General features: G+C 59.6%; 98 protein-coding genes and 3 tRNA genes (1 of these 101 running past the window's edge). 54 read left to right on the top strand and 47 right to left on the bottom strand.

Going from position 1 to position 107210, the window contains the following annotated elements:
* Window positions 1-99 precede the first annotated feature (99 nt).
* Window positions 100-172 (bottom strand) — tRNA-Arg (locus tag Q7L55_13265).
* A gap of 104 nt (window positions 173-276) precedes the next feature.
* Window positions 277-370 (bottom strand) — tRNA-Ser (locus Q7L55_13260).
* Between the two features lie 44 nt (window positions 371-414).
* Here Q7L55_13260 and Q7L55_13255 point away from each other — a divergent pair.
* From Q7L55_13255 to Q7L55_13245, 3 genes are all read left to right on the top strand, one after another.
* Window positions 415-1167, top strand: coding sequence for an ROK family protein (locus tag Q7L55_13255; protein MDO8733518.1), 753 nt, complete (start codon window positions 415-417; stop codon window positions 1165-1167).
* 58 nt (window positions 1168-1225) lie between these two features.
* Window positions 1226-1990, top strand: a complete 765-nt coding sequence (locus Q7L55_13250; protein ID MDO8733517.1) for an SDR family oxidoreductase — start codon at window positions 1226-1228, stop codon at window positions 1988-1990.
* A gap of 81 nt (window positions 1991-2071) precedes the next feature.
* A complete protein-coding gene (locus tag Q7L55_13245; protein ID MDO8733516.1) occupies window positions 2072-3121 on the top strand; it encodes an NAD(P)-dependent alcohol dehydrogenase in 1050 nt (349 codons plus the stop codon).
* Between the two features lies 1 nt (window position 3122).
* On the opposite strand, the gene Q7L55_13240 is transcribed toward Q7L55_13245, so the two are convergent.
* The 3 genes from Q7L55_13240 to Q7L55_13230 all read right to left on the bottom strand — a co-directional run bounded on the left by Q7L55_13240 (window position 3123) and on the right by Q7L55_13230 (window position 4805).
* Window positions 3123-3584: a hypothetical protein gene (locus Q7L55_13240; GenBank protein MDO8733515.1), complete on the bottom strand. Its 462-nt coding sequence runs from the start codon at window positions 3582-3584 to the stop codon at window positions 3123-3125.
* A gap of 17 nt (window positions 3585-3601) precedes the next feature.
* Window positions 3602-3686 (bottom strand) — tRNA-Ser (locus Q7L55_13235).
* A gap of 57 nt (window positions 3687-3743) precedes the next feature.
* Window positions 3744-4805, bottom strand: coding sequence for a hypothetical protein (locus tag Q7L55_13230; GenBank protein MDO8733514.1), 1062 nt, complete (start codon window positions 4803-4805; stop codon window positions 3744-3746).
* A 76-nt stretch (window positions 4806-4881) separates the two neighbouring features.
* Here Q7L55_13230 and Q7L55_13225 point away from each other — a divergent pair, with 76 nt between their 5' ends.
* The gene (locus Q7L55_13225) at window positions 4882-5454 is read left to right on the top strand and encodes a nucleosidase (protein MDO8733513.1); all 573 of its coding nucleotides are present in this window, start codon (window positions 4882-4884) and stop codon (window positions 5452-5454) included.
* On the opposite strand, the gene Q7L55_13220 is transcribed toward Q7L55_13225, so the two are convergent.
* The gene (locus tag Q7L55_13220) at window positions 5455-6687 is read right to left on the bottom strand and encodes a hypothetical protein (protein MDO8733512.1); all 1233 of its coding nucleotides are present in this window, start codon (window positions 6685-6687) and stop codon (window positions 5455-5457) included.
* A 342-nt stretch (window positions 6688-7029) separates the two neighbouring features.
* Between Q7L55_13220 and Q7L55_13215 the strand changes: the two genes are divergently transcribed.
* A complete protein-coding gene (locus Q7L55_13215) occupies window positions 7030-7641 on the top strand; it encodes an NlpC/P60 family protein (GenBank protein ID MDO8733511.1) in 612 nt (203 codons plus the stop codon).
* A 108-nt stretch (window positions 7642-7749) separates the two neighbouring features.
* On the top strand, window positions 7750-8622 hold the full coding sequence (locus tag Q7L55_13210; GenBank protein MDO8733510.1) for a glucosyl-3-phosphoglycerate synthase: 873 nt from the start codon (window positions 7750-7752) through the stop codon (window positions 8620-8622).
* On the opposite strand, the gene lhgO is transcribed toward Q7L55_13210, so the two are convergent.
* From lhgO to Q7L55_13195, 3 genes are read right to left on the bottom strand one after another with little or no spacing between them, the layout of a single operon-like run.
* On the bottom strand, window positions 8595-9791 hold the full coding sequence (lhgO, locus tag Q7L55_13205) for an L-2-hydroxyglutarate oxidase (GenBank protein ID MDO8733509.1): 1197 nt from the start codon (window positions 9789-9791) through the stop codon (window positions 8595-8597). The two genes, Q7L55_13210 and lhgO, sit on opposite strands and share 28 nt — an antisense overlap.
* 9 nt (window positions 9792-9800) lie before the next feature.
* Window positions 9801-11153, bottom strand: coding sequence for an ATP-binding protein (locus Q7L55_13200; protein ID MDO8733508.1), 1353 nt, complete (start codon window positions 11151-11153; stop codon window positions 9801-9803).
* The gene (locus Q7L55_13195) at window positions 11150-11812 is read right to left on the bottom strand and encodes a response regulator transcription factor (GenBank protein MDO8733507.1); all 663 of its coding nucleotides are present in this window, start codon (window positions 11810-11812) and stop codon (window positions 11150-11152) included. The genes Q7L55_13200 and Q7L55_13195 overlap by 4 nt, the downstream gene beginning before the upstream one ends.
* Window positions 11813-11955: 143 nt before the next feature.
* Between Q7L55_13195 and Q7L55_13190 the strand changes: the two genes are divergently transcribed.
* Both Q7L55_13190 and Q7L55_13185 read left to right on the top strand, forming a co-directional pair.
* Window positions 11956-12336, top strand: coding sequence for a hypothetical protein (locus Q7L55_13190; protein MDO8733506.1), 381 nt, complete (start codon window positions 11956-11958; stop codon window positions 12334-12336).
* A 39-nt stretch (window positions 12337-12375) separates the two neighbouring features.
* Entirely contained in the window at window positions 12376-13581 is a 1206-nt protein-coding gene (locus Q7L55_13185) for a molybdopterin-binding protein (protein ID MDO8733505.1), read from the top strand.
* Here the strand turns inward: Q7L55_13185 and Q7L55_13180 are convergent.
* From Q7L55_13180 to Q7L55_13160, 5 genes are all read right to left on the bottom strand, one after another.
* Window positions 13578-14153 (bottom strand): ferric reductase-like transmembrane domain-containing protein, encoded by a 576-nt coding sequence (locus Q7L55_13180; GenBank protein ID MDO8733504.1) that lies wholly within the window; start codon window positions 14151-14153, stop codon window positions 13578-13580. The two genes, Q7L55_13185 and Q7L55_13180, sit on opposite strands and share 4 nt — an antisense overlap.
* Window positions 14146-15093 (bottom strand): FAD:protein FMN transferase, encoded by a 948-nt coding sequence (locus Q7L55_13175; protein MDO8733503.1) that lies wholly within the window; start codon window positions 15091-15093, stop codon window positions 14146-14148. Before Q7L55_13175 ends, Q7L55_13180 begins: the two co-directional genes overlap by 8 nt.
* Window positions 15090-15611, bottom strand: coding sequence for a hypothetical protein (locus tag Q7L55_13170; GenBank protein ID MDO8733502.1), 522 nt, complete (start codon window positions 15609-15611; stop codon window positions 15090-15092). Before Q7L55_13170 ends, Q7L55_13175 begins: the two co-directional genes overlap by 4 nt.
* A 91-nt stretch (window positions 15612-15702) precedes the next feature.
* Window positions 15703-15927, bottom strand: coding sequence for a ferredoxin (locus Q7L55_13165; GenBank protein MDO8733501.1), 225 nt, complete (start codon window positions 15925-15927; stop codon window positions 15703-15705).
* A complete protein-coding gene (locus Q7L55_13160; GenBank protein MDO8733500.1) occupies window positions 15924-17255 on the bottom strand; it encodes an NADH-ubiquinone oxidoreductase-F iron-sulfur binding region domain-containing protein in 1332 nt (443 codons plus the stop codon). Before Q7L55_13160 ends, Q7L55_13165 begins: the two co-directional genes overlap by 4 nt.
* A 107-nt stretch (window positions 17256-17362) precedes the next feature.
* On the opposite strand from Q7L55_13160, the gene Q7L55_13155 reads away from it, so the two are divergent.
* From Q7L55_13155 to Q7L55_13130, 6 genes are read left to right on the top strand one after another with little or no spacing between them, the layout of a single operon-like run.
* Complete coding sequence (locus Q7L55_13155) at window positions 17363-18286, top strand: sulfite exporter TauE/SafE family protein (protein MDO8733499.1); 924 nt, start codon at window positions 17363-17365, stop codon at window positions 18284-18286.
* Between the two features lie 7 nt (window positions 18287-18293).
* Window positions 18294-19286: an NAD(P)H-quinone oxidoreductase gene (locus tag Q7L55_13150; protein ID MDO8733498.1), complete on the top strand. Its 993-nt coding sequence runs from the start codon at window positions 18294-18296 to the stop codon at window positions 19284-19286.
* A complete protein-coding gene (locus tag Q7L55_13145) occupies window positions 19283-20668 on the top strand; it encodes a hypothetical protein (protein MDO8733497.1) in 1386 nt (461 codons plus the stop codon). The genes Q7L55_13150 and Q7L55_13145 overlap by 4 nt, the downstream gene beginning before the upstream one ends.
* Before the next feature lie 50 nt (window positions 20669-20718).
* Complete coding sequence (locus Q7L55_13140) at window positions 20719-21249, top strand: bacterial proteasome activator family protein (protein ID MDO8733496.1); 531 nt, start codon at window positions 20719-20721, stop codon at window positions 21247-21249.
* A gap of 27 nt (window positions 21250-21276) precedes the next feature.
* The gene (gene serS / locus Q7L55_13135) at window positions 21277-22593 is read left to right on the top strand and encodes a serine--tRNA ligase (GenBank protein MDO8733495.1); all 1317 of its coding nucleotides are present in this window, start codon (window positions 21277-21279) and stop codon (window positions 22591-22593) included.
* A gap of 12 nt (window positions 22594-22605) precedes the next feature.
* Entirely contained in the window at window positions 22606-23445 is an 840-nt protein-coding gene (locus tag Q7L55_13130; protein ID MDO8733494.1) for an HAD family hydrolase, read from the top strand.
* Here Q7L55_13130 and rfbD read toward each other — a convergent pair.
* From rfbD to Q7L55_13110, 4 genes are read right to left on the bottom strand one after another with little or no spacing between them, the layout of a single operon-like run.
* Complete coding sequence (gene rfbD / locus Q7L55_13125) at window positions 23435-24328, bottom strand: dTDP-4-dehydrorhamnose reductase (protein ID MDO8733493.1); 894 nt, start codon at window positions 24326-24328, stop codon at window positions 23435-23437. The two genes, Q7L55_13130 and rfbD, sit on opposite strands and share 11 nt — an antisense overlap.
* A complete protein-coding gene (rfbB, locus tag Q7L55_13120) occupies window positions 24292-25272 on the bottom strand; it encodes a dTDP-glucose 4,6-dehydratase (protein ID MDO8733492.1) in 981 nt (326 codons plus the stop codon). The genes rfbD and rfbB overlap by 37 nt, the downstream gene beginning before the upstream one ends.
* 1 nt (window position 25273) lies before the next feature.
* Entirely contained in the window at window positions 25274-26197 is a 924-nt protein-coding gene (gene pheA / locus Q7L55_13115; GenBank protein ID MDO8733491.1) for a prephenate dehydratase, read from the bottom strand.
* Entirely contained in the window at window positions 26194-26685 is a 492-nt protein-coding gene (locus tag Q7L55_13110; GenBank protein ID MDO8733490.1) for a DUF4446 family protein, read from the bottom strand. The genes pheA and Q7L55_13110 overlap by 4 nt, the downstream gene beginning before the upstream one ends.
* A 72-nt stretch (window positions 26686-26757) precedes the next feature.
* Between Q7L55_13110 and Q7L55_13105 the strand changes: the two genes are divergently transcribed.
* Window positions 26758-28059 carry a hypothetical protein gene (locus Q7L55_13105; GenBank protein MDO8733489.1) on the top strand — a complete coding sequence of 434 codons (1302 nt, stop codon included), beginning with the start codon at window positions 26758-26760 and terminating at the stop codon, window positions 28057-28059.
* Here Q7L55_13105 and Q7L55_13100 read toward each other — a convergent pair whose 3' ends face one another.
* From Q7L55_13100 to Q7L55_13090, 3 genes are read right to left on the bottom strand one after another with little or no spacing between them, the layout of a single operon-like run.
* Window positions 28060-29004 (bottom strand): DUF5926 family protein, encoded by a 945-nt coding sequence (locus tag Q7L55_13100; GenBank protein MDO8733488.1) that lies wholly within the window; start codon window positions 29002-29004, stop codon window positions 28060-28062.
* Window positions 29005-29013: 9 nt separating this feature from the next.
* Entirely contained in the window at window positions 29014-29820 is an 807-nt protein-coding gene (locus Q7L55_13095) for a glycerophosphodiester phosphodiesterase family protein (protein MDO8733487.1), read from the bottom strand.
* Between the two features lie 12 nt (window positions 29821-29832).
* Window positions 29833-31218 carry an FAD-binding oxidoreductase gene (locus tag Q7L55_13090; protein ID MDO8733486.1) on the bottom strand — a complete coding sequence of 462 codons (1386 nt, stop codon included), beginning with the start codon at window positions 31216-31218 and terminating at the stop codon, window positions 29833-29835.
* An 18-nt stretch (window positions 31219-31236) separates the two neighbouring features.
* Between Q7L55_13090 and Q7L55_13085 the strand changes: the two genes are divergently transcribed.
* Genes Q7L55_13085 through Q7L55_13075 form a run of 3 tightly spaced genes read left to right on the top strand, consistent with a single transcriptional unit; the run spans window position 31237 to window position 35320 of the window.
* On the top strand, window positions 31237-31836 hold the full coding sequence (locus tag Q7L55_13085; protein MDO8733485.1) for a hypothetical protein: 600 nt from the start codon (window positions 31237-31239) through the stop codon (window positions 31834-31836).
* A 17-nt stretch (window positions 31837-31853) separates the two neighbouring features.
* On the top strand, window positions 31854-33545 hold the full coding sequence (locus tag Q7L55_13080; GenBank protein ID MDO8733484.1) for a hypothetical protein: 1692 nt from the start codon (window positions 31854-31856) through the stop codon (window positions 33543-33545).
* Complete coding sequence (locus Q7L55_13075; protein ID MDO8733483.1) at window positions 33542-35320, top strand: hypothetical protein; 1779 nt, start codon at window positions 33542-33544, stop codon at window positions 35318-35320. Before Q7L55_13080 ends, Q7L55_13075 begins: the two co-directional genes overlap by 4 nt.
* On the opposite strand, the gene Q7L55_13070 is transcribed toward Q7L55_13075, so the two are convergent.
* Window positions 35313-36545 (bottom strand): glycosyltransferase, encoded by a 1233-nt coding sequence (locus tag Q7L55_13070; GenBank protein MDO8733482.1) that lies wholly within the window; start codon window positions 36543-36545, stop codon window positions 35313-35315. The two genes, Q7L55_13075 and Q7L55_13070, sit on opposite strands and share 8 nt — an antisense overlap.
* Window positions 36542-37981: a hypothetical protein gene (locus Q7L55_13065; protein ID MDO8733481.1), complete on the bottom strand. Its 1440-nt coding sequence runs from the start codon at window positions 37979-37981 to the stop codon at window positions 36542-36544. The genes Q7L55_13070 and Q7L55_13065 overlap by 4 nt, the downstream gene beginning before the upstream one ends.
* A gap of 19 nt (window positions 37982-38000) precedes the next feature.
* Between Q7L55_13065 and Q7L55_13060 the strand changes: the two genes are divergently transcribed.
* From Q7L55_13060 to Q7L55_13045, 4 genes are all read left to right on the top strand, one after another.
* Window positions 38001-38843 (top strand): glycosyltransferase, encoded by an 843-nt coding sequence (locus Q7L55_13060; protein ID MDO8733480.1) that lies wholly within the window; start codon window positions 38001-38003, stop codon window positions 38841-38843.
* A 49-nt stretch (window positions 38844-38892) separates the two neighbouring features.
* On the top strand, window positions 38893-39915 hold the full coding sequence (locus tag Q7L55_13055; GenBank protein MDO8733479.1) for a glycosyltransferase: 1023 nt from the start codon (window positions 38893-38895) through the stop codon (window positions 39913-39915).
* Complete coding sequence (locus Q7L55_13050) at window positions 39912-40829, top strand: NAD-dependent epimerase/dehydratase family protein (GenBank protein MDO8733478.1); 918 nt, start codon at window positions 39912-39914, stop codon at window positions 40827-40829. Before Q7L55_13055 ends, Q7L55_13050 begins: the two co-directional genes overlap by 4 nt.
* A gap of 172 nt (window positions 40830-41001) precedes the next feature.
* The gene (locus Q7L55_13045; GenBank protein ID MDO8733477.1) at window positions 41002-42885 is read left to right on the top strand and encodes a hypothetical protein; all 1884 of its coding nucleotides are present in this window, start codon (window positions 41002-41004) and stop codon (window positions 42883-42885) included.
* A gap of 33 nt (window positions 42886-42918) precedes the next feature.
* Here Q7L55_13045 and Q7L55_13040 read toward each other — a convergent pair whose 3' ends face one another.
* Window positions 42919-44922 (bottom strand): hypothetical protein, encoded by a 2004-nt coding sequence (locus Q7L55_13040; protein MDO8733476.1) that lies wholly within the window; start codon window positions 44920-44922, stop codon window positions 42919-42921.
* Between Q7L55_13040 and Q7L55_13035 the strand changes: the two genes are divergently transcribed.
* Window positions 44916-46151, top strand: a complete 1236-nt coding sequence (locus Q7L55_13035; GenBank protein ID MDO8733475.1) for a glycosyltransferase — start codon at window positions 44916-44918, stop codon at window positions 46149-46151. The two genes, Q7L55_13040 and Q7L55_13035, sit on opposite strands and share 7 nt — an antisense overlap.
* A 56-nt stretch (window positions 46152-46207) precedes the next feature.
* Here Q7L55_13035 and Q7L55_13030 read toward each other — a convergent pair whose 3' ends face one another.
* Window positions 46208-47302, bottom strand: coding sequence for a glycosyltransferase family 4 protein (locus tag Q7L55_13030; GenBank protein MDO8733474.1), 1095 nt, complete (start codon window positions 47300-47302; stop codon window positions 46208-46210).
* Window positions 47303-47409: 107 nt separating this feature from the next.
* On the opposite strand from Q7L55_13030, the gene Q7L55_13025 reads away from it, so the two are divergent.
* The 9 genes from Q7L55_13025 to Q7L55_12985 all read left to right on the top strand — a co-directional run bounded on the left by Q7L55_13025 (window position 47410) and on the right by Q7L55_12985 (window position 56039).
* Window positions 47410-48540: an aminotransferase class I/II-fold pyridoxal phosphate-dependent enzyme gene (locus tag Q7L55_13025; GenBank protein ID MDO8733473.1), complete on the top strand. Its 1131-nt coding sequence runs from the start codon at window positions 47410-47412 to the stop codon at window positions 48538-48540.
* Window positions 48537-49157, top strand: coding sequence for a sugar transferase (locus tag Q7L55_13020; protein ID MDO8733472.1), 621 nt, complete (start codon window positions 48537-48539; stop codon window positions 49155-49157). The genes Q7L55_13025 and Q7L55_13020 overlap by 4 nt, the downstream gene beginning before the upstream one ends.
* 27 nt (window positions 49158-49184) lie before the next feature.
* Window positions 49185-49805, top strand: a complete 621-nt coding sequence (locus tag Q7L55_13015) for a hypothetical protein (protein MDO8733471.1) — start codon at window positions 49185-49187, stop codon at window positions 49803-49805.
* Window positions 49806-49839: 34 nt separating this feature from the next.
* On the top strand, window positions 49840-50493 hold the full coding sequence (locus Q7L55_13010; GenBank protein MDO8733470.1) for a transferase: 654 nt from the start codon (window positions 49840-49842) through the stop codon (window positions 50491-50493).
* A 44-nt stretch (window positions 50494-50537) separates the two neighbouring features.
* Window positions 50538-52319, top strand: coding sequence for a nucleoside-diphosphate sugar epimerase/dehydratase (locus tag Q7L55_13005; GenBank protein ID MDO8733469.1), 1782 nt, complete (start codon window positions 50538-50540; stop codon window positions 52317-52319).
* Window positions 52319-53122: a hypothetical protein gene (locus Q7L55_13000; GenBank protein ID MDO8733468.1), complete on the top strand. Its 804-nt coding sequence runs from the start codon at window positions 52319-52321 to the stop codon at window positions 53120-53122. The genes Q7L55_13005 and Q7L55_13000 overlap by 1 nt, the downstream gene beginning before the upstream one ends.
* Entirely contained in the window at window positions 53106-54020 is a 915-nt protein-coding gene (locus tag Q7L55_12995) for an alpha-1,2-fucosyltransferase (GenBank protein ID MDO8733467.1), read from the top strand. Before Q7L55_13000 ends, Q7L55_12995 begins: the two co-directional genes overlap by 17 nt.
* A 79-nt stretch (window positions 54021-54099) precedes the next feature.
* Complete coding sequence (gene rffA / locus Q7L55_12990; protein MDO8733466.1) at window positions 54100-55227, top strand: dTDP-4-amino-4,6-dideoxygalactose transaminase; 1128 nt, start codon at window positions 54100-54102, stop codon at window positions 55225-55227.
* Window positions 55224-56039 carry a glycosyltransferase gene (locus Q7L55_12985; GenBank protein MDO8733465.1) on the top strand — a complete coding sequence of 272 codons (816 nt, stop codon included), beginning with the start codon at window positions 55224-55226 and terminating at the stop codon, window positions 56037-56039. The genes rffA and Q7L55_12985 overlap by 4 nt, the downstream gene beginning before the upstream one ends.
* Window positions 56040-56049: 10 nt before the next feature.
* Here Q7L55_12985 and Q7L55_12980 read toward each other — a convergent pair whose 3' ends face one another.
* The 3 genes from Q7L55_12980 to Q7L55_12970 are packed head-to-tail and all read right to left on the bottom strand — an operon-like array spanning window position 56050 to window position 59791.
* Window positions 56050-56937: a glycosyltransferase family A protein gene (locus Q7L55_12980; GenBank protein ID MDO8733464.1), complete on the bottom strand. Its 888-nt coding sequence runs from the start codon at window positions 56935-56937 to the stop codon at window positions 56050-56052.
* Between the two features lie 25 nt (window positions 56938-56962).
* A complete protein-coding gene (locus Q7L55_12975) occupies window positions 56963-58822 on the bottom strand; it encodes an ABC transporter ATP-binding protein (GenBank protein MDO8733463.1) in 1860 nt (619 codons plus the stop codon).
* 39 nt (window positions 58823-58861) lie between these two features.
* Window positions 58862-59791 (bottom strand): glycosyltransferase, encoded by a 930-nt coding sequence (locus tag Q7L55_12970; protein MDO8733462.1) that lies wholly within the window; start codon window positions 59789-59791, stop codon window positions 58862-58864.
* Between the two features lie 119 nt (window positions 59792-59910).
* Between Q7L55_12970 and Q7L55_12965 the strand changes: the two genes are divergently transcribed.
* From Q7L55_12965 to Q7L55_12945, 5 genes are read left to right on the top strand one after another with little or no spacing between them, the layout of a single operon-like run.
* A complete protein-coding gene (locus Q7L55_12965) occupies window positions 59911-61833 on the top strand; it encodes a hypothetical protein (GenBank protein MDO8733461.1) in 1923 nt (640 codons plus the stop codon).
* Complete coding sequence (locus Q7L55_12960) at window positions 61826-62728, top strand: methyltransferase domain-containing protein (protein ID MDO8733460.1); 903 nt, start codon at window positions 61826-61828, stop codon at window positions 62726-62728. The genes Q7L55_12965 and Q7L55_12960 overlap by 8 nt, the downstream gene beginning before the upstream one ends.
* Window positions 62729-63706 (top strand): glycosyltransferase family 2 protein, encoded by a 978-nt coding sequence (locus Q7L55_12955; GenBank protein ID MDO8733459.1) that lies wholly within the window; start codon window positions 62729-62731, stop codon window positions 63704-63706. It abuts the gene before it with no gap.
* Entirely contained in the window at window positions 63703-64890 is a 1188-nt protein-coding gene (locus Q7L55_12950; protein MDO8733458.1) for an ATP-grasp domain-containing protein, read from the top strand. Before Q7L55_12955 ends, Q7L55_12950 begins: the two co-directional genes overlap by 4 nt.
* Window positions 64887-65687 (top strand): hypothetical protein, encoded by an 801-nt coding sequence (locus Q7L55_12945; GenBank protein ID MDO8733457.1) that lies wholly within the window; start codon window positions 64887-64889, stop codon window positions 65685-65687. The genes Q7L55_12950 and Q7L55_12945 overlap by 4 nt, the downstream gene beginning before the upstream one ends.
* A gap of 1 nt (window position 65688) precedes the next feature.
* Here Q7L55_12945 and Q7L55_12940 read toward each other — a convergent pair whose 3' ends face one another.
* Window positions 65689-66762, bottom strand: a complete 1074-nt coding sequence (locus tag Q7L55_12940; GenBank protein ID MDO8733456.1) for a 4-hydroxy-2-oxovalerate aldolase — start codon at window positions 66760-66762, stop codon at window positions 65689-65691.
* A gap of 217 nt (window positions 66763-66979) precedes the next feature.
* Here Q7L55_12940 and Q7L55_12935 point away from each other — a divergent pair, with 217 nt between their 5' ends.
* Together Q7L55_12935 and Q7L55_12930 are read left to right on the top strand one after the other, a co-directional pair.
* Window positions 66980-68398 carry a glycosyltransferase gene (locus Q7L55_12935; protein ID MDO8733455.1) on the top strand — a complete coding sequence of 473 codons (1419 nt, stop codon included), beginning with the start codon at window positions 66980-66982 and terminating at the stop codon, window positions 68396-68398.
* 9 nt (window positions 68399-68407) lie between these two features.
* The gene (locus Q7L55_12930; GenBank protein ID MDO8733454.1) at window positions 68408-69169 is read left to right on the top strand and encodes a class I SAM-dependent methyltransferase; all 762 of its coding nucleotides are present in this window, start codon (window positions 68408-68410) and stop codon (window positions 69167-69169) included.
* Between the two features lie 7 nt (window positions 69170-69176).
* On the opposite strand, the gene Q7L55_12925 is transcribed toward Q7L55_12930, so the two are convergent.
* Together Q7L55_12925 and Q7L55_12920 are read right to left on the bottom strand one after the other, a co-directional pair.
* A complete protein-coding gene (locus Q7L55_12925) occupies window positions 69177-71162 on the bottom strand; it encodes a hypothetical protein (GenBank protein MDO8733453.1) in 1986 nt (661 codons plus the stop codon).
* The gene (locus Q7L55_12920) at window positions 71081-72655 is read right to left on the bottom strand and encodes a hypothetical protein (protein ID MDO8733452.1); all 1575 of its coding nucleotides are present in this window, start codon (window positions 72653-72655) and stop codon (window positions 71081-71083) included. Before Q7L55_12920 ends, Q7L55_12925 begins: the two co-directional genes overlap by 82 nt.
* A 165-nt stretch (window positions 72656-72820) precedes the next feature.
* Between Q7L55_12920 and Q7L55_12915 the strand changes: the two genes are divergently transcribed.
* Genes Q7L55_12915 through Q7L55_12905 form a run of 3 tightly spaced genes read left to right on the top strand, consistent with a single transcriptional unit; the run spans window position 72821 to window position 75909 of the window.
* Window positions 72821-73651, top strand: a complete 831-nt coding sequence (locus Q7L55_12915; GenBank protein MDO8733451.1) for a methyltransferase domain-containing protein — start codon at window positions 72821-72823, stop codon at window positions 73649-73651.
* 22 nt (window positions 73652-73673) lie between these two features.
* On the top strand, window positions 73674-74660 hold the full coding sequence (gene pseB / locus Q7L55_12910) for a UDP-N-acetylglucosamine 4,6-dehydratase (inverting) (protein MDO8733450.1): 987 nt from the start codon (window positions 73674-73676) through the stop codon (window positions 74658-74660).
* A gap of 22 nt (window positions 74661-74682) precedes the next feature.
* Window positions 74683-75909, top strand: a complete 1227-nt coding sequence (locus tag Q7L55_12905; protein ID MDO8733449.1) for an O-antigen ligase family protein — start codon at window positions 74683-74685, stop codon at window positions 75907-75909.
* On the opposite strand, the gene Q7L55_12900 is transcribed toward Q7L55_12905, so the two are convergent.
* Genes Q7L55_12900 through Q7L55_12890 form a run of 3 tightly spaced genes read right to left on the bottom strand, consistent with a single transcriptional unit; the run spans window position 75893 to window position 78825 of the window.
* Window positions 75893-77191 carry an aminotransferase class III-fold pyridoxal phosphate-dependent enzyme gene (locus Q7L55_12900; GenBank protein MDO8733448.1) on the bottom strand — a complete coding sequence of 433 codons (1299 nt, stop codon included), beginning with the start codon at window positions 77189-77191 and terminating at the stop codon, window positions 75893-75895. The two genes, Q7L55_12905 and Q7L55_12900, sit on opposite strands and share 17 nt — an antisense overlap.
* Complete coding sequence (locus tag Q7L55_12895) at window positions 77184-77942, bottom strand: glycosyltransferase family protein (protein MDO8733447.1); 759 nt, start codon at window positions 77940-77942, stop codon at window positions 77184-77186. Before Q7L55_12895 ends, Q7L55_12900 begins: the two co-directional genes overlap by 8 nt.
* 19 nt (window positions 77943-77961) lie before the next feature.
* Window positions 77962-78825 carry an aldo/keto reductase gene (locus Q7L55_12890; protein ID MDO8733446.1) on the bottom strand — a complete coding sequence of 288 codons (864 nt, stop codon included), beginning with the start codon at window positions 78823-78825 and terminating at the stop codon, window positions 77962-77964.
* Between the two features lie 65 nt (window positions 78826-78890).
* Between Q7L55_12890 and Q7L55_12885 the strand changes: the two genes are divergently transcribed.
* Window positions 78891-79796: an SDR family oxidoreductase gene (locus tag Q7L55_12885; protein ID MDO8733445.1), complete on the top strand. Its 906-nt coding sequence runs from the start codon at window positions 78891-78893 to the stop codon at window positions 79794-79796.
* A 19-nt stretch (window positions 79797-79815) separates the two neighbouring features.
* Here the strand turns inward: Q7L55_12885 and Q7L55_12880 are convergent, their stop codons facing one another.
* Window positions 79816-80670: a glycosyltransferase family 2 protein gene (locus Q7L55_12880; protein MDO8733444.1), complete on the bottom strand. Its 855-nt coding sequence runs from the start codon at window positions 80668-80670 to the stop codon at window positions 79816-79818.
* Between the two features lie 3 nt (window positions 80671-80673).
* Complete coding sequence (locus Q7L55_12875) at window positions 80674-82602, bottom strand: ABC transporter ATP-binding protein (GenBank protein ID MDO8733443.1); 1929 nt, start codon at window positions 82600-82602, stop codon at window positions 80674-80676.
* A gap of 50 nt (window positions 82603-82652) precedes the next feature.
* Between Q7L55_12875 and Q7L55_12870 the strand changes: the two genes are divergently transcribed.
* From Q7L55_12870 to Q7L55_12855, 4 genes are read left to right on the top strand one after another with little or no spacing between them, the layout of a single operon-like run.
* Complete coding sequence (locus Q7L55_12870; protein ID MDO8733442.1) at window positions 82653-83534, top strand: hypothetical protein; 882 nt, start codon at window positions 82653-82655, stop codon at window positions 83532-83534.
* Between the two features lie 7 nt (window positions 83535-83541).
* Entirely contained in the window at window positions 83542-84312 is a 771-nt protein-coding gene (locus Q7L55_12865; GenBank protein ID MDO8733441.1) for a TylF/MycF/NovP-related O-methyltransferase, read from the top strand.
* Between the two features lie 4 nt (window positions 84313-84316).
* Window positions 84317-85102, top strand: coding sequence for a glycosyltransferase (locus tag Q7L55_12860; GenBank protein MDO8733440.1), 786 nt, complete (start codon window positions 84317-84319; stop codon window positions 85100-85102).
* Window positions 85092-87242: a hypothetical protein gene (locus Q7L55_12855; protein MDO8733439.1), complete on the top strand. Its 2151-nt coding sequence runs from the start codon at window positions 85092-85094 to the stop codon at window positions 87240-87242. Before Q7L55_12860 ends, Q7L55_12855 begins: the two co-directional genes overlap by 11 nt.
* On the opposite strand, the gene Q7L55_12850 is transcribed toward Q7L55_12855, so the two are convergent.
* Window positions 87231-88013 (bottom strand): hypothetical protein, encoded by a 783-nt coding sequence (locus Q7L55_12850; protein MDO8733438.1) that lies wholly within the window; start codon window positions 88011-88013, stop codon window positions 87231-87233. The genes Q7L55_12855 and Q7L55_12850 overlap by 12 nt on opposite strands.
* A gap of 46 nt (window positions 88014-88059) precedes the next feature.
* Between Q7L55_12850 and Q7L55_12845 the strand changes: the two genes are divergently transcribed.
* The 4 genes from Q7L55_12845 to Q7L55_12830 are packed head-to-tail and all read left to right on the top strand — an operon-like array spanning window position 88060 to window position 92242.
* Window positions 88060-89379 (top strand): DUF4910 domain-containing protein, encoded by a 1320-nt coding sequence (locus Q7L55_12845; GenBank protein ID MDO8733437.1) that lies wholly within the window; start codon window positions 88060-88062, stop codon window positions 89377-89379.
* Entirely contained in the window at window positions 89379-90260 is an 882-nt protein-coding gene (locus tag Q7L55_12840) for a class I SAM-dependent methyltransferase (protein ID MDO8733436.1), read from the top strand. The genes Q7L55_12845 and Q7L55_12840 overlap by 1 nt, the downstream gene beginning before the upstream one ends.
* Window positions 90260-91192 (top strand): DUF6492 family protein, encoded by a 933-nt coding sequence (locus Q7L55_12835; GenBank protein MDO8733435.1) that lies wholly within the window; start codon window positions 90260-90262, stop codon window positions 91190-91192. The genes Q7L55_12840 and Q7L55_12835 overlap by 1 nt, the downstream gene beginning before the upstream one ends.
* Window positions 91193-91201: 9 nt before the next feature.
* On the top strand, window positions 91202-92242 hold the full coding sequence (locus tag Q7L55_12830; GenBank protein ID MDO8733434.1) for a phytanoyl-CoA dioxygenase family protein: 1041 nt from the start codon (window positions 91202-91204) through the stop codon (window positions 92240-92242).
* 13 nt (window positions 92243-92255) lie between these two features.
* Here the strand turns inward: Q7L55_12830 and Q7L55_12825 are convergent, their stop codons facing one another.
* Both Q7L55_12825 and Q7L55_12820 read right to left on the bottom strand, forming a co-directional pair.
* A complete protein-coding gene (locus Q7L55_12825; GenBank protein ID MDO8733433.1) occupies window positions 92256-93779 on the bottom strand; it encodes a hypothetical protein in 1524 nt (507 codons plus the stop codon).
* 7 nt (window positions 93780-93786) lie between these two features.
* Window positions 93787-94884: a glycosyltransferase family 1 protein gene (locus Q7L55_12820; protein ID MDO8733432.1), complete on the bottom strand. Its 1098-nt coding sequence runs from the start codon at window positions 94882-94884 to the stop codon at window positions 93787-93789.
* 76 nt (window positions 94885-94960) lie between these two features.
* Here Q7L55_12820 and Q7L55_12815 point away from each other — a divergent pair, with 76 nt between their 5' ends.
* The gene (locus Q7L55_12815) at window positions 94961-95914 is read left to right on the top strand and encodes a hypothetical protein (protein ID MDO8733431.1); all 954 of its coding nucleotides are present in this window, start codon (window positions 94961-94963) and stop codon (window positions 95912-95914) included.
* Between the two features lie 17 nt (window positions 95915-95931).
* Here Q7L55_12815 and Q7L55_12810 read toward each other — a convergent pair whose 3' ends face one another.
* From Q7L55_12810 to Q7L55_12785, 6 genes are all read right to left on the bottom strand, one after another.
* Entirely contained in the window at window positions 95932-97695 is a 1764-nt protein-coding gene (locus Q7L55_12810) for a hypothetical protein (protein ID MDO8733430.1), read from the bottom strand.
* Window positions 97696-97711: 16 nt separating this feature from the next.
* Window positions 97712-98659, bottom strand: coding sequence for an SDR family oxidoreductase (locus tag Q7L55_12805; GenBank protein MDO8733429.1), 948 nt, complete (start codon window positions 98657-98659; stop codon window positions 97712-97714).
* Window positions 98656-99579, bottom strand: coding sequence for a hypothetical protein (locus Q7L55_12800; protein MDO8733428.1), 924 nt, complete (start codon window positions 99577-99579; stop codon window positions 98656-98658). Before Q7L55_12800 ends, Q7L55_12805 begins: the two co-directional genes overlap by 4 nt.
* Window positions 99569-99922, bottom strand: coding sequence for a DUF2304 domain-containing protein (locus Q7L55_12795; GenBank protein MDO8733427.1), 354 nt, complete (start codon window positions 99920-99922; stop codon window positions 99569-99571). The genes Q7L55_12800 and Q7L55_12795 overlap by 11 nt, the downstream gene beginning before the upstream one ends.
* Window positions 99919-100644: a glycosyltransferase family 2 protein gene (locus tag Q7L55_12790; GenBank protein MDO8733426.1), complete on the bottom strand. Its 726-nt coding sequence runs from the start codon at window positions 100642-100644 to the stop codon at window positions 99919-99921. The genes Q7L55_12795 and Q7L55_12790 overlap by 4 nt, the downstream gene beginning before the upstream one ends.
* Before the next feature lie 65 nt (window positions 100645-100709).
* Window positions 100710-102227: a DUF2142 domain-containing protein gene (locus Q7L55_12785; protein MDO8733425.1), complete on the bottom strand. Its 1518-nt coding sequence runs from the start codon at window positions 102225-102227 to the stop codon at window positions 100710-100712.
* A gap of 101 nt (window positions 102228-102328) precedes the next feature.
* Between Q7L55_12785 and Q7L55_12780 the strand changes: the two genes are divergently transcribed.
* Both Q7L55_12780 and Q7L55_12775 read left to right on the top strand, forming a co-directional pair.
* Window positions 102329-103399, top strand: a complete 1071-nt coding sequence (locus Q7L55_12780; GenBank protein MDO8733424.1) for an N-acetylneuraminate synthase family protein — start codon at window positions 102329-102331, stop codon at window positions 103397-103399.
* Between the two features lie 13 nt (window positions 103400-103412).
* Complete coding sequence (locus Q7L55_12775; protein ID MDO8733423.1) at window positions 103413-104405, top strand: glycosyltransferase; 993 nt, start codon at window positions 103413-103415, stop codon at window positions 104403-104405.
* Here the strand turns inward: Q7L55_12775 and Q7L55_12770 are convergent.
* Together Q7L55_12770 and Q7L55_12765 are read right to left on the bottom strand one after the other, a co-directional pair.
* On the bottom strand, window positions 104402-105565 hold the full coding sequence (locus tag Q7L55_12770) for a glycosyltransferase (protein ID MDO8733422.1): 1164 nt from the start codon (window positions 105563-105565) through the stop codon (window positions 104402-104404). The two genes, Q7L55_12775 and Q7L55_12770, sit on opposite strands and share 4 nt — an antisense overlap.
* Window positions 105562-107210 carry the end of an FkbM family methyltransferase gene (locus tag Q7L55_12765; GenBank protein MDO8733421.1) on the bottom strand. It continues 1945 nt past the right edge of the window, so 1649 of the gene's 3594 nt are visible here — the last part of the coding sequence; its start codon lies off the right edge, out of view; the stop codon is at window positions 105562-105564. The genes Q7L55_12770 and Q7L55_12765 overlap by 4 nt, the downstream gene beginning before the upstream one ends.

Here is a 107210-nt window from a genome sequence, read left to right as displayed (position 1 = left end):
CAAAGGCAGTCCCCAACGCGGCGGACGAAGAAAGAAACAACCCCCGAAATAAACGAAGTCCCGGGACAGGGGTTAACGATGTCCCGGGACTTCACAAAGTGCGCCCGAAGGGATTCGAACCCCTAACCTTCTGATCCGTAGTCAGATGCTCTATCCGTTGAGCTACGGGCGCGATCGAAGAACAGCGGCGAAGTCTAGCCTGCTTTCCCCTCCTGCCCACACTGGGTAATAACTCCAGAAATAGCAATCGACCCCAACCTAAGTCGGGGCCGATTGTGGCGGAGGCGGGGGGATTTGAACCCCCGATGGGCGTTAAAACCCAAACCGCATTAGCAGTGCGGCGCCATAGACCGGACTAGGCGACGCCTCCATGCCTGGTAAGCCGGGAAATCGTATCGGGCAGACTTCGGCCTTGTGACCACCACATTGGCAATCGACTGCGGGGGCGGTGGATTCAAGGCCTGCGTCCTTGACGATGCCGGCACCATGCGCGCTCAGCCCGTGCGGGTCGCCACTCCATATCCCTTGAGCACGGCGCTGTTCGTGGACACCTTGACTCTGTTGGCCCGTGGGCTGCCAGCTGCTGACCGCGCGACTGTTGGTCTGCCGGGGATGATCCGCCACGGAGTAGTGATCACCACTCCCCACTACGTAACGAAGTCTGGGCCTCGAAGCCGAGTGTTGCCGGAACTGGTCAAGCAATGGACGGGCTTCGACGCGCGAGCTTCATTGGCCTTGGCCCTTGGCGTACCGGTCAAGGTGCTCAATGACGCCGAAGTGCATGCGGCTGGAGTCGTCACTGGCCAGGGGCTTGAAGTGGTGCTGACTCTTGGCACCGGTCTGGGTTGCGCGGTGTTCGACGGAGGGCGTTTGGCCCCGCACATGGAGCTCTCGCAGATGCCGGTGAAGACCGAGGTCGTGTACGACAACTACATCGGCGAACCAGAGCGACGCCGCTTGGGCGATGCACTGTGGTCGCGGCGAGTGGTGCGAATGGTTGAGGGTTTTCGGCCCGTCTTTCGATGGGATCGCCTCTATATAGGTGGGGGAAATTCGAGGCACCTCACACCGGTATCTGCCAAGCGGCTCGGCGAAGACTGTGTGATCGTGCCAAATGACGCAGCGCTGATCGGTGGATCCCGGATCTGGCAGCTTGAATCCCGCTAGCCTCGCTGAACGAGCGCCCCGGAGTCTTCGTTGGGCGGCAACCGAAAAGAGGCTGCGCATGAGTACAACAAGGCTGGATGGTCGTCGGATCATCATCACTGGTGGAGCCAGCGGCATGGGCGAGGGTCTCGTGCGGGCTTTTCCAGCACTCGGCGCCGGTGTTGTTGCCATGGATCTGAATCCGGACAAGGGCCAGGCCATCGCCGAAGAGTCGGGCGCTCAGTTCATGAGCGTGGATGTCTCAAACAAGGAGTCTGTCGACACCAGTTTTGCTTCGGCGGTTGACCTCTTGGGCGGCCTTGACGTGCTCATTCACGCCGCGGGAATTGCTCCGTCCTCCGCGGCCGAGAACAACACTGTCGAACTGTGGAATCAGGTGCTCAGCGTCAACGCGCTCGGCACCATGCTGACCAATCAAGCAGCCTTCACGCACATGTCAGCCGGCGGCGGTCAGATCCTGAACTTTGGCTCGGCCGCAGGCATCATCGGCCAGCCCAATAAGTCGGTGTACTCGGCGAGCAAGGGCGCCGTCACAGCCTGGAGTCGCACGGCGGCCAAGGAATGGGCTCGCTACAACATCACGGTCAATGTGATCGCTCCAGCCATCTGGACCCCGATGTATGACAAGACCCGTTCAGAGATGACTTCGGAACAACTTGCAGCGCACGACGTCATGATGAGCAGTGCCGTGCCGATCGGTGGAAAGCTCGGCGACATTGAGCGAGATTTCGTGCCGGTGATGGCCTTCTACGCATCGCCTGGCGCCAGCTTCATGACAGGTCAGGTCATCTCAATTGACGGCGGAACGCTGATGGTGCGCTGACCCCTTTCGCTGTGAGCGCACCCCGTAAGTAGGCACTGCAAACATTGGCTAAGGTTTGTGCACCCCACAAGCAAAGGATCGATCATGGACGTCCGCGCCTACGCCTCACCCGCCGCGAATGCACCGCTCGCCCCTTTCACCATCACTCGGCGCGAACTCGGTCCTGATGACATCACCATCGACATCAAATTCGCCGGCATCTGTCACTCGGACATCCACCAGGGTCGCGAAGAGTGGGGCCAGGGCATCTTCCCGATGGTCCCAGGCCATGAGATTGCCGGCGTTGTCTCAGCCGTCGGTTCAAACGTCACCAAGTTCAAGCTTGGCGATCACGCGGGCGTCGGCTGTTTCGTTGACTCCTGCCGCGAATGCGCGAATTGCAAGTCGGGCAATGACCACTACTGCTTGGGTCACAGCACCGCGACCTACAACGGCATGGAAAAGGATCTCGTCACACCTACATATGGCGGCTACTCCACGCACATCGTCATCGACGAGAACTACGCGCTGCACATTCCCGAGAACTTGAACCTGGCCGAGGCCGCACCGCTGCTGTGTGCGGGCATTACTACTTACTCACCGTTGAACCGCTGGAAAGTCGGACCCGGTACTCGCGTTGGCGTTGTTGGCCTTGGCGGTCTTGGGCACATGGGAGTCAAGCTGGCTCACGCCATGGGTGCAGAAGTCACGCTCATCAGTCACTCGCCGACCAAGGAAGAAGATGCACTGCGCCTTGGCGCCGATCACTTCCTTCTGTCCACAGACAGGGAAGCGTGGAAGAACTCGACCTACTCGCTGGACTTCCTGCTCAACACTGTTTCGGTCAATCTCAATGTCGATCGCTACCTTGGTTTGCTGGGTCTCTACGGAACCATGTGCATGGTTGGCGTTCCCACCGACCCGTTGAGTATTCAGTCCGCTTCATTGCTCAGCAGCCAGAAGAGCCTCGCCGGCTCAGGCATCGGCAGCATCCGTGAAACTCAAGAGATGCTTGATTTCTGTGGCGAGCACAAACTCGGTTCAGACGTTGAAGTCATTGCCGTGCAGCAGGTCAACGAGGCGTGGGATCGCGTTGTAGCAAGTGATGTGCGCTACCGCTTCGTCATCGATATTGAGTCGCTGAACTCCTAATTCACGCGTTGAAGGCTGCCTGCAGGTTCAGCAGGCGAATACGGTTGTAGCGGAGAATGATGATGAATCCTGAGTTGACGAGCACTGTCGCAAGCAAGAACACCAACGCTTGCCACAAGGGGTTGAAGAAGAACAGCGGGATCGCCGCCAAGCACGAGATCTGATGGACCCATTCCGCGCGGCGTACTTCCATGAGGTAGCGATTCAGATTCGTGAGGTCTGAGCCGAAGAGCTTCTTCTTCGAATGCCCACCGAAGGTGTTACCCGCTTCTGGTAATTGGCGAGCCAAGGTTGCCACCCACCAACGTCGATACAAATCAACGCTTTCCCAGCGGTTCAGCCTCAAGGGAAATGGGTCGCTCTTCAACCAAGAGTCCGGCCAGAACGTTGCCCAGAATCCGGCGGTTACCGACACAAGAACCAGAAACCAAACATCGATGGCGATGAGCACCAATTCACTCATCGCCATCTCCCTCTCTGCGGCGAGGGAGGGATTTGAACCCCCGGTGAGTTTCCCCACGGGCGCTTTCAAGGCGCCTGCAATCGGCCGCTCTGCCACCTCGCCATGCATCCGAAGCGAATGCGAAGATGAAGGCTACATCGGCTTATGGCACGGCGCTTCTCAAGGCACTGCGATTGCCGGGTTCGGCGCATCAGCGGCCGGAACCATGTCACGCACATCGATGAAGGCATTGGTCACAGCGAGCAAGCTCCACTTGCGATCATCGTTCGTAGTGATCACATACGACGGCAGGATCAAGAGGCCGCCATCGGGTTGCCAGAACTGGGCGAGGCTGAGTTCAGCACGATCCGCTGTCAGCACTTGCACTCCGGCCACAAGCACAGGCTTGCCCTTCGCTGTCGGCACTGGTCCTGGGACCGCCATAGCGGGCGACGAGCCCGCGCCGGTCCACGGAGTCGGCCCCGCGAATTGCCAACCCGGCTTGAGTGACCGATTGAGCGAGTCCGTTGCACCGAGCACTGGGTAGCCCGGCACGGGAACCAGGGTCGCGGCGAATCCATCGGCCCACACCACTTCCCCATCCGGGGCTACAACGACAGTCCATCCCAGTTCGGTCCGCAAGCCCTTGAGTACCAGCCAGGCATGCACGACCACTCGGTTCTGGTCGCGAAGGATCTCCCATTCCACATCATCTGTTGGCACGCCAAGTGGAGAGAGCAAGGTGGTGGCGATCTGCTTTGCGCGATCCTGATCAATAGCCGCACCTGCAGTCAGTTGCTCGTCAGCGAAGACCCATCGAACGAGCGGATCGTTGTAGACATTGACGATAGGAGCAGTGTCGGTGGCGCCACCGACCTGCCAACCACCATCATCTGTGCTCGCTGCGCTGCCGAGAACACCGAACTGTTGAGCGATGACGGTGGCTAATTGCCGAGGCTTGAGCTGGCCGGTGGCCACTCGATATCCCATGGCTACAGAAGGCGTATTGGGTAGGTCAGCCCCAGCCTCAAAAGTCGTCGAACTCACTTGGCCCTGATGAATAGCTGAAACGTCAGGGGACAGAGCCGTCGGCGCCACGGCAGTTGCGTTGGGAGCGGGCGAGGGGTTCACCACCCCGCCTACTGGGATTGCTTCAGGCGTTGTGGCACTCGTCGCGCGAGCCAGCAGAAATCCCGCGGCGCCGACAGCGAGCACGAGCACAACGATCAAAGCTTTTCGCACTGCAGAGGTCATCCTCAGAGCGGGCCTGCGCATCGACTGCCTCCAGATGTTGAACCCTCACGTTAGCGTGACGCCCATGCGACTGCATCGGACGATTTCAAGTGACCGCCCATTGCTCGTTGTGGCGCTCGAAGAGGAGGCGATTCACCTCCATCTGACCGAACTGCCGGTGCTCGTGACCGGCATCGGCAAGGTCAATGCAGCGATTGCTGTAGCGACCATTCTTGGTGAGAGTTCCCCCAGTGAGGTCGTGAATCTCGGCACAGCCGGCGCCCTACGGCCCGATCTCATCGGGACGCACGTCATCAGCCGGGTGAGCCAGCATGATCTCGATGACGAAGCCCTCTTCGATCTCGTCGGTATGCACTTCGGCGAGCCAGTCGATCTTGGTGGCGCCGGTCTGACCTTGACCACAGGTGACGCCTTTGTCGCGGATCCAAGAGCAAGGGCGCTCCTTGCTGAGCATGCCGATCTGGTCGACATGGAGGGCTATGCCGTTGCGAGGGCGGCAATCACGGCCGGTGTGCCGGTCCGCATTGTCAAGCGAGTCAGCGATGACGCCGATACAGGCGCAGCACAATCATGGAAAGAATCAGTGGACGAGTGCGCAGAGCATTTGGGCGCTTGGGCCAGGCAATTCCTGCTCTGACTATTCGGCGGCTTGGATTGGGACGAAGGTCGTGCCTTTTGGCGAGGACCGTCTATCGATCAGCAGACCCACCGCAGTCAGAATGAGCGACACCACAACCACGGTCGACACGATCTGTTCGACAGAGTTGTGGAACCACAGCGAAACGCTGAGCACGAGCACAACCAAGGCTGCCCAGACCAGCAGAACTGCCCGTCGATCCTGAGCCGCGAGTCGCGCGTACAGCAGCACCTGAACCAGCGCGAAAGCTGAACCTTCAAGGGCGAACCGCCAGGCGTTTTCACCAAGCCCCAGATCGATGTACTGCGCCCCGCCGAGAAAGCGAACGACAAGAGAGCCAAAGAGCAGGCTGAACAGTGTGATGGAAGCGCCAAGCATTGCCGTCAGGCCAGTCGCAATGAACACAGCTCGCCGGTTGTCGCCGGAGGTCATCTTCGGGAAGAGCACGATGATGATTGCGTTTGGCAGGAAGAAGGCGATCTTTGCCAACAGCACACCGACCGAATATTCGCCCGACTCCGCCTCGGTCAGGAACACGCGGGCGAGCAGGACATCCATGTTTGTCAGAGTGAACAGCACGACAAGTGCGTGAGCCACATGGCCGAACTCAGGCAGCGAGCCTGTTGAGATTGACCCGCCCCACGTGCCCGGGCAAATGATGCGGTAGCTGATGAGCGCGCCAAGAGCGCAGCCGATCAGGATGCCTACCGCAGCAGCCTCAATGCTGCCGAAGATGAGCAGAAAGACAACGCCGAACAGCGCTCGTCCAACACCGTTGGCGATGAAGCCGGCACTGAATCGAAGGTGCTCTTCGCGTCCTTGTGCGATGCCCAGGGAAACCGTGCCGAGCACGACGAAGGCCAGCGAGGCCAGACCAATGAACATGGCCGCATAGGGAATGGCCAGCAGTTCACCGGCTGGCCACGCGGCCAAGACTCCGATAACGAGGATCGCCATGGCGATAAAGACAGCCAAGCGAACGGACTGGCCCTCGACTTTTGCCCGATCGGTGGTGGCCACGGCAACGCGTCGAGCCGTGACGGTCTGCAAGGCGATGGACAAAGTGGAGACGATGATCAGCACGCCCATAAGTGCGCCGAAAGCACCGAACTGGGAAGGCTCCAGCACGCGAGCGGCGACCATCGACAGGCCGTATGCGGCGCCATTTCCGACAAGAGTTGCAATCCCTACAAAGATCAAGCCCTTGGCGAGCGCTGAGCGCGGCTGATCCACTGGGCAAGAGTAAGGGGCAATCCGCGTTCTTTGACGAGCCTCGACCGCAGTTGAAAGACCGAATTGTCCGCTAATTGGGGCCAACGGGTGGTGTCCGAATTGCGCATGTGACTGATGGGACTCACGGGGCGATTGAGGCTACGAATCCTGTGATCCATCCCACAAGCCTCCAAGGGATCGTCCGAAATACGGGCTGGGGGGCTGCACATTGCTCGGTTCTACACCTAGCGTCAACGCCTCGTGGAACGGTCAAGGCCGCCAAGAACTGGCGCCCTAGGGCAGTTTCGACCGCACGACCGAGGGAACCCGGCCTCCCGCCGCCAGACCAAAGGGGTACGACACGTGCGCGTCCGATCAACACGACCGACCCGAGTCATGACAGGCGCCGTCACCGGCGCCTTGCTTATGGCCACGATGGGTTTCGGCAACAGCGCTGTCTCGGCAGCAAGCGCAGAACTGTCTCCGATCACCGGAGCAGGCGCCGCAACCACGGGTGTCGGTGCTCTCATGCTGAGCATCCGCTCCGGCACTCTCGCTGCCAAGACCTCGCCCACCCTCTTGGCGCGAGCTCGGCAGATGCTGGTGCGCAATCGGATCGTGAAGATTGCCCGGGCTCAGATCGGCGACAAGTATGTCGCTGGCCGTTCTGGCCCAAGTTCTTTTGACTGCTCAGGACTGACCAGTTACGTCTACCGGATGGCCACCGGCAAGACCATCGCGCGGACCTCCTGGACTCAGTACCGCGGCGCAACCAAGATCACCCGCAAGAACCTGATGCCCGGGGATCTGGTCTTCTTCTTCAAGCGTGGAGTTCACCACGTTGGCGTCTACATCGGCGCCGGCAAGATGGTCCATGCGCCTCGTCCCGGCGACAAGGTCGAAGTCGCAGGCATCTACGGCGATTGGTTTGCCACCCATCTTTCTGGATTTGGTCGAGTACTGCCTGCCGTCTAGTTGGCCGTTCGCATAAGAAGTCTGCAAGCGAGCGCCTGATTCGTGGCATATGAGACGCTTGTTTACTCAGCACGTTCACGCGATACCTGAACCTCGGAGGGGGCGAATATGGCACCTGTACGCCAACTTCGTTTGACTTCTGACCTCGCTGTTGCCGAACTCATGGCTCACAAGGGTGATCGCCGCGTCAGCGTCTGCATCCCGGCCCGCAATGAAGCCGCGACGATCGCACCGATTCTGTTGCGCATCAAGCGGGAGTTGATGGACGCACACGCGCTCGTGGATGAACTGATCGTGCTGGATCACGACTCCACCGATCAGACAGCCGAGGTCGCCAACGAGTGCGGTGCGACGGTCATCGACGCCAGTTCGGTCATGCCTGAATTTGGTCCTGCGCTGGGCAAAGGTGACGTGCTGTGGCGTTCAGTCGAAGCCTCATCTGGTGACTTCATCGTGTGGCTCGACGCGGATCTTGGTTCATTCACTCCGGAGTACGTCACCGGATTGCTTGAGCCGCTGCTGCTCGACGACGAACTCGCCCTCGTTCGATCCACTTATCGGCGCACCTTTCATGGCGAAGGTGATGAAGGCGGACGAGTAACTGAGTTGACTGCGCGCCCAGTACTCCAACTGCTCTATCCAGAACTCGCACACATCCGGCAACCACTCAGCGGCGAGTATGCAATTCGCCGCGAGGTCGCGCTCGCGACGCAGTTCGAAATTGACTACGGAGTCGAGATTGGCCTACTGATCGACATCTCCCGCGCATACGGTGTTGACAGCATTGCTCAGGTTGACCTCGGCACACGCACGCATCGCAATCGCCCGCTGTCAGAATTGCATGAGCAGGCGATCCAGGTCCTGCGAGCAGCACTGTCACGCACACCCGCGTTGGAGATTGCTGACGGCGCCTACACACGCCCGGCATTGAACGATGTCGCTGGGGGTCTGGCTCAGACCATCACTGCGTCGATGACGTAACTGGCAAACGACAACGAGCTTGTCCAAGCCGGTGAAACCGCGTTCAAGATGTGCGTAGATCTCTCACCTTGCTCAACGACGAAATCCATCTCGAGCTTCTTGCTCGGCAGATGAAAGAGTTGTGCACGCACGCCGACTCGACCCTTCTCGGTGAAATCCTCGACACGCGCAGCCGGAACGAGCGCGGCCGCCTGACGCACAAGATGCTTGCGCGAGTACTTCGGAAGTTCTGAACGCATCAGACCAGGAACATCGTGATCTTTGCTCGTGAGGAATCGTGGGTAGGTCCGGGCAATCTCCATACTTTCGGAAGCTTTGAGACCGTGTACGCCGCCGTAGTCCTCGCGCCACAGCGCCGGGATTGCCGTCGGCCCGATCTTGGCGCGTCCATCGACAGTCACCGTGAGATGTACGCCCAAGAACGGATTGCGTGCATCAGGAACTGGGTACACATGGCGCTGCAAACGACCGGGCTCCCATGATCCGTACCAGTACAAACCCTTGAACGGCAGCATTCGATATTCATTGCCGACGCCGAACCAGCGCGCAACAACATCAGCATACAGTCCAGCAGCATTGACAATGTGCCCAGCACTGATCTCGCCATGACTCGCTGTGCGCACCCACCCAGGCCCCGCGCCCAGCACGGCTGAACCCATCAGCAGTTGTCCGCCCCGAGACGCCACGCGCGCTGCAAGTGCCTCAACGACCGCAATGGGATTGGCCACTGCGGTAGTGGGTGACCACAAGGCGCTTGTGTGCGTCCGAGCAAGCGGTTCGAGCTCGAGCAATTGCTGTTCATCGACGAGTTCCACTTCGACGCCATTGGCGACGGCGCGCTTGTGCAACTCCTGTAGGGCTGGCAACTCACTCTCGGTACGCGTGACAACCACCTTGCCGGTCTCGCGAATAGGAACACCTGCTTCGATGCAGAACTCGCGCAACTGGGCATTGCCCTGACGGGTCAGGCGAGCCTTGAGGGAATCTGGTGCGTAGTAGAACCCTGCGTGCAGCACTCCACTGTTTCGACCCGAGGCATGTGCAGCCAGCGTGGACTCTTTCTCGAGCACGATGACCGAGCTCTTGGGGTTGCGAAGGAGCCAGGCATCAGCCATCGCAAGGCCGACAATGCCACCGCCAATGACGACGAGATCGGCGCTCATTGGCATGAGTGGAGCCTATTTGGCGAGCGCGAGCGGCCAGCTCACGCGAATTTCAAGACCGCCCAGCACTGAGGCGAGCGCAACCGCATTGCCGCCGCTTGCGCGCGCGGTTTCGCGGACCAAAGCCAAACCCAGCCCACTTCCACCAGAATTGGCACCTTTCCCTCGCATAAATCGTTGAAAGATCAATTCAGCTTCCTGAACCGAGATGCCTGGCCCGTCATCTTCAACGGTGAGAACCGCCTGCCGGCTCACCTCCGCGAGTGAGACTCGTACTTGTGACTGCGCATAGTCGAATGCATTGCCGAGCAACTCATCCACGATGCGCGCAAGGATTGGCGAGCTCACTCCAACTGACACGTGCGGAGCCAAGGCGACTCGCAGCTCAAGATTGCGCTCTTCGGCTATGACTGCAGCCGCCACGGTTCGATCGGCAATGACGGCTGATGCGTCGGACACTGTCGTATGCAGCACGCCGGCATCATTGCGAGCAAGTTCAAGAACCTGATCAATCCGATGTGTAAGACGATCAACCTCTGAGGTGGCTCGCTCTGCTTCGACTCGGACCTGCTCCTGTTCGCTCAAATCTTCAATTGCCTCCAGCCGTAATCGAATACTGGTCAGTGGCGTCTTCAGGTGATGAGAGGCCTCCGCGGCGACCGCTTGAGTGTGCTCCAGAATTCCGGAGAGTCGATCAGCCGTTTGATTGAGGGCGCCCGCCACCGCCTGGACCTCTGCAGGCCCATCCCCATCTTGAGCACGCAGATTCAGATTGTCCGGAAGGCCTCGTGCTACGGCCGCCAAGCGCGACAACGGCGCGGTGATGGAGCGAGAGAGCAACAACGCCACCATGGCCGCGAGGAACATAACCGCGAGCACAAAGACAACAAGGAACAGTTGCGATCGATGGACAACAGCAATTACGTCGTCCTCAGGCAGCGACAGGCGCACTGCAGCGCTCACCTGTTCCTGTTTCACGATCGGCGCTGCCACGTAACGCAAATCGCTTCCTAAGGTCGCCGAAGGTCTGACGCTTGAGGTCAGTGTTCCGTGAAGAGCCTGCACGATTTCAGGCCGGTCGAAGGATCGATCCGTGGTTGAGTTGGCGCTGTCGGCAATCAGCGAGCGATCCTCGTCAACGATGACCACACGAGCGCCTGTTCGCTGGGCCACCTTCGCAATAGTCGTGGGCCACTCAGCACTCGACTGGCTGGCCAAGGTCACAGCGGTCGCCAAGGTGTCCACTTCTAGTTGAGAGACGAAGGACGAACGAAGATCCGTAGAGATAACAATCGCCATCGGAATCGCGAGGGCTATCGCTACTCCGGCGGCAATCGCAGTCATGACCAGGACGAGGCGCAGTCTCATGCTGATCGATCGGCAAGCCGGTAGCCCACCCCGCGAACTGTCTCGACAAGTTCTGGGTCGCCCAACTTCTTGCGCAACGAGGCGATGTGCACATCCAAGGTCTTTCCGGTGCCTACCCACACGGGATCCCACACACGCGAAAACAACTCCTGCCTTGGCACCACGCGACCGGGCTCCTCTGCAAGTACAGCCAGCAAGTCGAATTCCTTTGCCGTCAAGTCGATTTCAGCGCCATCGACGGATACGGACCGTCTCGCGCGGTTGACGACGATGCGCGTGCCTTCAGACGTTGGCTCTATGCGGCGGCGCCGGGCAACAGCGCGTATGCGCGCAGCGAGTTCGCGAACGCTGAAGGGTTTGACCACGTAGTCGTCTGCCCCAAGTTCAAGACCAACGATGCGATCGGTCTCGTCGCCACGGGCAGTCGCGATGATGACCGGCACATCACTGACACGACGCAGTTCACGGAGCACATCGAGGCCATCGCCATCTGGAAGTCCGAGATCCAGCAATACGACGTCGATTCCGGATCCCGAAATGACTGCCGGGACAACATTCATTGCGTAGCCAACGTGCTCAACTTCGAAGCCATTGCGCTGTAGGCCTTGAATCAAGGGCTCTGAAACAGCTGGGTCGTCTTCAACGACGAGAATACGCACACGGCAATGGTGACAGTTCCCTGCGCGCATTGCCCAACCACAAGCCGCAAAGCCAAGATCCTTACCGAGGCTTAACCTCCGCTTCGGGTAGCGCTGGCCCGCCACGACATACCGTGGGCTCATCACGAAAAGAGGAGTGGGCAATGACTCGTGGAGCCATGATGATGATTTCGGCGGCAACAGCAGGCATTCTGATGGCCGGCACGGCGGCAGCCATATCGGTAGTGAATGCGACTGAGACAGCGCCGACTTCCACCACAATCGATCTCATCGCAGAGCAAGTCACGATTCCGGTGCCAACGCCGACGCCGACAGCACCAGCAACAGCGGGAAGCAGTGACAGGTACGTGGCCCCGGCAGCCGAACCGGCAGCGAAGAGCAGCAGCCAGTCTGTGGCGCGCGTGCCATCCCCTGCGCGTCACTCGAACGTATCGAGTTCGCCCTCACAGCTCCCGACATTGCAGCCGACTTCGGGAGAGCATGAGGTCGAACATTCGGATGATCGGGATGGCGACGACGACTAGCAGCAGTTTGAACTGAGCTGCCCGTACTGTTCCTCACATATGAGCACCTACGGACTTGACGGCGTGCTGGCCTGGACTCAGGCCGTGCACGTAGCCGTGACGGCCGGCCGGCCGCTGCCCGTTGTAGCGGCACGTCTGGATGAAGCCGGCGGCAATATCTTGGGTCGCGATCTGACACTCCTCTTTGATGATCCACCAGCCGACTCCGCTGAATTCGATGGTTACGCGATCTGTGGTGAAGGACCATGGCTTGCGGTGAATGAGGGTCAACTTCGATCAGGCGAATGCCAGCTTGTGACGACCGGATCGCCCATCGCACTTCACACCGACGCCGTGCTGCGCCCACATCGCGCTGACATCCGTCTTGCTGCCGATGGAACGGTCGTCGTGATTGCGCTGGATGAGCTCACTGGTGTGATCGATGAGGCGGCGCGCCCCGCCCTCGGCGCCGGCATCGTGCGCCAAGGCGCACGCATGAGACTGGGCGGAAGCTTGGTGCCGGCAGGGAGGCTGGCGAACGCATCAGTGCTGGCCTTGGCCGCTGCTGCCGGGCACGACAGCCTCGACATCATCCGCCCTCCCGTGGTGGGGACCCTGGTGCTCGGGCGCAGTTTGCTGTCACAAGGACTGCCTCGCGATGGGCGCGTGCGTGATGCGCTCGGCGAGGCCGTTGCGGACTTCGCAGGCAGGCAGGGAGCGCGTTCGCATCCACCTATGCGCGCACCCGACACCGAATACCTGCTGCGAGAGCACATCGCTGACGCCAACGTGGATGTGCTCATCACGACCGGTTCAACTGCTCCCGCTCCCGACAACTACGTGCGCCAAGTCCTGCGAGATCTCGGCGCGCGTTGGCTCATTGACGGAGTGGCGACCTCACCCGGAGCACAGATGCTGCTCGCTCGGCTGCCTGACGACCGATTCGTGGTCGGACTTCCTGGGGATCCAGCCGCAGCGCTCGCTGGTCTGGTCACCATTGTCAGACCACTAGTAATGGCCCTGCGCGGTGCAGAACAAGAACGCCCCACGCAAGCCGTGCTGGTCGATGACATTGATGAAGGCGATTACGCGGATGACACTCGCCTCATTCCGGTGCAGCTCGATACATCCGGCGCGCACGTCATCGCCAGGACCCTGCCAACAGGTTTTGCGCATCTGGCGCATTGGGCCAATGCCGATGGAGTGGCAGTTGTCGCGCCAAACAGCGGTGCTCGCGGCCAATCAGTGCCGGTACTTGCGCTCTAGCGAACGACGACGGAGCCCGCCGCGCGCGTTGGTCCAGGCGCTGGAACGAATCCGCGGGCAAGCAATCCGGCCACGAGCAGGGCAGTCCCGGCAATGAGAATCCCAATGGACCAATCCGCCAAGGCATCGGTTCCGGCCAGGACATAGTGCGCCGTTGCCACCGGCCAAGCCGCATACGCGAGCCAATGGCTTCGCTGGAAGAGCTTTGCTCCCGAGTTCGCCATGCGCGGGCGCAGCCGGCCGATGATTGAGACGGGGATGATCAGCCAGAAGGCGACTATGCCGAAGGCCACTGCAAGCGGCTCCCACGACGCCAATCCAGGAACAAGGATCTGTGCAATGGAAAAGGGCAGAAAGGGATCGACGAGCAACAGCAGCATGTGCAATGCCAAGAAACCGAGTGCGGAGATGCCAAGCCAGCGGTGCAGATCCAGCAGGCGCGTTGGTGATGCTGCTCGTCCGAGAATGCGGGTACGCAACAAGATGCCCCACAGCACCACTGCCGTGAGCAGACCCCACGCTGTAACGCCGCTGGCTCGGATGCCTATCCACGTCCAGGAGACGCTACCCATGAAGAGCGCTGACAAGAGAACTGAAAGCCTGGCTTGCGGTCATGATCGCAAACCCCCGCTGATGCTCCTGCAGCCACGCAAGCGCTTGATCCTTGGTCATGAGCAACGCTGCCGTCGCACTGACTTCGGCAAGCCAGCCGGCTCCGCACCACACGGTTGCTTGCACGAGCTCGGGATTGGCAACCAGGCCGGTGCGTGGATCCATCACATGATGACGGGTGCCCCCAGCCCAACGCCGATACAAGGTTGATGAAGTCGCAATCGCATGCGATCCATCGACAGGATCGAAACGCACGATGAGTGGCTCCCGAGATTCGTCATTGGGCGACCTCTCATCCTCAACAGCGATGGCCCAGAAATCTTCGCCCCCTGGCGTGCCTGCCATGACGATGTCGCCACCAAGGTCAACGAGCACGCCGGTAGCACCCGCCCTCATCAATTCCGCAGCAATGATGTCGCCAGCAAGCCCTTTGCCTATGGCTCCAGGATCAAGCCCGATGTCGCCAGGAAGAAGAACGGTGCTCGCTTGAAGATCGATCTTGACGTCCGCCATAGCCGATGAGCGATGCGGAACTGCCCAAGTTCGCGCGGACGCCAGCGCATCGCGTGCAATGACTGTGGCGAAATCTGCGTCATAGCCCGCCGCCTTGATTTGCGCCAACATCGTCGGATCAAAGAGTCCATCGGTCAATTCCCAGGCCCGCTTCATATGCCACACCAGCGACAGTAGGTCGCCGCTCACAACAAAAGGTCCCGTGCCAGCGCTCGCGTTCAGTTGGTTCAGCTCACTGGATTCGCGAAAGCGCGACCATGATTGTTCAAGCAGCGCAACGCGCGACACCGCCACTTGGCAGAGCCGTTCAGCTGCCCTTGGCGCGTAGACCAGCACGCTGCATGCTGCGCCCATCGCACGGAAACTGAGTTGCGCCTGATCGGTCATCGACTCGCCCTGGTGCGGCCTTGGGTTGCCTGTTGCTGCAACTGTTGCTGCAGTTGTTGTTGCTGCATCTGCTGGAGCTGTTGCTGTTGTTGCTGCTGCTGCTGCAGTAGTCGCTGTTGCTCGGCCCTAGCTGCCCTTGCTGCCGCACGAGCCTTCTTTGCAGCAGCTTTCTGCCCCGCCGCCTTCTTGCTGGCCTTGAGTGCATTCGACGAACTCGTGGTCGATGGAGCTCTCCTCGCGGCAGTGGGCGGTGGAGTGGCTGTCGCCTTCGCTGCATCTGCAAGTTGCTGCCGATAGGCGTCAAGTCGCTGCTGTGCAGCGAGCAGTTGTGCGGCATTGGCATCGAGTTGCGCCTGAGTGAGCGTCGTGGATGGCTCAATCGCGCTTGTCGCGACGGCATCAGCGCCTTGCGCGTTTCGCACCGCAACGACGCCAACCAGCCCCACGCAAGTAGCAGATGCGATTCCGAGCGCTGTGAGTTTCTGCGCAGCCGAAGTGGGCCGGTCTTTCACGCTCACCTGCATCTCCTTTGGTCGAGTACATCACGGTAGGCAGCGAACCGACAGGGAACAATTTGGTGAAGGTAAACGGAAGTTAAAGATGCGAAGGTCACTGCTGATGCTTGGATAGCCGCAAAGCGGACACCGGGCAGGCGCCAACAGCCTTGCGGGCAGCCGAAATCAGATCTCTTGGAACCGCCACAGTCAGCGTCCCGGTCGCCAGCAAGGGATAGCCCCACTCGTCAAGAGTGACGAGTTCGGGCAGCAATTCAACGCAGAAGCCATGAGCGTCGCACGTCGTAGGATTCAAATTCAGTTGCGCGTAATCGCTCATTTGAAGCCCTTCCCGGGAAACGGCACTGGCGTGCTGCGACCCGCGGGAATCGGAAGCGAAGTTGCAACCGAGGTAGCGCTGCAACGCCCGCGCAGGTGATGCGCCACTTCTTCTTGAAAGACATGCAAGCCCGTTGACACAAAGCGCGCTACGCCGTCGGGATGCTTGCATCCACCGCGCTGTGTCACCAGCGGCAAGCGGCAGTTGACACGATTGAGATCGTCGATCTGTGCCGACTGCCTGCCGAGTGCATCGAGGTCGCCCGCAATCGCTGGCAGGCCGAACCGGCATGGCCCGCACTGACCCGCGCTCTCACCCGCCATCCACGACGTGACGCGCTCGAGTTCGCGGATCGGACAGTTGCGGGCATCCAGCGCCCACAAGATGCCGGCACCAATCACGCCACCTGCTTCGGTGATCGACTCTGGAGACCAAGCGGCAGATTCGAGAGCCTGGGTCGCAACCCACGACCCTCCGTATCCGCCTGTCAGGAAACCCGAGACTTCGCTTGAAAAGCCGTTGCAGCGCTTGATGATTTCGGCAACTGGCAATCCAGTTGCCACCTCGATGACTCCAGGAGTCATCACTGCACCTCCGACACTCACAAGGCAAGTGCCGGGTGCCGAAGATGAACCAATCTCGGCGAACCATTCACCACCGAATCGGGCGATGAGCCCAATGTGGGCGAGAGTTTCAACATTGTGCACCGCTGTTGGCCGGCCACTGACCCCGCGCATGAATGGTCGATCTCCCGACACAGGCGTTGCGATGCCATCGCCAGCCCAGTGCGCCAAGGCGCTTTCCTCACTGGCGACATAGCGAGATGGCGGCTGAATCAGCTCGATTGCGATGTGATCGTCTCGTTCAGCCAGCGCTCGCTCGACAAGCCATACAAAGGGAGAGTTCCGGTGAAGAGCGATATAGGCCCTATCTGCGCCAATCGTCAGCGCTAGCGCCTGAATCCCATCAAGAACAAGATGGGGGGAGGTCTGCAGGAGTACGGCGTCCTTGTGACTGGCGGGCTCACCCTCCATCGCATTGGCCACAACCACTGGACGGCGGCCGTTTGACCACGCACGACGAGCTGCGGCGCTCTCGACCACCGCATGCACCTTGCGCGCCGTCGGAAACCATCCACCACCTCGGCCACGAAGCCCCGATTTCTCCAACTCATGGATCAACTGACCGGGGTGACCACTCTTCGGTGGTGCGATCTGCGGCAGTGGGCCAAAGTGCTGGACGAATGCCGAATGAGAGCGCAAGTCCAAGAGTGCCCCCGATTGACCAACGGGCAGGAGTCGGGCGGATCCTTCTGGGGCCTTGGGCACATGAGAATCCTGCCTCGTCAATGTGCGATGAGCATCCGACCAATCCCAAGTTGAGGTAAAGCCCCATCGAACATTCCCTATCCCGCTACTAGGGATATGCTTCCGCGGTGACGTTTGCCGACATCGATTTTGCGCTCTCCTTTGGGGGCTTGATCGCGGGAATCATCGTAGGACTCACGGGCATGGGCGGCGCGGCTCTGGTGACACCGATGCTCGTGCTCATCTTCGGCATCAACCCCGCAACCGCCGTTTCCAGCGATGTGGTCGCCGCCGCCATCATGAAGCCAGTTGGCTCGTGGGTGCACATCCGCAATAAGACCGTGCACTGGGGATTGGTCAGCTGGCTCTCAGCGGGATCAATTCCCGGCGTGCTTATCGGCAGTTTCATCTTCAACGCGGTTCTGCAGACCTCGGATGCCAGCGACACCATCAAGACCTGGTTGGGCGCGGTTCTCTTGGTCGCTGTGGCCGCGATGGTCGCCAAGACCTTCCTGGCTGCCCGCGCCTTCCGCAAGTACGGGGCTCAAGAACAACTCGGCACAAAGATGCCGGTCAAGCCGATTCCAACCCTGATTCTCGGTGCCTCCGTCGGCTTGATTGTTGGCATGACCAGCGTTGGTTCGGGCTCGCTGGTCGTCACTGTCTTGCTCCTGCTGTACCCCTTGCTCCGTCCGAGCGTTCTCGTTGGCACTGACCTGACTCAGGCCGTGCCGATGTTGATTGCCGGCGCGATTGCGCATGCTGGCTTGGGCGAAATCGATATCGCCGTGGTGGTTTCCCTGCTCATCGGACAGATCCCGGGCGTACTCGTCGGCTCGCGGCTGTCAACTCGCTACGACGGTCATCTCCTGCGCTACCTGCTGATGGTGGTCCTGGCGGTCACAGCTTTGAAACTGCTCGGTGTTGTCAGCAGTCTGTTCGCTGGAGTCGTGGCCATCACGGCCACCGCAGTCATCGGAGGCTTCATGATTCGCGAACTTGCCCAGAAGCGCGCGGTGCAGAAGATGGAACAGCCAACCGAAGTGAGATAGTCAAGTCATGCTCGCGATTACTCAACCGAGTGGTCCGGGTGGACCTGAGAGTCTTGTGTGGGCGGAAGTCCCCAATCTTGAGCTTGGCCCTGGCGAGGTGTCAATCGCAGTGGCAGCGGCAGGAGTGAACCGCGCAGATCTGCTGCAACGCCAAGGAATGTACGACCCGCCACCGGGCACGAGCACGATCATCGGTCTGGAGTGCTCAGGAGTGATCACCGCCTTGGGCAAGGGAGTCACCAGCTTCTCGGTTGGCCAGGAGGTGGTCGCTCTCCTCGCGGGCGGCGGCTACGCCGAGCAGGTCAACGTCCCTGTCGGTCAAGTATTGGCCTTGCCACCGGGCATCTCGCTCATCGAAGGCGCTGGTCTTCCTGAGGTCGCTTGCACGGTCTGGAGCAATGTCTTCATGACAGCCAAGCTCCAACAAGGCGAATGGCTGCTGATTCACGGTGGTGGTTCTGGCATCGGCACCATGGCAATTCAGCTCGCCAAAGCCATGGGCGCACGCATCGCAGTGACGGCAGGAAGTGCGGAGAAACTCGATGCCTGCGCCCAACTCGGCGCAGACATCTTGATCAACTACAAGGAGCACGATTTTCTTGAGGTCCTGCAAGTCGAGATCGGTGGAGTCGACGTCATCCTTGACGTTATCGGCGCGAAATACCTCGCTTCAAATATCAAGGCGCTCAATCGCAACGGCCGCCTGGCAATTATTGGCTTGCAAGGTGGGATCAAGGCCGAGATCAACCTCAACGAACTACTGCGAAAGAACGCGACAGTTCACGCAGCGAGTCTGCGTGGGCGCCCTCTCAATGAGAAGGCCTTGATCTGCGAGCAGCTTGGCGCAGTCGTATGGCCGTGGATCCACGCCGGCTTGGTTGCGCCTGTCATCGGCGCGCAATTGCCAATCTCACAGGCTGCGCAGGCCCATCGCATGCTCGAGGCCGGCGAGGTCACCGGCAAGATCCTGCTTACGATTGACGTTTCCGCTTCAGCATGAGACGCACACAAGTTTCGACTCTTCTTCTGGCTGCCCTGCTGCCCCTCACCGTTGCTTCGGCGACTTGGGCTGAGACGGCCGAACCTTCGGCTTCCGCAAGTGCGAGCTCAACTCCAAGCCCTTCCGCGAGTTCTTCGGCTACTTCCGGCCCTAGCAAGGGCACCAGCGTGGCTTGTCCTGTCATTTCGACCGAACTCTCGCCATCACAAGCCGAAGTCGCGTTCGGGCTGGCTGGACGGAAATTGGCTGCGGCAGCCAAGGGCTCCAGTCGCTACCCCTTTGGCGCTCTGACTGATCAGACTCGCTACGTCCGAACTGGCCCAACCGCATGGACCAGCGGCTTCTTCCCGGGCGAACTCTGGTCGATGTACCAATGGACGGGCGATGCGAAGTGGCTACGTCAAGCACGAAAGTTCACAGCCCCACTGATTCGGGTCGCCAACGATCGAGGCACGCATGATCTTGGCTTCATGATCGGCGTGCCAATGCCTTTGGCAATGGATCTAGATCCCAGTGCTGCGCGCCAACGGGCATATCTCAACGCCGAGATCACCGCGGCGAAGTCACTAGCTCGTCGATGGAATTCGCGCGTGATGGCAATCAAGTCTGCTGACTACAACGGCAAATGGGGCGTGATCATCGACTCCGCAATGAATGCGCCACTGATGATCAAGGTCGGACAGTTGCTCGGGCCAGAAGGGGATGCGCTCGTCTACTTCGGCGAACAGCACATGCTCACACTTGCCAAGCAATTCATCCGAGACGACGGTTCGACCTTCCACCGGATGGCCTTCAACCCCACCACTGGCGCTTTGATCGGACCGATCGCAGGTCAAGGCCTGACGAGCACTTCGAGTACCTGGTCACGCGGACAGGCCTGGGCGATCAACGGATTCGCGCGCTCATACGAACTGACGGGCAATCCTGAGTTTCTCAAAGCAGCAGAGGCCACCGCGAACTACTGGATGAGTCGAGTGCCACCGGGTTGTGTACCTGCGTGGGATCTCGATGTCAGTGGCGATCGAGCGCCACGCGATTCATCCGCGGCCGCCATCGCCGCCAGCGGAATGCTCACTCTCGCAGCTCACGAGCCGAACACCGTGAGTGCCCGCACCTACACCAACTACGCCAAGCTCACGGTCGGCACCTTGGCAAGCCCAGGATGGCTCAATACCAATACGCGCAATCCGGGAATTCTTCTGCAGCAGAGCCTCAACGTACCGGCAGATCCGCGTACCGGAAGCTACGTCTGGGGCGATTTCTACCTGCTTTCCTCCATCGATCAGTTAGTCGGGTCGCATGGACCTGCGGATCCATCCAGCGAGCCAACATCGACGAGTACAAGTCCTACCGCTTCACCTTCATCAACTGCCAGCAATTGATCATCCGTACTCCTGCTGCGCGCCTCGATACGAAATGGGAGAATTTCCAAATGACCATCTCCGCTGACCACTCCGAGAGCTCTGAGACTCCCCTACGCCAGGTGACCCTGGTTGGTCCCGATGGCGAGCCGATCAGTTCCGTAGACGCCGATCAGGACACCGAGATCGAGTCACTCGTGCAATCTCCTGCAAAGGTCATGCGCATCGGTTCGATGATCAAGCAGTTGCTCGACGAGGTGAAGAGCGCGCCTTTGGATGAATCAGCTCGGGTTCGCCTACGCGAGATTCACCTGCAGTCAATCAAAGAACTTGAAGATGCTCTCGCCCCTGAGTTGGTCGAGGAACTTGAACGTCTGAGTCAGCCATTTGACGACCCGACGCCCAGCGAATCCGAACTCCGCATCGCCCAAGCACAACTGGTCGGTTGGCTCGAGGGGCTGTTCCACGGAATTCAGGCTGCTCTGTATGCCCAGCAGATGACAGCCAAGGCTCAGTTCGAGGAGATGCGGCGCCAAGCCATGTCACAGGGCCAATTGCCTCCGGGGCAAAGTGGTGGTCCCAGCTCAGGTCAATATCTGTAACAGCCCTGCTCCGACTAGGGTCTTGCCGTGATTGATCCGACCATCCTGCGCACTGATCCTGATCGCATTCGCGAGTCACAGCGGCGCCGTGGTGAGGATGTCGAAATCGTTGATCGCCTCCTTGCCGCTGATGGGGCCAAGCGCACCGCGCAGCAGCGCTTCGATGAGTTGCGCAATCAGCAGAAGATCCTGGGCAAGCAAATGGGCCCGCTTCAAGGTGCGTTGAAGAAGGCTGCGGAGTCTGATCGCCCACAACTGCAGACTGAGGTTGATCAACTCATGGTGCAGGCATCTGCGTTGGCAGAAGAAGTCAGGGCTGCCGATCTAGCAGCCGATGCCGCAACGATCGAGGCGGATGCACTGTGGTTGCAAATCAGCAATCTGGTCCATCCGGATTCGCCCGTGGGTGGCGAGGCCGACTTCAAGGTGCTTGAACTCGTCGGCCAGCCAAGAGATTTCGCCAGTGAGGGATTCGAACCCAAGGACCATCTCGACCTCGGCGAAAGCCTTGGTGCCATCGACACTGTGCGCGGAGCCAAGGTTGCCGGCTCTCGCTTCTTCTACCTCAAGGGGCAAGGAGCCTTGCTTGAATTCGCCTTGCTGAACCTTGCAATGCAGCAGGCAGTCAGTTACGGATTCATCCCGATGATCACTCCTGCCATCGTGCTGCCCGAGGCGATGGAGGGCACCGGATTCCTTGGTCAGGCAGCCGAGAACGTCTATCGACTGGAGCAGGACAATCTGTATTTGGTCGGCACCAGCGAAGTTCCACTCGCGGCATATCACTCTGATGAAATCTTCGATCAGGCGCAATTGCCTCTGCGCTACGCCGGCTGGAGCAGTTGCTTTCGGCGTGAGGCGGGCTCATATGGCAAGGACACTCGCGGCATCATCCGTGTGCATCAGTTCGACAAGGTCGAGATGTTCGTTTTCACCAGGCCCGAGGACGCGGAGGCTGAGCACGCCCGGCTGTTGGCGTGGGAGCGCGAGTTCATCGATGCTTTGGAGATTCCGTATCGCGTGATCGATGTGGCGACTGGCGACCTTGGTTCGAGCGCAACGCGCAAGTTCGACATCGAAGCTTGGATTCCCACGCAGGGTACGTATCGCGAAGTCACCAGCACGTCGAACACGACTGAATTTCAGGCACGCCGTCTGAAGATTCGGATGCGTGACGGCAAGAACCAGCGCCCGGTCGCAACTCTCAACGGAACATTGTGCGCGATGCCGCGCATCATCGTTGCGTTGCTCGAAAATCACCAGCAAGCCGATGGAACAGTCCGGATTCCCAAGGCCTTGCAAGCATTTCTCGGTGGTAAGACTTCGTTCACCCCACCCGCGTAATATCGCTGGACCATGACGCTCACGACACCCGAACAGCACTTCGATCCAGCAGTTCTCGGCACTATTGAATTTCCGCAACTCATTGGGATCGATGTCGACGGCACCCTCGTGCCGGGCGATGGAGTCGTGCGCCATCGCGTGATCCAAGCCATCGCCGACTGCGAGGCAGCAGGTGTGCGGGTGGTGCTGGCAACAGGACGATCCCTTTCAACCACCACTCCGATAGCCCGCGCTGCGCGCATCGATGGCTGGATGGTCTGCTCGAACGGATCGATTCTGGCCACATCAACACCAGAGACCATTGTCGAGGCGCTCACCTTTGATCCCGCCCCATTCTTGGATCGGATGATTCCGCTGCTGCCTGGGGCGATCTTCACCGTCGAAGACGCGTGGGGAGTGATGAACACCAATGTCGCATTCCGCGGTGGCGCCCTGGGCATGGCCGTTCGAGAGATGCCGTTGGAACAGATCCGGGAAATTGAAGCAGTGCGGCTGGTGATCCGCAGTGAAGAGCACATGGAGCAGGGCCTGGGACACCTCGTCGAAGAACTCGATCTCCATGAGGTGCAGTTCGGCATCGCGAAAGTGGCCTGGCTCGATATCGGCCCCAAGGAGGTCAACAAGGCCTCCATGCTGGAGTCCCTTTGTCATCGACTTGGCCTGGATCCGGCCCGCACGATCACCATCGGCGATGGCTCAAATGACACTCGAATGCTCGAATGGGCCGGCCTTGGAGTGGCAATGGGATCGGCCAGTGACGAGGTTCGCGGCTATGCGAATGCCATCACTTCAGAGGAAGCCGGTGACGGAGTCGCCGAAGTGCTCGAAGCGGTCGTGGCAGCTAGGCGCTGAGTCCATCAGCGAAAGCAGCATCCAGCGCCTCTCGCCAATCGCGCATCGGCTCCAGCCCCGCGTTAGCCCACGCATCATGACCCAGCACTGAATAGGCCGGGCGCGGCGCAGGACGCACAAATGCCGCAGAATCAGTGGGCAGCACGCGCTTCGGATCAGCACCGGCACCTTCGAATACCGCTTGCGCAAATTCATACCAACTCACGGCCCCGGCGTTAGTGCCATGGAAGGTTCCGGCCGCCGGATGCGCATCCATCAGCGCAATCAATTGATGCGCCAAATCGCGCGCATATGTGGGTTGCCCAATTTGGTCGGTGACGACCGAGACGGTGTCGCGCTCCTTTTCGAGCTTGAGCATTGTCCGCGCGAAGTTATTGCCATTGAGTCCGTAGAGCCAGGCAGTGCGCACGATCCAGTGCGAATCCGGAAGCAACTCCTTCACCGCATGCTCGCCGGCAAGTTTAGTTCGGCCATAAGCCGTCAGCGGGTATGTCTGTGACCACTCTGCATATGGCGACGATGCATCACCTGCAAATACATAGTCAGTGGACACCTGCAGCATCCAGGCACCTGACTCAACACATGCCTGTGCCAGCAGTTCAGCGCCAACACCGTTGGCCTGCAAAGCCGCTTCTTCATTCGACTCAGCGTCATCAACTGCAGTCCATGCCGCGCAATTGATCACTACGGTCGGCTCGAAGAGGCCAAATGCTGTAGCGATAGAGCCGGCCTGAGTGATGTCAATGCCCGGGCGATCAACTCCCATGACGATCGTGCCGCGCTCGCCCAAGATTGAGACGAGCTCGGAACCCAACTGGCCATGTGAGCCAGTGACCAGCACCCGCATTACTTGATCGCTGCCTTCGACTTCAGCGGTCGCCACCAAGCCTCGTTCGCGCGATACCAAGCAACCGTCTCGGCTAGCCCATCTGCGAACTTGTGCTCGGGTTGATACCCGAGGGCGCGAATGCGCGAATCATCAACGGAGTAGCGGCGGTCATGGCCTTTACGATCTTCAACTGGCTGAACACTGGACCAATCGGCACCGAGGGCTGCCAAGACCTGTTCGGTCAACTCGCGATTCGTCAGTTCGAGTCCGCCACCGATGTTGTAGCTCTGCCCAGGCTGGCCCTTGGCGACGACAATCGCAATGCCGCGGCAGTGATCATCAACGTGCAGCCAATCACGCACATTGAGACCATCGCCATACAGCGGCACCTTGCCTCCGTCGATCAAATTGGTGACGAACAACGGGATCACCTTTTCAGGAAATTGGAAAGGGCCGTAATTATTCGAGCAACGAGTTGAAGAGATATTCAGGCCGTAGGTGACGTGATAGGCGCGCACCAGCATCTCGGCCGCAGCCTTCGCAGCCGAGTAAGGCGAATTCGGCATCAGCGGCTCTGCCTCAGTCCAAGAGCCGGTGTCGATAGAGCCGTAGACCTCGTCAGTGCCGATGTGCACCGTTCGCGCAATCTCATGTCGCAAGCAGGCATCAAAGAGAGTTTGTGCGCCAACAACATTGGTGACCAGAAATGCCTGCGGACCGTGAATTGAACGATCAACGTGCGTTTCGGCGGCAAAGTTCACAACAATGTCGTGGCCGGGAAGTACCGAATCCAGCAACTCCCCATCGCAGATATCACCTTGAATAAATGAGTAGCGCGGATCGTCTGCGACCGAAGCAAGGTTCTCCAGATTGCCGGCGTACGTGAGCTTGTCAAAGACTGTGACTCCGGTGACATCCGTGCCATAGCTGCCATTGAGAAGTTCTCGAACAAAGTGAGAGCCGATGAATCCGGCAGCACCTGTGACGAAATAGCGCACGTCAGTTCCCCTTCAACTTTCGCAGCCAGTCCTGCGCTTCGGCAAAATCTGCATCGGTCACACCCGGTCGCAAAACCGGCTCACGACCGTCATGACGAGGGTACGAACCGAGGTAGCGGACATCTAGGCAGACGCGATGCAGGCCCATAAGAGCCTCAGCAACGCGCGCGTCGGAGACGTGTCCTTCGATATCAACGCTGAAGTAGTAATCGCCCAGCACCTTGCGGGTTGGTCGCGACTCAATGCGCGTCATGTTCACTCCGCGGACGGCGAACTCAGTGAGGATCGCAAGCAGCGCACCTGGCTGATCTTGATGGATGTACAGCGCAAGAGTGGTCTTGTCCGCGCCAGTTGGCTCAGGCACGAATCCTGGAGCTTGGACTAGCACAAAGCGAGTGTGCGCATCTTCGGTGTCACCAATGTTGGTGGCAAGGACGTCGAGCTTGTAGATCTCTGCCGTGATTGCAGGCGCGATCGCTGCGTCATACATCCGCGGAAGATCGTTCAGTCCCGCTGCGGCACCAGCCGTGGAAAGTGCCGGCAGCACAACGACTCCTGGCAGATTGGCATCAAGCCAGCCACGAACCTGAGCGTGTGCGTGCGGGTGTGTTGCGATTCTGGAAATGTCTGCCAGCCCGACACCTGCCGGCGCAACCAGAGTCATCGTCACAGGCAAGACAACTTCGTCAATGATGACCAGACCCGTGCCTGAGGAAGACAGTTCGTCCAGGGTCAATGGAACCGAACCTTCAACAGAGTTCTCCATCGGCACAAGTGCCATGTCGACCTCGCCAGAGCGTGCCAGATCCAAGGCGGCATGCACAGAGACCGCGGGCACCAACTCCGCGTCAACGGCGGCATCAAGCAAGCGAAGTGCGGCTTCAGCGAAAGTTCCGCGTGGCCCCAAGAAAGCAATACGCGTCACGAGCCATTCCTCCTTGCCAACTTCAGGGCTTCATTCTCTTCTGGCGAGAGCTCAATATCAGCGATGCCTCCGCTCAAGCCCTTCAAGTACGTGCGAGTTTCGGAGCGACCGTGAATCGAGGTCAGCACCAGGCCATCGCCTGAATCGTCAAGCATTGCCGCGGAGAACGAGAATCGCCCTCCAAGGTCTCCGAAGGCGTCATAGCGCACAACAGAGACATGACGAAGAGCCTGAGCCAACTCGCGGCGGGTCTGCGCCAAACTCAGATCGAGATCGCCGACCTCATCGCGAAGTGCGTGGAATTCCTCAATCGTGCGCGCCACCACATCAACGAAATTCTCCCGGCCCTCAGCTGCTTCAAGGAGCGCGTATGACCGGTGAAGATGAGAAAGTCGCACGAGTGCGAAGCCGCCGATGGCCACCCCGCCAAGTCCAAACACGAGAGACACAATCACAAGAACGCTGAGCGCACTCGTGTCGATGATCACCGCAAGAGCCTACGGCCTGAGCGGGGCTCGCAGTCCGGCAGCACCAGGCTCCTTCGGCCTAGACTCGCATTCGTGCTCACCGTCCTGGCCGCCGAGCCGCTGGCAGTCTCAGACATCCTTTCGCGCACCGGAATCTTCTTCATCGGACTGTTCATTGTGATCATCACAATGGTCAGCCTGCTGCGCACAGTCATCGTTCCGCGTCCCCTGCAGTCCTCTCTCAGTGGATTCGTCATGTGGGTCGTGTGGTGGACGACTCGAGGGATCTCGGCCCTGCGGCGGACCTACAAGGGTCGCGATCAGGTGCTGGCCTGGACAGGGCCGGTCATGATCCTGATGATGCTGCTCGCTTGGCTCATCGGCTTTCTCATCGGTTACGCGATGCTCATCTACGGGATCAGCGGGATGGAATTCGGGCAGGCCATGCGGCAGTCCGGCTCAAGCCTGCTGACCCTCGGCTTTGCCGGCGGCACCACTGAAGACCAGACGATCATCGATTTCGTTGCCGCCACGACCGGTCCGGTCATCATTGCGATGCTCATCGGCTATCTGCCAACAATTTTCCAGACCTATCTCGAGCGCGAGGTGCTCGTAACGACCATCAGCACCATCGGCGGCGAACCAACTTGGGGTCCCGAATACCTTGCGCGCATTTCGCTTGCTGGGGCAGCGGATGAAACACCACGACATTTCTCGGAGTGGGCCGAGTGGTCTGCGCGATTGAGACTGACCCACATGACCTACCCCACGCTGATGTACGTGCGTGGCTCCCGCGCAAATCGCCATTACGTCGTTGCCCTACTCGCCATGCTCGACGCTGCGGCGTTGAGGATCTCGCTTACGAAGTCTGAAGAGAGGCACGACGCGTACCGCCTGTTGCTGCAAGGCTCTCAAGCCTTCGAGACCCTCTACCTGGTGCTCGGCGCCCCGAAGAAGGGTCGGCATCGCATCCCGATTGTCGGCAATTACCTTCCGCCCAAGAGCGGCTCGCCACGAGTCAACACGCATCTGCCAGCGTGGAATGACGACCTTCGCGCCGTGCATGCAGCTTCAGCGGCGGACAGCAGCTTCTCGATGACGCGCATGCATGAACTGCAACTCGGACTTGATCGTGAACGCAATTCGACTTTGACTCGGGATCAATTCGATCGAGCGGTTGCAATGATCCGCGAGTCAGGGATGCAGATCGACCGTGATCTCGACGAGGCCTGGGCCATGTTCCGCAATATTCGCAAGGAATACGAGTTCCCGGCCTATGGCATGGCACTCAAACTCGATGTTGCGCCCGCTCCCTGGAGTGGTCCGCGCTTCCGCCGAACTGAGGTCATTCATCCGGCCTCAGCCGTGGAGCTACGCAAACACATCTCCGAGTGACTACTCGCGAAGCGTGACCTGCTTGGTGATCAGCAGCGCCCGAGCACGCCGCTCAGCATCAGTCAGGGGAGCTGTCAGTTCAAGCGCGCTCGTCAGCCTTCCCAAGAATGCAAGCGCTGGTGCCTCTGTCGCGGCGGCACCGAATCCCAGCGGAAGATCCCAGACCGGGACGATGATCCCTTGAGCGCGGAACATGCCCACCAGTTTGGTTCCATCACCGAGAGAACTCTCGCCGGAAACTTCAAGACGCGCCAGGGCATTGAGCAAAGCCCCTTCAGCGATCGGCATACCCCAACGCAGATGCTCTTTGTCCCCCATCTGCGTCCAGTAGGCGGCGCCAACCGAGGTGAGTCGCTCAGTTGGGTTCGCGTGGGCACTTGCTGTTTCGAGTGAGGCCTTTATCTCGTCGGTCATTTTTTCGGCATCGACCCAGTAGTCGAAGTCCGAATGCACCTTGATGTCCAGCGCCTTGTCAGTCTCTACGAGATCCTGCAAGCGAAGGCTGCTGCTCGTATCGCGGGACGGTGGCACCGTGGTTCCTGGATCTGTATCCAGCGCCAATTGCAGAGCAAGAGCGAGATCTCTGCTGGCATTGCCAGTGCTCGTATTGACCTGAAGCCCCAGCAGGATCTCACCGTCGGACCGCACCAGGCCCGGATGCGCCATCGGCAGCACGGTTGCCAGTGTGACCTTTCGGGGAGAATCCCGCAGAGTCAATGCGACGGTGGCCGATGGCACCAATTCACGCAGCACCACGATGTCGCACTCAGAGAGGAATCCTTCGAAAGGTCGGGCTGAATCCACCGACTCCACTGCTCGCCCGTGACAGGCCTTGTAGCGCTTGCCGGATCCACATGGACAGGGTTCACGCATTCCAACGACAGGGGTGGCTCCATCTTCACCAATGGTCGCGGCCGTACGGACAGGAGCCTTCTTCTTTGCCATGCCCGAACCTTAGGGATGCACAAGCATCTGGGCGCGCACCATCCCAGGCCGATCGGTGATGATCGCATCGACACCAAGGCTCAAGCACGCGGTGACCTGCTCAGCATCATTCACCGTCCAGACATGCACCTGACCGTGCAGACCCTGAACAGCGGAGACGAACTGCGGCCGTTTCAACAAGGCTTCGATCGAGATGCCAGCAATATGGGCGGAGCCCGGAAGGGCGCCGGTCTGGCGCCAAGGCGGGATTCTCCTCATGAGATACACCGTGGGGACGCCAGGCTCATGGGCTGCCACGCGTTTGATTGCAGAAGAGCTGAAGGACATCACGCGAACCCGGGCATCTCGGGGCGACGAACGCACCAGACCGAAATAGCGCAGCTCCTCGAGCAGTTCGAGTTCGACATATCTGCCAAAGCGGTTGGGATGCTTGGTCTCAATCGAGAAGCTCATCGTCGACGAGGAATCGAGCATTGCGGCGAGCAGCACTCGAAGGGTCAACACTGTTCTGCGCTCATCCAGCGCAGGGGTGACAGACGCAAGATCTTCTTCCGGCTCACTGAAGTCGTATTTCAACAAATCATGCAAGCGCATAGCCGATACCGTGCCGTCGCCATTGCTCGTGCGATCGATGCGACGGTCGTGCATGCACACGAGAGTGCCATCAGTGGTCAGTCGCACATCACATTCAATGCCATCAGCACCTTCGTCCACGGCACGCAAGTACGCAGCAAGACTGTGCTCGGGTTCGAATTCATGCGAGCCACGATGAGCGATGACAAGCGGCTGCGTCCGCGATTGCGAATCCGAGCCCACTGGCTCAGCCTTTCACGAGTCAGTGAGCTTGCTAAACAGGACACCGGGGTTGAGTAGCCCCTTGGGATCCCACGCTGATTTGATGGCACGCATTGCGCGGATCTCCTGCTCCGAGCGTGAAAGATGCAGGTATTCGACCTTCAATCTGCCAATTCCATGCTCAGCAGAGATCGAACCGCCACTGAGCGCCACTCGCTCGAGGATCGACCTTGAAAGAGATGACTCGGCGGCATCGGGGCCAATGAATTCGACATGAACATTGCCATCGGCCAGATGGCCAAAGAATCCGAAGCACGAGACCTGTGCATCAGCGCTCATCAATGCGGTGAGATCTGCGAGCACTGTCTGCATCTGTTCAAGCGGAACAGAGACATCAAGCTTGTGTACCAGCCCTTGAGTTGCGTAGGCCTCCGCCTGCCGTTCGCGATATGACCACAAGCGCTCTTGATCCGTGTGGTCAAGGGCCAAGGCCGCGTCGTGCTGATCAGTGAGCGGCAGGCCAGAGGCGTCACCCCCATCGGCAACTTCAATCAACACAACGACTGGCCACTGCTCTCGAAGAGGTGGAGCCAGGCCCAATGCCGTTGCCGCCAGCTCCATTCCCATTGCATCGATCGACTCGGCCGCGATCAGTTGGCTCGACGCCCGAGCACTTGTCATCAGCATCAAGGCTTCGTCATAGGAACTGCAACCGACCATTGCCAGCGATGTGGGGCCGTGCGGCCAATGCAGTTGCAGACGAACTGCCGTAATGACTCCCAGGGTCCCTTCGGAGCCACAGAGCAAAGCAGCGAGATCGAAACCTGTGTTGTCCTTCAACAATCCACTCAGATGGGAGATAAGCGTGCCATCGCTCAGCACTGCTTCTATTCCGACCAATTGCGCTCTGGTCATGCCATAGGCGACGACCTGAGTTCCGCCTGCATTGGTGGCAACGGTGCCACCAATGGTTGCTGAGTCCCTGGCCGCGAGATCGACCCCATATTCCCAACCGGAAAGTCGAGCCGCCTCTTGGACGGCGGCCAGAGTGGCTCCGGCCTGCACGGTGAGCTGACCAGTGAGTGGGTCTACTGGGTCGATCCAGACAAGCCTTGTGGTGGACAGAATGATCGGTGGCGGACTGTCATCACGCGGCGGGACCGCACCTCCGACCAAACCGGTGTTCCCCCCTTGAATGAGCACGGCCTGGTCCGCGGCATTGCAGAGCGTGAGCACTGCAGCGATCTCCTGGGTTGAAGCCGGACGAATAACGGCCAGGCATTCGCCAGAGAAACGTCTGGTCCAGTCAATGCAATAGCTGGCGACCTGATCATGCTCGGTGAGCACATGCTCCTCACCAACGACGGCACTCAACTGCTCAAGCAACGCAGTCGCGGCCGGAGCCGGTGTTGGTTTCACGGGGTTATCCTTGCTGACATGCGCGTCAAAGCAATCCTCAGCACAGTCGTGGTCATGGCTGCTGTGGTCGGACCGCTTGCAGTTCTGCCCAGTGCAGTGCAGGCAGATCCCATTTCCACGGCGCCGCCAGCCACTGGCGCGTTCACTTTTACCACTGGTCCCGGCATCCTCACGACGTGGGCGTACAACAACATCAAGGTCTCAGGCTTCTCGCCAGCCGTCTACATCACCCAGAACAACGGCACTCAGGCGATAGTTGCCTTCCCCGTCGTCGCGCATGAGAAGACCGCCATTTTCACTGGCGGCTCCTTGCGCATCACGAACTCCAAGACTGGCGATTTCATCAACTGCCTCAATCCAGCCGTGGATACCTTGGTGCGCGTAGTGGACTGCGTGATGCCAGACAAGACGAATAAGCGCCTCTTCGCCATCTCGAATATTGCCAGCTTCCGATCCCTGCCAACGATCTACTCTGTCAACTCAAGTTTCACTGGGATGGATTTGAAGATCGCCAGTCAGGAGGTTGCCGACTACATGAACCTCAAACTTCATACCAATACCTTCAGCCCATATGTGGTGTTCGCAACTGGCGAGCTCACTGTTAGTTACGCCCGCTAAGCAGCGCCCTGCACTTCATGCTGACGTCCAGTCGAAAGTGGCTTGCCGCCCGCTGGGCCGATCTCATGTGCGCCGGAGCCGTCTGGCTGCTTCTGGTCTTGACCACTCAGCGCTGGGCCGGTCTGGACACCCCTGACTCTTCTTTCTACGCCTCACTTGGAATCTTCGGGAGTGAAGTAAGCGACCGCGCCTACGACAACTCCTACTTCTGGACTCGTCTGGGCGAGATCGGACCAACGCATGCGCTCACTACGGTCTTCGGCATCTGGCCCGGATTGGCCCTATGGCATTGGCTCTTGCTCGGCATCTTCGTTGCCGGTGCCTACGTCGCTACCCGAAAATTCTCCAGCACCCTGACTGCAACTGTGCTGTCCGCCTCCATCTGTCTCAGCAGCGTTCCGCTGAGCTATCTCGCCAATCCTTACGTGACTGGGCCAGTCTTGGCTGGCACCAGCGCTTTGATTGCCACGGCGATGTTCGACAGTCGCAAGTCCGCGATTCTTGCTGGAGTGGTCATGGGCTGGCTCGTGATGGTGAACCCGCCCGGTGTGCTCCTGGCCGGTGTCGTGTGGCTGGTCATTCGCATTCAGCGTCGAACTGTTCACCTGACTGATCTCTTCGTTACTGCCATCGCAATCCTGGCGACCTTCGTTCTGTTTCTTGGCATCGGCAAGTACCTGTACCCCGAACTCAATTGGTTCTCGGCGTACCTCGATGCGCAGGGCATCAAGCTCAGCGACTTTGCCAGCAAGGAACCCATCTGGACCCGCGATATCTCAATGCTCGTTCCCTTTGCGATCCTGATCGTCACTTTCGCCATTTGGTTCATGCGTCGTCGATCCGAGGCCGCTCAACTGGGATTCGCCATCAGCGCGAGCAGCTTGGCGTTCATGTTCGTCTTCTCCCCGCTGATGGGCGGGATCGCATTGGAAGCACCGCTGTATCAATCCATGCTCTGGCCGCCGGCACTCATTGCACTTGCACTCAGCATCACGGCTGTCACCACACCGGCCCGGAGTTCGGAACCGGCACGATGGTCGGTCTCGGCTCTTGTGCTTGCTGGCCTAGTTATCGCCGCAAACTTTGCTATTGGACATTGGCCCGGAAGCATCGGCTTGCACAAAGGTCAGTTGCTGGCTGTGCTGTTGGTCGCTGTGGCCATTGCGCTGATCGCACTCAGCCCACATAGATTCACGCTGCAGACAGCAATCCTTGCGATAGGAGTGCTGCTGATCGGTGGCCAGATCCTGCAGAACTCGCGTGAATCCCTTGGGCTGTACTACCTGAGCCCATACAACTGGGCATTCAACGACAATCCGATCGCTGACAAATTGCACAGCGCAGTCCACGCGCAGGAGTGGGTGTTAGCGAACAGCAATAGCGATGACGCCATCCTCACTTGGGTGAAAGGTGATTGGGTCAATGGAGATCGCGAGCTCTACGTCGCAGCAGGGATGCAACTGTGGGGGCCCAATCGCATCGGGCTGTTCCCTGAACTCGATAGCAATGACCTGGCGCGACTCAACTCAATTCGACCAAGCGTGATTGCGATGTACGGACCATCAATGGGCGGGATTTCAACATTCATGCAGGGACTGCCTGAACAGTCACATCCTTCAACGCCGGCATGCAGCGCGTTTTCCTGGCCAGAACAGCAGCTCGCGAGCTTCAACGTGTGCCTGACTCGACTCACCTGGACAGCGGCATGAACAAGCTGATGAACCTGAGCTCACGCACGAAGACCATCGTTGAAGTCTCTGCCACGGCAGTCATCAGTTTCCTTTGCTCGCTCGTTGTCTTTGGGCCGAATCTGAACGACATCAATGTTCCTTGGAGCGGTGGCGACATGACAGCCACCTACATCAATGGCGAGACCTGGAACTGGTGGCACTACGCGGTCGAGAACCACTACGGCTTTCCGTACGGCATGAACTTGAACTACTTCCCTGGGCTGGACATCACCCAGAACACCTTCGCTCAGATCGTGACACTCATTACCGGGCAGCCGTTCATCGGCATCAACCTGCTGCTGATCCTCAGTTTTCCGATCGTGGCCGTCATGGCATATGCCGCGATACGACTTATGGGATTGCGCGGACCGCTGGCAATCGCACTCGCAGTTGCCTTCACATTCATCCCCTGGCATTGGGGACGCGCCCTTGGCCACCTCTATCTCGCGACCCTGTACGGCGCAGTGGTCGGAGTTATCCTCGCACTGCTCGTCGGCTCAGGTCGACTGCAACTGTGGCTTAGCTGCGAGGACAAACGACGACGCCGGTGGTACTTCGCTCTGACTGCATTTCTGGTCGTGCTCGCAGGGTGGAGTGCGATTTACTACGCCTTCTTCACCGGAATGCTTCTGCTTGCATCCCTGCTGTGGCGGGTGGCCCAAGGTGATCGCGCCAAGAAGTTACTGCTCGGAGCCATCCCGCTCGTATCGCTGGCAGTAGTCGCGATCATCGGACTGCTGCCTTCGATATTGGCGCGCGCCTCCAATCCAGAAGTCGTCAATCTGGGTCAGCGCGATCCGATGGACACAGTGAAATATGGCGGCGATCTCGCGATCAGCGTCTTGCCCGCTCCATACAACTCACTCCTAGGTGGCTACAACAATTTCATCGGCACCATGTTTTCGCAGGCTCCCGCCCAGGAACAGAACCTCTTGACGAACTACGGGACCTGGGTCACCAGCGCCTGTCTCCTCGTATTCATCTTCGGACTCGTGCGCTATGTCCGTCGCCGGGCGATGAACACCTCGACGCCAATCGATTCAGTCCCACGCCCCAGCATTACCTTCATCGGCTACTTGCTGATGCTGATGGTGCTGGTGTTTGGACCATGGAGTTTGAATTTCCTGATCGCGAACTTCTTGATCACGCAGATTCGCGACTGGAACCGCCTGCTACCGCTGATGTTGCTGCTCTTCATCCTTGGTGCCGCCGGAACGATCGCGGGTGCCAATTGGACGCGCAAGCATGTGGTGACTTTCGTCATCGCCGCAGTCATTGTGCTCATCACGATTGTCGACAGCATCGCTCCGTGGAAGGGCCTCTACGACGATGTCGCTCGTGGAGGCAGATCCATTGTCGAACATGGCGCCACCTACGCCGCTGCTGTGAACAAGGCGATTCCAGAGCATTGTGGGATCTTCCAATTGCCGATCATGATCTACCCGGAAAATGGCATTGCTGAGCCGAATCTCAATGACTACGACCACTTCCTCGTCGGGCTGACCAATAAGGACAAGAACTTCTCCTACGGCGCCATGCGCGACACATCAGCCAGCAGCTGGCAACTGGCTTTCACCGACGGAGTGAGCGGTTTCCACATTCCAGAACTCAAGGAAAAGGGCTTCTGCGCGATCCATCTGGACACCCGGGGATACGAGCAGCCGGAAGTGATTTCAGGCCAACTCGAGAACTTGTTCGGCAAGCCAGTGGCAACCGGCCTCGATGGGAAGTGGAAGCTCTACCGAATCAGGTAGTTCCAGTTGGATCAAGCGGAGGCAGGCCCCGCGCTGCAAGCCCAGCCTGAATGCCTCCCCAGAAGCTGGAGTCATTGATCTGTCGTGCACGAGCCTTGCTGCGTAATGCTGCGGCTTCGAGCGCATTGAGATCGTCAAGCCTGGCAGAAATCAATGCCGGAAGCTCATCAGGATCAGTGAAGGAGCCGAAGTCTGATGTACTCCAAAAGCGCTCTGTGCGATCACGATCATCGGTGAGGACAAAGCAACCGACAGCAGTTGCCTCAAGTATCCGCGTCTTGAGTTGCTGTGCTCCGCCAGCGCTGGATTCAGAGAAGTTGATCGTCATTCGGCTTTGCGCCAGCGCCTGCATGTAATCCACATAGGTCGGCTGATTGCTGCGGCTGGCCGCGAAGTCGGCCGCCTGATCAGTTCGGTGCGGATTGACGGCAATGTTCACTCCGAGCCCACGAATCTGCTCGATCAATGCCACCCGGCTGGGGTAGAGCGCCCCAATGAATGAGACATCGTGAATTTTCGGCAGGGCCGCAGTTCGCTCATCAATGACGGCAAGGGATTCATTGGAGACCGGCATATTCACAGGGCCTACTTCAACCCGCCCGCGCTTGAGCACACCATCCATCGGCATGCAGATGTCAACGAGGAGGAACCGCGAGGAAATCCGCGCAAGTTCCCGGCTCTGCAAGGTGATCATTCGAAAAGCCGAGTCGAAGACCACTCCCAGCAAGACTCCGTGCCAATGGCGAGACAGGTCAGACCACAAGAGATCCCAAGTCCAGGTGCCGGCACGCTCCGGATCTGCCTCGACTTGTGCGATCAGGTGGGTTGCGTTGACCTCAATCAAGAACTCGGCCAGTCGCGGGTGCCATGAGGAAGCGGGCTCGTCAATTGCTATGTGAAAGATCGTGACGGGCGTTGCGGGCAAGTATTCGCGCGCAGCCCGCTGGATCTCGTAGAAGAAATTGCCGCCGGCAGCACGCCAGGTCTCTCGCGAGGGTCCATCCATCGGCACCACCACTATGTGCGGAGGAAGTTCGCTGACATCGACCTGCGCCGCCTCGGCTTTTGGCCAGTGCATCTCAGCGAGGCCCGCTCCCGCGCTTCGAAGTTCGGCTACCTGAGATCGTCGAGCCCGGCGCCATGCGCGTTCGTCGATATTTGGAAGCACATGAGAGGCAAGAGCCCCCAGCCGCCCACGAAAGGAGGGCCGATCCGCGGAACTCATGGCACTGCCGGAGTTGCTGTGATTGCTTGATCGGCACCAGACCGCCACAGCATGAGGAGCAGACTCATCCCTAATGCAAAGGATGCCGCGGTGATACCGGCAAGGCTGGCAAGCAGCGTGTTCCAGACCACGATTGAACACACCCCCACGAGTGCAAGGCTGGCAAGACCTGCAAATACGTATGGTCGACCGAGCTTGTAGACCAAAGTCGCCAGTAGCGGCACGCACAGCAGCAGAAATGCCGCCTTGTAGGCGAACCCAAATCCTCCGACAAGCACACTGGCGAGAAATACCGCGCTGCCAGCAGCTGCCAGCATGGAGAGGTGAATGTCCACACGGCTGCTTCGACGCAACAAGCTAAAGCCGATCACTGCGCCCCAGGCAAGTGCCGCCAAGGCAAGCAGCACGATCAGCACATCGCCGGTCTGGATTCCGTGCGTGGGGAACTCCGCGTGCAGCATGCGCGCAACAACGGGAACCCGACCAAGCACCACATAGTCTCCGACATCGATCATTTTGGAGTTCGACTGCATGCTGAACTTGAAGTTCGTCCACGTCAGTAGCACGAAACCACCCGACGCGATCACCCAAGCGGCCAACACAATCCAGCCGCGTCGAATCCACAGCATCGGTACGAGCATCAAACCCATCGCGAATGGGTAGTACTTCCACGTGCCCATGAGCCAGATCAATGCGGCCAACACCGACCAACTGATCAACGAAGGCCAACGCCGCACGATGATGACACCGAGCACAGCAACCCAGATCAGCACCGCGTCGACATTGCCGCGCTCAAGCAACAGCAGCCAAGGCGCACCTAACGCCGCTACCAGCAGCACGACCTGCCCGATCCCGCGCGACTCTCGAGCCAGCCAAAGCAGGGCAGCAGACGAGATCACCATCATCAAGACCCCGAGCACCAGTACATGCGTGAACGAGAAGATGCCGAAAGGAACATGCTGCAGCCACAACATTCCCGGGCCGTAGATCGCCGGATCCTGCAGACAGCCGTTGTGCTCAGCGAAGACATCAACGCCCACTGCACTGCAGTCGATGCTGCGCAGCACCAACGCCAGATCCCAGAACCGCTCAATTCCTTGAGGGATCCGCAGCCCTCGGTAGAGCAGAGCGGCAGTGTCGGCGTTGCCGTAGGTCAGGAGAAGCCAGGGAATCAATGCGAAGCCGAGCGAAACAGCGCCAACCAACCACGCCAATGCCCTGCTCAATTCGAGGTCGAATCTCTTGATGAGTACGACACTTCCGAAGACCGCCACGAACACGGCCAGGGCGGTAAGCGCGGTAGGCACATAGTTCGGAGCAGAGGCATTGGTTGGGTCAGATGCCGTGCGCAGAACTTGGACGATCGCAACAACATTCAGAGCGAAGACGAGCCCGGATAACCACCAGATCACCCTGATCAACGATGACCGGCTCATAGACCGCGATACTAACCGCGTGCCACCCCTGGTCTCGGTTGTCGTTCCGGTCTACAACGGAATGCCGCATCTCAGCTCATTGACTGATTCACTCTTGGCTCAGACCTATCCGAATCTGGAGTTTGTCTTCAGCGTGGGTGGTGGCACCGACGGTTCCTTGGATTTCCTGCGGGCATTGACTGATCCACGCGTGCGCATCATCGAACAGCCAGGCCGCCCCACGGCCGGTGGCAACTGGACTCTGGCAACCCAAGCCGGGGCCGGGGAACTCATCAAACTGGTGTGCCAAGACGATCTGCTCACTCCTGATGCCGTCGCCAAGCAGGTGGCCGATCTTGAAGCTCACCCTTCGGCTGTCATGGCGATCGCGCAGCGAGACATCATCGACGCAAAGGGAAATCTCCTGTATCCCAAACGCGGTTGCGCAGGCTTGCATCCCGGGCTGGTTCCAGGCGATCAAGTGACGCGCACCAGCTTTCTGCAGGGCACAAATGTGGTTGGCGAACCGCTTGCAGTGCTCTTTCGCCGCGATCCACTCCTGGCGGCGATGCCATGGAATGACGCGAACCCGCTCGTACTCGATCTTGACTGCTACCAGCGGGTCGCCTCGCAAGGCGATGTCGTCGTTCGACTGGAGTCAATCGGTGCTTTCCGGGTGAGCGCCAGTTCCTGGTCCACCCGACTGGCCAAGGAGCAGCTCGCGCAGTTTCGGCAATGGCAGTCTGAATATGCCGCGATCGCCGAGCCTGCGCTCAACCCCATCGAGATCCGCAAAGCACGACGCGGTGCCCGCATCCAAACGGCCTTGCGTCGAGCGGCGTACGGGTGGCTGCGGCTCAAAGGTGGGTTCAAATCAACTTGAGCCGACTCAGGTCAGGCCCCGCGCCAGTGAGTTCGCCTAGACTCGCCGCGTGAGCCAAGGGATCCAGGATGCTGAGACCCTGCCCCTAAACGTCAGCGTGGTCATTCCGGTCTACCGCGGAGAAGAAACCCTCCCAGCACTCATTGCCGAATTTGTCCCGCTCATCGCTGAGCAGCACACCAGGACCGGCCGAAGCTTCCGCATCAGTGAGGTGCTGCTGGTCTGGGATCGGGGTCCGGGGCGCAGCGATGCGGTGATCCGCGAGTTGGCGAGCACCTATGAGTGGATCAAGCCAATCTGGCTCTCGCGCAACTTCGGCCAGCACGCGGCAACCTTGGCCGGCATGACTTCTTCAGGTGGCGACTGGATCGTCACTTTGGATGAGGACGGCCAGCATGATCCGGGCTTCATTCCTGATCTCATCGATACCGCATACGCGCACGGTGCGCAGTTGGTCTACGGCACCCCGACCAACCCGCCACCCCACAGCGCGATACGCAATCTGGGCTCGAAAACGGCCAAACGCCTGTTCACCAATGTGCTCGCAGATTCGAAGTTCGCCGAATTCAGCAGCTACCGCTTGGTGCTCGGAGAGATCGGACGGTCAGTCGCGGCCTACACCGGCAATGGCGTGTATCTCGATGTCGCCCTCAGCTGGGTGGTAGCCGACGTCACCACTTGTCCCGTCCAAGCTCGACAAGAAGGTCGCAAGGCTGAGAACTACAACTACCGCCGCCTGTTCTCACACTTCGGACGTCTGGTCATCTCCAGCGGGACCAAGCCCTTGGTCTTCGTCAGCTGGCTGGGCATCTTCTTCGTGCTCATGGGCGGTTTGGTGAGCTTGTACGTGCTCTTTAAGCGCTTTACCGGTGCAGTGCCGGTAACGGGCTGGGCAAGTGTGTTCGTGGCTCTCATGGTGATCGGCGGTGCGATTCTGCTCAGCCTTGGGATCGTCGCGCAATACGTTGGGGCAGCCACCAACATGAGCCTGGGCAAGCCGCTCTACGTCGTCGTGCGAGATCCCGCCGATACCTTCGATCCGGCCGTCGAGCGGTCGCGCGACAACAAGTGATCACCTGGGTAATCGGCGCTGGTGGCCTGCTGGGCAGCGCTGTTGTGCGCGCCCTGGATTTGACCTACCAGCCCGGACCTGTGCCCTGGCGGGATCCAGATCTGGCCATCGCCACCCTGCAGGCGCAGACTGCTGAATTCGCTCGACAGGCCGGAACTGCTCCTTGGGCCATCGTCTGGGCCGCCGGGCAGGCAACGACTTCCAGCACAGCAGAGGAAACCGCTCGTGAGCTGACGGTGTTCAGCGCATTCATCGAAGCGGTCCGTGCCGAGCTGCCACCGGATTCAGGAACTGTGTTCATCACATCTTCGGCCGGTGGCGTCTATGGCGGTTCGAGCAGCCCGCCTTTTGACGCGAGCACAGATCCGCGCCCTCTGGGTGCCTACGGAATGCTCAAACTCGACCAAGAGCGACTTGCGATCGAACGACTCGGCGCTTCATGCCAGGTAATCATTGGCCGCCTCTCCAATCTCTATGGCCCCGGTCAAGATCTGACCAAACTGCAGGGCTTGATCTCACGGCTGGCTCTTGCCTCAGTCACTCGGGTGCCGATCACCATGTTCGTCTCGCTCGACACCTTGCGTGACTACCTCTACGTCGACGATGCCGCAGCAATGATCTGCATGTGGCTGAACCGCTCCGCCGAGCTTGATGGCCAGCCGCTGACCGTGGTGATCGCTGCCGGTCAGTCTGTGTCCTTGGGGCATGTGATCTCAACGATGCAAGACGTCACGCGAACGCGCATTCCTATTGCCTACGGCGCTCATGCAAGTGCATCGGCGCAATCCCGCGACCTGCGCCTCATACCTACAGATGCCCAAAGCACGCGACCACTTGTGCGCATGCCGCTTGTGGCTGGTGCCAAGCGAGTACATCTCGACGTACTCGAGAGGCAGCAGCGGCACGCTGATTAGCAATTGGGTTAAGTGTGCACGCTCCGATCTTGAATCGTCTCCGTTGGGGGCCCGGCAAGACCGTGCTCTCTGAGTCACCTCACCAGCGCCCTAAGCCAGCAGCGCATGGTCCGGTTGATCGTCCAGGGTGGGGTGCGCACGGCTTCGCGTAGGAATGTGGAAGTCTCGCCCGATGAGTCCAACTGAGACCCTGTCCGCGCCAGTTGAAGGCGCGCAAGTCAGGAAAATGATGTCGCCTGTTGCTCTCGGGTTCTTTGCGCTCGTGCCAGTCGCCCTCGTACTGGTTGCGCAGTGGGCACATCTCGGGTTCGGTGGATCGATCGCGAGCTCACTTCCAGTCGCTGATCCCAACGTATGGTCGGGTTGCGCGAGTGCCTTGGCTCACTTCTCAACACCGGAGAATCTGGAGTTTTGTCTGAGACGACCGTTGACCATGTTCCTCATGGCACCGGTTTTCGCCGCCGCCCCAACCAGCATTTCCGCTGTAATCGTGCTGCAGACGCTGCTGTTGTCCACCTTGTTCTGGTGGTTCCTTTGCGCGCTGCAAAATGCGCTGCCAGTCCGCGTTTTCACCATGTGGCTCGTGGCCTTGCTCGGAGTGTGGCCGATCGCTTACTACGGCACGCAGCTCAGCATCGAAGGTTCCGCTTTGGCACTCACACTGTTGAGTGCGGCCGCAGTGTTGCGTTTCCTCGCGTCCGGGCGACTGATCTGGGCCTTCGTTGCTGGAGGTACTGCTCTCCTGACATTACAGATGAGGCCCGGAAATCCGTTGTTGACATTGGCAATCGTGACAGGGGCAGTCGTCGCGGCTTGGCGGGCTAGCCGTCGCTGGTCTACGACGACTCTAATGGCGGTCGGCTTCGGTCTCCTGTGGTGGCTGCCGGACCAATTGTTGCGGTGGGCAGGGTGGGCCAACGCAGGCCATTCGACAAACTTTTGGTCCACTGTCTATTCGTCAGCCACGCCTGCCAATGACACATGGGAAGCGGCTTACGCGCGATTCGCTCCGGAAGTCGGCTGTGCCCCAACTGGCACTCCAGATCAGTGTCTTGGCCTGGAGTCGCAGCACTTCGCCGATCTCATGCGCGAAGGCGCGATTCAGGCGGTCCGGGACAATCCGCTTGGCTTGGTTCGGCAAGGTCTGAGCAACACGAGCGAGCTTCTCACCAGCGGATACCTCAACAAGGTGCTAACCATCCCCTATCCGGCTCGCATTTGGAAAGCAGGGCAATTCGCAGATTCGACCTTCCTTCTGAACGTTATCGGCCTGGCAGTTGCCACCCTGCTGTTGCTGGCTTCAGTCCTCCTGGCGGTGGCACTCGTCGTAGCGGTGGTGCGCATGCGGCGCGGAGCAACAATGCCGAGTGTGTTACAGGACATCGCACCTAGCCAACTACGAGCCTTGAAGATTTCACTCTGGCTCGGGCTCATCACTCTCGCAGGGCTTGTCGCCTTCTACGCATTCGTTGGACAAGACGAACAGCAGCGACACATGGTGCAAAGCATCCCGTTCATCTTGCTAGCAATCGGTGCGACAGTTACAGCGTTCATCGGGGTGCGCACCAAGACTCGAGCGCAGCAAACGCCGGCGCGAGAACCGCGGCGATGGCCGGCCGCAGTTCTCGGCCTCCTCGCTATAACGGTCGTCGTCGGGGCTGCCGTCGAAGGACATGTCAAAGGCGAGACGATCCTCCTTGCCCGCTCGTGCAGTGAAGGCGCAAGCCTTCAGGAATATCAAATCGTCGGACAGGCGCGCTGGGGCAGCGGCGTTGCGAGCGGTCCAACGGCCTGGCGAGAGCTGGCGAATACCTCTACTCGTTCGTTGCCGCAGTTTGACTGGATGCAGCAGCAGTTGCTCAAGTTGCCGTCGGGCAGTCTTATGAGGGTGAGTTCAACAGCTGCAGGCGAACAACTTCCCGTGTTCCTTTCTGACGATGTCGCCGCCTCCATGTCGAGCGGGCAGGGACCGATGGCGTTGTGCACGATGGTGCCATCTCGGTACGGCAGCTTTATTGTGCACGACCTGGAGCCCTATACGGGGTCGCCTAACTGACCATCTGCGTGCGCACGACCGCAATCTGTCCCGCTATGAAGTCTGATTGATCGAAGCAGTACGCGGGTAGCGTTGGAGCAGCGCGCCCATGCTGTCAAGGCCGATCACGTTGGATCCCTCGTCGAGCAGGATCACAGGCTTGGCCAGAACATCGGCGGACATTCCTGCGAGCGAGTCGTAGACGTCGCTCCACGCCTCGGTGTTGGTGAACCACTCCCGCCGAAGCCAGTCGACGATGGGCTGGGCGCCAGCATCGCTCGCGGAGAGGCCAGCCAGCAGTCGTGAGCATGAGTAGACGCGCTGCGGATCCGAGATGCGCGTGGGCGTGAGTGCCGACGGTGCGCCCGCTCCCTGGGGCAGGTACACGCAGGCGACTGGATTGGTGGCGATCGGCTGGGTACCGGTGCCGTTCACTTCGGCCGGGTACCAGTACGAGCTCGCGTTGTCGAATGGGATCGCTGGCGACCACGCTTGCGGACGGGCCTCGGCGAGCGCGCGCGGCAGCACTGTGTCGATCGAGAGCAGGAAGAAGACGATGACCAGAGCCACCCACTGCAGTGGTGCTATACCGCGATAACCCTTTGGTGCCAACACAAGTAGCGCAACAGGCAGGCAGGTGGCTGTCACTACCAGTGAGGCTATGAAGGTAAACTTCATAGCGCCGTAGTGCGGACCACCGCCGGTTGCCCAGGCGTCGAGGAAGGTGATGGCAAGTGCCATGCCAATCAGCAAGCCAAGTGGCAAGAAACGCATGTAGACGGAACGAGTCGCCGTGAGCGCCCACCCACCGATGTATGCGACAGCGCCTACCAGGGTCGTCACCGCGATGATCGCGAGGATCGGACCGGTTTGATCGGTGCCACCACCGGCGGCGAAGAGAGTGGAGTCAGACAGACCTGCAAAGACAACGCCCGCAACGACCCCAAGCGCGCCGCCATCGACTGGGCCAGCTGCCGTCGGTGTTGATTCCAGCACATAGGAGATCGAGCTCCAGATCGGCTCCCACACACATACGGCCGTGACAACAACAAGTGCGATTGCCACCCAGTCGAATTCGCGGCGCTTGACAAGTCGGCTGCCAACGACAGCAACGCACCCAAGCAAGACCAAGGCGGACAGTGCATTCATCGGGAACCAGACCGTTACCGAAATGACAATCGCGAGTGATGTGAGCAGGCGCGCACGGCGAAGGTCGACATCGGCTAGGAAGGTTGCTGCCCACAGCACTGCAAGGAGCACCACGTACTGGAAAGTCAGGTGTCCGTAGCCGATGGCCACGAGATTGCCGGCTGCGATCACGATTGCCGACAGCCAGATGAAGGGTGCCGGGATCCGTCGGTCATCGCCCTTGCGACGCAATCTGGCTTCGACCAGCGGCGCCAAGGCCAGTGGCGCAATGATCACGAAGAAGTACTGACCCATCACCACGGTGTTCGCAGCGACGGCCACCTCGTTGTATCCACCGAGCATGATCCACGAGACAACGCCCATGAGCGTGGCGACGAACACCATGACCAAGGCCAGTGGGCCGCCCATGGGTATCGACTGGACAATTTCCTGGCCGCTTGCCAACTGCGAAGTGAAGTCCAGCCATTTGGCGTTGTCCTCAGCCACCGAATGGCCGATCAGGAAGCTCACTGGGTGCAGGAAGGCAGGATCAGTTGTCCAGCGGGTGGTCAAGATGATCACGAAGGCGAGCAGAGCGCCCGTCGGCAGGATCGTTGTGACAAGTTGCCGCTTCAAATCCCATGGCGAGTCACCGCGGCGCAGCCACGCCAGAGCGGCAGGCACTGCCAGTGCTGCGAGCAGCAGCAATTGCAGCGAGGAACGGGTCCAATGCATGTCGAAACTGATGGCCAGGTTTTCGATGCCACCTGCGATCGAGATGCTCGCCACAATGGAGATGACCCACCAGGCAGTGCTGCGTCCCCAATAGAACGCGAGACCTGCGAGCAGCAGATATCCAAGGAGATAGGCGAGGTCCACTGAACGATCCTCTCCTATGCCGATGCTCGGGGTACCTTGGCCCAATGCCACCCAGCGTCCTCCATTTAAGCACGTATGACGCAAATGGCGGGGCGGGCAGAGCGGCCTTTGCACTGCATTCATCGATGATCGATCGGGGGATGGACTCCCGCCTGTGGGTGGGGCGCAATCAGCACAATGCAGCGGGCGAGACCCCTGTGCATCCGTTCCGATTTCGCGTCAACAGCAGTTTGGATCAGCGCGCATGGCGCCTCCAGCGCTCACCGACCAAATCCTGGCGATCACCGGCGTATTTCAGCTCGATCAGCGCTCGAGCAATCAATGAATCCGATGCTGATGTCGTGCATTTGCACTGGGTGACCGACGGGCTGCTCTCAATTCGTCAGATCGGTCTCATCACCAAGCCGATCGTCTGGTCGCTGGTGGATATGTGGCCCTTCTCGGGCACCGAGCATTACGGCAGCACAGCCCCCGATGCTCGCTGGGTTGCCGGCTACACCCGAGAAAATCGACCATCCAACGAGGGCGGCCTTGACCTGGACCGCAGGGCCTGGGAGCGAAAGCGCCGCGATTGGCGGCGGCCGATCACCTTTGCTGCCGCTAGCTCTTGGATGGCCGACTGCCTTCAGCGCAGTGCGCTGTTCCGTGCTGCGCCCGTGGTTCGCGTGCCGCATGTACTCGGCAGTGCCTTCAAGCCCGATGCGGATCAGGCCGCAGCCCGTGCTCGTCTGCAGCTTCCCGCCGATATCCCCCTCATCCTTTTCATCAGCTCAGGCGGCATCACTGATGAGCGCAAGGGATGGGATCTTCTCGAAGCGGCCCTTCCCGTAGTTCGCGCTCGAATGCCAAGGGTCGAGGTTGTCATCCTTGGTCCAGCAAGCCCTGATCACCAATCACCCAGCGGAGTGCCGCTGCATTGGGCTGGTTCAATCGACGGTGATGAACGACTTGCTGATTACTACGCCGCAGCCGATATCACTGTGGTGCCGAGCCGAGAGGACAACATGCCTCTCTCGGCCATGGAAGCTCAGACGATGGGACGCCCAGTCGCCGCCTTCAATATCGGTGGGCTTCCTGACATCGTCGCGCACAAGAGCACCGGATATCTGGCTCAGCCATTCGATGTCGATGATCTGGCAACGGGGATCATCACCTGTTTGAACGATCGTGATAACGCTTGCGCTTGGGGCAAGGAGGCCGAAGCTCGCGCACAGCGAACCTGGTCGCCTGACGTTGTCATCCCCCGACTTCTTGATGCCTACGCAGCGGTGATGCCTTGACCACTCCACCGCAATCGGGCATCTGACAAAGGCCGCGGCCCGGGTCGGACGGAGCCCTAGAGGCCAAGCAGGTACTTGATGAATGCCTGCTGCACTACTCCAGCTTCAAAACGATCCGCCATGAGTGCGCGAGCTGCGCGACCCTGATCTGCGCGCAACACCGGATCCCGCAGCAAGGCACAGATCCGATCTGCCATCTCGGCGAAATCACCGGTAGGCACGAGCGCTCCCGTCTGGCCATCGATGATCGCGTCGCGAGTGCCCGTCACGTTCCAAGCAACCACCGGTACTTCCGATGCTGACGCCTCGATCACGGCATTCGGAAGTCCTTCACGTCGGCTCGGAAAGCACAGCACGCTGAGGCTGCGAAGGAATTGGGGCACTTCGGCAACATGACCCACGAGCCTGACCCGCGAGTCGGACTCCAACCAATCGCGAGTGCTCAAATCGATCGGATCTGCGCTGTCGAAATCCCCAGCAACTGCAAGCCGCACGTCAGGCAGCTGCTCGTGCACAAGTGCCATGACCGCGCGCAGATCGTCAATGCCCTTGTCTGCGGCGATTCGGCCCAGGAATCCGACCGTGGGCTCGGAAGCTGTCTGCGGGGCGTGGAATCGCCCGAGATCAACCCCTTGCGTTGCTCCGAAGCCGAGCACGATTGGCCGCTGCTTGCTGAGCCCTGCACTCACCACGAGATCGGCCAGCGAGTTGGAGACTGCAATCACCTCGGTGGCCGCAGCCATCGCCATCTTGTCTGTCAGGCGCAACAGCCGGGCACGTCGACCTTCGAAGCCATCCCACCTGCCGCCCCAGACCTCCATGATCCGATGCGGCACTTTGGCGTTTCTGGCGGCCAGCATTGAAATAAAGGCCGCCTTCGGCGTCGCTCCGATCACATGGGTCGGACCAAGCTTGCGAAGAAATCTCCGCCAGGCAATCAGGCTCCTGATGTCAGATATCGGCGAGATCGAACGAGTCATCGCAATGAGGTGGACGTGCACTCGCGGATCGACCATCGCATCTTCCGGGAGTGATTCACCCAGCACGACATGAACCTCGCAGCCGGCATCTGCGAGCAAGGCAAATCGTTGGCCTTGCAGTGTCAGACTCATCGGCACGGTGAGGCCGAACACGATCACGGGCGCAGCCATAGAGCGACACTAGTGCGCTCGCAGGAGCCCTTCGCTGCACTCTGCAAGGCGTAGTCTTTGCTCGGCGCCGGGCCGCGGTGGCAGATGCGAGGGATGACATGAGCAGCATGCGTGAGCGCATCTATCTCTCGGCACCCCAAGTCACCGAGATCGAAATCGAGTACGTCACCGCTGCACTGCGCAGCGGTTGGGTTGCACCGCTTGGACCTGACGTCGACGCATTTGAAGCCGAGATCTGCGCATTCACTGGCATTGGCCACGCGGTCGCCTTGTCCTCGGGCACCGCTGCACTGCAACTTGGGTTGATGGCACTGGGAGTGCGGCCAGGTGATGACGTGATTGTGCCGACTCTCACCTTTGCCGCAACGGCATTCGCCGTGCATCACGCCGGTGCTCGCCCAGTCTTCCTAGACGCCGAGGAGCAGAGCTGGAATTTGGATCCGCAATTGCTGGCCGAAGTTCTAGGAGCACGCGCAGCTGAAGGGAACCTGCCGTCGGCAATCATCCCGGTTGATCTATTCGGGCGCACTTGCGACTACGCCGCGATCACTGCGATTGCAGCGCAATTCGAGGTTCCCATCCTCGAAGATGCCGCCGAGGCATTGGGCTCCTCGTGCAATGGAGTCTCGGCCGGCGCTTTCGGGCAAGCCGGCGTCTTTTCCTTCAATGGCAACAAGGTGATGACCACGAGTGGTGGCGGAATGTTCGTCACAGACAACCCGGACCTTGCGAGCAAGGTGCGCTACTGGTCGACTCAAGCGCGCGAACCTCTGCCTTGGTACGAGCACGTTGAAATCGGATACAACTACCGACTCAGCAATGTGCTCGCAGCTCTTGGCCGCGGCCAACTGAGCCGCTTGGACGAGATGATCAAGCGCCGCATCGCCAACCGTGCCCAGTACGACAGCGCAATAGGCGGGATCGATGGCGTGGCTGTTGTCATGGACCCAAAGTGGGGTCCGGGCAATGCCTGGCTCACGAATATTCGATTTGATTCTGCATTGCATCCGGGAGCCCCTGAATCCATTCGATTGGCTTTGGAAGCACTGAACATTGAGTCGCGGCCGGTATGGAAACCCATGCATCAACAGCCGGTCTTCGCCGATGCAGAGTCGTACCTCACAGGCGTCGCCGACCGGATCTTTGCCGATGGCCTGTGCCTGCCCAGCGGCCCTCAAGTAACTGAGGCCGACATCAGCCTCGTCTGCAAAACCATTGTCGGAGTGCTGGAGCAGTGAGCGGTTGGTACGCAGGATTCGGCAAGCGGCTGTTCGATTTGATTGCCGGCCTGATTCTGTTTGTCCTGACTCTGCCAATTCTGGCGATTACGGGTCTTCTGGTGCGTCTGAGACTGGGGCGTCCAGTGCTCTTCAGACAGGAGCGACCCGGCAAGGAGGGGCGCAGTTTCACCCTCGCCAAATTCCGCACGATGCGCCCTGGAACCTCACAGACGGTGAATAGCCAGGACGACGCCGAACGGATGACCGGATTTGGTCAGGCCCTTCGCTCCACCAGCCTTGACGAACTCCCAGAGCTCTACTCCGTGATCAAAGGCGACATGAGCCTGGTCGGACCACGCCCGCTGCTAGTCGAATATCTGCCGCTCTACTCACCGGAGCAGGCACGCAGGCATGCAGTGCGTCCCGGCCTCACTGGTCTGGCACAGGTCAGTGGGCGCAATGCCGTGAGCTGGCCCGAGCGCTTGGCGATGGATGTTTGGTACGTCGACAACCTCTCGCTCAAGCTCGACCTATCGATCCTGTGGCGCACAGTGCGGGCAGTCGTGCGTCGCGAGGACACCGCTGCCGAAGGTCAAGCCACAATGGCTCCCTTCGAAGGCAATGCCGGGGAGTAGGCGAACAGGCTCGTTAGTCTTAGTGCGATGACCTCCGCCGCTCGATTGATTCCACTGTCGCTGCGCGTGCGCATCGGGCGAGCGAGAGTCCGTGCCCTATGGCCAGTCACTGGTTTCGGCGTTCCAGCACCGCAGCACGTCAAACTCAACGTGCTGCGCCGCTATGGATATGCACGAGGGACGTGGGTCGAAACCGGCACTTACCTTGGCGACACCACGCATGTGCTCGCACAGCAGGCAGCGCACGTCTACACGATCGAGCCGAGTGCCTTCTTGGCCCAACGAGCACGTGAGCGTTTCAAGAGCGTGCCGAACGTGGAGGTCTGTGAGGGATTGTCCGAGCACTTGCTGCCGGGCATCCTGGACAAGATCAGCGGACCCGTTTCATTCTGGCTCGACGGTCACGCCTCAGGTGGACTCACGCATACCGGACCGCAAGTCACGCCCATCCGTGAGGAACTCACGAACATCCAACTGCATCTGCCGTCGATGCCGCAGCTTGCGGTCTTTGTCGATGATTTCCGGGGCTTTGGCGAACGCCATGAGCAAGATGGCGCCTACCCCTCACGCTCATTCCTGGTGCACTGGGCCGACTCAAATGACCTGAATTGGACTGTCGAGCACGACATCTTCGTGGCCTACCGCTAGCGGCTACCCTCTCCGAGGACGGAAAGGACTCCACATGGGCTCAAGGCAAGCGGTGATTGTCGGTGCCGGCGATCACGCAGTGAGCGTGGCCGAGACGGTGCGCTCTGCGGGCTATGAGTTAGTCGGATTCACCAGCAAGGACGACTTCGGTTCCACGCTCTTCAACCTTCCCGTCACACGGGAAATCCCAATGGATCATCTTGCGTCCGGTGGAATGGTGATCCTGGCAATCGGAGACAACGCCACTCGGGAGAGCGCTTGGATGCGGCTGGCAGCCACCGTGCCCGTCGAACAACTCCCTGCCGTCTTTCACGCTTCGGCGATCATCGCCCCGGCCGCTCAGATTTCTGCCGGGGCAGTGATCATGCAAGGCGCGATTGTCGCAAATCAGGCGCGAGTGGGCTTTGGATGCCTCTTGAACACTGGATCCATCCTCGAGCATGAGTGCGAACTTTCAGGCTTCGCATCCCTTGCTCCCCGGGCGGTGACCGGCGGCCGAGTCAGAATTGGCGCCCGCACCGCGATATCCATCGGGGCAGTTCTCAAGCATGGTCTCACGATTGGCGAGGACACCGTGGTCGGCGGATCAAGTTACGTCGATCGCGATCTTCCCTCTGGCGTTGTCGCCTACGGAGTTCCTGCGCGCGTGATCCGCTCGCGCGAACGCGGGGATGCGTATCTTGGGTAACCACGCGCGAGACAAGCACGTCAGGCGTTCCCGAGGAGAAGTCCGTGAGAAGTAGCAAGTGGCTGCAACACCGCCTGCTGCAGAGCAGCTGGGACGCCTTCTCCTGGATCATCGCTGTGCCAATCGCGCTGATCCTTCGCTACGACTTTGAGCCACAGGGCAACGCCCTCATCATCGGCTTGCTAGCAGGTATTGCAGCGGCGATTCTTCATGTGATCACCGGATCGCTGTTCCATCTCTACCGCGGACGCTACGTCGTCGGATCATTTGATGAAGTGCTCGGCGTCACACTGGTCACTCTCTTTGTCGGCGTCATCGGCAGCGCGATGGCCTTCATCCTCCCCGCTACTGAGTTTCCTCGTTCGACGTTTATTTTGGCCACCGGCATTGCCGGGGCCAGCATGCTGGGGGCACGCTTTGTCTGGCGCAGCGCAAGGCAGCAGACCGCCCTTCGACGCGAGGGATCGCGCACGTTGATCTATGGCGCTGGCGATGCCGGTTCTCAGATCGCGACCTTGATGCTGGCCGAGCGCAGCAGCAACTTCCAACCCGTGGGCTTTATTGACGACGATCCCAATAAGCAACATCTGCGTCGCGCTGGCCTGCGCACATTGGGAACCATCGATCAGCTCGAGGCGATCGTCTCGGCACATGAAGCCGATGTCGTACTCGTGGCTATTGCCCAGATCACCGCGCCACGACTCCAAGAGCTTGACCGCAGATGCACACCACTCGGTGTGCGGGTGCAGGTCATTCCAACTGCCTCCGAAATCGTCGGTGGAGCGGTCAAGCTCGGTGACATCTCAGATGTGACCGAAGAAGATCTCATGGGTCGCCGACCGATTCGCACCGACGAAGGTCAGATCACCGATTTCTTCCGCGGTCGCCGGGTGCTCGTCACCGGTGCCGGCGGTTCGATTGGCTCAGAGTTGGCCAGGCAGTTGACACGCTATTCACCCGGACGCCTCCTGCTGCTTGACCGCGATGAATCAGGTCTGCATGCCCTGCAGTTGACCCTCGACGGCAGCGGCACTCTGACCTCACCCGATCTCATCCTTGCCGATATTCGCGATGAACAGCGGATGCTCGAAATCTTCAACGAACTGCGTCCAGAGATGGTTTTCCACGCAGCGGCGCTCAAGCACCTGCCGCTGCTCGAACGCTTCCCGCAAGAGGCCATAAAGACGAATGTGCTGGGCACGCGCAATGTGCTCGCAGCCGCACTTGCCAGCGGCGTCGAAGTATTCGCGAATATCTCTACTGACAAGGCTGCCGATCCGACCAGCGTGCTCGGCTACAGCAAGCTCATCACCGAACGACTGACCTCTGGCATGCCAGCCAGCACGGGAACGAAATACGTGTCGGTCCGCTTCGGCAACGTTCTTGGTTCACGCGGCTCGGTGATCGAGACTTTCCGCTACCAGATAGCCAACGGCGGTCCGGTCACTGTGACTGATGAGCGCGTGACTCGCTATTTCATGACAGTCAGCGAGGCCGTGCACCTCGTTCTTCAGGCATCCGTTCTTGGTGGGCACGGCGAAACTCTCATCTTGGACATGGGCACTCCCGTGCGCATTGCCGACGTCGCTCGCCAGATGATTCATCGTTCGGGCCGTGACGTCGGAATCAAGTTCACCGGCCTACGCCCTGGCGAAAAGCTTGATGAAGTTCTTGTGGCAACTGGAGAGAGCGCTGAGCGACCTCTGCACCCACTGATCTCGCACACCGTTGTCACCGCTGCAGACTTCGACTGCCTAGCGGGACTTGCTGATTCATCCGTTCCACTCGACGCGCTTCGCAATCTGGCTGTCGGCGACCACGACTGATGAGCGAACTCGACAGCATCGGAGTGGTGTCGGTTGCTACCAACCAATATCTCGACTACTGGTTCGACATGGCGAAAAGCGCTGACTTGCATCTTTTCCAAGGTCACGAAGTAGTCCTGCATGTCTTTACCGATCGAGCAAAGGACGCGCGTGAAATGGCGAAGTCACTCACGCGCGTGAAGGTCGACGCAGTCCAAATCGACGCGCTTGGCTGGCCCGAAGCCACGCTTCTGCGCTACGAAATCTTCAATTCCCACCAGGAGCATCTGCGCGAGGATCTGCTTTTGCATCTGGACGCCGACATGCTGCTGGTTGAAGACGTGGGTGCAGAACTAGATCCGAAGCAATGGAATAACGGCATCGCACTTGTGCGCCACCCTGGATTCCGGCGTCCGTCTTTCTGGCATCGCATTGCTTTGTATCTCCGCAAGCCTCGCCTGGCCATTGCCGATGCCCGACTCAAAGCGCTCGCAGGTGGCCTCGGTGGTTGGGAGTCCGATCACCAATCGCTCGCGTATGTTCCGCGGACATTGCGGAAGTCCTATGTGTGCGGTGGTACCTGGATGGGTCGACACTATGAGTTGGTGTCGATGATCGGCGAACTCGCGAAGCGCACTCGCACCGATCTCGACTCTGGCGTCATCGCCGTCTGGCATGACGAGAGCCACCTCAATTGGTACTTCTCACACCACGCCACAACCATTCTTGGCAGCGAGTATTGCTACGCAATTGGCTATCCCAACATCACCGATCTACACGCGCGCATCATCGCTGTGGACAAGGGCAATGAACGAACTCGCTGATCCCACCCGACTTGGCATCACCGCCAATCTCGTGGGCGGTCTAGGCAATCAACTCTTTCAATACGCAGCAGCTCGCGGTGCGGCGGGCCGCCTTGAATGCCCGATGTTCGTTGACGTAGCAACGCTTGCACGGCTCAACCCCAACGACACCCTGCGCGAATTTGCGCTGGGATGGCTGTTGGATCCCGCGCAAGTGGTCGACTCTGGAACAGCCGCAGAGTCCGGACGATGGAGCGCGGCACTGCGACGGCGATTGCCTGGCATCTCGGTGGGGCGCACCTTCCAACAACAGGGCTTCGCCTACGACCCCCGCTTTGAAAAACTCCATCGGGGCGCAATCCTCAGCGGCTACTTCCAATCGTGGAGGTATTCCGCCAATGTGCAGGATCAACTGCGGCAGGACATCCTGAACCGCATTCCACACTCAGCATGGTTCGACGAGACCACGGACCTCCTCAATTCGCTCGGACCGTGGATCGCCGTACACGTCCGGCGAGGCGACTACCTGCAGGCGCGAAACTCCGCTTATCACGGCCTGCTGGGGCTTTCCTACTACGCGCGAGCACTTGCACGCCTTCGCAACAGTGGCGAGCCGGTCGTGATCTTCTCAGATGAACCTGAAGCGGCCCGGGCATTTCTAGGGCCTTTGGCCGCGCAGGCACTAGTTGTCGATTCGCCACCGCAAGCGCATGAGGCCGAGAGCATCGAACTGATGTCACAGGCTTCGGCCGTGGTGACCGCAAACAGCTCTTTCAGTTGGTGGGGCGCTTGGTTGGCCGATCCGGCAACGACCACTGTCGTGTGCCCAACTCCCTGGCTGGATCAAGCCGGGCTGGACGAACACGATCTGCGCCCACCTCAATGGATCACCATCGACTCAAGCTTTGGTCAGCAGTGAAGCTCGCACAGATCTGCCGGTGGTCACCAGGGCGAATTGCCTATGCTGGGTCGCCCCTACGCAGTGCATCGGAGTGCGCGTGATCCCGTTCAACCGTGCCTCATTCCATGGCAATGAGCGCTCCTACATGGAGCAGGCGATCACCAACGGCTCGATCTCAGGCAATGGCTCGTTCACTCGCAAGGCCGAGGCCGCTCTTTCCGAGTTGCACGGCGGGGCAACAGCGCTCTTGACGACAAGTTGCACGCATGCCCTTGAGATGAGTGCACGACTGCTCGATCTGCAGCCAGGCGACGAGATCATCGTGCCCTCGTACACCTTCGTTTCAACGGCTAGTGCCTTCATGTGGAATGGCGCGCTTCCGGTGTTTGCTGACAGTCGCTCTGACACCCTCAACATTGATCCTGAAGACGTCGCCCGGCTGATCACCCCGCGCACCAAGGCCATTTGCATCGTTCACTATGCAGGCGTCGGCGCTGACCCGAAGGTTTTTGCAGATCTCGCTGCACATCACGGTGTGCGACTCATTGAAGACAACGCACACGGACTCGGTGGCAGCTTTGAGGGTCAAACTCTTGGCACCTTCGGTGCGATGTCGACTCTCAGCTTCCACGAGACCAAGAACATCACCTGCGGTGAGGGCGGAGCGTTGATCATCAACGATTCAGCCCTTGTGGAACGCGCAGAGATCCTTCGCGAGAAAGGCACCGATCGCGCACGCTTCCTTCGCGGACAGGTCGATAAATACACCTGGGTCGACAAGGGCTCCAGCTGGGTGATGTCCGACATGCTTGCGGCGATCCTCACTGCACAACTCGAGCGCTTCAATGAGATCCAGGATCAGCGCTTGCTGCTCTGGAATCGATACCAAGATGGACTCGTTGAATGGGCTGACCAAACGAACGTGATCCTGCCGCGCATTCCGAACGAGTCAACGCACACGGCGCACATGTTCCATCTGCGCTTGGAGTCTCTGGAACGACGAGATGCATTCATTGCCCACATGCACGAACGTGGAGTGCAAACGGTCTTTCACTATCAGGCGCTGCATGAATCGCCCATCGGCTTGAGCCTGCACGAAGACCACGCCTGCATGGTCGCGAGCGAGGCCTCGCACACCCTCGTGCGGCTGCCACTGTTCTATGACCTCAGCGACGCTGATCAGAACACCGTCATCGATGCCGCGACGGCTTTCCGCCAGACATGACCGAAGAAATGACGAACGACGGCGCAGGTGTCGCAGCTCCGCAGGCAATCGATGTGCTGCTTCCCACCCGGGCGCCGGCCCCCTGGCTGGCTGAGACCTTGGACGGCCTGCTCGCCCAAACTCATCGCCAATGGCGACTGGTGGCCGTCGTCCACGGCGAAGCGAGCGAATTGACCGCCCTGATCCTGAACAAAGTGCCTGATGCTGTGATCGTGTCGATGCCAAGCAGCGCCAATCTTCAGCACCTGCTCAATGCAGGTCTGGACGCCTGCACCGCCCCCTTCGTCGCTCGTCAGGATAGCGACGACATCCCGGAGCCGACCAGACTGGCTGAGCAACTTCGCTTTCTGCACGAGCATCCAACTGTCGTTGCTGTCGGCTGCTGGGCCACCGTCATCGATGAGCACGGTGCTGCGATCGGCATCCGTGAGGTCCCAAGCGGTGACGACTCGCTCAAGGGTCTGCGGTGGAAGACCGTGCTGATTCATCCCAGTGTCATGTTCCGACGCACAAGCGTGCTTGAGGTCGGTGGCTATGACCAGGGAGCGACCAACGCCGAGGACTACGAGCTTTGGTTGCGCTTGGCGACGCGAGGCGAGTTGGACAACATGACAGAGCCACTGTTGCGGTACCGCGTGCACTCCCAGCAGGTCTCCCGGGCCCGGGCAATCCCGCGTACGACCCGCGCCATCGTGGCGAGGTCGCGACGCGCTTTGGCACGCAGCAGGAATGAGTCTTTGCTCATGGCGCAGTTGCGCCAGATTGTGTGGTCGTTGCCACAGATAAGTCGCAGTGTCCGGCGTCCTTCTTAGAACTCTTTGATTACAACACTGGCCGTGCTGGCAATTCGGCTGGCGGCTTGAAGGGAGCCGTCGCCATGCCCCATCGGCTGACCGCGAAGTTGAGATAGGAATGCCCGGCCTGCTTCCTTCCCAGAATGAGGCGCACCATGGATTTGCACAACGCCCATGCGGAACTCAGCAAGGCACGAGCGCGGAATGCAAGAGTCGGCGATCCTCGGTGCGCCATTGCGATCGTTGCGAGCCGCCCATTCCATTTCGCCAGCTCGCGCTGCTGCGACCAAGCGAGCGGTCGCACTCGATCCTCTTCGATCACGACGGTGTCAGCGATCAGTTCTACAAACCCAAGAACACTCATTCGAGCCAACAGATCCATGTCTTCTGTGCCAGCCAGGTCGAAGTAAGGATCGAAGCGAACCTCGGCAAATGCCTTCGCTGGCAGTAACAATCCGCTTGTGCCCGCCGGTGAGAGTTCAGTGATGTTGACCGCGTCAACAAGAGGTTGCAGTGCAATGTCTTCTACTGGCACGGATGGCACATGGAGATATCGCGATCGGATCACGGTTGATGGGTGCTCAAGCTGCTGCGCGCGCATCTCCTGCACCCAAGCTGGAGGAACCACCGCATCGTCGTCAATAAAGCAGACCGCCGTGCTGACTGCGACATGATCCAGAGCCGTGTTGCGCACAGAGGAATATCCCGAACGCTCTTGAGTCAGATAGTCGAGTGCAACGGGAAAACTCGGCGCGAAATCTTCGACCACAGATCTCGCTGACTGCGCAACATCGTTATCGACAACCAGAACGCTCACCTCAGCTGGCCAATCTTGAGATTTCAGAGATGACAGCAGGCGAGTCAAAGTGTCTGGGCGAGCTCGAGTGCAGATAGCAATGACCAGCGATTCGATCATCTTTGGACTCTCATCACCGTTTGGGTTACGACAGTCCGAGCAGATGCGCCTGCTGCGCGAAATTTGGAACTGCCGCGATGACTTCGTCGAAACTGCCTTGCGCCACGACTCTTCCGGCTTCGAGATAGACGACGAGATCGCAATGTCGAACAGTTGCCAATCGGTGCGCGACTGTCACGATGGTGACTTCGCCCTCGAGTTCTTGAAGGGTGTCGACAATTGCGCGTTCGGTCTCAGCGTCGAGAGCGCTCGTAGCCTCATCGAGCACCATCAGGCGCGGCCGCGTGTAGAGAGCGCGTGCGATGCCGAGCCTTTGCCGCTGACCGCCACTGAGTCGAACTCCCGATTCGCCAACGATCGTGTCGAGTCCTTGACGGGCATCTTTGAGGAAGTCATCCAGCCGAGCGGACTTCAGGGCTTCCCAGACTCGATCGTCATCAATAGAGCCTGCGGGGAGTCCGAGCGCAACGTTTTGCCGGATGGTTCCGGCCGCAATGGCGACGGCCTGAGGTACATAGGCCAGTGCGCCAGGCCATTTGCTCACGGCTTCCAAGGGCGGGAGCCCACCAATGAGAACGGACCCCTCAGCAGGCTGCACCACCCCGAGGATTGCATCCGCGAGGGTCGATTTGCCCGCGCCGGTCGGCCCGACGAGCGCAACTGATGAACCGGGCGTGACAGCGAGACTGACCTCGTGCAAGGACGGTGCGCCTGTGGTGTCGTAGGAGAAGGTGATCTCCTTGACCTGGATCGTGGCTTGGAAGTCTGGGTAACCCTCGCGGATCCGTCGCGTCAATTCATCGATCCCGACAACTGCATACGAATCCGCAGACATGTCCCTCGTCGGACTTGCTGCGAGTTCCTTGGCCAATTCAATCGTGGGCTTGGCCATGCCGCTGGTGATGCGAATGCCGAGAGTCGCCCCTTGTAGCCGCAACATCGAGGGCACCACACGGGAGCCGGCGGCCAGGAATACAGCAATGGTCGCCATCGCCGCCGACGCATCCTTGAGCAGAAATTGGGACCAGGCGAGCAGACCCGCGCCAACGATGAGTGCGATTTCGAAGACGTACTTGGGAACCAAGGCCATCAAACTGAGATCCGCCTGCACTTGGGCGGCAGTCCAGCGCAGGGCCTGGAAGCGCTCGACATAGAGGCTACGCCGATTCGAAACGAGCACTTCGCGGTAGGTCGAGACCGACTCTTGAACCAAGGCGGTGCTGGCTACCTCGGCTTCTGAATTCGTCGTTCCAAGTCGATGGGCTCTGCTGGACATGATGCGCTGCAAAATGAATGCGATGCCTGCGAAGAAGGCCACCGCAAACAAGGCAACGACCGGATCCAGCAGCAGCAAGCCGAGCGCGAGTACTCCAAGCAAACTGAGTTCTGAGCAGACGGTCACGGCCTGCCCCAGCACCCCGAGCATCGCTGAGTTCACTCCGGTCGTCAAAGCGAAGGCAGTCTCCTGACTCTGGCGACGTTGCACCTGAATGAGCGGACGAGCCAACAAGGTCGATGCAAGTTGGCCAGAGACAATCGCTTGACGGTAGGCCAGGAAGCGCAGCACTCGCCGAGTCAGCAGCACATTGACAATGCTCTTGGCAATCAAGAGAAATCCGGCGACGATGCTGAGGCGAATCGCGCTGCTGATGAGTTCGTCTGGAGTGGAGTCAGACGTGCCAAGAACAGAACTCACCATGCTTGGCAGCGGCGTTCCCGAGACGGCCGAAGTGGCCATTGCTGCGACGATGCCGAAGACTGCCACTCCTGCCGCGTCAAGCAGCGACGAGAGCATCTGAATGCCGGTGACGAGTCCCAGTTTGCGACGATCGGCCTTCTGCAACAGTGCAAGGCTGTCGGCAACAGACGTCCAAGGCCTCAACAACTCACATCCTCCGGGTTGCTCCGTCGCACTCGGGCCGCATCAACGTTCATCGAGGGTACCCCACCGCGGATCGAGGGATCGGATGGCAATTTTGCTGGCCCAGCGGGCGCGGACCGCAAGAAGATGGAGTGCTCCACCTGGCGCAACTTTTGCGGCTGCCCGTTGAAAAATTCGGACGCGTCGCCAAACTTGTAGTGGCGACACTGACTTCGCAGGAACGCTGTTCAGCACACGAGCGAGCCCCAGCAGATCTGGATTGTCGATCTCAATCCCCGAAGCCATCGCGAGATTCGCGCTCGCAATACGCACGACTCCGTCGCGGATGCGGTCGCGGTGCGCATCTGACATGCCGCCAGCAGTCTGGCGATAGGTCAGCAATTCCTCAGGAATGTTCGCGAGCTCACCCAAGGGCGCCATTCGCACCCACAAGTCGTAATCCTCGGGCCAACTCAGAATCGGGTCCGTCCCATAGCGACCCGCTTGGACAAAGACGTCGCGACGGAAGGCGACAGAGCTATGTACGAACGGGTTGTTCCAAAGCAGACGCAAGCGCAACTCATCATCAGCCACCGGGTGCCGGTGAGATCCGCTGGCTGTCCAATCGCCATCGGCGCTCTGGCTGATGATGCGGGCCCACGTGCCCACCAGGACTAGGCCCGGATTGAGATCGAAAGCCGCAAGCTGTCTCTCTAGGCGTCGCGGATCAGAGATGTCGTCCTGATCCTGTCGAGCGACAATGGGAGTGGAGGCTGCCTCAATGCCAATGTTGAGCGCGGCTGCCAGACCGATGTTGTGCTCGAGGTCGATTACCCGGATTCGAGAATCCTGATAGGCGAGGGCAATGGCCAAACTGCCATCGGCAGAGGCGTCATTGACGATCAGGAGTTCAAATTCCTGGAGTCTTTGCGCGAGGATCGACTCCATTGACTCAGCCAGGTGCTCAGCACCGTTGTAGACCGGCAGAACCACGGAGACCCTAGGCCCAGAGCCGACCACGAACGCAGCGTATCGGGAACTGACATCTGAGCAGGGTTCCCCTTTCGCGCGCCGCCCGTGTCCACGTCCTTTCCTGTTGGCATGATTCGGCGGTGACCACTGCGCCCGAGCCAATCTCCCCTGGCCGTGCTCAGGCTCTCCGGTGGAGACGCCCAGCTATTTTTCTCATGGGAGCGGTCGTCGGCATCGCGGTGCTGTGGTTTGCGCTTGAGCGGGTGCTCGGCAACTCTCGCGGTCTGGATCTCAGCGACGAGGGCCTCTATCTGCTTGCCGCGGACCCACCCAATCTTCAGGCCGCTTGGGGCTTCCCTTTCGGATGGCATACCCGCCCACTGTTCTGGCTCGTAGGGCACGACATCTCGGCCTTCCGCACTCTCGGTGCCGTTGTCTTGGTGCTCTGCTCAGCTTGGCTGGGTTGGGCAGCAGCCCGCACCATCGTTCGCGGACCCCTGCCGAACTGGCGAAGCCCCGCGCGATGGTTCGTGATCATCGCTGCAGTTGTGAGCGCGATCGGCTCGCTTCTCTACTACTCATCGATGCTGCGCACCCCGAGTTACAACTGGCTCAACATCGTCGGGATTCTGCTGTCATCCGCTGCGGTGCTTGTCTTGTTGAACCGCGAACGCGGGCAGGAACAGACGAGACTGGTGCCAGCTCTGCTTGCTTCCTGCTCTTCTGCAGCACTGTTCGTCACCTTCCCGGCGAAGCCGACCACCTTGCCGTTGATGCTTGTGCTGACCACTGTGCTCCTGCTGATTGCTTCGGGCTGGCGAGTCGCCGCGCGCTGGGCAGTGTGGAACGTGGCTCTGCTACCGGTATGGCTGATCTTGGCTGTCCTCACTCGGCTCTGGCCGACAGATTTCACACGAATCTTCCATCTCGCCTTGCAGATGCCGGCCCCCGACCCATTGCAAACGAGCAGTTACGCCGTGCGCGCATCGCTGCTGCTTCCTCGAGACATTGCCACGGGCTTCGCAGACATCGGCGACCGTCCAGCACTGGGGCTGATGGTCGGCTTGGTCATCCTGATCATTCCGGTGATCACCAAGGCTCGGTGGCTGCTGGTCAGGCTGGCTGGCTTTGGGATTTGCGTCGTCGTTGCTCTCGCGGTGGCTGGAGTGCCGATTCGAGTACTCAATCCCACGGGGGAAGCGATCGGGCTGGCACACGCGCCACTCATGACGGCGAGCACCATCATTTTCGTCAGCGCACTCCTGCTGGGGCTGCGAATGTCATCAATCGATCACTCATCAGACCAAGAGTCGATAAGAAATCAACGCCTCCGCTGGGTCATCGTCATATTTGTTGCGCTGCTGCCCTTCGTCTTCTCCTTCGGTTCCGGCAATGGCATCTACGCACAAGCAGCAGTGGCGTCAGGCCTGACCTTCCTGGCGGCTGCCCTCTGCATCGCTCGTCCGCGATTGAGCGGCGAACGAGTACTGCTTGCCACGGCGGTGCTCGTGGCAACAGTGCTGTTTGCCACGGCAGCAATTGCAAGTGGTTGGCGCTACCCATACCGCTCAGCTTCCCTCGCTGACCAGCAATTGCCAACAGTTGTGGGCTCACACGGTGCCCAACTGATGCTCGATCCGGCATTGGCGAGCACGATCGCAGGGTTGCGTGAACAAGCCCAGGCCGCGGGATGGCAGGAGGGCACTCCGCTTATCGATATCTCGTACACATGGAATCCAGCACTTGGGTACGCCCTTGGGGGCAAAGTTCCAAACTTCTTGCAGTTGACGATCTTCGGCTACGGCGCTGCGCACGACATCACGGACTTTCATCTCACCGAGCCCTACCGCGACTTTCCTTTCCATGGAAGTTGGATTCTCACTACTCGCAATTCGGTGCTGGATCCGGGCGCCCAGAGCGCGGTGGCCTTCACCATGCAGAAGCTCTTCGCTGTGACTCAACGTCCATTCCCGTCCTCCTATAGTTGCATCGCCGCAGGCAATTACGTGCTGTGGCGCCCAGTGGCGACTTCAGAACAGGCGAGGCAGGATTGCGATGGCTAGTGCGGAGCTCGCTAGGCCGCGAGCCCTGCTCGATCTGCCGCTGACCTGCTCGAATTGCCGCACTCCACTGGAAGGTCGCGGCAGTGCTACCCGACGCTGCGCCCAATGCGGACGCACTTGGGAACTCACCGGATCCAAATGGTGGTTTGGCGGTGAAGACGTCGTTGTCACCGGTGATGCAACTGACTCACTCAAATCGCGCCTCAAAGTGCACGACAAGCTGTACGGCGTTCTCATCGACATCTTCAGTCCGGTATTCCCGCATTTCATCTCCGAGCGCCGTCGGCTTCGCAAGCAGATGACCCCATCGATGCTTGCCGTCGATGTGGGCTCGGGCAACACCCGTCTCATGGATGGCATCGTCAACGTCGATCTGATGCCCTATCCCAATGTCGATGTCGTCACCTCGGTCGATGGGCTGCCCTTCGCCGACGACAGTATCGACCTGCTCTTCAGCATCGCCGTGCTCGAGCATGTCCCAGACCCACATGCCGCCATTGCCGAACTGGTCCGTGTGCTGAAGCCCGGTGGGCAGGCCTACGTGTTTGTACCGTTTATCCAAGGCTTCCATGCGGCCCCATATGACTTTCAACGCTTTACCCGTCCAGGATTGGAGCGAGCGCTGAACGCGCTCACCATTGTGCGGACGGAGAGTTTTGGTCCAACGAGCGGACTTGTCTGGGTGCTCGGAGAATGGCTGTCGATCCCATTGAGTCTTGGCATCGCTCCTTTGCAGCGATGGCTCGCACTGATCCTGATGACCCTGTTGTCGCCACTGAAATTCCTCGACCTGCTGTTCCGTCACATGCCAGGTGGGGAGAACATCTCAACTGGGTTCCTCGTGGTGGCCAGCAAGGGGCCAGCAACCTTGACAGCGAAGGCGGGGGCCGTCTAGATGAGCACCGTGAACTCGGACGCAAGCACTGGATCAACAACCGTCCCGCAAGTCGGCGTCGTCATTCCGCTCTACTGGTCGGCAGCAACCATCGGCACTCTGGTGGAGCGAATCGATGCAGTGCTTGGAGAATTAGAGTTGACCTACGAGGTCGTCGTCGTCGACGACGGCAGTGGTGACGACACCTGGGCAGTGGTTGAGGCCCTGCTTCCGCGCTTTTCAGGATTGCGCGGACTTCGCCTCACCAGGAACTTCGGACAACAGGCCGCACTTGCTGTCGGCTTGGAAGCCAGTACCGCGGACTGGATATTTACCATGGATGCCGATCTGCAAGACGACCCATCGAACTTTCCAAGAATGCTCGAGGCCGCGCACGCTGGGGCAGACGTCGTGCTCGCGCAGTGGTCAGATCCTGTGGGCACGCGCAGCGCCCGCTGGTCATCGAAGCTCTTCTACGGAGTCTTCACTCGACTGACTGGCGTCGGCTTGCCGCCTGGCACCGGCACCTTCCGAGTCATGTCTCGTCGCGTCATCGATCACTTTCTTGCCTTGCCAGATCGCACCGAGTTCTTCGGCGGGATGATCGCTTGGTTCGGATTCCCGATGACGACAGTGCCGGTAGTGCGACATGAGCGCACTCATGGAAAGTCGGGCTATTCGCTTCGCCGCAGATTTGCGCTTGCAACCAGTGCGCTCGTCTCCTTCTCCACCATTCCGTTGAAGATTGCAGCGTTCTTCGGACTGATCGTGTGTGCGGGCTCTGCTCTGTTGGGACTCGCCGTCGTCGTGCTCAGGTTCACCGGAGTCATCGAGCAAGCCGGCTTCGCAGGGATCATGGTCGCCGTGCTGTTCATGTCCGGAACCATCATGCTCAGCACCGGCATCCTCGGCTTCTATCTCGGTTCCTTGATCAAGGCCACCAGTCAGCGGCCTGTAGGCGTGATCGGTCAGGACACAGGTATCAGGCGTTCGGAATGACGCCAACCAGGCGAGTGGTCGTGCTCGGTGGCGCCGAGGGCCAACTGGCGTGTATCGCTGCATGTCGACGCATTGGTGCAGATGTCGTGCTCGTGGATCCCCGAGCAGATGTGCCTGGCATTCCACTTGCCGATATGTGGATCGCCCTCGACGTAATGCAGACCGATGACATCGCACGGGCAGTCGCATCAATGAATATCAACGCAGTGCTCTCCGATCAATCCGACTACGCAGCGCGAGCTGCAGCTGCGCTTGCCGTGGCGCTTGGTCTGGCAGGTCAGAACCCTGCGGTTGTTGAAGCCTGCACCAACAAATTGGTGATGCGCCAGCTCTTGGCAGATGCCGCGCCTGACCTCGTCCCTTGGTTCCGCCACGAGACCGATGCCGATCTGGCGTACGCATTCATCGGTGAGCAAAGCGGTCCAGTGGTTGTAAAACCCTTGCAATCCCAGGGAAGTCGGGGGGTGAGCTTCATCAACTCTGCTGCCGATCTTCCACTTCTCGCTGAGGCCTTCGAGGAGTCGTCAGGCAGTGGCGTCCTGATAGAGCAAGCCGTGAGCGGCACTGAATACTCAGTCGACGGATTCGTGCAAAGCGGGGTGCTGATGCCCTTGGCCATCTCAGCCAAGACGCACTATCTGCTGAACCCCTGCCTTGACGAGCGATGCGACTTCCTGCCTTCGACATTCGCCAATGTCGAGCAGGAGTTACTCGGTGCGATGCTTCGGGTCGTTGCCGCACTCGGCATCGACACCGGCATCGTGCACGCCGAACTCATTGCCGGAGAGAGCGGCGTCACTCTCGTCGAGATTGCATTGCGCGGAGGAGGTGGTGGCATCAGCGGGATCATCGTTCCGTTCCTCACCGGCTTCGAACCGGCAGAGGCGCTGTTGCGCCATTGGCTCGGAATGCCAGCACTCGCGGCCCCCAGGGATTTTCACGATCGATGTGCAAGCTTGCGGTTCCTGCCCTTCACTCCACCTTCTGCAATAACGCAAGTCGCCCCCGAGGTTGAAGGTTGGCTGTCACTGACGCGTGCCGAGCACATCACAAAGCCAGGTGCTGTTCCACGATCCAGTGCTGACCGTGCGGGAGCGATCATCGTCGTCGGCGCCACTGAGCAAGCGACCCGTTTGGCAGAAGCCGAAGCCATGCGCTGCCTCGGCTACCCCGAAGGCACGTGATCCGGATGCTGATGGATTCCTGTGCTCATCCGACTTGTGATGGTCAATGGACTCAAGGTCGAGTTGGCATCACGCATGAAGCACTTGCGGCCGAACTGGAGCACTCCGGATGGCGGGCCGCGCTGGCAATCGGGCTTCCTGGTGTAGGCGACTACGAACACCACCGATTCATGGAGTTGTGCGCACCACACCGCGCGCTGATCCCGGTGGCTGGTCTTAGTACGCATCATGCAGGACCGGCCTTGGACGCAGATCTCGATGAGATCCAAGAGTGCGGCTATCGCATCGTGAAGATCCACCCGCGGCTGCTTGGCTATGAGCACACCATGGCTGCGCTGCCGATGCTCGTTGGCGAGTGTGTGCATCGGGGCCTGGCCGTGGCCTTATGTACCTACCCGGAGTACAACTCAGATATCGATCCAGATGATGCGCGGGCGCAGATGGCGGACGCGATTGCCGCGCATCCCGAAGCGCACTTCATCACGATGCACTCCGGTGTCCTGGACCCATCACCATTCGCCGAGCTCGCTGCTGAGAATCCGCGAATCCTGTTGGACTTCAGCCTCTCGCTGACGAAGTATCCGGATCCGGTGCGAGCACGCGTAATCGAGATCGCAAGCACGTCGCCAAGGGCCATCAGTTTGGGCTCGGATGGCCCCGAGTGCACCTACGCCCAGCTGCGTTCGGCCCTTGACGATGTGGTACCAGAACTGGGTAGTACTACTGCCGATGCTTTCGCTGGGGGCAATTTGAAGGCGTGGCTTCAGGCAATTGATCCAGCCTTATTGCCGAATTGAATCAGGGACTGCCGGTCTCTGGAACTCCGAAGTACCGTTCAGGCGAGAGTGGATCGCCGTCGATCTGGCGCGCGATCCCGCCGAGTGCCTCGGCTGCTTGGTCAAGGGAGATGTCGGGAGTCGTCTGGCGCATCTCGTAATGCCCTTGCATCAGCAGATGAGGATCGACGCCAAAGCGCTCACCAACCTCGACGAGCTGCGGCAGGAAGCTGGTGTGGAAGAAGTAGACACCGGAGAGTGTGTCAAGGCCTGAGTAGCCCGCTTGCGGAATTTTCGGGCGCACAAGTTCTTGGCCAGCCTTCAATACCGAGATGAGGTCGTAGTCATGCTGCCAGCCCAGACGCGTCATTAATCCAATGAAACGCTCACTGCTGGTGTTGCCAGCGCTGCGTCCCAGGCCTTGCAAGGTCGCATCGATGATGTCGAAGCCACAATCAGCAACGCTCAATGCGTGCGCGGTGGCAAGCCCGAGATTGTCGTGACCGTGGAAGCCCAGCAGGAAGTCTGACGCCGAGCGCATCGCATTTGCCCGGTCACGAATCTCACTTGGCAACATGCCGCCACTGCTGTCAACGAGGTAGGCACCGTCAACGCCCGCGGCTTCCAGCAAGCGCACGCGTGCGGCCATCTCATCGGGGCTCAGCGCATGCGACTTCATGAAGTTCACGAAGACCTGAGTGCCGCCCCATCGAACCTTCTCGATGAAACGCAAGCCCTCATTGAATCGATCAGGATCCATGCCCACGCGCATGAATGCAGCGCCTTCGGCAATCACTGCCTCGACTTCTTCCACATCGGCCATGCCAGGAATCGCGAACATTCCCCACTTCTGATCGCCTGCCTGTGAGGCGGCGGCACGCGCGTATTCAAGATCACTCGCGGCGGCTTCAATGCCTCTCGTGTGGGCGCCAATACCTACACCGTGACCGACCTCGATGTACGGAAATCCGAGTTCGGCGAGTGCTCCGACCACCTTGGCTGTGAAGTCAGCAGTGAAGGCGAAATCGACGGCATATGAGCCATCGCGCAGCGTGCATTCGAAGATTTGCGGGGCTTGATCGGTGGCCTTTGTCATAACTCAGACCGCCAGCTCGGGGTGTTTTGTCCCGGCTGGTGATCCGCCTTTGACATGCCAATCACCCTACACTTCGACAGCTTGAAGCAGCCTTGTCACCACCACTCCTGCAGCAATCCTCCAAGCCTTCCAACAAGTACAGTGTCGCCGTGCGATCTTGCCTGCTCCTCGTTGACCAGAGTGAGCGGACTCTGTGAGCGCGCAAGGTGCCGAGCACGTGGAGAGCCGGCGGGGCTCAGCCCAGTCGCATGGTTCTGAGGCGGCTCATCGGCGCAGCCGGAGTCGCTTTTTTCACAGCCTCGTCGACAAACTCGTCGCCTCCCAAGTAGTTGCAGGTTCCAAGGTCATCGACATCGGATGCGCTGATGGCTCAACTCTTCGAGCTTGCCACCCCGGAGTTGGCGTCGGCATTGATCTTGACCCGATCTCTATTGCGGCAGCCCGCAAGGCCAGCCCGGAGCTGGACTTCCGGGAGATCCCCATCGAGGAGGTTTGCGAACCGCCAATTCCGGATCCTGACTATGTCTTGATGAGCATGCTGTTCGACGAGGTCTACGACATCCAGCCGATCCTGTCCTCCGTGAATGACTGGTGCGGGCGACGTTCGCGAGTCGTGATCGTTTCCTATAACCGGCTATGGCGACCGATCATCAAACTTGCCGAACTGCTTCACCTCAAGACTCGAGCAGAGGGCGAGAACTACGTCCCTTGGGTCGAAGTCGAAAACATGCTGGCCCTTGAAGGCTTTGAAGTCATCAAACGTCTCGACGGAGTTCTGCTGCCATTGCGGATCCCACTCATTGCCACCGTGTTCAACCGTTGGCTCGCCCCCCTGCCCATTCTTCGGTGGTTTTCACTGATTCGCGTGACAGTGGCTAGGCCAATCCAGGAGCAACTCGAGGAACTCAGCTCGGTGAGTGTGATCGTGGCCGCTCGCAATGAGTCCGGACACATCCGAGAGCTCATCGATCGCGTCCCGATAATGGCCGATCGCCAAGAGTTGATTTTTGTCGAGGGCAACTCGACCGATGACACCTGGGATGTCATTCAGCAGGCAGTCGCTGAGTACTCAGGCGATCCACGGATGACTCTCAAGGCCTTGCAGCAGACCGGCAAGGGCAAGGGAGACGCCGTGCGTGTCGGCTTTGATGCGGCAACCGGCCACATTCTGATGATTCTGGACGCCGACATTTCAGTACCGCCAGAAGAGCTGCCGCGCTTCGTCGACGCACTACGCGACGACAGTTGCGAGTTCGCGAACGGCTCTCGACTGGTGTACCCCATGGACGCCAAAGCCATGCGCTTTCTCAATCTGCTTGGCAACAAGTTCTTCGGCTACTTGTTCAGCTTCCTGCTAAGCCAACCGGTGCGCGACACCCTGTGTGGAACCAAGGTGCTGCGCCGCGAGGACTACGAGCGCATCGCTGCCAACCGGGAAGTATTTGGTGACTTCGATCCCTTCGGTGACTTCGATTTGCTATTCGGAGCTTCCTATCTTGGTCTGCGCATTCGCGACGTGCCGGTGCACTACAAGGAGCGCCGCTACGGCGAGACCAACATCTCCCGCTTCAGTCACGGAGCAGTGCTGCTTCGCATGGCAGCATTCGCCGGGGCCAAGCTGAAGTTCGTCGGATAGCGCCGCTAGATGGGGATCCTAGATCATCCGCTTACGCGCGGAATCGACATCGACGATCCCCGCAACACCCTGCTGCGCCGCGACATCATCCGCGACAAGCGCTTCCTGCGTCAGTTGTATGTCGAGTGGTACGAACTCATCTGCTCACGCATTCCCGCGACCTCGAAGTCACTGCTGGAGATCGGTTCTGGAGCCGGCTTCCTGCGCGAGTTCCTACCGCAGCTCATCACGAGTGAAGTCTTCCCACTCCAAGGAATAGACCGAGTAGTCGATGCCACCTCCCTCGAATTCGACGACGATTCTCTAGACGCGATCCTGATGACCAACGTCATGCATCACATACCTGATCTCGATGCATTTTTCAGCGAGGCCGAGCGGACCCTGCGCAACGACGGTCGCCTGGTCTTCATCGAACCTTGGCGTACCCGTTGGTCTGACTTCATTTACCGCCATCTGCACCACGAGCCCTTCGAACCGAATGCAATCGAATGGCGCTTGCCGCCGGGTGGGCCGCTCAGTTCCGCGAATGACGCGCTGCCATGGATCGTGTTTGAGCGCGACCGCGTCCGCTTCGAGCGGAGCCACCCTGATCTGCAAGTCGTGTCGATCGAGCCACTGATGCCTTTGTCTTACCTGGCATCCGGCGGTATCTCAATGAGAGCACTCATGCCCGGCAAGACCTACCGCACCTTCCGCACCTTAGAGCGCCGAGTGCTGCGCGAGCGAGGAGCAATGTTCGCGCTCATCGAAGTCCATCGCCGCCCGCGCTGAACTTGTGCTAGTTCAACGGCACCAGATCGTGAACGAGCATGACGCCGTACTTCGAAGGAGTGCGCGTACACCAGAACCCGCCACCATCAAATGGATGCACACTCAGCACTTCGTCAGAGACAAACACAGGGATGACCTCGCCCGTGACTTTCGAGCGGAGATCCAGCACAGTTCCCGGCGGCAGGCGATCAAGATTCTGCTGGACATAGTAGGACTGGCCACTGAACAACAGCGAGATGTCGGGGTTGCCAAGCTTGCGCCAGTCATCAGGGCTCCCTATACCGAGTTCTGAGCCAACTGAGGCGGTTCCGACGACCTCATATGTCTGGGCTGCTGCACCCGCCTCGCACGATCTCGAGACCTGCAGACTCTGAGTCGGGAGGCGACCTTCACTACCGGCACCGAGCACCAGAGCCCCGACAACACCGCTGATAAGGATTGCTACCCACTTGGGCGAGCGTCGCCATGGAGCCGAGCCTGGAAGAGTGCGCGCGCCCTTTCGCCACGGAAGGCTTGCAAGTCCAGCAATCGCCGCCAAGATGAATGGAATGTTCTGCACTAGGTGACGCTGTGGTTCGTCGTGACCAATAAGTGCAAAGGTGGCTGTAGCTCCGAAGATAGCGATCAGCCCAAGTGCCAGCACATAGGCGATAGTCCGCGGTTGCTGATCCCTGTCGACATCTGATTGAGAACCCTCGATTGGGGGTCCGCGCAAACGTCGCAAACGGAACAAGCCCAAGCACAGCAGAGCCAGCAGAACCCACGAGGCGACCCACACCAATGTGGCACCGGCCGCATAGAGGCCATCCCAGCCATCGAACAGAACTGCGCGGTCCGCAGTGTTCCAGATCTGCCAAGCTGGGGCGAAAGGCGTTGCCCACATTTGGTTGAGATAACCGTCGCTGGCAAGGACACGAAGATTCACAACCATCTGCCGCACGATCGCCTTCGGGTTCGCGCGCATCTGAGTAATTGCCTGGTCTCGCAACAGCTGACCGAACTTCTCCGACTCCAATGCCAGGCAAGGATCGGCAGTCCATTCAGCCGGCCCGGGGCAGCCAACCTCAGGCGCGAATCGCTCATAGGCTGCCTCCCACCCGTCATCCTCAGGCGTGGCCGCGGAGTAGGCAGTAGCCCAGAAGTTGGCGGCATGGCCAGCCTGCGCCCATCCAGCCACTGCCATGATGCGCGGAGGTAACAGCCACATGCCCAGGAAGACCACGGCGATGCCTAGAGCGGCCAGCACCCGCCGGTCTCGACGCCAAGTCAGCACGACAACACCAATAGCCAAGGTCGCAGTGACCACTGCGTTGCCGGGCCGGATTTGAAAGGCGAGAATCGCCGTAGAACCGCCGAGAATCCCCCAGCCAATACGTCGAGTGCGCAGATAGGTCAAGACGGCTGCCGCCGATACAAAGGACAGCCACAGGGTCTGGGCTTCCGGGCCAAGGTATGTGCCATAGGACAGAACCGGCCACAGGCTCAGGGCATAGACGAGCAGTATGCCGATGCGCCCCACGGGCATTGATCGAGCCACGGCTACGAGGAACCACCAAAGTGCCACACAAACGACGAGCAGCTGGATGAGGACAACCGCAGCCATGCTTTTGGGGGCCAACAAGAACAACGGGGATTGCGCCACGATCGTCAGCGGTCGGCGCAGGCACCAGGCCAAGTTGTATGACTCATCTCCACCAGCCAGCGCGCTTGCGCAGGAAGCCCAGATATTGCTGTCAGACAGTGGCACCGTGCTGCCCAAAGTCATCGAGTAACCAAGGGCCACGGATTGCGCAACAATCACCAGGAATACCGGGATCAGACAGAGCCAACCCAGTGTGACCGCAGTGAAGTTCGCGCGCCGCGCGCGCTCAGGAACAGAGACTTCGGGTTCTACCGGATTGCCAACAATGCTCACTTGTTGAACACCAATGTGGTTGGCGGACAGTTGAAGAGTTGATATGTACCAACGCTCTTGCCCGACATTGGCTTGCATTCGGCGCGCACATGCGCCAGCGATTCCTGGCCCCACGGATCTGTCGGGTCAGTCTTGGTTGCCACGATCAAGTCAGGTCCGGCGAGCTCGGCGGCGTTCAACGGGAATCGGTTGTAGCGATTGGTGATAGTGCGCAAGCGCATACCTGATGCATAGCCCACCGGGATCACGTCGTAATACGAGCCAAAGACATACCCGGCACCAGAGTCGACCAACGCATCGGCAAGGGCTTGCTCACTCGTCATTGCGTCGACTTTCGCATGGAACCGTTCGAGGACGTTGGAGTAGAAGCTTGAGTTGTGCGTGATGGTCGAGACAGCCATGATCGCGATCGCTGCAGCTGCAAAGGCAGTGCCGAGCCAGTGAATGCGAAACATCGTTGGCAGGGCGCCAACTGAGAGCCACAGCAAAATGCCAAGGCCCGAGCTGTAGATCCACACCGGATCAATGAAGGTGATGAATCCGAACATCGTGATCATCGCGACGGTCCAGGCCATGGCCACCGCTACCGCGATGCTCGGCCTGGTGCGAGAGAGCACTGCGCGTACGAGACCAACTACGGCTGTGATCAGGATTGCCAGCACCAGAAGCCACATCAGGGCGGATTGCCAGCGCCCAATCACTGCGTCAGTCGAAGGCGCCACGCCAAAGCCGTATGGCAGCAGAGCCGTCATGTAGTCGGGAATGCCATCCAGCCCCAGGATGGATGCGCCCATCGAGCGGTAGTAGCCCGTTGCGATGAAGGCTCCGTGCGAGGGATCCCAGGTGTTGATGCCCGCGTTCACGACATAGCTGATTGCAGCAGGCAGGACTCCTAGCGCGCCGCCTACTGCCGTCAGGAGCAAGGTCGAAATCGACCAGCGTGAGCGCAGCAGCACGAGTGCGATCATCGGCGCGATCAACAAGATGATCGCCGGGTGGGCGTAAAAGCCCAAGCCCAGGAGCAGACCGGCCAGCAGCGGCCATCCCACCCAACGCATCGCAGCTGGCTCCGCGCCCGGCGTTTGGAGTACCGAGGCCAGCACCAGGGCTCCGGCCGTCACGAGGAGCCAAGCCATGTCCCAGTTCGGTTGCAGCCACCAGACGCCAACGGTGTTCCCTTGCGGCCCAAGCAGGCCGTGCAAGATCGTCGGTCCCACCGCAACGGCAGCCAGGAAGGCCCAGCGGGCAGCTTTTGGGAACAGCGCAAGGAAGAGTCGCGCCACCAGAAAACCGGTCACAAATGCCAGCAAGGGTCGAACGGCGGCGTTGGCGAAGTAGTTGCCGGGCGACAGCCATTCGGCCAGCAAAGTGGCCGGATATTCCAGCGGGCCGCCGTGCTTTTGCCCAGGGAATGCCAGCACTATGCGCGGATCGGCGAGCACCGATTGGGCCTGAATCCCATCCGCCAGAATGTCCTGGTTTGGGATGACTGTCAGCCATCCCAGGAAGGCCCAGCCAAAGCAGAAGAGCCCAGCTGTCAGTGAAAACCACTGCTGGCGGATCCACTTCACGAGCGGTCCTGGATCTGCACCGCCGTAGTCTCACAGACTCAGGTCCGCAAACGGCCATCCACACCCAGGATTGGCAGCCTTGACTATGGGCTGCACAAGGGCGCATTCACCCACGTTCCGGCGATATGCTCCGCTGCCAATTCACTCTGCAGATCGGGAACCGTCATGACAACTGTGGCCGTGGAAAATGAAGCGCAGGCGGTGCTGCATCAAGCACTCGAATGCCTGATCAAGGGCTCACCCAACCCGATCACCGGACCTCGCACCGCCAGTTGGTCTGAGCGCAGCGTCGAGGTGCCGTGGGTTGCCGGCCACCTCACCGATGCCGAGCGGCTGCTGGACGTGGGCTACGCGATGGCCCCGCCAGAGTGGATGGGTGTGCTCCTGGCCACCCAGGACCGCGGCACGGCGCTGACCGGCATCGACATTGTCGATCCTCAGCGAGTACGCACACGCTATCCAGCAGAGATGGTCGAGAAAGTGCTGGCAACGACTGTGCGAGTCGAGAGCATTCTGGACGCGCAGCCGAGCGACGGGACCTTCGACACCATTACCTGCGTCTCGACCTTGGAGCACATTGGCTTTGACATTGCCACGCCTCCGGAGACGACTGACACTGCCTACGTGCGAGCTGCACGCGCCGAGGACGCACTGGCCACCCGCGATCCGCAAACGGATCGCAACTTTCTCGACGCAGTGGCTCGCTTGCTGGCTCCCGGCGGATCACTGCTGCTCTCAGTCCCCGCAGGTCGAGGTGGGGCGATCTTGCATCAGGATTCGTTGGGACTGTTCACGTATCAATTCGAGTACGGCCCGGCAGACTGGCAAGCCGTGACCTCGGACTCTCGCTTCGAATTGGCACTTGAGGCCTTCTTCCGCCATGACGAAGCAGCAGGCTGGGAGGAAGTCGGCTCCTTCGATCAGCTGACGGGCCAATCCAGCGCCATGAGACCCTTTGCCACGGCCTGCGCCATGGCGCGCATGACCCTCCGCTAGTCGTCCGATACAGGGAGCACTGATGTCCAGAAGTCTCGAGAATGCCTCGATCCTCGTCACTGGGGGAACCGGCTCCTTCGGGCGTGCCTTCTTGGACACCGTGCTCACTGAACACTCACCGCGCAGAGTGGTGATCTTCTCCCGTGACGAGTTGAAGCAATACGAGATGCGCCAGATCTGGGGAGATGACCCTCGGGTTCGATTCTTCATCGGCGACATTCGCGATCTGGATCGACTCACGCTGGCCCTGCGCGGGGTGGACATCGTCATCCATGCGGCTGCGCTCAAGCAGGTCGACACGGCCGAGTACAACCCGATGGAGTACGTCAAGACCAACATCCTTGGTTCAGAGAACGTGATCCAGGCAGCCATGGCAGCCGGCGTGAAGAAGGTGGTGGCCCTATCGACTGACAAGGCCTCCTCCCCGGTGAATCTCTACGGAGCCACCAAGCTCACCGCCGACAAGCTCTTCATCTCCAGCAACCACTACGCCGCCGCGTGGGGGACGGTCTGCTCGGTAGTCCGGTACGGCAATGTCATGGGCAGCCGCGGTTCAGTGATCCCGCTGTTTCGCAGACTGGCCGCCGCTGGAATGCCCCTGCCGGTGACCGACACGCGCATGACTCGCTTCTGGATCACTCTTCCCCAAGCCGTGCAGTTCGTGCTTGATTGCCTCGACGACATGCAGGGCGGCGAACTCTACGTACCGCGAATCCCGAGCATGCATGTCGTTGATCTCGCAGAAGCCATCGCGCCGGGCACTGACCTTGTCGAGGTCGGCATCCGACCAGGCGAAAAGCTGCACGAGGAGATGATCTCCACCGAGGATTCAAGGCGCACTCTGCTGCAAGATGGCCGATACGTCGTACTGCCGACTCTGGCTGGCTGGGGCTTCACTCCTCCGGCAGGAGAGCCCGTTGCCGATGGATTCAGCTACACCTCTGAGTCCAATGATCTGTGGCTGAGCGCCGAACAATTGCGCAAGCTCATCGGACAACTCCACGACTGACGACGCAGATATGGTGCATGGCGTGCCGCGCATCCTGAGCTTGCTGCGAGACCGAGCTGCGTATGCATGGTTGGCCTTCGTCATCCCCGCCATTGCCATCTTCGGTCATGCGCTTGCTCCCGGAACTGCGGTGTTCAAGGCGCAGGATCTTGGAGTCGTACTCGCGATCATCCTCAGCGCGGTCGCCGTGGGTGCCTGGCTGCCCTATCGAGCTCAAGCTCGTTCTCCCCGTTTGGTTGCCATCACAATCGCGCTCATTCTGGTGGCGTGGCTGGTACAGGTTCTTCGCATTCAGCTCGATGGCGCCCTCTTCAACGTCACCACCTTCTGCCTGCCGCTGCTCCTGCTTCTCCTCGCGCTCAAACCCCCGTCCGCCAGCGATATGCGCCTCGCGGGGCTCTTCCTCTTCTACGCCGTTGCGATCATCGCCTTGGTGAGCCTCCCGCTGGAATTCCTTGGACTCATGCCGAGCGGTTTCGAGGGAGCAGACAATGGCGTCTGTCGCCTGTCGGTGTTCTGCGATCTTCTGAACAATCTGAACCGCTGGGCTGGCCCATTCGGCAGCGTCAATTACGCCGGTCCTATGGGTGCGCTCCTCATCGTCTACGGAGCCGCCCAGCGACGGACGCATGCGTGGATCCTGGTGAGCACTGGGGTGCTCGTGATGTTGCTGAGCCAAGGACGCACCGCAATCTTCGCCGCAGTGGCGGGCCTTGCGATCATCATCCTGTGGGGATCGCGGGTTTCACGTTCACCGAACCGCCGAAACATTCGGGCGCTCACGCTGTCCGGCCTAGTGGCTGTGGGCGTGCTCTACATCGTTGCCATCGATCCGACTCTCAACGGCCGAGTTGCAATCTGGGGCGATCTGCTCGGGCTTTGGCGGAACAAACCGTGGACCGGCCTGGGCACCTCAGGCATTGTCGAGAATGTGGAGCAGAGCAACGGCGTCGGCATGGCTCTGCACGCACACAGTGTTGTGCTGGATCAACTCGTCCGGTGGGGTCCCGCGCAAGCACTGCTCACCGTGGTCATCCTTGTGCTGATCGTGATTGCGGCCGCACGCGCACTCCCTTTAGCCGGACCCGGTCCGCTCGCAGTCAGCATTGCGGTCATCGTTGCCGGCCTCGTGGAGACCATGCATGACTGGACCTACTGGTCCATCATCGTCGCGATGCTGGTCTGGACGCTGGTCTCATGGGTGCACGACCAATCAGATCCTCGGATCGGCGTCAGCTCCGCAGAGTGAACAGCGGTACAAGAGTGTCGCACTCGAGTCGCGCAGCAACATCGCCGTCATCAAGTGCGGTCGTGATGATCTCCAGAGTCTGGGCGTAGACCTTTGCGACATGCGCAATGTCCTCATCGGTGAACGCAGTGGTCACATCATGCGTCCCGAGCACGAGGACGCCTCGGCGCAGGGTCTCCTGAAGGAACAAGGTTTTAACCTCATTGAGGGTGTCGGGGTTCTCGATCTTCCACTTCAAGAAGGCCCAAGCCGGATGGCCAGTGAATTCAAGGACTTCGCGCGACTCAGGCGAGCGCGCTTCATCAATGGCCAGCACAAGTCGTTCGCCGATGTCCGCCATCATCTTGGTCGGTTCACCGGTGGCCATGCGCGTGAGCACGATGCTTGCCGCGGCAAGCGAGAGGGTCTCGCCGCCGTAGGTGCCTGAGAAGAAGATGTCCTCCATCAGCATCATCAGATCGTGGCGGCCCATCACCGCTGACAGTGGGAAGCCGTTGGCCAGACCCTTGCCGAAGGCTGCAAGATCTGGAGTCACGCCGAAGTACTCCTGCGCTCCGCCCGGGGCGAAACGGAAGCCGGTGAGCATCTCGTCGAAAACCAGCACGATGCCGTGGCGTCGCGTAAGTTCACGCACGCCCTCGAGGTATCCGGCGTCGGGGAAAGTCGAAGTCATCGGCTCCATGATGAGCGCCGCGATGCCTTCTGGCAGCTGCGCGATGAGCTCTTCGATCGCTGCCAGATCGTTGTACGGAACAGCATGAGTCAAAGCTTGAGTGGCAGCCGGCACGCCAAGACTGCGCGAAGTGCTGCCGATATACCAGTCCTGCCAACCGTGATAGCCGCAGACGATCACATGGTCGCGACCAGTGGCAGCACGAGCCAATCGAATGGCGGCCGAGGTCGCGTCGGTGCCGTTCTTGGCGAAGCGCACCATCTCAGCGCACGGGATGAGATCGACCAGCTGTGTTGCAACCTGCTCTTCAAGCGGATGCGACAGCGACAAGGTGACGCCATCGGCCAACTGTCGGATCACGGCGTCAGCAATCTCCTGATCGCCATAGCCGAGCACAACGGCGCCCAGCGAGCTGACGAGATCGACGTACTCATGTCCGTCGATGTCCCAGGTATGGCAGCCATGGGATCGCACTGCGAACAGGGGAGCTGCGCCTGCTGGATATTGCGTACGCGATTTGCTGAAGGTCTGGGCACCCAAGGGAATCACCCGTTCGGCGCGCATCAACTGCTCGATCGATCCTGCGTATCGCTGCACGAGTTCACGCATGCATGGCTCCGGTGTCCAAGCCGATGAGTGCCGCATTGCGGACTTCGTCGGCGCTTGTGCGCACGAGGGCGGGACGCTCCTCGAGCAGTTGCAGAATCTCATTCAGGTCAAAGTTCGGATTTGCGGGGTAAAGAGCGGCGTACACCGCTTCTACAAATGCAAAGTCTTCAGGCGTATCAACAGTCCAACGCAGATGCGACAGATCCTGCTCGTACCGCACATTGCTAAGCGTGAACTGATCGGCTCGCCGATACACACCCAGGGTCACATGCTCGTGCTCGGCTGCATCGTCGCTGTGCGAAGCCACAGCAAGCAGGGCTGAGGGGCGCACTACTTCAACATCGAGACCATCGGGATATGTGGCCTGCAAGGTATTCGAGCAGTAGTCAACCCCCGACGACAGGAAATCTTCGATCACCCGATCAATCACCACTGGAGAAGTCAACGGGCAGTCAGCAGTCAGCCGCACAACAGTGTCAGGTTGAAATTGCTCGATCACCGCGGCGAAACGTGCAAGAACATCTTCAAGAGATCCGCGAACAACCGGCACTCCCAAGGTCGCCGCGTATTCGACCAGTACATCGTCGGCCGGATCAGTGGATGTGGCGATCACGAGCTCGTCGATGAACTGTGCTCGGCGAATGCGCTCGATCTGGCGGCCGATCATCGGCTCGCCAAGCAACGGTCGCATTACCTTTCCAGGAAAGCGGGTAGAGGACATCCGCGCCTGGAGCACTGCGAGGGTTGACACCCAATGATTCTGACAGAATTCACCGATTCCAGCGACGTGGGTCAATGAGATCCGTGTCGTCGGTGGCCAATTCCTCCCATTGACGAAGAGTTGAGGCCTCATGCCAGGCGCGCCCGATTTCGGCGAGTTCTGTCGCACTGGTGACACCGACAACGACTTCATCTGCCCATGGAATCTGATGGACGAAGGCCAGGCAGGCCTCAAGTGGCGAAAGACCCGCACTCGCACACCAATGGTGAAAGCGCAGTACATCTGGGTGTCGGGCAAGTGCTGACTCGTGATCAGGAGCCAGCAGCAGGCCCTGGAGGAACACACTTCGCAATTGCACTCGCGTGCCACCAGAGTGCAACTGCGTCATCAACTCAAGGCGCAGCAAGCGTTGATCCAGCACACTCATTGGCACCTGCACGACGTCGAGGACGGCGAAATGCTGTTGCGAACGAACAAGGTCTTCTGAGTCATAGGCCGAGATGCCGATGCGCGAGGTCAGACCCGTTGCCTTGAGCTCAGCCAACTCGCGAGCAGCCACTTCCGACTGAACTTCGTCCAGACTCGCCCAGTCATGAACGAGTACTGTCCCCACCGAATTCAGCCCCAACTCAAGCAGTGAAGCCTCAAGCTGTTCGCGGATCGGCAAGTCAGCGCTCTGTCCGGCAATCACCTTGGTCGTCACGGCAAGTTCCTGCGCCCACGGCCTCAAGCGACTTTGCGCTGCGCCATATCCCTGCGCGGGATTGCTCGTTCGGTGGGTATCAACCGACGCGATGCCCAGGGCTCGCGCCTCTTCAACGATGGCTGCGATCACCTCATCATCAAGGAAGCCAACGCTGTTCGTCAGTCCATAGTCCGCACCCCATTGCGCAGTCCCCAGCGAGAGCCCCATTCGGGCACTCTAGGACGAAGTGTGCTCAGCATCGGTGAAGGCCTTGGTGTCTACACTCGCTGACCATGCAGACCTGGCTCGTCACAGGAGCACGCGGCTTCCTTGGAAGGAATGCCGGGGCTTATCTGCGCACGCGAGTACATGCGATCGGACAAGTCCGTCAGCAGCAGGCCACCGATCTCTACGAGCAACTCCTGCCAGTGGATCTGCGCGATACCGAGTCAGTTGGTGGTCTTGTGCGAGCGACCCGACCTGATGTCGTGCTGCATGCAGCGGCCATCTCAGGGCATGAGAAAGCCGATGCTGACCGCGAGCAGGCCGAGGCAGTCAACGTGCACGCCACCGCAGAGATTGCCCGTGCCTGCGCCGACATTGGCGCGCGTCTTATTTACATCTCAACTGACTCGATCTTCAACGGAAAGACCGGGAACTACAGCGAGGAGGACGTGCCCGAGCCCTTCTCCTGGTACGGAGAATCCAAGCTGCAGGGTGAGAACTACGTGCGGGATCTTGTCGCCAACCACCTCGTGGTGCGCACCAACTTCTTTGGCTGGAGCGAGACAGGTCGCAAGTCTGTGCTCGAGTTCTTTGTGAACTCTTTGCGCGCACACACGAATGTGCGCGGCTATCCGGACTTTGTGGTGACCTCCATGTATGCGCAATCGCTGATGGACGCGATCTGGCGGCTTAGCGAACTAGGTGCGAACGGAACCGTCCACATCGCATCCAGCGATGCCCGCTCGAAGTACGAGTTCGGGGTATCCGTCGCTGAGCATTTCGGACTTGATCGCGAGCTCATTGCCCGTGAAGGGCCACCGGCCGATGCGCACAGCACTTCACGGGCTCGCAATCTTTCGCTCAATACTTCCAAGGCCGCAGCACTTCTCGGAGCACCACTGCAGACCCAGGCCGACGGAATCAAGCAAGCCGCGCTGGAGGAGTTGGCTCTGGCTCCACTGATCCGCACTTAGCCGCTGCCCAACATCGTGCTCAGTGCGCCGAAGTGCGTTCCTTGATCGCGGCCTTGGCCCAGGCCAAATAGCGCATTCCTGTGAAGGAGGCCAGAAATGGTGCTGCGTATACGGCTTCAGCCGGACTCAAGCGCGTCAATGGCTCCACGAGATCCACCTTCAGTGGGTGCGCAGCGGACTGGAGTCGGCGAGTGACTGGCCATCCACTTTTCACTCCCCGCGAGTAGATCTCATGATCGGAGATGCCATACATGCGACAGCGCACGGCGATCTCCTCCCACGAGGTCTTTCCTAGTTCTTGGACGGCAGCAGTTGAGATAGCAAAGCGCGCTCCGAACTGCGCCGCCCATCGCTCACACAACTCAGAATCATCAGAGAAACGTGTGGTGCTGTCGTAGGGGTTCGCGCGGAGCAAGTCACCCAGAAACAGCGTTGGAGTTCCAATGACCAACGAAGGCCCCGGCACGAATCGTCCTTTGCGCCACGCATTCAAACCTCGCGCTGAGTAGCTCGCACCTGCGATCTCAGTTCGCGCACTCACCCCCTGCACGTCAAGTTTCATCAGATCATCGATCATCAGCTGAAGTTGGTCGGCCGCGATGACATTGTCCGAACCCATGTTGAGCACTAACGCGCGAGTGCTCTGCGCGATGCCGACATTGCGCGCATTGCCAAGCCCAGAACCCGGATCGCTCAACACCTGATCTGCGACTGACTCTGCGATCTCTTGAGTGCCGTCAGTGGAATGCGCATCGACGACGATGAGCTCACCAACGCCAGCAGCACGCAGTGAGGCGAGGCACTGAGCAATCGAAGTGATCGAGTTCATCGTGCACACGACAGCCGAAACATCGCTTGGCGCGTACATCGACATGCGCTACAGCCCTAGAAGTCGGGCTTGACGATCGAAATCGGAAATGCTCGCGCGTACTTCGTCGAAGGTTCCACGAGCCACGATGCGACCACCTTCGAGATAGATCACCTGATCGGCATGCCTCACTGTTGCCAGTCGATGCGCCACAGTGATCGTGGTGACTTCGCCCTCGAGTTCTTCCATCGTCTTCATGATCGACTGCTCAGTCTCGGCGTCAAGAGCACTTGTTGCTTCGTCGAGCACCAGCAGTTTAGGGCGGGTGTAGAGCGCGCGTGCGATGCCAAGCCGTTGGCGCTGACCGCCGCTGAGTCGAAACCCGCGCTCGCCGATCATCGTGTCCAGACCCTCGCGATTCTGAACAAGGAAAGTGTCAAGGTGAGCGCGCTTCAGCGCCTCCCAGACCAGTTCATCGTCGATGGCATCCGCGGGCAGCCCCAGTGCTACGTTCTCGCGCACCGAACCGGCAACGAGCGCTACCGATTGCGGCACATAGGAAATCGCGCCCGGCCAACGGTCGATTGCCTCGCGTGGACTCAAGCCACTGATCGTCACTTCACCAGAATTTGGATGCATGACCCCGAGCACCACATCGGCCAGAGTCGACTTGCCTGCTCCTGTTGAGCCGACAAAGGCCACCGAAGTTCCGGCCGGAACTTCGCAGCTGACTTCGATGAGCGCTGGCTCAAGTGAATCGAGATAGGTGAGCGTTGCGGATTCGACTACGACACGGCCATTGAAGTCCGGGTAGCCACCGAGAACGTGCTCGTGAATCTCGGCTGCAGAAATCCGCACGCCGGAGGTTTTGTGGCCAGCGGCGATGGGGCGCTTGAGAAAATCAACCATGAAGAAAGTCGGCTGGGCCTGCACAGCAGCATTGCGAATGGTGATACCCGCACCCTGCACCCGCAGCAGAGCCGGCACGATGCGCGAGCCAGCGGCAAGGAACAAGGCAACAGTTGATGCCGCCGCGCTCCAGTCTTTGGTCACGAACTGAACGACGGCCAGGATCAGCACTCCAATGTAGAGCGATGCCTCAAGCACATACTTGGGAATCTCAAGGATGAAGGACGAGGTGGAACTGGCCATGGCATACCTGCCGACCAAGGATTCGTATCGATCGACGTAGAACTCGCGTCGGTTCAGCACAGTCGACTCTCGGTAGGTGGCCAATGCCTCGGACACGGCCGTCAAGGTGTCGATTGAGGCATCCGTCATCACTTGCGCATTGCGAGCCGACCAATTGCCGAGTAATCGATGCATCAGCAGCACGACGCCACCGAACAGGCCAAGACAGATGAGCGTGAGCCACGGGTCGTAGAACAACAGGCTGACGCCGACGATCGAGAACAGAAAGATCTCGGCGGCAATAGTGATCGCGGAACCCAACAAGGAGACTGTTGCGGCTCCGACCCCGCTGCCCAGTCCGTACATCGCCTCTGGCGTTGTCCACCGCTGAACGTCGGCGAGCGGGCGGCTCAGGAAATCTCGAGCCAGACGCGCTGACACTTCGGACTGCTGGTGGGCAAGGAAGCGGATGATGCGTCGGGACAGCAAAGCTGACAACACCGTCTTGAAGACCAGGATGAATACGGCGGACAGTGCGATCACCACGGACACTTGCGAGACAGTTGGATTATTGATCCCAAACCAGCTCAGAAACTCGATGAGCCAGCCCGGAATGTTTGCCACAGAGATACCCGAAACGGCCACCGCGGCAAGCAGCCCAATAAGGGCAATTCCGATGAGATCAAGCAAACCGAGCGAGATCTGGATTCCGGCGGCGACATACAGCAGCCGGCGCTTGCCAGCTGGCAGCAGGCGCACTGCTCTTCGAACTGAAGGAACGACTCCAGGGCTTTGAAAGTCCACAACATTCAAGCCCCGATGGGGCACGTCCGGTTCCTGCGTCTCCAAGGGATCCGGGTCAATCACGACCGCTAACCTACCTTCACATTCATCAATCACCCGTTTGGAGTGGACGCGTGACGGCCCTGTTCATCGGAGTGGTGAGCCATCCGGCTTCTCGCTTCGCTGCGAGCACCGGGGCCGAGGGACTCGGGCGCTCACTCGCCTCTCGCCTAGCCGAGCGGGGAGTCCAGACAGTGCTTGAAGTCAACATGAAGAACGCCTACGAGGCCTCGATGCTGGCACTCGACGGTCCGGCTGTGGCTCGCTCGCTGACCGCCCAGCTCCGGGTGGAGCGCCATTGGCAGGCCTTCCTGCGCGATGGCTGGGACTTTGGCCGAATCGTGCGGTCTTCCGGTGCGCGAGCGCAAAGGCGAGTGCGAGAGTGGATCCGTTTCCTTCGCCCCTGGCATGGCAAACATCACGACTCCCCTGGAGCGCGACGAATCATGCGACTGATCAATATCGAGCTGTCGCATTTTGCGCTCATCCGCGCTGCAGTGGCCTCCGGCGCGGAATGGACCCTGATCATCGAGGATGACGCCTCAAGCGCGGATCTTGATGACTGCGCGAACGGCCTTCTTGGCCTCATGAATCAGGGCCCGCGACAGCCGGCCTACGTCAATGTCTCTCAGTCGTTCAGTGCCTCAGACCTGCACATCAGCCATCTGCTCTCCCCGGTGGCCGGTGTCCATTGGCAGGGCAGCTCTGCCCGGCAACTGATGGCATCCAGCAAGCCGGTCACCAACACCGTCTGCGCGATCCTGTACCGCACGTCCTTTGTCAAAGAGCTGCTCGAGGTCACCGACTCGCTTCCGATCGATCCGGTCATCCCAATCGACTGGAAGATCAATCTCGCACTCATGTTCATGTTCGAGCGGGACGCGCTCGTTGCTGGAGATTGTTGGACTGTGATGCCCGCCCCCATAGACCAGCTTTCGATGAACGCTCAGAGATAATGGCTTCGTGAAGCGGTACGAGCAGGTCGTCAACGGGCTCGCACGCAAGGTAGGTCTTCAAATCTCTCGCGTCGGCAGTGATAACAACCGACTTCCAGTTGAAGCCTCAACTCTTGATGCCGCTCTCATCGCTCAAGTGCGCCCATATTCGATGACGAGCGCCGAGCGGCTGTGGAGCTTGATCAATGCCGTGCGCTACGTGACTGATCAGGACATCCCAGGTGACTTCGTTGAGTGTGGGGTCTGGCGCGGCGGCAGCGTGATGGCGATGGCTCTGGAACTCAACAATCTCGGCGTCACCGATCGCCCCTTCTGGCTGTACGACACTTTCGCCGGCATGACAGCACCAACCGCAGAAGACGTTGAAGCAGGCACCGGAGTGAGCGCCGCCGACATGCTCGCATCTACGCCCGTGGATGACGGCAACAACGTGTGGTGCATCGCAAATCGCGTCGATGTTGAAGCGAATCTGCGCACCACCGGCTACCCAATGGAGCGGTTCACTCTTTGCGAGGGCGATGTGCGCGACACCTTGCAGACCCAGTTGCCTGAGCAGATTGCCCTCTTGCGCCTGGACACCGATTGGTATGAATCCACCAAACTCGGTCTCGAAGTGCTCTACCCCCGGCTAGCTGTTGGCGGAGTCTGCATTCTTGACGATTACGGCCACTGGCAAGGAGCCCGAACTGCAGTGGACGAATACTTCGCTGCACTAGGGCATCGGCCGTACATGCATCCAATCGACTACTCGGGTCGTGTCTTCATCAAGAGTGGATGACGAGGTGTCTGACCAGCCATGGCTCAGCATCGTCACCGTCGTCAAAGACGCTCCAGAAGATTTCGCCCGCAGCCTGGCTTCCCTTTCGACTCAGGATCTGAGCGGTGTTGAGTACCGCGTGATCGACAGTTCGGCGGACACCGAGCTCGTGCCCGCAATGCTCGAGGCTGCGAGCCTGGAGCCTGAGTACACATGGACCTCACCCGCTGGCATATACGCAGCAATGAATCTGGGCTTGGCACAAGCACGGGGTCGATATATCTACTTTCTCAATGCCGGAGACGAACTGCTTGCCGATGTGCTTGGCAAGGTGCGTGCGATCGCCACGAGCGCTGATGCCAGGTGGCTCATTGGCACCGTGGAAGTCGTTGCTACCAATGGTTCTTCGGTCATCACCCCAGTATGGGATTTCGCAGCAGAACAGCGATCGCTCTTTGCCCGCGGCAAGTTCGCGCCACATCAGGGAACCTTCGCGTCCGTGCACGATCTACAGCGGGTTGGTGGATTCGATTCCAGCTTTCGCATTGCAGCCGACTACGCGGCTTTTCTACAGCTCAGCAAGAAGAGCGCTCCGGTCATGATCGATTTCCCGATCGCACGTTTTCATGAAGGCGGCCTATCCACAAAGAGCTGGCAGGAATCCTTTCGTGAATTCCATCGGGCCCGCCGCGAGATTCTGATGCCTCGCGGTACTGCGGCGGCTCGCGAGCTCTTCGCCACGGGTCGACAGTTTCTGGCCGTAGGCATCTATCGCAACTTCTGGTCAAGGGTCGTGCGTCATGATCCGTGAGCTCTTCTATGCCTTCGCCGTCGTGCTGTTGCAAACAATCTCCGGTGCCTACTTCTGGCAACTCGTTCGTCGCGGTCGCGCACATCTCATTGAGAGTCTCGGTGCCGGCCTGGCCGTCGGCACGGCCACCGCTTCCTTGAGTGGCGTGCTGCTGTGGCAGTGGCTGCCGCTCTGGGGCTGGGCGCTGCCCTCAGTGCTCGCTCTGCTCATCGCCATCGGCCTGCAGTTGCGCTTTGGCAACTATCTGGGGACTCGATCTTCGGATGCGCCCTCGGACTTGCCCCGAAGTCGGCTATCGATCGATCGCTCCTCCTTGGTCGCCCTGGTCATCGCGCTCGGCCTGGGGGCCATCGCCCTGGTGTCGAGCATTGGGTCCTATCCCCTCAACTGGACCGGAACTCTGGGCTCGTATCACCCCGACATGCTGTTCTTCGAGGCGCTTTCCACCTCACTTGCCCATTTCGGCTCATCGGACAGCATCTTCATGGCCGGTGCTGAGATTCGCTATCACTGGCTGACCTACGCATGGTCTGGTCAAATCTCGCAAATCGTTGATGCACAGCCGTTCTTGGTGCTCACCCGCGTGCTTCCCGTCACGGCCCTGGTCGGCGCGGTGCTCATCTGCGTTGCTTGGACTCGCCGGCTCACGACAAATCGCTGGGCCCCCACGATCGCCGCGGTGCTCATCGTGACGGGCGGCTACGTCGGGGCTACCTACGGAACAATTCTGAACTTCGACTCCCCCTCACAGCAATTGGCAACGGTCTGGGTGCTCGCGCTGTGCTTGGCCCTGTGGCAGGTTGCCGCCAGCAACGAAGACTCACGCTTGGCTTTGCTGTTGCTCGCCATCCTTGGCCTCTCGGCTGCGGCAACTCTGGGCAAGGTGAGCACCGGCATCGTGGCGCTGGCAGCCTGGGGCTTGGTGGCCGTGGTGGCGTCGGTTCGTCGGGAGGCATGGGCGGCTCGAGCCTGGGCTGCTATGGCCGCTGCCGGAATCGGCGCTGCTCTGGTCTATTTCGCCTTCATCTCAGGTTCGGCTGAGGGTGGCGGATTGGGGCTGGGCAGCCTCTTGAACAAGGCCTCGTCCGTTCAAGGGCTGAACCCGACAGACGCCCGCATGGGGATCGTCCTGGGCACCGGCTTCCTGGTGCTGGCAATGTCCGCCCGCTGGATCGGGCTGGTCTGGCTCCTAGGCAGCCGCTCCAGCCGCTGGCAACCCGCAACAGTCTTTGGGCTGGGCCTGGTGATCGTCAGCATCGCTTCAGTACTACTGATCAGTGGCGGCCTCAACGACACCTGGTTCGCCCTCGCGGCATCGGCGCCTTTGTCGATCATTTCGGCAGTGGGCATCGCCCACGTCCTGCCGTCGATAGCCCCGCGAATGCGCTGGGTGCCGACTTGGCCGATTGCCGCAGCGATCGCGGTCGGCGTCCTGGCCTCGGTTCTCATCGCCTGGATCTGGACATTCGGCCCGGGGCAATCGCCATTCCTGCGCTGGGCAGGTCCGCTGACTGCCTTCCTGCTGGCCTTCGCCGGCGCCTTCCTCATCGCTTCCATTTGGCGATCGCAGAGCGGCAACCACTTCGCGCGCTTTGTCATCGCAATCAGCCTGGTGTCTTTGACGGTGATGGCCGCCGGTGCGCGCGTGCTCGGGGTGTCCTCATCATCATTTGGCATTCAAGCCCAGGGTGGCATCAGCAGCTCGGAGTTCGTGCCGATCACGCCATTCATCATCGCCAAGGATCTCGTCCCCGTCACGTCGTGGACCGACCATGAACGCGAGGCAGGGAGGTGGCTTGACGTACATGCGGAGGAACGCGATGTGGTAGCCACGAACATCACCTACAGCCCTTTGGTGCCAGCGCTCGCGGGTCGACGCACCCTGATGTCCGGCATTCAGTACCAGGCTCCCTACGGGAGACCCTCGATGCTTCAGAGCATCATGGATAGAGAGATTCTCTCCCTCGATTTCGTCAACAACCCAGGAGTGCAGACAGCATTGAATTTGTGCAATTCCGCAGTTACCTGGGTGTGGATCGATCCACACCGAACTCCAACGCGCAATTGGGCACCATTTGCCAGCATCGAATTCAATTCCCCCGATGCGATCATCGTGAAGCTCGATACGTCAGACTGCTGAGATCCGCTTCGCACGTCGCTGCACTTCACGCGCCGCCATTCGCGTGGCAAATCGCACGGGTGGCTCCCAGACCCAGGCGAACCGGCGAACACCAGGTGACAGGGCAGCCCGCTTTGCTCGCTCGGACTCCTTGATGTTGGTGCCGCGATCATCAACAGTGAGCGAGTCCGGATGCCAGCGGAATGCCGAGACAACCGAAGGCAGCTGCGTGAATGCTCCGAGCTTCTTCATCTTGAGCAGCAGATCAAGATCGAAGGCCAGCCGATAGCTCTCATCAAGCCCACCGACCTGTTTCCACGTCGATGAGCGCACCAGCATGCCCGGCTGTGGAATGAGATCTGGGCCCCACGAAAGCACCCGCGGAGCCCACTTGCCCGCTTTGCTGATCCACAGCTCGCGTCCTTGCGGATCGATGTAGCGACAGGAACCAAAGGCCAGTACCGCCTCTGGATTCGCGTCGAGCGCTGCCACAGTCGACTCAAGCGACCCGGGCTCGAGCAGATCATCGTCATTGAGCCAGTTGAAGTACTCGTGGTGCGCCTTGAGTTCGTGAGCTCCCAGGTTGATCGCGCCGGGCAGCGAGCCCGGATCTGCAAGCAGCGCAATTCCATACTCCCGAGCAAGCTCCTGCACGGTCACCGAATCCAGTGGGGCGACCATCACGACATCGCTGGCCACACTCTGGGCGCGAATCGAATCCATGGTCTGGCGCAGGAACTCGGGGCGCTGCCCAAGCGTGGCCACAACGATCAACACTCGTGGCTCACTCATGATCCCGGTAGTCTAGGGAGCCTCATCTGCTGGCTTTGGAGCGTGCGTGGAGCAGGAATCTGATCCGGCGAATATCGCCGAAGGTCGGTTCATGCACGACCTTGCCAAGCGGCTCTGGGACTTTCCGCGCAGCCTCACCGGCGATGGAGTGCGCGCCACCTTCGAGGTCCTGCGCGAACAGCTCCCCGAGCTCACCGTGCATGAGGTTCCAAGCGGAAGCAAGGTCTTCGACTGGACCGTGCCCGATGAGTGGAATATTCGCGAGGCATATCTCATCGGTCCCGATGGCCACCGAGTCATCGACTTCGTATTCAGCAATCTGCACGTGGTCGGCTACTCAGACCCAGTCGATGAAGTTCTTACTCTTGAGGAGCTGCAGCCACATCTGCATTCAGATCCTGAGCACCCCGATGTCATTCCATACGTCACGAACTACTACACCAGCGGCTGGGGGCTCTGCCTTCCGCACGACCTCCGAGCGACCCTGCAGCCAGGCGACTACCGAGTCGTGATCGACAGCACCCTGGCTCCTGGTTCACTCACTTATGGCGAGCTTGTCGTTCCTGGTGAGAGCACCGATGAGGTGTTCATCTCCACCTACATCTGCCATCCGTCGCTGGCCAACAACGAACTCTCGGGCCCGGTGGTCTCCGTCGCACTGGCCCAATGGTTGCTGGGCCTGCCCCACCGCAGATTCACCTACCGCTTCGTATTTGTTCCCGAAACGATCGGCGCGATCACCTACCTCTCCCGCAATCTCACACAACTCCAGGCCAATGTCGTAGCGGGATACAACCTCACCTGCCTCGGTGATGAAGGCGATTACTCCTATCTCGAATCCAGACTCGGGGGGCTGCCGATCGACCGCATCGCTCGACGAGCGGTGCTCGCCACCCCTCGTCCAAAGCTCTATTCCTTTCTGGACCGCGGCAGCGATGAGCGGCAGTACGGAGCGCCCGGAGTCGACCTGCCGTTGATCTCGCTGATGCGAACGAAGTACGGCTCCTACCCGCAGTACCACTCATCTGCTGACGATCTGTCCTTCGTCACTCCCACAGGGCTGCAAGGTGGCTTCGACCTCGTGCGCACCTGCATTGCTGAATTCGAGGAGTCGATCTACTACCGCACGACAGTGCTCGGCGAGCCTCAACTCGGCAAGCGCGGGCTGTACCACGCCATGCACGGAAGAACCGTTGAAGACGTCATCCTGCTTCGCACCCACGTGCTCGCCTACGCCGATGGTAAGCATTCAGTGCGCGACATGGCTGAGCTTTTCAAGCGCCCGCTCGCTGATGTCGAGGCCGTTGTCGCAGAATTACTCACGCATGGCTTGCTCGAAGAGGCTTCACCGATGAAGGGGCACTGATGTCAGTCGCATCGCACTACGACGGCAGCGCCTCCTCCTATGGCCAGCAATATGACGAGTCAAAGATCTGGACCAACGAGGAATATCCCGCGAACTTCTTCCGCCTGCAGCTAGTGCGCGAACTGCTGAAGGCCTCTGGCGCGAAATCCCTGTATGAACTTGGCGTGGGCGATGCAACACCACTGGTCACGATTGCCGGTGACGGCATTCGAGTCGGCGGCAATGACATCTCCCCTGAGATGGTTCGGCATGCGCGCGAGAACATGAGTTCGCATGGATTGGATCCACTGGCGATCGATCTGCTTGACGTGCAGGACGCATCTGCGCTCGCAGCCATCCAAGCCCGGGTCGGGAGCTTCGACGCCGTCATGGCGCTCGGGGTCATCCCGCATGTGCAAGACGATGTGCAGTTCGTTGCCTCGATGGATTCCTTCTTGAGTCCTGGCGGTCAACTGCTCCTGCAGTTCCGCAACTCAATGTTCTCAATGTTCACCTTCAATCGACTCTCGAAGGAGTTCATCCTTGATGAGCTCCTCTCGCCGGTGTCATCGGAGATCAAGCAGGTCGTAGCCGACGATCTTGATCAACGACTGGCTGTCAACAAGCCGACCGTACGCACGCGACCGACCGGTGATGGCTACGACGAAATCCTCGCCCGATTCCACAATCCCTTTGAGCTGGCAGAGGTCGTGCGGGCACAGGGCTATTCGGATATTCGATTCCATTGGTACAACTACCACCCGGCCTACCCAATGCTGGCCGAACAGATTGATCCCCGTGTCTACCGCGAAGCCCAGATTGCCTTGGAACATGAAGGCACTTGGCGTGGAATGTTCTTGTGTTCGGCCGGTGTCATTGAAGCCGTGAAGCACAACTCCTGATGAGTCAATCCTTTGCGATGCTGCTGAAGTCGTACGCCGAAGACTTCAACTATGCCCAACGCATGGTGGAGTCATTCAATCGCTTCAATCTCGACAAGATCACCATGTACGCAGTCGTTCCCACCCCAGATCTTGAACTCTTTGCCCCATTGAAGTCAGACACCGTCACCCTGATCGCCGAAGAGGAGTTCAGCCGACATCTCGTTGATTCTCCCGTGCACGGCATGCGCGCGGGATACATCAATCAGGAGATCGTCAAGCTCGCCTTCTGGGAGTTGGGGCGGGCAGACAATTACTTCTGCGTTGACTCCGACGCTGAGTTCATCCGAGATTTCCGCGTTCAGGACTTCATGTACGACGAGCACACGCCGTATTCGGTGTTGGTCGAGGACCATGAACTTGAAGTTGAGCCGGCCTATTTCAAGCAGTACTGGCAGTCGCGTGAGGCGGAGATCCGGCACATCGCTGACATCATCGGCTGGACCTCACCAGTGATCCGCACCTGCCATGGCCACGCCGTCTTGTCCGCAAAGGTGTTGCAGTCATTCGTCGACGATTTCTTGGTTCCGCGTGAGTGGGACTATAAGGATGCCCTTGCCGAAGCACCATATGAATTCAGCTGGTACAACATCTGGATGCAGTTCGCGACTCCAATCGACATTCATCAACGTGAGCCGTGGATCAAGGTCTTTCATCACGAAGGTCATCACCTTGAGTACCTGATGCGTGGCATCACCACACAGGACATCGCGCGTGGCTATCTCGGTATCGTGGTGAATTCCAACTACTCACGTGATCTCGGAGTCATGAACGCGAGTGCATCCAAGCCCGAAAGTCTGGCGCGCTACCTTTCCTACGGTGAGTTGGCTGGCGTGCTCGCTGCCAAGATCAAAGACACCACTCGCCGTCGGCTTGGGCGAGGGCAGAACTAGCATGAGCGTGTGACGGAAACAGAGGAGATCATGAGCGAAATTGTCGAATCAGTGTTGCGGTTCCCACGCCTGGCCCGCACTCTCGCCTCAGTGCACCGCTTCAATCGCACTGCCCAGCCTCCAGCATCCACTCCAGGCCAAGCACAGTTCAATATGCGTTCGGCAATGGATCTTCATCCTCGCGTGGGCAAACTGATCTCACGCGGTGTGGTGCGAGGAGCCCCCGCAGATGCTTGGCGCATTAGTGATCCGCAGACGAGTCGCTTCGTTGAGGCCGCAGAAGTCGACCAAGCTGTTGCCGGGGTTCGCGAGCATGGCTTCTACGTCTTCAAGCGAACCGCCAGCACTGAAATCGTCGACGCCATCCGAAAGTTCGCGGAATTTGCTCCGAGCATCGCTCGCGGGGCCGATGAACCAGCAGCCACCTACCCGCGCAGCAATCCAAATGTCGGCCGCTATGACATTGAAGAAGACATTGCACTGCAGTGCGCCGAGATCCAGGAGTTCGTCACTGACCCAGCGATGGCATTGATCGCTCAGAAGTACCTGGGCCAACCAGTGCTCATGGACGAGGTCGCATTTTGGTGGACCACCAGCAAACTCAACGACGACGAGAACATCAATGCTCAACTCTTTCATCAGGATCGCGACCGATTGTCCTTTCTGAAATTCTTCATCTACCTCACAGACGTCGAACCAGACACGGGGCCGCACGTCTACATCGACGGCTCACATAAGGCCTTGCCGTGGGCTCTGCGCGGGGACGGGCGCAAAACGGATCAACTAGTGCGTGCGGCGGGACTCTGGGATCACGTCACCGAATTGTGCGCACCAGCTGGCACTATTCTCGCCGTCGACACCATTGGCTTGCACAAGGGAAAGACCCCCTTGCGCGGAGATCGGTTGGCTTTGGAGAGCGAGTTCAGCACCTCGCTGTTTGGCATGCAATATCAACTCCCGGCCTTTGTTCCAACTGCTCTGACACGTGAGCGAATCAGTCAGATGCCTTGGGTGCTGCAGCGCTACGCGAAATGCGCGATCAACTCGTAGAGCAAGCGGCCAACTAGCGCGAAAGCCGCCACTTCTGGAATCGCTTGTACAGATGTCCAGCATGTCGAACGGCAATCGGTGCGTCGTCGAATCTCTCGTTCGCCAGACTGAAGCCGTCTACCGGATCCCTTTGCACGAATTCCAGCATTAAGCCACGACGTCGCATCATGAGTCCATACGAGACGGCAGCAGGCCATGATCCAGGCTGGGTTTCGACAAGCGCTGAAGTCAATTGCTCGCGCGTCGAAACAAAGCGGGCACATCCGAGCTGGTCATAGGCGGAGGGACCCATCACGATGACCGGCTTGCCAGCGTACGCCGCTTCAACACCAGTTGTGGATCCATAGGTCGCCACGAGATCGGCCTGCGCCATCAAGGTGTAGGAGTCAACTGACGAATACGGATCCAGATGAATATCCGGCGCCGCGCGATCCACTGCCTGAAGCCATTCGTCCAGATCCTGCTTCGGCTTCATTCGCATATGAGGATGCGATCGCACCACAAGGGTCGTGTTCGGCAGAAGACGACACTCGTCGGCGAGCATTTGCAAGGCAACTTCCTGAGTGCCTAAGAACATGCTCCAGTCGAGTTCCAACTCAGCGATCTCGTCGCCTGATGAACTGAAGTACACAATCACGCGCTTGCCGTCGGGGATATCAATGGTCTCCCCCAAACGCTGGCTCTCGACGAAGAGCCTGTTGTTGAGTGCAGTGTGCTGACGTCGCTCCTCGAACCAACTGCTTCCGATTGCATCGCGCTCGTCTTCTGGCCAGGCCGCATACATCGCGAGCATGCGACGCTGCAGATCGGTCCAGTCGTGAGTCACGGCATCAGTTACGTCAAAATCAGTGTCGATGCCACCTGTGTCGTAATACAGCACCGGTACTCCAGCAAACTCTGCGGCGGCTGATGCTGCGCGATCATGAAGAAAGCGTCCGTTATAGACGGCGACTGCAGTGATGCCGCCGCCGCGGATTGCCTCAAGAGTCTGGTCGAAAACATAGGCATAGGACCTCGCCGCAGCCAGCAACCAACGCTTGCTCCAGAAGAAGGTGTCAGTGATGGGCGTCTCGGTATCGGGGTTCACCTGAAGGATTGCTCTACCCATTGGCGAGCCGTGATACGTCAACGCTCGAATCTGGGTGCGGTTCATCGGTCGGTCGATCGGGATCTCAGCAGTGGGCTTCCACCTTCGGACGGGTGGCGAGATGAAACAACCAGCGGACACTCCGCTTGCCTTGAGTGCGGCAATGGCGTGCCGATCACGGCTAGCTGAGCCCATCAGCCGCGACAATCGGCCGCTTGACGACCAGCCCGGATCGCGCAAGGGCGTGTGATCTGTCCAGAAGGCCAAGTTCAACTCTGAGCCCTGCTTGCGCAGTGCAATAGCGATCTCAGCCAGCGCTCCCAGGGCAAAATCCCACTGCGTGAAGGTGACGATGAGGACTCGACTGCGTTGCTCAGGTGACATTGCCTGCGCCAAATGCGCCTCAATGGAGGCATGTTCTGCTCGGGTTCGTGGAACGGGCTGACTCACAATGCGATCACGCTACTGCAGCCCCCCGGGCTGCCCGGTAGACCTCGGCAGTCAAAATGGCGGTACGCTGCCAAGTGAAATATGCCGCCCGATCCAGCCCCCGAGTGGTCAGATCCTTCCGTGCCGAATCGTCGCGCAAAAGTTCGTTGAGGATGCCCGCCAGTGTCAAGTGATCGCCGGGCTCGAAATACATCGCGGCATCTGCCCCAACCTCCGGCAGGGAAGTCGCCTTCGCCAGCACGACCGGCACTCCGCAGGCCATCGCTTCAAGAGCCGGCAGCCCGAATCCTTCAAAATGCGAAGGAAAGATGAATACCTCGGCATTGGCGTATGCGGAAACGATTTCATCATCAGTCAACTGTGTCTGCATCACCCGATGAGCAATCCCGAGTTGCTGAAGCATCGTCATCTCGGACCTGCTGAACGAGCCGCCGCCAATGCACACCAGGCGCACATCGTCAACGTCTTTCAGGACGGCCAGTGCGCGAAACAGGACAGCCACGTCCTTGTACTGACTGCGATTGCCGACGAAAAGCAAGTAGCGATCTGGAAGAGTCGAAAGGCGGGGGGCATTCTTGGTAAAGCGAGAGTCCACCCCGTGATGCACCACGGTGATGGGTGCTTTCACTGGGCCATAGACCTTGAGCAGATCACTTCGCGTTGCCTGTGACACACAAATGATGTGATCGGCCTTGTCTACGTAGCGTCGTTTCAGGGTGACGAAGTCGAGGCGTCGACGAGTATCGGGGCGAAGCTCGGGAATCATGTCGTGAATCGTCACTACGCGTTTTGCACCACCGACTGCCGCCAGGCCGTGCGGAAGATAGAAGGTGTTGTGCACGACATCGGAAGAAGTCTTCGTTGAAAGCCTTGTCAGGTAACGGACAAGAGCGGTCCACTCATTGCGCGCGGCGGATGCATCAAGTGCTCTTGCAAGACCGGGGTCATCCAAGACGTATCTGTTAATGATCGGCGCATGCAAAGGCTGCAATTCGATCTCAGGTATCAAACCCTGTGCAAACTGACGCGCAAGTTCAGCAAAGAGTCGAGAAATGCCGCCGTAGGATTGAATGGCAAAGATCTGCTCATCCATCGCCACGCGCACCCGGCCATCGTAGTGTCGGCCTGCTTCCAAGCCTCGGCCTTAGGATTGAAGCCCGCCGACTATTGGGGAAGATCACGTGCCCGATCACGCATTGCAACAGGTGATCGCAATTCCCCGCAATGGTTACATCAACCGACTGCAAGCTTGGGCCAGCGCATCAATCCTAGGCAAGGCCCTCGGCGTACCAACGCGATTGCTCTGGGAATTCGAGCCAGCTGCCCCTGCCAGTGCAGATGAATTATTCGGTTCGGAGTTTCTCAATGCCATTCGCATCAGTCGCGAAGAAGTCGATGCGCTTCTCGGCTGCGATCACGAAGATCTGCCTCGGTATCTCACCGCCCTGCCTGAACGCCATGCAGTCGTGCTTGCCGGCCACGATCGAGGCGAGCAGGTCTTCATGTCGCAGTTGCAGGACGCCCTCGCCAAGGACAGCACGGTGAGATCACTGGTGATCATCGCGGGCGGTCAGTTTCATGAGCAGAATATTCATGCATTCGACCAACTTCGTCGAGAGTTCTATCAATCGGTGCAATGGAACACTGCCCTGGAATCGCGAGTTCGCGCGGCACTTGATGGGCGCGGAGCTTTTCTTGCTGTGCATGTGCGTCAGACAGATCGCTCCTTGACTGCACCGACGACTCGCAGCATGCGTCACGCTCTTTCACGACTTCAAGGCCAGACACAACTGACTTCAGTCTTCATTGCCGCCGACACACCCGATGCACGAGATGCATGGCAAGGCATCGTGCGCGACTTGGGCCTGAAGCCTTGGTCCTTGAACGAGCAGGGTCACGATCGCAGTTCCACGAAAGGTGGGGTTGATGCGATGGTGGATTGGCGAATCCTTAGTGCGGCCCAAGGACTCGTGTACTCCGCCGACTCATCATTTGGTCACGAGGCTGCAACCATGATTGGCAAGAACAAGCCAACCATCGGCCTGAGGGCCTCAAGTGGACAGCAACGAGCGCGCAATCTGCTCAGACTTGCCCACTCAGCGGTGACCTATCCACGTCGGCATTTGTGGCGCTAAGCCCACGAAGTCAGGAGCTACGGAAGGAATCCATCAGTCAGCTGCTGCCCTCGGAGGCGGAGAGCATCTGCGGGCGATGGCGTGCACAGCGGGAAGACTTCCCAGCACTGATCAGATGTCAGCGGCAATTGGATCACCAAGCCGTTGCCCAAGGGCAACTCGCGCACTGAGACATCGCGCACCGGAACCACTGAGTAAGGGATTGATATCCCCAGATTCCAGTGGGCGCCAACTTTCCTCGCGCCAAGGTCTGAGCGGAATACGAGACTGAAAACAGTCACCAGGACAATTGGCACGCTGAACGCAATCACGGTGGGCGTTAGCCAAGCTTTCCCGATGGCCTCTCCTGGATGATCCTGCTCGTACAGGCGCCACAAGACCCATCCGATGATTGTCGCGGGCAGCATGAACAGCGGCCCCCATATGAAGCGGAAGGCTGGCGGCAGCAGGAAGAACCAGATAAGGATCGCAACAGCACTTGGGATGAGTGCCAACAGCAGACGACGCCAACGAAAGGCCACACGCGTGGTTCGCGCTGCAGTAGCCACAGCGAATGCAGCCGCAAGCATCATGAATGCGAACTGGTAGCTCTCCCATTGCGAAGGTAGATGCGAGAACCAACTCCCAATCCATGACCAGCCATCAGCAGATTGCCACATATGCTCTCGATCGCGGTGGTAGCCAAGAGTTGCCAGACGCACGGGAGTCGGATCTGCTGCCAGCCACGGCACAGAGAAGTGAAAGATTGAAAGTGGGTACTCCAGCCAGCCGCTGAGCACATAGTCACGCGCGGCCGAGATCGATCCGACCACGACAGCGATCACGCCGACGAGCACACTGGCACGAATCCAATGCTCAAGGGGGTTCGTGGGTCGCGTTCGCCAGGCCTTGAACAGCATCACGAAAAGGCAGGAGACTGCGAAAACGGCCATCGTTGGCCGCAGCAGGATGAGCATCATGGAAAGCACCGCCAGCGTCGCGGCATCGCTTACCCAGCCCTTTGGCTTTGTCAGCGCATCTGCCAGATAGGCCGAAGCAATGATCGTCACCAACAGCACAGTTGAGTCTTGGGTCGGACTTGTCACCCAGTAGTCAGCAAGGGCGATCATTGGCACCAGTGCTGCAAGCAGACCAACTGCAAGAACAAAGAATCCAGCACTAAGTCGTCGCTGCCGGCCGCGGATGAAGAAGTCGAGGACAACCAGCGCGATCAACAGGCCATTGAGGAGCCGAAAGCCCTCGCTGTCCCAGGGGCCATTGTCAAGCAGGGCCGCCAAGGGAAACTCGGCATTGCTGTAGCCAAGCGCTGAATACAGATTGGCAAGACCTGGAATCGTGGCGAAGTCGCCCGCATATTGAATTGCCCCAAGGTGGTACAGCCCGGAGTCGTAGTTCGTTACTGGTCCCAATACTGCAAGCGCAAGGTACCCAACAGCCATAGCCATTGAGGTCCACAGAATCCAGAAGTGTCTCCGCCCCACCCGGTGCCACCTCAAGGCTCGCGACTTCCTCAGGAGCCACACCCCTGGGACTGCGAGCAGCGCAGTCAAAGAGATGAACGCCACTGCCGTCCACGCGCTGCGCAAGGGCTGGAAGAGATTGACGAAGTACGCGAAGACGGTGACCGTCAGAGCGCCCCACCAGATGGATGAACGCAGAACACCGGCCAAGGTCTGGCGGCCGGATAGGAATCCGGCGGGAAGCAGGCCGATGCTGCAAAGCACAACTGCACATACCAACCAAGTGGAGAGCACAAGAAGTGTGCCGACGAGAGTTCCCATCAGTTGTCGGTCGAACTCAGCCCATGATCAGTCGGAAATAGTCAATCGTCCGAGCCAATCCTTCGGCCAGAGGAACCGTGGGCTCCCAGCCAAGAGTCAGGCGCGCACGGGTGATATCCGGTTGCCGACGAACTGGATCGTCCTGGGGCAAAGCCAAGTACACCCGATCCGAAGCGGAAGCTGTCTGCTCAATGACGAGATCAGCTAGCTGGGCAATCGTGAACTCGCCAGGGTTGCCAAGGTTGATCGGCCCCGTGACCTCGTCTGGAGAGTGCATCATCGCGATGAGTCCCTCGACGAGGTCATCGATGTAACAGAAGGATCGAGTCTGCTGGCCCTCGCCGTAAATGGTGAGCGGCTCACCAGCCAAAGCACTCACGACGAAGTTCGACACCACCCGACCATCATGTGGATGCATGCGCGGCCCATAGGTATTGAACAGGCGCACGACCTTGATTCGCAGATTGTGCTGGCGGTGGTAGTCGAAGAAGAGAGTCTCAGCTGCCCGCTTGCCTTCGTCATAACAAGCGCGTGGACCGATCGGGTTCACATTTCCCCAGTAGTCCTCAGTTTGAGGATGCACCAGCGGATCTCCGTAGACCTCAGAGGTTGAAGTCAGAAGGATCTTTGCTCCAGTGCGCTTTGCCAGCCCGAGCATGTTGATCGAACCGTGCACAGCAGTCTTGGTCGTTTGCACAGGATCACGCTGATAGTGAATGGGCGATGCCGGACAGGCGAGGTGGTAGATCTCATCGACTTCGACATAGAGCGGGAAAGTCACATCGTGGCGCATCACCTCAAAGCGAGGGTTGTCCAATAAGTGCGCGATGTTGTCCTTGGTTGACGAGTAGTAGTTGTCGACGCACAGCACTTCATAGCCATCGTTGAGCAGGCGCTCGCACAAATGTGAACCGATGAAACCCGACCCACCGGTTACAAGAGCACGACCTCGGCTGATCGTCACGATGCCCTCCTTCGACGCTGTTGACGGTACCCATCGAGCTGATCCAGCATTCCGCGCCAAGTGGCATTGAAATGATGAATCCGCGTCCACTCATCTGCCTTGCGATCCACAACCACAGGAACCGGAACTGTCGGAAACTGCATGCTGCGCACCGCTGTCAACTCATGGCGATCCTCAACTGTATGGGTAGCGCTCTCGCCGAATCCAATGTTCTCAATCAGATTCACATTGCTGGTCGCTGTGAGCTGCTGCGAGACCATGCTGGCCAGCACAAACTGGCCATCCCAGGTATCCACCTGCTTGCGTGCCAGCAGCTCGAAGATTCCAGTCCAGTAGACAGTGGCTGGGATGGAATGCCCAACGCGTGACCACAGGGTTCGAATGGGAAGGCGTGATCGCCAACCGGCGATATCGAGTTGATGCTGCTGCCAGGAACGACGCCAGGTTGCCCAGCCCCAAATATGAGGAACCTGCGAAAAGCGGTAGGCCTGATCTGGATTTGTCTGACAAGCAGGTGGCACGAAGTTGCAGCCGGAGATGGCGAATACCCGCTGATCTTGCTCATAGCGGTCGAGCAACTCCGTGCAATACGGAAAGAAGCTCGGATCAGGAATAATGTCGTCCTCCAGGATGATGCCCCGCTCGACATGTGCGAAGAACCAGCTGATCGCTGTTGAGACTCCCCGCCCGCAGCCAAGATTCTGCTCCTGAAATTGGGTACTGACCTCGCAGGGCCAGTCAATGGTTGCGACCAAATCACGGCATTCCTGCACGCGCTCCGCCTCACCTTGACGGCTTGGCCGCGGGCCATCTATGGCCACGTAGATGGTCGTCGGCGCAATGAGCCGCAGTCGATCCAGGAGTACCCGCAGCAGATCTGGCCGATTGAATGCCATGACCAGCACGGCCTCAGTTGTCACGCTGCTCCCGCAACTGCTCGATTTCTTCCTGCAGCAGCGCGATCTCTTCGGCAAGGCGCCGGATGCGCATCTCGTGCCGACTCAACTCGTAGCTCAACTGCACACTGACCAGCACCAGGAGCACGACGGTCACGAAGAACAGCAGATTGACCGGCGTCGCGACACCAACAAGATTTGCGAACCAGTCAAGAGCTCCGGGCACGACTGCAAAGAAGAGCGCAGCGCCCGAGAAGAACAACCAAAGCACCGCATACTTTTCGCGCAAGGCTCCGCGGCGAAGCAGGCTGAACACAAAGATGAAGGTGACGATTGCAGTGATGCCAGCCAGCACATTTGCGGTCATGCAGCATCAGCCTTCGGAGTCCGACGCGCGCGCGTCGTGGTGGCGATGATCGCCAGAGCGGCTCGACCCAGGTACAGCGCCGACCAGATGGCGTTCTTGCTCGGTCGTCCGGCCTGCCGGAAGTACATGGTCACCGGTGTCTCATGGATGACGAGCCCATTGCGAATCGCGATCGACAATGAGCCGACCGTGTCGCCGAGATAGTCAGCGGGATATTCGACCGCGAAAAGATCGATGGCTCGCGGGCCAGCGCTGCGAAAGCCCGACGTGGGGTCAGAGATCGTGCCGCGATTCATCCGGCTGAGGGACTTCGAAAGCAGCACCATCGCCCATCGACGCGGACCGCGAACCAAATACTTCGAATTGGGATGGAAGCGGGTGCCAACAACTACGTCTGCCTCTACGAGGCCTTCGATGACTCGGTCCAGATCGGCCGGATCGTGCTGACCGTCGGCATCCACCTGGACCATCGCCCCGTAACCCTCGCGCTTGGCATAGAGAAAGGCAGTGCGCATCGCGCCGCCTACGCCAACGTTGAACGGCAGGATGACCACGATTGCTCCGGCAGCCTTCGCCAAGTCTCCCGTGTCATCGGTTGAACCATCGCTGACCACGAGAATGTCCGCATCCGGCCGGTGTTCCCGCACCTTGGCGATCACATCCGCGATCGAGCCAGCCTCGTTCCAGGCAGGGATGGCCACGAGGGTTCGCAGGGATGTCACGAGCGACAACGGTAGTCCACTGTTTGCCGCGATCTTGCGCTCACCCGCGGGCTAGCACGAGCCGCTCAGTGCGTGAGCGGCAGGCGGTCCTTGCTCGTCCGGGCCCACAGGAATATGCCCATCACCCATGCGATCGTCGCCAGAGCCGTCACGATGCTGACTGGAACAAGTGGCGCGTGCAGCAGTGGGCTCCACTTGATCGGCAGAGTCCCCTCGATCAGCGGTTGGAATTGCCCGGCGATATAGCGCTGGATATTGACCCAGTAGGCAACGCAAGCGCTGATGGAGAGCAGCGCGCCAATCGCAATCGCCGGGGCTCGAGGCAGCGCCAGCCTTCGAAGCGGGTTGGAGCTCAATGCGGCTGTGGCGATCAGGACGGTGAGCAACGGCAGGATGTACCGCGGCTGAACGAGTTCGCCAACGTTCAGGTGCTGGGACTGCAAATAGGCAAGCGGCACCAGGATCAGAGCGCTGGCGGCGATGCCCATGGCAATGATCTGACGAGTCGAGGCCTGAGCCAGACCGCGATAGAGCAGCGCGCCCACCACGATGACGCCGATGAAGTTGACGATCGCCGGCATGTTGGTGTCGAACCAACCCAGCGATCCGCCCACGATGCCTTGGAACAGTTGCGGAAGTTGCGTGACATTGGTCAGCAGTAGCCCAATGCCTGAGTCTTCCTCGCCAGTGGTTCCTGAGCCGCCGCCAGCGCCTAGCAGCGTGGCCGAGGAGACCGTGAAGTACAGGATCACTGCAAGCAGGCACAGCAAGCCAAGACTGGCCAAGCGAATTGGCTGCTTTCGAGCCTTCCGCCAGCCGTGCATGGTGAGCACCATGAGAGTGGCCAGCACGACATAGACATTGGAGTCCACCCGGCTGCTCATCGCGAGAAAGGCACAGATGAAGGTGCCGGCGCCAAGCAGCAGACTCCGGCGATCGAACTTCCGCGGATCCTCAGGAGCATCGGCATCGGGCCCAAGGGGGTCGCCTCGGTGCAGCCAGGCAAGGGCGAAGGCCCAATAGCCAGCCAGTCCGATGATGGTCCAGGCGCTCGGGTTGGTGGAGACGGTGACGAAGATGCCGAGCGGAATAAAGGTGACCGGTATGGCGATCATTGCGGCTGAGGCGATCCCCTTCGGCGTCAGTCGCATGATCGCTGCCATCAGCAGTGCCGCCAGCAGGGAGTTGAACAGGCGCATGGCAACAACTGAACGCTCGACATTAGGGCCGACGAACACTGACATGACCTTGTAGAAGCCAGGGGGGTACAGGCCCTGGATGTCATTGACGCGTTCAGTCCACACCATCGTGGTGTCCTCACGCGAGGCCCATTGGCATCGAGCAGTCTGGCCGGGAAGAAACCGGAAGCATTCAGAGGCATCCACCACATTGCGCGGAACCTTGCGAGTGTCGGGATAGGCGTCGTCAAGCTCGCAGACGCCGTCTTGGATCCCACTGCCACACCAGATCGAACTGAGGTGATAGTCGTCATCTGGAGCCGAGCCCACGGGGGAAGTCACTGCCCAGCCCGAGCACATGATGAAAAAGGCAATGGGGAGTAGCCACCAAGCTCTGCTCCGCACCCACGCATCCTACGTAGGCAGCAGCGGGCCGCCGACCACAGTTGATCGCGGATCCCTGGCCTTCTCCGTACGATTGCGGCAACCTGAGTACGGAGGCACGCGTGACCACGTTCCAACTTGGCGATCGATTCATCGGTCCCGATCAACCGACTTACTTCATTGCTGACATCGCCGCAAACCACGATGGCGATCTGGACCGTGCGCTCGCGCTCATGACTTTGGCCCGCGATGCCGGTGCGGACTGCGCAAAGTTCCAGCATTTTCGAGCCGCCCACATCGTCTCTGATTACGGCTTTCGATCCCTCGGTGGTCAGCAATCGCATCAGTCTTCCTGGAAGAAATCAGTGTTTGAGGTCTACGAGGACGCAGCAGTGTCGTGGGACTGGACGCCGGTGTTGGCCGCACACGCGCAGGAACTCGGCATTGAATTCATGTCGGCGCCATACGACCTCGAAGCCGTTGCGCATCTCAATCCATATGTGCGCGCATTCAAGGTGGGCTCCGGCGACATCAATTGGCTCGAAGAGCTTGAGGCAATTGCCAATCTTGGCAAGCCAGTCATGATCGCTGCTGGTGCGGCTGATCTTCCAGATGTCGAGCGTGCAATGGAACTGCTGCGAGCACTGCGTGTGCCAGTAGTGCTGATGCAATGCAACACGAACTACACCGGTTCGATTGAGAACATTCGATATGTGAATCTTCGGGTGCTCTCCCAGTTTGCCGCGATGTATCCCGATGTGACTCTTGGACTCTCCGATCACACGCCTGGACATGTCACGGTGCTGGGAGCCGTCAGCCTTGGCGCCCGAGCCGTCGAGAAGCACTTCACTGACGACACCACCCGCACTGGTCCAGACCACGGCTTCTCACTTGATCCAATCGGCTGGCGAGCAATGGTCGACGACACCAGAATGCTCGAGGCTGCCTTGGGAACCGGCAGCAAGCAGGTCGAACCAAATGAGCAAGAAACCGTTGTGCTGCAACGTCGTTGCGTGCGTGCATCTCGTCCGCTTCTCGCGGGAACCATGCTCACCGCGAACGATGTCGAGGTCCTGCGTCCAGCCCCCCGCGAGGCGATTCCCGCTCATGAATTCGAGGCGGTGATCGGTCGCACCCTGACGCGTGACCTGCAGTTCGGACAAGAACTTCAGTGGGCAGATCTCGAATCGTGACCGAAAGTGTCCGATGAGCATTGACTGTGTCTATGCAAGCGCGAGTTGGGGCTTGCACGATCTGCGCTGGACGAATGCCCTGCGCGAACTCGGACATGAGCCTGCGGTGGTCGTCCTTGGACGCGACGTTGAGATAGGCAATTTCCGCAATGCTGTTGTCGAGGCTTCCGCTGCCGAACTCCCCGTTCTCGCTGGGCCGCTAACGACCGTCACTCGGCACTTGAACATTGACCATGACTTGCCGAAGGTTGTCGGACTCTCCTGGGGCTTCGACCTTCATGAGCTGGAAACCACCCGCGATCTGACCTGGCTTGCTGAACTGAGTGGATTGATCGTTGACTCCGATCCGACCATGAAGATTGCCTTGCAATGCGGAGTGCCTGAATCGCATCTGACCTTCCTGCCCTGGGGAGTGGATCTCGAACTGTTCACGCCCACCGGACCGTTGTTTGATCTGAGTTCCCTGAATCTCCAGCCCGGCACCCGTCTGCTGCTCTCGTTGCGCGCTCATGAACCCCTGTATCGAGTGGAGGAGATCGTCAAAGCCTTCGCCCAAGCGCATGACGATCATCCAAATCTCGTGCTGCTCATCGGCCACACCGGGTCTCTTACTCGTGACTTGCGCTCACTTGTGACCGAGCTCGGTCTAGAAGAATCTGTGCGCTTCATCGGAGCAATTGATGAGTCGCAAGTAGCCGAACTGATGCGGGTCTGCGTCGGCTACATCAGCGCAGCCGAGGTCGATGGAACTTCAGTGACCTTGTTGCAGGCCATGGCCTGCGGCACTGCGGTGATTGCCTCTGATTCCCCAGGCAATCTCTGCTGGATCAGCCCGAACACTGGTTTCCTGTTTCACATTGGCTCGGTCACACAGCAGGCCGCTGCCATCTCTCAAGCACTGACCATGGATGTCTCGCGCCGCACCGAGGCTGCGCTCGACCTCGTGCGCAGCAGAGCCGACTGGCATGCCAACCTGGGTCGGCTTGAGACCGCCCTCTTCGGCTAATTCACCGTTGCCGCTGCGACCTGGAGTGCGAACTGCGACCAAGTGGGCACATTCTGTGAATCAAGCCCGGCGCTCAATCCAAGCCGAGCCTGTGCTGATCCATAGGCGGTGAAGAGCTCGGTCAGTTCCGCTCGCGAGGAGGCCGGAACCTGGTGAGCTCCGCGACCTTGCATCAACTTCCCTGCCGGCTGCACTCCGTCGAAGATCACGGGGACGCCAAGGCGAATCGCTTCAAGCACTGGGATGCCATATCCCTCGATACCGATGGACAGGAACACATCGCTGCTGTTGACGAGCTCATAGACTTCGTCATCGGAAGCACCCTGCACCCAGGTCACCGGATAGCCAGAGTCAATGGCCCCTTGCAGCGCTTGATTGATTGCCTCATCCGACGAAGAGCGCTTGCCAATGAACACAAGCTCGGCATCCAAGCCGGCATCGACTGCATCCATGAAACCGCCAAGGATTTCCAGCGGTCGCTTGCGGGCTTCCAAAGTGCCAAGTCGCACAAATCGGCTTCTGCCAGTTGAACTCTTCACTCGAACGGGCAGGTGATCACCACCAGGGTGAGCCACGCTGATGGGCAATGCCCGATCGCGACGCAGACGATCATGGATCGAATCGCGCGCGTAGGCACTGATGCACACAACAGAGTCAGCAACTGCCAGCATCCGGAAGTACTCACTGACCCAGGCAGCGTTGCCAGGCTTGAATCGGTAGTTCGCAGGCTCAGTCATTGGCAGGGTGTCGTAGCCAATCATCACCGTGCGCATGCATCGACGGAAGATTTCAAATCGTTCAAGAACACTTGGAAGGTAGGACACTTCAGGCAACAGCCAGCTGTCATACAGACTCACCAGCTCACCGAGCTTCACGGCAGTGACCTCGCGCGCAGCCAGCAGACTTGCCAGCTGCTCATGAACCAGGCCAAGGACATCGTCTTGTGGTTCGCGGTGTTCGAATGCGATCGCGATGAGTGCAGCAGCCTGCTGCGGATTCAAGAGCAGATATTCACCGTCGCGGACCGGGTTGGGAACAACAAAGTCAGCCGGCACCCGCCCCGATGGCCAATGCATTGCCAGATACTGCAATACCCGTTGAATGCCAGTGCCGTACGGATCGCGAATGAACTGTTCGATATCAATGCCGACGTAGGTCATGGCTGTAAACCCGCCGCTTCTTCCAGAACCGCGAGCAGCAGTTTGGCGTATCTGGCAGGCGACATCTGCTCGAGGTACTCAAGCCGTTGAGTATCGCGCAGCTCCGGGTCGATCGGATTCCGGAGACGGTATTCAATTGCCTCAGCCACCATCAAAGAGCTCACATCATCTGGCAGGCGATCGATGTATGCGGGAGTGTTGACATCGATAGCAAGGCCTGAGCTGGCCACACTCGTCGTGCCAAATGCCGCCAGATCGCTCAATGGCCCGCTGACGCCAAGAAGCGGGCTCACCCGCAATTGGACACCAAGATCAACCGCAAGCAGATAGTCGCGGAACTGGTCTTCACTCACGAATCCAGTGATCTCAAACTCAGCGATCCCGGCCTCTTCGGCTCGCTTGGTCAGCGATTGAACGTCGTCCGGTGATGCAGAGCCGACGAGATGCACACTGACGCGGTGCCCCCACTGGCTCAGCCAGGCTGCTGCCTCAACGACGACATCTGTGAGCTTGGTGCGAAGGTCGATGTAGCCGAAACTGCCTAGGTGCACGAGGTCCGCATGGAAGCCAAGGCGCGCCCGCGCTGCTGCGCGCAATTCGTTAGAGATGTGTTCAATGTTCGGCACCCGTTGATTGGCGAAGGGAAGCACCCGCGGCGTGATGCCAGTCTCGCGCTCAATGCGCGGAGCTGCGCTAGGTGAATGCAGAACGAGCAATTGCGCCTGATGGGCCAGCTCCCAGAAGCCAGCATTCCGCAGAAGCCGCATGTCATCGATCTGATCATCGAGTGATGGATCCAGTGATCGCTGCTTTGATCCGCGCACCATCACTTGCTCGACTCCGCCTTGGCCGCGCATCGCCATGTAGTACTCGACCATCCGGGTGTCATGCGCGATGGCGACCGCATCAATCAGGCGCATCGCCTCGATGTACGGCACGTGGAAATGCGAGTTGCCCACGACACATACAAAGACATCGTGCTCGTGGCCATGAGCCAGCACGTCATCGATATTTGCGTGGTTCAGACCCTCAACTTGCGCATCCGAGGTCGTGTACACCGTGACGTCAGCAAGCCTCGCAAGTTCGGCGATCGTAGCCGCAGAGAAATCGGCCACCCCCGATTTCTGTGGCAGCCAAGGTGTGCCAACACCGATGCTGAGTCGACGGTGAGCATCCGTAGCCCGCGAATACTCTTGCGGGTGCCTGCGGGCTGCGCCACTGCGTGCACCAATGCGCTGAGCGATCGAGTTCTCAAGCTCTTCATGCATATGACGCTTGAGAATTCTCATTTCGTTTCGTTGAGTTGCAGACTTGCCACGGTGCCGGCTGATTGCCTTGGCCAGAGCTCGGATGTCACCCGCAGGCGCGAGGTACGAATCGGATCCAATGAGTTCCCGGTGCGCCGGAATATCTGATGCGACCACGGGTGCACCGGCCCGAAGAGCTTCAATGATCGGCAAGGACAAACCCTCATCAAAGGACGCTACGACGACCAATTCGGTGGTACTGAGCAATTCATGCATGTCCTCGTCACTGATGCGCTCAAGGGTCCGAGCCTCGCCAGGACGAAAGGCTGCGGCAATGGACCAGTGATGCACCCGGGTCTGCTGGCCCGCCATGCCCAGCACGACTACCTCGCGAGATT

It is taken from the genome of Actinomycetota bacterium (assembly GCA_030650795.1).
Taxonomy (GTDB): domain Bacteria; phylum Actinomycetota; class Actinomycetes; order S36-B12; family S36-B12; genus UBA11398.
This window is presented reverse-complemented; position numbering and strand designations above follow the sequence as displayed.

Excerpts from the sequence above, each read along its gene's own strand:
- Q7L55_13250 (MDO8733517.1), top strand. The coding sequence starts at position 1,226 with ATGAGTACAACAAGGCTGGATGGTCGTCGGATCATCATCACTGGTGGA.
- Q7L55_13240 (MDO8733515.1), bottom strand. The coding sequence starts at position 3,584 with ATGAGTGAATTGGTGCTCATCGCCATCGATGTTTGGTTTCTGGTTCTT.
- Q7L55_13225 (MDO8733513.1), top strand. The coding sequence starts at position 4,882 with ATGCGACTGCATCGGACGATTTCAAGTGACCGCCCATTGCTCGTTGTG.
- Q7L55_13210 (MDO8733510.1), top strand. The coding sequence starts at position 7,750 with ATGGCACCTGTACGCCAACTTCGTTTGACTTCTGACCTCGCTGTTGCC.
- lhgO (MDO8733509.1), bottom strand. The coding sequence starts at position 9,791 with ATGCCAATGAGCGCCGATCTCGTCGTCATTGGCGGTGGCATTGTCGGC.
- Q7L55_13200 (MDO8733508.1), bottom strand. The coding sequence starts at position 11,153 with ATGAGACTGCGCCTCGTCCTGGTCATGACTGCGATTGCCGCCGGAGTA.
- Q7L55_13190 (MDO8733506.1), top strand. The coding sequence starts at position 11,956 with ATGACTCGTGGAGCCATGATGATGATTTCGGCGGCAACAGCAGGCATT.
- Q7L55_13185 (MDO8733505.1), top strand. The coding sequence starts at position 12,376 with ATGAGCACCTACGGACTTGACGGCGTGCTGGCCTGGACTCAGGCCGTG.
- Q7L55_13180 (MDO8733504.1), bottom strand. The coding sequence starts at position 14,153 with ATGGGTAGCGTCTCCTGGACGTGGATAGGCATCCGAGCCAGCGGCGTT.
- Q7L55_13175 (MDO8733503.1), bottom strand. The coding sequence starts at position 15,093 with ATGACCGATCAGGCGCAACTCAGTTTCCGTGCGATGGGCGCAGCATGC.
- Q7L55_13165 (MDO8733501.1), bottom strand. The coding sequence starts at position 15,927 with ATGAGCGATTACGCGCAACTGAATTTGAATCCTACGACGTGCGACGCT.
- Q7L55_13150 (MDO8733498.1), top strand. The coding sequence starts at position 18,294 with ATGCTCGCGATTACTCAACCGAGTGGTCCGGGTGGACCTGAGAGTCTT.
- Q7L55_13145 (MDO8733497.1), top strand. The coding sequence starts at position 19,283 with ATGAGACGCACACAAGTTTCGACTCTTCTTCTGGCTGCCCTGCTGCCC.
- Q7L55_13140 (MDO8733496.1), top strand. The coding sequence starts at position 20,719 with ATGACCATCTCCGCTGACCACTCCGAGAGCTCTGAGACTCCCCTACGC.
- Q7L55_13130 (MDO8733494.1), top strand. The coding sequence starts at position 22,606 with ATGACGCTCACGACACCCGAACAGCACTTCGATCCAGCAGTTCTCGGC.
- Q7L55_13100 (MDO8733488.1), bottom strand. The coding sequence starts at position 29,004 with ATGGCAAAGAAGAAGGCTCCTGTCCGTACGGCCGCGACCATTGGTGAA.
- Q7L55_13085 (MDO8733485.1), top strand. The coding sequence starts at position 31,237 with ATGCGCGTCAAAGCAATCCTCAGCACAGTCGTGGTCATGGCTGCTGTG.
- Q7L55_13080 (MDO8733484.1), top strand. The coding sequence starts at position 31,854 with ATGCTGACGTCCAGTCGAAAGTGGCTTGCCGCCCGCTGGGCCGATCTC.
- Q7L55_13075 (MDO8733483.1), top strand. The coding sequence starts at position 33,542 with ATGAACAAGCTGATGAACCTGAGCTCACGCACGAAGACCATCGTTGAA.
- Q7L55_13070 (MDO8733482.1), bottom strand. The coding sequence starts at position 36,545 with ATGAGTTCCGCGGATCGGCCCTCCTTTCGTGGGCGGCTGGGGGCTCTT.
- Q7L55_13065 (MDO8733481.1), bottom strand. The coding sequence starts at position 37,981 with ATGAGCCGGTCATCGTTGATCAGGGTGATCTGGTGGTTATCCGGGCTC.
- Q7L55_13045 (MDO8733477.1), top strand. The coding sequence starts at position 41,002 with ATGAGTCCAACTGAGACCCTGTCCGCGCCAGTTGAAGGCGCGCAAGTC.
- Q7L55_13035 (MDO8733475.1), top strand. The coding sequence starts at position 44,916 with ATGCCACCCAGCGTCCTCCATTTAAGCACGTATGACGCAAATGGCGGG.
- Q7L55_13030 (MDO8733474.1), bottom strand. The coding sequence starts at position 47,302 with ATGGCTGCGCCCGTGATCGTGTTCGGCCTCACCGTGCCGATGAGTCTG.
- Q7L55_13025 (MDO8733473.1), top strand. The coding sequence starts at position 47,410 with ATGCGTGAGCGCATCTATCTCTCGGCACCCCAAGTCACCGAGATCGAA.
- Q7L55_13015 (MDO8733471.1), top strand. The coding sequence starts at position 49,185 with ATGACCTCCGCCGCTCGATTGATTCCACTGTCGCTGCGCGTGCGCATC.
- Q7L55_13010 (MDO8733470.1), top strand. The coding sequence starts at position 49,840 with ATGGGCTCAAGGCAAGCGGTGATTGTCGGTGCCGGCGATCACGCAGTG.
- Q7L55_13000 (MDO8733468.1), top strand. The coding sequence starts at position 52,319 with ATGAGCGAACTCGACAGCATCGGAGTGGTGTCGGTTGCTACCAACCAA.
- Q7L55_12995 (MDO8733467.1), top strand. The coding sequence starts at position 53,106 with ATGAACGAACTCGCTGATCCCACCCGACTTGGCATCACCGCCAATCTC.
- Q7L55_12985 (MDO8733465.1), top strand. The coding sequence starts at position 55,224 with ATGACCGAAGAAATGACGAACGACGGCGCAGGTGTCGCAGCTCCGCAG.
- Q7L55_12980 (MDO8733464.1), bottom strand. The coding sequence starts at position 56,937 with ATGATCGAATCGCTGGTCATTGCTATCTGCACTCGAGCTCGCCCAGAC.
- Q7L55_12960 (MDO8733460.1), top strand. The coding sequence starts at position 61,826 with ATGGCTAGTGCGGAGCTCGCTAGGCCGCGAGCCCTGCTCGATCTGCCG.
- Q7L55_12955 (MDO8733459.1), top strand. The coding sequence starts at position 62,729 with ATGAGCACCGTGAACTCGGACGCAAGCACTGGATCAACAACCGTCCCG.
- Q7L55_12950 (MDO8733458.1), top strand. The coding sequence starts at position 63,703 with ATGACGCCAACCAGGCGAGTGGTCGTGCTCGGTGGCGCCGAGGGCCAA.
- Q7L55_12940 (MDO8733456.1), bottom strand. The coding sequence starts at position 66,762 with ATGACAAAGGCCACCGATCAAGCCCCGCAAATCTTCGAATGCACGCTG.
- Q7L55_12930 (MDO8733454.1), top strand. The coding sequence starts at position 68,408 with ATGGGGATCCTAGATCATCCGCTTACGCGCGGAATCGACATCGACGAT.
- Q7L55_12925 (MDO8733453.1), bottom strand. The coding sequence starts at position 71,162 with ATGCAAGCCAATGTCGGGCAAGAGCGTTGGTACATATCAACTCTTCAA.
- Q7L55_12915 (MDO8733451.1), top strand. The coding sequence starts at position 72,821 with ATGACAACTGTGGCCGTGGAAAATGAAGCGCAGGCGGTGCTGCATCAA.
- pseB (MDO8733450.1), top strand. The coding sequence starts at position 73,674 with ATGTCCAGAAGTCTCGAGAATGCCTCGATCCTCGTCACTGGGGGAACC.
- Q7L55_12900 (MDO8733448.1), bottom strand. The coding sequence starts at position 77,191 with ATGCGTGAACTCGTGCAGCGATACGCAGGATCGATCGAGCAGTTGATG.
- Q7L55_12890 (MDO8733446.1), bottom strand. The coding sequence starts at position 78,825 with ATGGGGCTCTCGCTGGGGACTGCGCAATGGGGTGCGGACTATGGACTG.
- Q7L55_12885 (MDO8733445.1), top strand. The coding sequence starts at position 78,891 with ATGCAGACCTGGCTCGTCACAGGAGCACGCGGCTTCCTTGGAAGGAAT.
- Q7L55_12880 (MDO8733444.1), bottom strand. The coding sequence starts at position 80,670 with ATGTCGATGTACGCGCCAAGCGATGTTTCGGCTGTCGTGTGCACGATG.
- Q7L55_12855 (MDO8733439.1), top strand. The coding sequence starts at position 85,092 with ATGATCCGTGAGCTCTTCTATGCCTTCGCCGTCGTGCTGTTGCAAACA.
- Q7L55_12850 (MDO8733438.1), bottom strand. The coding sequence starts at position 88,013 with ATGAGTGAGCCACGAGTGTTGATCGTTGTGGCCACGCTTGGGCAGCGC.
- Q7L55_12840 (MDO8733436.1), top strand. The coding sequence starts at position 89,379 with ATGTCAGTCGCATCGCACTACGACGGCAGCGCCTCCTCCTATGGCCAG.
- Q7L55_12835 (MDO8733435.1), top strand. The coding sequence starts at position 90,260 with ATGAGTCAATCCTTTGCGATGCTGCTGAAGTCGTACGCCGAAGACTTC.
- Q7L55_12810 (MDO8733430.1), bottom strand. The coding sequence starts at position 97,695 with ATGGGAACTCTCGTCGGCACACTTCTTGTGCTCTCCACTTGGTTGGTA.
- Q7L55_12795 (MDO8733427.1), bottom strand. The coding sequence starts at position 99,922 with ATGACCGCAAATGTGCTGGCTGGCATCACTGCAATCGTCACCTTCATC.
- Q7L55_12775 (MDO8733423.1), top strand. The coding sequence starts at position 103,413 with ATGAGCATTGACTGTGTCTATGCAAGCGCGAGTTGGGGCTTGCACGAT.
- Q7L55_12770 (MDO8733422.1), bottom strand. The coding sequence starts at position 105,565 with ATGACCTACGTCGGCATTGATATCGAACAGTTCATTCGCGATCCGTAC.